Origin of the sequence: Tritonibacter litoralis, assembly GCF_009496005.1 — a bacterium.
GTDB lineage: Bacteria > Pseudomonadota > Alphaproteobacteria > Rhodobacterales > Rhodobacteraceae > Epibacterium > Epibacterium litoralis.
Map to the genome: position 1 here is coordinate 115,343 of NZ_WIBF01000009.1, position 88,012 is coordinate 203,354.

Below are 88,012 nucleotides of genomic sequence, written 5' to 3' on the forward strand. Positions count from 1 at the left end.
CAGGTCTTCGGGAGAATAATAGCGCCGACCACCCGCCCGTGTTTCCGGAGATGGGCCGCGCCCATCCAGATGGAGCTTGCGCAAATAGGCGTCTTTGACCCCCAAAAGATCCGCCGCCTCACCCGAGGTGAATTTCCGCAAGGACCGTTTGGCATCGGGGGGAAACAATTGGGCGCGGTGGGCCTGCAGCCGCTCTGACAACCGCTTTGCGTGGTCGCCAACCAAAAGGTCAATACGTTCGCCCAAGCCCGACTGATCCTCACCGGCCAAAAGCGCGGTGACGGGGTTGGCGTCTGCCGTTACATCGTCCATTCTGCCCTCAATCAATCCGTTTGTTACGGATCAAGTCGTTTTATTCACTGCTTTCCGTAAGTAATGGGCCAGAAACCTCGATTCTTGCAAGGAATTTTTAAGGATCAGGGGTTTTGAGGCCTCTTAGACACTAATACGCCTGTGCAGAGCTGTCGATTGTATTGCGGTGCGTGAAGATTTCGATCTGATCGAAAATTCACAAAATCGGAAATTCTGAACGAAAATTCCAAGCCCGGAGCAAAAATTTAGGTGTGGGAAAGTGATGTGCGTCAAAGGCCGGAACAAAAAACCTGTACTGATCGAAAAATTGAACGTATTTTCGAAGTGTGGGTCGAAAATGAATAAAACCACCAGACCCTGAACGGTTTAGGAACAGAGCATGTCACAGGCACAAAAGACCGTAGGGCAGGTGGCGTTGCTGCAACGCTTTGATCTGCGACGGCCTGCGCCCTTTGTCACCAGCACCGTGGGTCCCGGCAGCCGCAGCACCCGAATCGAAGCGGGCCGGCGGGTGGAACATTACACCCGCGCCTATGATCCGGGAGAGACAGTGGCCGGGCATCTGCGGTTTGCACTGCGCTATGAGCCGCTGGATATGGGCATTATCGTCGCCGTCATGCGCGCGGTCCAGCCTGCTGAGATCCGCGACTGGGTTCTGGCAGAGCCGAACGGCCAATATGCGCGCCGGGCGTGGTTTTTTTATGAATGGGCCACAGGGGGGCAATTGGATCTGCCGGATGCGGGGGTGGTGCGATATGTGTCGGCGCTGTCGCCAGAATTCCACATCACCGCAGGCCCCCGGAAATCACCACGCCACAAGGTTGAGGACAACCTGTTGGGGGGTCCTGGCTTTTGCCCAACCGTGCGCCGCAGTGATGCGATTGCGGCGGCATTGGACCGCGGCCTTGCGGCGCGGGGCAGGGCGGTGTTGCACAGCGTGGCCCCGGATGTGCTGGCGCGGGCGGTGAATTACCTGTTCACCAAGGAAACCCGTACCTCGTTTGAGATCGAGCATGAAGTGCCCAGCCAAGAAAAGGCGCAGCGTTTTGTGCAAAGCCTGCAGATGGCGGACCAGCTGTCGTTGGATCATCTGCAGGATCTGATTGCACTGCAGGGCCGGATTGTCGATCCGCGCTATGCCGCCACAGGGTTGCGGGATTTTCAGAATTTTGTCGGGGGAACCATTGGGTTTGACTACACCGAACATGTGCATTTCATCTGCCCCCGCCCCGAGGACATCGCCCCACTGATGACCGGCTGGCAAGAGATGAGCCGCCGATTGGTGCAGGATCTGGACCCGGTGATTGCGGCGGCGGTGATTGCCTTTGGCTTTGTCTTTTTGCATCCGTTTGAGGATGGCAATGGTCGGATCCACCGGTTTTTGATCCACAAGATCCTGTCGGATCAGGGTTTTACACCACAGGGCGTCTTGTTCCCGGTCTCTGCGGCGATCCTGCGGGACCGGCATGGGTATGACCGCTGTCTTGAGGCGTTTTCCGGCGCGATTGGCCCCCATATTGACTGGTCCTGGGGGCCCGATAAATCCCTGCGGGTGACAAACGAGACCGCGGATCTTTACCGTTATTTCGACGCCACACCGCAGGTGGAATATCTGTTTGACCGCATCGACAACACAATCGAGGTGGATCTGCGCCAGGAGCTGGCCTTTATCGCGCGGTTTGATCAGGCCTTGCAGGCGGTGCGCCAGATTATCGACATGCCGGATCGCCGCGCGCGTCTGCTGACCCAGCTGGTGCTGCAAAACGGTGGCCGCCTGTCCAAGGGCAAGCGCGGCCAGTTTGCGGAACTGACCGAGGATGAAATTGCAGCCGTCGAACAGGCGATTGCCACCGCAACCTCTTAATCCGGCGCGGTGATCAGATGGGTTTGACCCAGGGCGGTCAGCGCTTGGGTCAGGCTGTGCGCCTCGGTCGCGGCATAAAGCGCATCTGCATCGGTGACAGCCGCGCCCAAGGCCTCTTCGAACGCAGCTTGGTTGGCCGCAGCGCAATAGGTGGATTGTTTGTCTGATCCGAGGTTTGACTGAAAAATCCCGGCGGCAGAGACAGGCAGGAAATCCTCATAGGTTTGCGGGTCCGCCGCCAAATGGCCGCCGTCAATCAACGCGTCAATGGAGGCAAAATCCACGTCCAGCTGGTCGGATACGGCGCGATACTGGAAATAACCCAGTCCTTGCTGCCGCATTGCCGTATAGCCATCTGGGAACCGTTCGAATTCCTCGCCCAACGCCGCCACATAAGCTGCGGCGCTTTCGCCGGCTGGGCCAACTTTGGCCCGGGCGCGGGTGCGCGACAGGCAGTCATCATAAAGGGCGCGCCCCTTGGGGGTCACCGCGATGCCGCGCTGTTCGATCTCGCCAAATCGCGCAGTATGGGTGCCGGGGCTGCCGGAAAAGGACACCTGCTCTTGCAGCGCTTTGAAGGAGGTCTGCCGCAGCAGGATGTCAGCGGTGCGGCGCGCGGGGCCTTCGACGATGGCTTTGGGATCGATGCCGCGCTTGGGCATCTCTGCCTGGACCGCGTCAATATCCAATGTGCGCGGCGTGAGGTGGTTGATATGCGGCCCCTTAAAACTGACAACATCGGCGATCAGACGATGGGCTGCGTGCAATTGTTCATATGTGGCCTGATCCACCGTGGCTTCGGCGTGCCAGCGGAAGGTTTCAAGCGCTGCGGTCACAAAGGCCTCCGCCTCGGTCCGGGTCAGACCTCCGGCGGTTTCAAACCGGTCAATCTGGACCATGGCTTCGGGGGTGACGATCTGGCGTTTGGACAAAACCTGCGCCGCTGTGGCCGCAAGGGCGCGGTCTTCCACAAGGTCAAGCCGCAGGAGCGAGCAGAACACGCGAAACGGGTTCTGTTTCAGCGCCGCCGCGTCGATGGGGCGAAAGGCGGTGGAATGGACCGGGATGCCCGCAACGGACAGATCGTAATAGCCAACCGGCACCATGCCCATGACCGCAAACATCCGCCGGATCATGGACAATTCCGCCGCTGTCCCCACTCGGATTGCACCGTGACGCTCAACATCCAGTCGGCCAAGCTCGCCCGCGGCCTCAAGCTGTTGATGCAGCTTTGGGTTCTGTTCCAGTGTTTGTGCGTTCACATCCCGAACCAGGTCAATCAGATCTCCATAAAGCGGCACCTCATCCCGGTACATGTCTGACAACGTGGCGGCAAAAAGGCTGCGGATTTCATTGGTGGAGAGGAATTGGGTCATTGGGTCATCCGGGATCAATCAGGGGCTGTTGGGTCAACACATATGAAATCTGTCGCCGGCCACCAGTGGAAAATCCCCTTTAGCGTTCACATTGACGCAGGGTTCTGTGCGGCCATCAAATGGGCCGCCGCATCTGCAAGGTGAAACACCGGCAGGCCAAGCGCGCGGCGCAACGCTGGCGCATAGGGGGGCAGGTTGCCACATTCCAGGATCACCGCGGTAAGGTCGGGATGGGCTGTTTGCAACGCCAGGGCTGCTTTCACCACCGCCTGTTCCATCTGATGCGGATCCAAATCGCTGCGCTGCTGCGATTTCCGCGCCAGAAACGTCTCGGCAAAGACCGGGATATGGCTGAGACCTGCAATGGCCACAGCGTCGCGGTCGATCCCAGCCGCCGCCAGAGCGTTGGGGCCCAGGGCGGGCTGTGACGCGGTCAGGATGCCGATTTTGCCAGCGGTTGTGGCGCGCACCATTGGATAGAGCGACAGGGCCGAGACCATAACCGGGATGTTCACGGCACGCGCGATGTGGTCCTGGCTGGTGATCAAGAACCCGCAGGTTGAGACAATCGCCGCCGCCCCTTGCGCTTCCAAGGTGCGGGCGGCGTCCACAAAGGCCGCCAACAGGGCAGGTGGGGGCGGGGCGTCCTGGACAATCACCTGACTGTCCGCGCCGGTCACCACATGGATTCGCGCTGCAAACGGATAGGTGTCGGGATTGCCGATATCGCCTTTTATACGCTCAAACGCGGTATCAAGCGACAGAATACCTAGGAAAGCATTGGTCATGGGGGTCCTACTTCATACCCTGGCTGAACCAAGTTGGGGCTGGTCGAATATGACACCCCTTGCGTCAAAGCGGAAGGGGCGGGCATTCACATCACACCGGGCAAAGTGGCATAGGTCCTGGCCACACCTGGCAGCATCGGGAACAGGACGGCTTGGATTGCGTGATAGATATCCGGCTTGCCCTGGAATTGGCGCGACAGGGGGGTGCCGGTGTCGTCGACCTCAGGGAACCAGCCGCCATGGGTGGTGTCGATAAATGTCTTTTGCGCATAGGCCCAGATACGGGTGTACCAGTTGATATCCTCGGGCCTTGGATCGGCCTTGAGCAGGGCGGCCAAAACGCCGATGGCTTCGGTGACGGGCCACCAATATTTGCAGCGGATGTCCGGTGTGCCATCAAACCGTAACGTATAAAAAAGCCCGCTGTTTTCTGCATCCCAGGCATCCGCCAGCGCTTGATACGTCAAGGACCGGGCGCGGGCCACACGAGCCGGGTCGGGGGTTGGGCTCAGCTCATTCAGGTGCAGCAAAAGCCGGGCAAGCTCAAAGGAATGTCCGGGCGTTGTACCTGCGGGGCGAAACATCGGATCGCCGCTGTAGCCGTGGTCGATCTGCCAGTTGTCTGTATAATGTTCCGGAATGCGCCAGTTCTGAGCAGGTGCGATCATGCCGGTAAAGAAATCGAGGATCCGCGTCGCACGGTCCAGATATTTTGTACGCCCGGTCACCTCAAATGCGGCCAGCAAGGCTTCGGTTGCATGCATATTGGCATTCATCCCGCGATAGACCGAAAACGGGGTCCAGTCGGCGTTGAATTCGTCACAGAACAGCCCGTGATGCTCCTCCCAGAAGTGTTGATCCAGAACGCGGTCCACATCGTCCAATAGGGCCGCGGCCGCAGGGTGATCCACAGCAAGCGCGCTGGCTGCGGCCAGCATTACAAACACATGGCCATAGGCCAGTTTGCGGCCATCGTGCGCGCCGGATTGATCCAGCGCCCAGAAATAGCCGCCGTTGGCGCGGTCGTGATGGTGGGACATCAAATAGGCCATGCCGTGATCAATCATCGCGTCGCACCCTTGGCGACCGGCCAGTTTGCCCAGGGCATAGGAATGGATCAGGCGGGTGGTTGTATGAAGCTCCTGGATAGAGCTGTTCAGCGGCGCAGCTGTTGCGTCCAGCACGTAAAACCCGCCGTCCGGGCGCAGGCTGTTATCAAAAAAATCAAACTGCGCATGGGCATCAGATATCAGAAACCTGCGATGATCCGGCGTCATCCAAGTCGCGGTCAAAAGCCTGTCGGTGTCCATAGGATCAATTCCCCCTCATCTGAGCCACGGCATCCGGGTTTTGAATAACGCCATACGGATGTTGATGGCTGTCAGTTAAAACCGTTAGATACTGAAATTCAAAGCGAAGATTCGCAGTGGCACCGGTAAGAGCTGCTGCAACGGGATCCATATCCCGCGATGTTTCGCGTGTGGTAACAAGACATTGGACAGAAAATGATACTCTGCTGTGGCGAAGCCTTGATCGACATGATCCCTGAACCCACTCAATCTGGCGCATCCGGATTTGTCGCGCATTCGGGCGGGGCTGTTTTTAACACGGCGGTTGCATTGGGACGGTTGGGCGCGCCAGTCGGCATGTTGACGGGCCTGTCGACGGACCAGTTTGGCCAGCAATTGCATCAGGATCTGACCCGGTCAAATGTCGACACCAGCCATGTCCAACATGTGGACCGACCCACGACGCTGGCGTTTGTGCAATTGACGGATGGGCATGCGACCTATGACTTTTACGATGAAAACACGGCCGGGCGGATGATCTTGCCAGAGGATGTTCCCGCCATCGCGCCGGGAATCCAGGCGCTTTACTTCGGGGGGATCAGCCTGGCTTGCGAACCCTGTGGTGTGACCTATGCCCATCTGTTGCAGGCCGAAGGGCAGGACCGGGTGGTGATGATTGATCCAAACATCCGGCCCAGCTTTATCGCCGATGAGGCCCGGTTCCGGGCGCGACTGGCGGAGATGATTGCAAAATCCGATATCGTCAAAATCTCGGACGATGATCTGCAGTGGCTGGCCGGTGAAGACACGCCGGTTGAGGTGGCTGCCGAAGCGTTGTTGGAGCAGGGGCCTGCTGTTATCATCCTGACCCGCGGGAAGGCTGGTGCCACCGGGTTTATGGGTGGCGGTCAAAGGGTGCATGCGCCGGCCGAACAGGCAAAGGTCGCCGATACCGTTGGTGCCGGAGACACGTTTAACGCAGGTGTTCTGGCGAAACTGTCTGAACTGGGTCTGTTGTCCAAGGCCAAGCTGCGCGCTGCGGCGCCGGAGGATCTGAAAAACGCGTTGCAATTTGGGGCCAAGGTCGCGGCGGTCACAGTGTCTCGGCCCGGCGCAAACCCGCCTTGGGCGCATGAGCTTTGAACCCGCTGAAACCGACGGTGCGCCGCGCGTCACTGCGCTGAAAACCTGCAAATCGTACCATCACCACGTGTCGGCCCCGAATTTAGGCGGCCGGCCCGATAATGCACGCCACGCCGCGTAAGTTGAAGAAAACGGTATCTAAATTCTGCCCGGAATGCGGGCAAAATTTTAGAGCCTAAAAAAACCTCTTGCCGAAACCGGTTTCGGGATCTTTCCTAACGGTGGGAGGCCCTGTGACTCGGCAAGATAAAATAAATCAAAGTGGTGTGGCTGCGCGGCGGGTCACAATCGCTGATCTTTCGCGCGAACTTGGCATTACCAAGGGGACGGTCAGCCGTGCGTTAAACGGCTATACCGACATCTCGGCCAGCACCCGTCAACGCGTAGAACGGGCCGCCGAACGCTTGGGCTACAGACCGCTGACCCAAGCGCAGGCAATCCGCACCGGGCGGTCCCAATCCATTGGTCTGGTGATTGAAACTGGGAACCATGACGCCCATCGCCCCTTTTTGGCGGAATTCCTGGCCGGGGCATCCAGTGCTGCGGCGGCAGAGGGCTGGACGCTGACGGTGTCGACCGCGGACACGCCTGATCAGGTTCTGCAACGCATGCAGCAATTGGTCCAAGATCGAAAGGCCGATGGCTTCATCCTGCCCCGCACCCTGTCGGATGATCCGCGCGTTGCGCATTTGCGGGCTCACGACGTGCCTTTTGTGCTGTTTGGCCGGGTGGCCGATCCCACCGGCTGTGCCTGGTTTGATTTCAAAGGTGGCGTCGCGATACGCGATGCGGTTCACCGCCTGCATGCCGCAGGTCACCGCCGCATTGGCTACATCGGCAGCACGCCGGAGTATCACTATGAAAAACTGCGCTTGGCCGGGTTTCGCCGGGGGCTGAGCGACCTTGGTCTGGCCGAAGAGCCTGCGTTGATGTGTGAAAACGCGGTGATCCGCAGCCAGGGGGCCGAAGCCGCCCGACAGTTTTTGTGCCAACCAGACCGACCCACAGCGCTGATCTATGCGGTGGATGATGCCGCACTTGGCGCGTGGGATGCGGCCCATGAGGCGGGGTTGGCCATCGGGCATGACCTGTCCATCGTATCCTATGACGGAACCAAAGAGGGGGCCGCGGCACGGCCCAGTTTGGCTTCTTATGCGGTTGATAATCGTTATGCCGGCGAACGCCTGGCGCATTTGCTGATCCGCCGAGTCCGGGGCGAAGCGCCAGAAGCGCTGCGCGAGGAATGCGACGTGCCGTTTCGGCCTGGCGGCTCTTTTGGGCCAGTGCGGGGGCCCACGGGGGGAAACCCAAGCGGGCGAATGCCTTAAGACAAAAATAAGTAAATTGGAAAAAGGGAGGACAACTATGTCATTAAAGAGAATTCTGGGTCTCAGCACTGCGTTGATCACCGGTGTGGCGGGGCTTGCAATGGCCGAGGACCTTAAGTTCTGGACCACCGAGGAACAGGCAGAACGGTTGGCCAAGCAAGAGGAAATGGCCGCCAAGTTCGAGGCGCTGACCGGTCACACGGTTGAGGTGATCCCGGTGACGGAAACCGATCTGGGCACCCGCGCCACCGCCGCCTTTGCGGCCGGAGATCTGCCGGATGTGATCTATCACACCCTGCAATATGCGCTGCCTTGGGCCGAAGCGGGTATTCTGGACACGGATGCCGCCAGCGATGTGATTGAAAACCTGGGCGAGGGCACCTTTGCCTCGGGCGCATTGGCGATGGCTGCCACGGCGGATGGGTTTGCCTCGGTGCCGGTTGACGGCTGGACGCAGATGGTGGTCTATCGCAAAGATCTGTTTGATGCAGCAGGCCTTGCAGCACCGGACTCTTTTGCCAATGTGGTTGCTGCGATCGAGGCCCTGCATAACCCGCCGGAAATGTTCGGCTTTGTCGCGGCCACCAAGGTGGATGAGAATTTCATGAGCCAGGTTCTGGAACATGTCTTCCTGGCCAATGGCGTCTCTCCTGTGGATGACAAAGGCTTTGCCGCATTGGACGAGGCGGCCACCACCGAGGTTCTGGAATTTTACAAAGCAATCGCCAAAGCTTCACCTCCGGGGGAGCTGTATTGGAAGCAGTCGCGAGAGCTGTATTTTGCGGGCAAAGCGGCAATGATCATCTGGTCGCCCTTTATCCTGGATGAGCTGGCAGGCCTGCGCGACAGTGCCCCGCCCACCATCAATGATGATCCCACCAGCAGCGAGCTGGCCTCAAAAACCGGGATTGTGACCAATTTCTCCGGCCCATCAAACCCGGATGGCGCGGCCTGGGGCGACATTCGTTATTTTGGCATCACCAATGACGCGGCGACCGATGCGGCGATGGAGTTTGTCGAGTTCTCCATGAGTGATGGCTATGCCGCGACCCTGTCGATTGCGCCCGAAGGGAAATTCCCGGTCCGCAAAGGCACCGAGGCGGATCCTGCGGCTTTCTCAAAAGCCTGGGCAAAACTGCCGGTTGGCGTCGACCGCAAAGCGCCCTTGGGCGATCTGTATGCACAAGACATGATTGATGAAATTGTCGGCGGTCTGGATGTGGCGCAGCGCTGGGGTGTATCCGAAGGGCAGCTGTCGCTGGCGTCCAAGATGATCAACTCGCAAGCCATCAACCGGATTGTGCGCCAATTTGTGGATGACAAGATCGATGCCAGCGCAGCCGTGGCTGCGATGAACAAAGAGCTGAGCGCGATAGAGTAACGCGCCGTTGGTCGCGGGTTTTGTCCCGCGACCTTTTTCAACTCCACGGATTTCATATGACCCAGATTGACCAGCCCACCCGTCCGGTGGCTGCGCCGCCCAAGGGCGCGGGCCCTTTGGCCAAGCGTGAAGCGCGCCTGGCTTGGGGCATGCTTGCCCCGACCCTTGCGGCTGTCGCCCTTGTGGTGATCCTGCCGCTGTTGGCGATTTTTTGGATCAGTTTCAAACCCGTGGAACTGGCAGATCTGCGCCCGCCCGAGGTGTCTGTCCGTGAGGATGTGCGCGGCAAACCTGCGGAACCGGGGGATCCGGCGACCCTGCGGTATCGTTTGCGCAACTCCTCGCAGGATGCGCCCATCACCGGCGTGACTTTGCGTGACACCCTGCCGGACGGGGTGGAGATCACCGGCGGTTTGATCGAGGGCTGCACAGTCCAGGGGCGGGACCTGTTCTGCGATTTTGGCGATTGGGACGGCGGCGCGCGCGTGCGTTTGCAGATCGAGGTTGTCACGGATCAGGCGTTTTTTGACGGGCCGGACCCACGCGACAGTGCGCCCATTGTGACAGGTGAAGCGTCCAATATCCTGACGAATTTCTCTTTTACCTTTGACAACTATGCCCGGATCTTTGACAGCAGTGAGTTTTTCAAAGTCCTGTGGGTCACGCTGTTTTACACGATCTTTGGCACCATCGGGGCGCTCGTCATGGGGCTGTTTGCGGCGCTGTTGCTGGATAAATCCTTCAAAGGGCAGGGGATTTTGCGCGGGCTTTACCTGTTTCCCTATGTGGCGCCGGTGATTGCCGTGGCCTTTGCCTGGGTTTTGTTGCTGGACCCGTTTTCCGGGTCAATCAATGCGCTGTTGATCCAGATGGGGGTGACCGAACAGGCGATCAATTTCTTTGGCGAAGAGCCTTTGGCGCTGATCATGGTCACGGTGTTTGAGATCTGGCGCTATTTCCCGCTGTCGTTCCTGTTCATCCTGGCCCGCATGCAGAGCATCGACACCGAGATGTATGAGGCCGCCGATATGGATGGGGCGACGCCGTTTCAACAGTTTCGCTATCTCAGCCTGCCGCAGCTGTTGGGGATCCTGTCGGTTCTGTTCCTGCTGCGGTTCATTTGGACGTTCAACAAGTTTGACGACATCTTCCTGCTGACCGGTGGCAATGCGGGCACGCGCACCCTGACGGTGAATGTCTATGAACAGGCCTTTGCGCTGTCGAACATTGGCGCGGGTGCTGCGGTGGCGGTGGTGATCTTCTGCTGTCTCTTGTTGTTCAGCGTCTTCTTCTTTCGTGTCGTGAGCCAGGAGGAAGGGCTATGAGAGCGATTTACCACGCCTATGTCACCGGGCCCATTCTGGGCGCGCTCTGGGGCTTTGTGATCGCGGTCACCGTGTCCATCGCCATGAGCTTTGCCACCGGCGAAGCCTTCCGACCTTCGTTCCTGCTGTCGCTTCTTTGGGGGGCGGGCATTGGGGCCGCCGCGGTCCATTCACGCGCGGTTGCCGTCCTCGCCGCGCTGGCTGCATTGGCCGCCGGGATCCTGGGGTTTGGGCCGATGCTGTCGGGAGAGAGTGTCGGGCCGCTGCCGCAACTGATCGGCCATGGTGCCATGTCTGTCTTTGCGACGCTCGGCATGGTCAGCATCATGGCCAAAGCCCCCAAGGGCGCGCTCACCCGGCATGAATTTGAAGAAGCCGTGATCCGTTTCCTGACCGGCTTTGGCTATATCTTCTTTACCGCGATTGTTCTGATCCCGTTTTACGTGATGGTGATGACCTCGCTCAAAAGCCAGCAGGCGCTGCTGCAAAACCCGCTGGATTTCTCCATTGATTTCAGCCAGGGCTGGGATCTGTTTCGCAGTTATGAGGAGCTGTTTCGCGACCACGGGTTTGGCGGCTTCCTACTCAACAGCTTCTTTATCTCGGTCATTACGGTTTTTGTGACGCTTCTGTTTGCAATCCCCGGCGCCTATGCGGTGGCGCGGCTGCGGTTCAAAGGGCAGGCGGCTTTTGCGCGGTCGATCCTGTTGATTTACATGGTGCCGATGATCGTTCTGGCGCTGCCGATCTATATTGCATTCTCCACCGCGGGTCTGCGCAATTCGATCTTTGGCATTGTGTTGATCTATCCGGTCACCACCATTCCCGTGGCGCTTTATATGCTCCAAGGCTACTTTCGCGGTCTTCCATCCGAGATCGAAGAGGCCGGTTTGATGGACGGTCTGTCCCGGCTGCGGGTGATCTGGAAAATCACGCTGCCCTTGTCCCTGCCCGCGCTGGCCTCTGTTTCGCTGTATGTTTTCATGATCGCCTGGAACGAGTTTCTATTGGCTTTCATGCTGTTGGATGACCCCTCCAAATTTACGCTGACACGAGGCATCGCCTCGCTCAACTCTTCCGAGATCCCCAGACAGCATCTGATGGCGGGGTCGGTTATTGCGACCGTTCCGATCATGGCGCTGTTTCTTGGGCTCGAACGGTTCATGACCAAAGGGCTCACGGCGGGCTCTGTCAAAGGATAACAACGACATGACATTCAACGCTGACAAGATCGACCGGCAGGCCCGGCGCATTCTGCGCGACAATGACCGTGGGGGATATACGGTGCCCACGGCGGGGCTTTATCCTTATCAATGGAATTGGGACAGCGCCTTTACCGCGTGGGGCATCGCGAGTTTTGATATCAAACGGGCCTGGTTTGAGATCCACACGCTGTTTACTGGCCAGTGGGACAACGGCATGGTGCCCCATATTATCTTTCACAAACGGGCGGATGGGTATTTTCCCGGACCAGATGTCTGGGCCGTGCCGCGTGTGCCGCATACCTCTGGCATCACCCAGCCGCCTGTGGCCGCCACCATGGTGCGATCCATTTATGAGCAGGACAAACGCTATGGTCGGGTCCATATGGAGCTGATCTATGGCCGTTTGGTCAGCTGGCATCGCTGGTTTATTGCCAATCGGGTCCACGATGGCATGGTGGCGATCACCCACCCTTGGGAATCCGGGCGTGACAATGCGGTGGATTGGGATGGAGCGATGGCCAATGTCGATGGCAGCGCGGTGGGCGAATACACCCGCCGGGATACCACCCATATCGACCCTGAGATGCGCCCCAAGAAAGAGGACTACGACCGCTACCTCGCCATGGTGAAATATGGCCGGGACTGTGGTTGGGACGAGGAGCAGATCCGGGAAGGGTCTCCCTTTCGTGTGGCCGATGTAGGCATGACCTTTATCCTGCTGCGCGCCTGTCGCGATCTGCTGCACATCGCGTATGACCTGGATCATCTAACAGATGAGATCGAGGGCTGGATCCGTCTCTTGGAAGAGGGGGTCAAACGGCACAAAAATCCCAAAGGCTATTTTGACAGCATCGACCTGCGCACCGGAGAGTTTGCGGACTCATTGTCTTCGGCCTCGTTTTTGAACTGGTATGCGGGGGTCGAGGATACGGATATGCTGGCGCATCTTCATGATGTTCTGGACCGGGTTGAATTTGGCGTGCCCTCGTTTGATCCACGCGGCGATCAGTTTAACCCGCTGCGCTATTGGCGTGGTCCGGTCTGGGGCATGATGAACGCCTTGATCGGCATCGGGCTGGAGGAAATGGGCCATGTGCCCATCGCGCAAAAACTGCGCAAGGACACCCAGCGCCTGATCTCTGAAAGCGGGTTTTATGAATATTTCAGCCCAATAGACGGCACCCCCGCCGGGGGGCACGCCTTTTCCTGGACGGCGGCCATCTGGCTGACCTGGGCAGGCCCGCATGCGCGCGGCCGTTTCTAACGCGTCGGCAGAGGAGAGACGACATGGCATCCATTGAGCTGAAAGGCGCTGAGAAATGGTACGGGCCGGTACAGGTGATCAAAGGTGTCGACCTGTCCATTGCCGAAGGGGAGTTTGTGATCTTTGTCGGCCCCTCGGGCTGCGGCAAATCCACCTTGCTGCGGATGATCGCGGGGTTGGAAGAAACCAGCCGCGGCCAGATCATGATCGGCGATCGCGACGCAACCGCCGAACCCCCGGCGCGACGGGGTCTTGCGATGGTGTTTCAGTCCTATGCGCTTTACCCGCATATGTCGGTGCGCGACAATATGGGGTTCTCGCTCAAGGCGGCGGGAGCGCCCGAGGCTGAGATCCAGTCCAAGGTCAACGCCGCCGCCGAGGTTCTGAAGCTGACACCGCTGTTGGAGCGGCGGCCCAAGGATCTGTCGGGTGGTCAGCGTCAACGGGTGGCAATTGGCCGGTCGATTGTGCGCGATCCCACCGCGTTTCTGTTTGACGAACCGCTTTCCAACCTGGATGCGGCCCTGCGTGTCGAAATGCGATATGAGATCGCCAAACTGCACCAATCCCTTGGTGCGACCATGATCTATGTGACTCATGATCAGGTGGAAGCCATGACATTGGCGGACCGGATTGTGGTGCTGGAAGGGGGGCAGATCAGCCAGGTGGGCACCCCGCGTGAGCTGTATCGCAATCCGGGCAATCTTTTCGTCGCGCAATTCATCGGCTCGCCCAAAATGAATGTCTTTGATGCGGGGATTTCGGGGTTGTCCCTGGCAGTGCCGGCCCCCTCCAATGCCACAAAAATCGGGATCCGACCTGAACACATTGCGCTGACACAGGCAGGCCAGGGGCAGATTAATGGCGTGGTGGATGTTCTGGAGTATCTTGGCGCGGATACGTTTGTGATCCTTGATGCGGGTGAGGCCGGGCAAATCACCGTGCGTGTGGCCGGAGAGGCCACGCCCGCGCCGAACACCACCGTTGGACTGTCCTTTGCCCCAGAGAATACGCATTTTTTTGATGGGGCTGGCCGGGCAATCCCAGGCTGAGCGGTGACAAGCGTTTGAGACATGGAGCTGATTGGTCGTGCTGATTGCGTTGGCCTTCCTTCTATGTGCCGTCTGACGGTTCCATCGCCTTAACCTCTGCAATGCAGGCCTCCAGCCACTCAACCAACATACATTCGCGGCGGCGTGCGTAGTCGAGCGTCAGTTTGCCAAAGGCAACTTGTCGGCGCATCTCCTCGGTTTCCCCTTCAGGTATGTCCAAGTCATCGAAATAGCTTTTGAGCCGCAAGTGCTCGGACCGTTGTGCCTCTAATACCGTGAGCATCTGTTCTTGGCTTAAGAGGCGCCCGAAGTAGAGCTGGACCAAAACCCCGTCTCTTTGCACTGGCACCTTTTGAACCTGAGTAAGCCATTCTTGCAGAGCATGGTGCCCGGCCTCGGTGATCGAATACACACGGCTGTCTGGGCCACTATCGTTTTCAACCATGTCACACGTGGCTTGCCCGTCTCTCTCCACGGCTTGCAGTGTTCTGTAGATCTGTGCCTGATCTGCGGGCCAAAAATGCGCGATGGAGCGGTCAAAGTATCGGGTCTTGAGCGTATATCCTGACATCGGTTCGAAGGTCAGAAGACCGAGGATTGCATAACGTAGAGACATAAAAGCTCCCTTTGGTAGTAGACAAGTCATATATGATCTGTCTTATAGTAACTTAGTGTTTTATTTTATTGGTGGTAACATGAGCTTTGACTCTACTTTTAAACTTTCTGGTGTGATGCTCGGTCTTTCTGGGCTGAGCTATGTCCTTGATACTGTTTTAGATGCGGCCTTACCGCAGGCCAGCCCCGGGCTTGGTGCGCTTGTACCCATTTTCGGTTTGATCGGCTTCCCTGGTTTTTGGGAGTCATTGCGGGATACTCGGTTTATCTCAGTGTTGGCCTATGTCAGCGGCATGCTGGGACTCGCCGGGTTGGTCGCCATCACGTTTTTGGGGAACCGTGTCTTTCCAGAACTCGCCCCGCAAAAAGTGGGTGAAATCGTGAGCGTTGTGAAGCTCGAGTTCCTTCTGATCAGCATCGTTTTCCTAATCTCGGCGTTGTTGCTTGTTGTACTGTGTTGGCGTGCCGATTGGTTAAAGCGAACCGGCGCTCTTTTTTATGCGGCTGGTGCGGTCCCGGTGTCGTTGACACCCTTCGTCTCTCCGGTGCTGGTTTCAGCAGGAGGTGTTGCAATCGGCCTCGGTCTCGGTTTCTGGGGGCTGGGTCTGATAAGTCCACAAAACAAGCGCATCAACGACGACTAACGACACCGTCGGCAACTGACATCGTTTGGCAGGCCAAATGCGTGGCATATTGGTTTTGGAGCCACTGAAAGGATGGATGAAGACCAGGCGGGACTGACGGGATTGCGTCAATGACTGCGCAATTCAGTTCTCAAAGCCGGGTTTGCAAAATGTTGCGCTCTGCGACACCAAGGGCATTTTGCCACGCATTTCAACTGGGTTTGATAGCTGCTGCGCCGAATGCGCTCTCAAACCCGGTTTATCGCCGACTTCTACTGGCACAAATCCCCTCGGTCTTGGATCTGGGCTGACCACAATCGCGCTGGGTCTTCTGTCAGTTGTCGCCGTTGTGTTGGCCTATCGGCTATGGCCAAACAACGATCCGCAGGAGATCGGACATTCACATGCGGCCCAGGATCACGCCCATGCTTATGGCGATCTGCTGCATCATGACCCTGAACAGATCCAATCGGCAAACGCCAAAAAGCATCATCATCCTGCCCAGCGTTACAGCCATGTCATTGTGATAGATGACCATCATCCGATTTGGCCCACCAAAGGGTGACCCAAAGGCCGGGAGAGTATTGCCCGGCAGCAAACTTCGAATTTCAGCTGAGGGGTGCGACGCCACGTTCTATTGTATTTAATAGACGAATCCGTCTATTAAATTGCATGCCTCAGAAAAGCACCAAGTCAGCTCCCCGGAAACGTGGACGTCCCGCAGGGCGGCCCGAGAATTCAGACGTCCGTAACAAGCTGTTGCGCGAAGGGCTGATTTTCCTGACGGAGAAGGGCTACACCTCGGCGGGCGTAGATGAGATTTTGCTGTCGGCGCAGGTGCCAAAGGGCAGTTTCTACTACCACTTCAAAAACAAAGCGGATTTTGGCCTGCATTTGGTGGATGCCTATCATCTTTACTTTCTGCGCAAGCTTGATCGCTGCCTCACCAATGCGGATCTGCCATATATCCAACGGGTCCAAGCCTTTATGGACGACGCTGCAGCCGGGATGAAGCGCCATGGGTTTCAACGGGGCTGTCTGATTGGCAACCTTGGTCAGGAAATGGGGGTCCTGCCCGAGGCGTTTCGCGCCAGGCTTATCGCGGTGCTTGAGGATTGGCAGAGCCGGTTGGCCACCTACCTGGCATCGGCCCAGGCCGATGGAACATTACCCGCACATCATGATCCGCACCAGCTGGCCGTCAATTTCTGGATCGGTTGGGAGGGGGCGGTGCTGCGCGCCAAATTGGAACGTCGTGCGGCTCCGCTGACCAGCTTTGCCGATTTCTTCATGGAACATCTCAGGGATTAAAGGGAGGACCTTATGTTCGACGCAATTGTGATCGACAAAGTTGATGATGCACAGACCGTATCGCTGAAACAGGTGACAGAGGCCGAGTTGCCAGACGGTGATGTTCTGGTTGATGTGGCCTTTTCCACTCTGAATTACAAAGACGCCCTGGCCATCACCGGGGCTGCCCCCGTGGTGGGGCGGTTCCCGATGGTGCCGGGGATTGATTACTCCGGAACCGTCGCCCAAAGCGCACATCCGGATTTCAAGCCGGGCGACAGGGTTGTTCTGAACGGTTGGGGTGTCGGCGAACGCCATTGGGGTGGGCTGGCCAAAAAGGCGCGCGCCAAAGGCGATTGGCTGATCCATCTGCCCGCAGGGATCGATCTGCGCCAGGCCATGGCCATTGGCACCGCAGGATATACCGCCATGTTATGTGTTCTGGCCTTGGAAAAACACGGCCTCACCCCGGCAGATGGGGAGGTGCTGGTGACCGGCGCTGCGGGCGGTGTGGGCAGTGTTGCCACGGCCCTGTTGGCGGCAAAAGGCTATACCGTGGCCGCTGTGACCGGTCGCACGGCAGAGCATGAGTATCTGATGTCATTGGGGGCTGCCTCGATTGTCGACCGCGAGACCTTGACCGGCAAGGTCCGTCCATTGAACAAGGAACGCTGGGCCGCGGCGATCGACGTGGCGGGCAGCAGCGTTTTGGCAAATGTCCTGTCATCCATCAGTTATGGCGGGGCGGTGGCGGCCTGTGGGCTTGCCGCTGGTATGGATCTGCCGTCTTCCGTCGCGCCTTTCATTTTGCGCGGTGTATCCCTAATTGGCGTCGACAGCGTCATGGTGCCAAAAGAGCGCCGGATCCAAGCCTGGAACCGTCTGGCAAGCGATCTGGACATGGCCAAGCTGGAAGCGATGATCACCGAGCTTGCGTTGCAAGATGTGGTTGCCACCGCGCCCAAGTTTCTGGAGGGCCAGGTGCGCGGACGTATTGTGGTGCCGGTGGCCTAAAGCTCTCCCCAAAGGGCGCACCACAGGGGTGCGCCCCGCTGTCAGCGTGTCAAAGCTGTCTTCTTGACGATGTCAATAAATGCGGTCTCAGAGGCAGTGGACGTGTGCCCTTGTCGGTTGAGGATGCCAACCGGGCGCAAAACGTCAGGATTGCCAACCGCCTTAAAAGCGATATGGGGCGCGTGCCAATTGCTGACGGCGGAACGAGGCAAAAGGGCAAGGCCAATGTGTTCAGAAACAAGCTCCAGCGCGGTTGTGGAGCGGCGAAACTCGATGCTCCAATTCAGCGACAACCGCGCGCGCGCCATGGCTTCGTCGATCAACAGGCGATTGCCGGTGCCACGGGCAGGGACAATAAGCTCGATCTGGTGCAGGTCGGCCCAAGTCACAGCGGGCTTGTCGCCAATTGAGTGACCCTGCGGATAGGCCAGCACGATCTGGTCATCAAACAACGGTGTGAAATGTGTGTTGGGCTCCAGTTCTGGGATGGAACAGATCCCAAAATCCGCTTCCCCCTTGGCGACCGCTTCGGCCACCTCATTGGCGGTATAGTCAAGAAATCGGAACCTTGCGGCATTCCCGTTGGCCCGAAAGGTCCGGACCGCCTGGGGGATCAGCTGTGCAAACACGGTGGGGATCACAGCAACTGTCACCAGCGCATTGCGTTGGTGCGCAAAGGCGACGCTTTCGTCACGCATTGCGGTTGTTGTCTCATGCGCGTCATCCAGAATGGCTTCGGCGCGGGCTTGCAGCCGTTTTGCGGCCAATGTTGGACGCACATCGCGGGTAGTGCGTTCAAATAATATGGAATCCAGCGCCACTTCCAGTTTTTGGACGCGTCGCGTGATGGCCGATTGCGACAGGCTCAAGCGTTCGGCAGCGAGGTGGAAGGAACCCGTCTCTTTTACGGCAAGAAAAGCTTCGAGGTCACCAAAATCAAAATTAATGCGCATAACGCAATAATGATAGTAAAAGCATCATTGGTCAAACCCAACTCTTTTTGGCACATTGCATCAGGCATGACCAGAGGATCAAGGGCCTGCGCCTCAGGCGGGTCGCCTTTGAAGAAGGACACAGGCGTGACAACATCAAAGGCAATTCAAAGCGCGCTGTTCCATGTCAGCTGATTGGCGGGGCCGTTTGTTTGCCACGGGGTTTGCGCTGGCAGGACTGGCGACGTTCCTCCTGTTGGATTTGCCGCTTCCATTTTTGTTTGGCCCCATGGTTGGCTGCCTTTTGGCGGCTTTGATGGGGTTTGAGCTGAAAGGATACGGCCAGATTTCGGTTGCAGCGCGCACGATCCTTGGCGTTGCTGTTGGTACCTCGGTCACGCCCGCTGTTTTGGCACAAATCCCGCAGATGGCCGGATCTGTTGCCCTGATCCCAATTTACATAGCTGTGATTGGGCTGATCGGGGTGCCGTTCTTTCGCCGGGTCTGCGGCTATGACCTGCCCACGGCCTATTACGCCTCTATGCCGGGCGGGTTGCAGGATATGATCCTCTTTGGACAAGAGGCAGGCGCGGACCCTCGTGTCTTGTCCTTGATCCACGCGACACGGGTGCTGATCATCGTGACCATCGCCCCCATACTCTTGACCAGCGTATACGGCCGTGGATTGACCAACCCAATGGGAACGCCCCTTGTGCAGCTTGCACCGGTTGAGGTCATGTTGATGATTGTTGCGGCTTGGGTAGGATGGAAAGGCGGCGAAAGGATCGGTCTGTTTGGGGCCTCGATCCTGGGTCCGATGATCGTCTCAGGCGCGTTTTCACTGGGGGATCTGGTCCATGCCCGCCCACCTTCTGAGGCCATTCTGGCGGCGCAATTCTTTATCGGCGTTGGCGTTGGGGTGCACTACGTTGGCGTCACGGCGGCGGAGCTGCGCAAGACCATATCAGCAGGCGTTGCCTTTGTGCTGATCTTGGCGGTCTTGGCGGCTTTTTTTGCACAAGTCGCCAGCCGCCTTGGGCTTGCGCCTGCGCTTGAGGCCTTCCTTGCGTTTGCGCCCGGCGGTCAGGCTGAGATGATGGTGCTGGCCATTGTTGTTGGGGCGGACCTGGGGTTTGTTGTGACGCACCACCTTGTCCGGATTATCCTGGTCATCATCGGTGCGCCGATTGTGGCAAAGGTGGTAACACGCAAAAGGGCTGAACCTTAGGAAAGACCGAAGCACCGGCTGGCGATCACCGAATTTGTCGTTCTCAACCAGCGCTAGCCGTAAATGTCACATGATCCAGGCCATGCATCGCGCTGCGCAGACCACAGGATCGATGGTTGCCACCGTGACCGATCGGGCGACCTCCTCAGCCACATGTACCATGCCGGCGCAGCCCAGAACCACGGCGGAAATTGCGTCTTCTGCTTCGGCTCGCTGGGCTTCGGCGACGATGCTTTGACTGGCCGCTTTGGGATCAGCATCCAGCGCCAATACAGGCACGTCGGATGCGCGCACTTTGGAGACAAAAGACCCAAGGCCTTGGCGGGTTATGTTGTCTTCAAGAATGGGAACAGAGACCGCAAGCGTTGTCACCACGCTGAACCGCCAATTGCGCAAGGCGGCATAGTGATAGGAGGCCTGTCCCAGACCAATCACCGGACAGGCGGCTCGGCGCGCGGCATCCGTCAGGGCGGTGTCGTCAAAGCAGCCGATTATTATACCGTCTGCTTGGGCCGTTGATGCGTGATCAATCAGCTCTAACAAAGGTTTGGTGGCCGCCTTGCCGTCTTCTTCCCCTTGGATGGAGGGTGGTCCGTTTTCGGATGTCCAGCCCTCGAACTGAATCTCCGGCGCGGCTCTTTGCGCTTGCTCCAACATTGCCGTGGTCATGGCGGCGGTGCTGTTGGGGTTGATGATGATAACCGCCATCACACCATCCCTTGGCCCGCATCCGAACCTTGTTGGGCCCGGTGACGTTGCAACAGCCAGACGATCAACAGGAACACCAGGATCACCAACAGCGAAAACACGGTGGTCAACGTCCCAAGCGCAAACAGAACGGGCGTGGTGACATTGGTGGTCATCCCAAATATTTCCAAAGGCAGCGTGTTGTAGCTGCCCGAGGTCAGCAGCGTGCGGGCAAATTCATCATAGCTGAGGGTAAATCCAAACAGGGCCACACCAATCAGCGAGGGCGCGATGATCGGCAGAACCACATGGCGAACGACCTGCCACGGAGAGGCGCCAAGGTCCCGCGCGGCTTCTTCGTATGATTGATCAAACCGGTTGAAGACCGCGAACATGATCAACAGGCCAAAGGGCAGCGTCCAGGTGAGCTGGGCACCAAACCCAGATGTGGACCAATGCACCGGCAAGCCGGATTGCGACCAGATCAACCCCACACCCAGTGACACCAGGATCGACGGGATCACCAGCGCGGTGATGATCAGGTAAAACAGCACGGTTGCGCCGGCAAAACGTTTGCGAAAGGCAAGCCCGCCCATGACCGAGACCACAACAGTGGTCACCATCACCATCAAGCCAAGAACCAGCGAGCGGGAGAAGGATCCCCAGATATCGCCCACCGCTTGCTGTTCAAACAGATCACGGAACCAATGCAAAGACACACCGCGCATGGGGAATGTCAGCCCGCCGCCGGGCCCTTGGAACGACAGGATGCCAATGGTCAGCGTGGGGCCATAAAGGAAGACCAGAAACAGGATGAAAAACGCGGTCAGCACGTAAAAGGACCGGGGGCGTGGTTCCATGGTCACAGCTCCTTTCGAATGTCGACAAAGCGCAGCAAGGTGCCGATCAGCAGCAACACCGTCACCAACAGAACCACCGCCGTCGCCGAGGCCGAAGGGTATTGCAGCAGGCCGATGTCATTCTGGATCATCCGGCCAACGTTTGCCGATTGGCTGCCGGACATAAATCGCACGGTGATGAAATCGCCCATCACCAGCGCCACCACAAAAATCGTCCCGATCATGATGCCGGGTTTGGTCAGGGGCACAATCACATGCCACAGGGTCTGCCAGCCGCTGGCTCCTGCATCCGCCGCCGCCTCTATCAGGGATTTGTCGATCCGCATCATGGTGTTGAAGATCGGCACAACCATGAACAGCGTATAAAGATGCACAAAGGCCAGGATCACGCTGAAGTCGCTGAACAACAGCCAATCCAGCGGCTCGTCAATGACACCCATGGAAATCAGCGTCGAATTGGCAATCCCATTGCGCCCCAGAAACGGGATCCATGAGATCATGCGAATGATGTTGGAGGTCAGAAATGGGATCGTACAGAGCAGGAACAAGGCGATTTGCCAGGTCAGGCTGCGGATGTGAAAGGCCAGGTAATAGGCAACAGTAAAACCAATGAGCAGGGTGCAGGCCCAGGTTATCACCGCGTATTTAAAGGTGTTGAAAAACACCCGATACGTGACTTCAGAGGTCAGCAGGAATTCATAATTATCAAACAGAAATGCGGGGTAAATCGACCATTCTGTTGCGCCCCAGAAGCTGACCACCACAATCATAATGATTGGTGCCACCAGGAACACAAGCAACACCAGACTGAGCGGCGTGGCCATCAACCAGCCTGTCAAATGCCTGTTTTGCAGCATGCTCACCTCGTTTTTTTGAGCGCAGTATCGGGAGAGCAGGGGACAGGGCGTCCCCCACTCACATTCATTGGTTTAGGCCGCGATGAACTCGTTCCATTTGCGAACCATATACTGGTTCTCATCCATAACTGCGTTCCAGCAAGCCACAGCGCCCATCCGGTCATAGAACGAACCACCGTCACGCACAGCACCGGCTTTTTCCATGACGTCGCCAAACGGGTTGGCAATGTCGCCCTTGGCTTCCTTGCCCTCGAACCAGAAGCCCCATTCGTCTTCGGACATGAAGTTTTTGGAGGTTTCCGGAACGGCCGAGTAATAACCCTGACGCATCAGGAAGCCACCAACCCAACCCGAGAGATACCAGTTGATGTATTCATAGGCCGCGTCCAGTTCGATGCCGGACAGGTTGGCCGACAGACCGATACCGCCGCCCCATGAGCGATAGCCTTCTTCCAGTGGTTGATAGACACAAGGGATGCCCTGGCTGCGCACCGCGGTGATCGCTGGCGACCACATGGATTGGATCACGACCTCTCCGCTTGCCATCAGGTTGACGCTTTCGTCAAAAGACTTCCAGAAGGCGCGGAACTGGCCGTTTTTCTTGGCCTCGGTAAAGATACCAAGGGTCATATCGATCTCTTCGCGGGTCATGTTACCTTTGTCGGGATAGGTGTATTCCCCCATCGATTCCACAACCATCGCCATATCCATGATCCCAATCGACGAGATATCCAGGATCGAGGCTTTGCCCTTGAACTCAGGGTTCAACAGTTCAGACCAGTTTTTGATCGGACGGCCAATCAGGTCGGGGCGGATGCCCAGCGTGTCCGCGTTGTAAATGGTCGGGATCAGGGTCATCCAACCGGATTCTTCCTGGACAAAATCTTTGCCATTTGCGCCAGAGGTAAAGCCCACAGTGTGAGGCGCGGTGCCCTGTGCGATGGTGCTTTCAGGTGTCAGCTTACCATTGCGGAAGATGCCGACGATTTTGTCGTAATTGGCAATTTTTGACGTGTCCATTGCCTGCAGATTGCCGGTGGGCCAGACCTTTTTACAGATCCAGTATTCGATGTCTGCAATGTCAAAGCTTTCAGGCTGAGTGGCCGCGCGCTGGGTCACGCTGTCGGAATCCAGGGCCGTCATCTCAAGCGTGAAACCGAGGTCTTCCTTGACCTTGGTCGCCACCTCATTCAGGTTGGACACCCCGGTGCCAAACTGGCGCAGTGTCACATCTTTGATGGCCTGTCCCCATACCATTGGAGCCGGAAGCGCGGCGGCCGCCACCGCCGCGCCCCCTGCTTTGAGCATGGACCGACGCGAATAGCGTATCTTTGGAATTGTGGTCATAATCTTACCCCTGTTGGTTCGTTGACTTATCCTGCCAGGGCATGTGCTGCCCCAGCCTCCCAGTCGAGACCGATCGCCTCACCGAGTTCCCTCGGGTTCCCGAAGAAATCCTTGTCTGACAAAAGCGCGGTCACTTCCTGATCGCCGGGAATAACCGCGGTCAGGGCCACATGGGTGCCCTGGTATTCGATATTGGTGATGGTGCCGGGCAGCTTGGCAGCCTCGGGCGCTTTTAACTCCAACGCATCGGACCGGATGGCAATCGCGCCCTCGGGCATGGCCACCACATTATGTGACCCCAAGAAACGCGCAACAAAGGCGGTTTTGGGCGCGTCAAACACCTGCCGCGTTTGTCCGGCCTGTTCGATGCGGGCGTTGTTCATCACCACAATCTCATCAGCCAGCGCCAGCGCCTCATCCTGACCGTGGGTAACGTGGATAAAGGTGATGCCCAGTTCACGCTGCAGCTTCTTCAGCTCCGCGCGCATGCGGATCCGCAGGAATGGGTCCAGCGCGGACAATGGTTCATCCAGTAATAAAACATCCGGTTGGGTGATCAAGGCGCGCGCCAATGCCGCACGCTGTTGTTGGCCGCCGGACAGCTGCGCGGGCAAGCGGTCGGCCAGTGCGACCATATCCACCAGCTCCAGCATCTCCATCGCGCGTGTCTTTCGGTGCGCGGCGTCTTTGCCCTGCATTTTCAGGCTAAAGGCTACGTTGTCGGCCACGCTGAGATGCGGGAACAAGGCATAATTCTGAAACATCATCGCCGTGCCGCGTTTGGCAGGTGGGCGATGTGAAATGTCGCGATGACCTAACAGCACCGAGCCCTCTGACACCGACTCATGCCCGGCAATCATGCGCAGAGTGGAAGATTTGCCACAGCCCGATGGTCCCAGCAGACAGGCATAGGTGCCAGTGCCAAAGTGATAGCTGATAGCGTCAACCGCGACCGTATTCCCGTAACGCTTGGTCAGGCTGACAAGTTCCAGATCCAGATTTCGGCTCATCTTCTTCCCCGAGTCTTGCAATCCCAATCGGATCGCTGATTGAGGACAGCCTGTGTGCGCCTTGCTGAAATCGCGAAGCACATTCGTAGGGCGAACAGGGAGTCATCCGCAGAACGGGCTTTGATTGTGCAATTTGGGGGTCAGTTGTTTAATGTGTGGGCAAAAATTGTATACGATTTCCCCCAAAGATGTTTTCAACCTTGTTCTGGTGCCAGCGCTCTGCGAATGACAGGGCAGGAGAGACCTCTATGACCGCATCGCCATCTGAGTCCGCGTATCCCACAGCGCCGTCCACTGTGCCCGGTGTCGAAGCCATCGTGGCAGAGATGACGGATGCCATTCACGAACATCGTATTCAGCCCGGTGCCAAACTGCGCGAAGATGAATTGGGTGATATTTTCAACGTTAGCCGGACCTTGGTGCGCCAGGCCTTGCACAAGCTGGAACACAGCGGGCTGGTGACCATTCAGCGCAATCGCGGCGCGTTTGTGGCCAAGCCATCCATCAAAGAAGCCCGCGAAGTCTTTGAAGCGCGTGCGCTTCTGGAACCGCAAACCGCACGGGCCGCAGCAGAACGGGCCAGTGCCCAAGACATTGAATGTCTCGAAAAGCATATCGAGGATGAGCACGCCGCCATTCACCGAAATGAGATGGGTTTGGCCCTTAAATTGTCCGGGGATTTCCACCTCGAAATCGCGCGTATTGCGGATCAAGACACGATCGAGGCTTTCCTGCGCCAGTTGATTTCCCGCTCTTCCTTGGTGATTGCGCTCTATTGGCGGCGGCGCAATGCCATTTGTGAGAGCCACGCGCATCACGCGTTGATTGATGCGTTGCGGGACGGCGATTGCAACTCTGCCGAAGAGTTGATGAAAGGGCATTTGCTGGATATTTTCTCGCAGCTTGATCTGCGGGACCGGCCCGATGGGGCCGCGTCCTTGAAAGAGGCGTTGAAACGATGACCCGCTTTCGCAATGCAACATTGGCAGAGCTGGACCTGATCCTTGGCTGGGCGGCTGATGAGGGCTGGAACCCGGGTGTGGAGGATGCGGCGGCGTTTTACCAGGCTGATCCGCAAGGGTTCTTTGTGGCAGTTGATCCATCCGACCAACCGGTGGCGGCGATTTCGGTGGTTAACCACACGCCCCATTTTGCCTTCCTTGGGCTCTATATTGTGCGGCCCGCGTATCGTGGGCAGGGGATCGGATTGGGGTTGTGGACCCATGCATTGGCACATTCCGGGGTGCGGACCGTTGGTCTGGATGGGGTTGAGGCGCAGCAGGACAACTACAAATCTTCGGGGTTTCAACACGCGGGTGGCACCACGCGGTATACGGGCACTGTCCAGGGGTTTCGCGACCCCGAAATCACCCGAATTACGCCAGCGCAGCTGCCAACCTTGCTCGACATGGAGGCGCAGGCCTCGGGCGTGGAAAAGCCACGTTATCTGACCGCGTGGTTTCAAGGCAGCGCCACCAGGACCACGATTGTCGCGCAAGGCAAATCCGGCATTGATGGGTTCTGTACCATCCGGACCTGCGGGTCCGGGGCAAAGATTGGCCCGCTTGTGGCAAGTGACACAAAGGTTGCGCACCGTCTGATCGCCCATGCGGCGGCTTTGGGTGACGGGCCTGTGACCCTGGATGTGCCGGCCACCGCTGCGGCCTTGCAGGATCACTGTGTGCATCTGGGGCTGGAACCCGGATTTCGCACCGCGCGGATGTACAACGGGCCATTTGCTGCGCCACAGCATGACAATTTTGCTGTGGCGAGTCTTGAACTAGGCTGAAACGCCTTGTGCGGTTGTCTTAGGTCAGTGGCAAACCAACCGCTTTGCGCCCTTCGTCGGTTTTTAATGAGAAATCCGTCCCATCATAGGCGCGCGCGGCGTCTGTGGTCAGCCAGGCAACGGCCTGCGCCACCCAATCCGCTGGGATATGCGCCTCCCAATCCAATTGGCTGACGGGGTTGATGCCCGAGGATTTGATGGCCCGTTGCATGTCGGTGGCAACTGTTCCAGGGCTGAGGCCAATGATGTTCACACCTTTGGGGCCAAGCTCCTTGTGCGCTGTTCGGGTCAGGCTCAGGAGCGCGGCTTTGGTCGCGCAGTAATGTGACCACCCCTCAAGCGCCGACGTGGCCGCACCTGACGAGACATTGATCACCAGACCGGCCTGTTGTGCAATCATGACCGGGACTGCAGCGCGCAGGATGTGAAACGCCCCCTTGACGTTGACATCGACAACCTGCCCCCAAGCAACGGGATCGGCGTCCTGAATGCGTGCGATTGGGTCGATCAGGCCCGCGTTGTTCAGCACGATATCTAGGCTGCCAAAGCGCTCTTGGGTCTGGGCCACGGCCGCCTCGGCCTGATGCCAATCAGCGACATCACACCCAAGGCCAAGCGCCTGTGGGCCAATCTCTGCTGCAATGGCTTTTACCGTGTCGGCGCTGCGGGCGGCCAGCACCACATTTGCGCCCAAAGTGGCAAGGTGGCGTGCTGTGGCCGCGCCAATCCCGCGGCTGGCTCCGGTGATCAGGGCGGTCTTACCGCTCAGGTCGATGGGGTAGGTCATAAATGTTTCCTTTGTGTGCGGTCCGGGCTGTGGACCGGGTTGCTGTTCTCAGCCGTAGATTATTTCATGCGTCACTTGCGAAAAAGGAGCCGCCGTGAAACTCTGTCGTGCGAGATCTGCATGAATGAGGCCACCTATGGATGACCAACTTATTCGCACCACGCTGCGCGTCGCGCGGGAGGGATCCTTTGCCGCGGCGGCGCGGGTCACTGGTGTTGACCCCTCTTCGATCTCGCGTCAGGTCGCGGCGTTGGAACAAGCGCTTGGCATCCGCGTGTTTGAGCGCACAACCCGGCGATTGACCCTAACCGAGGCCGGGCGGATTTACCTGGACCGTGTGACTGCGGCCCTGGACGCGATTGACGAAGCCGCCGACGCCGCGCGAGAGGCGATGAGCGAACCATCAGGGCGACTGCGCGTCACAGCCTCGGTGGCCTTTGGCGAGCGATGGCTTGTGCCCAAACTCACAGAGTTTCGGGCCAAATACCCGCAGATAGAGCTCGAACTACGCCTTACGGACAGGGTGATGGATCTGTCGGGCGAAGGCATTGATCTGGCGCTTCGCCTTGGACCTCCGCCGGAACGGGGGGCCATGGTGGCAGCCAAACTGTTCGACACCAGCTATCGGGTTGTGGCGTCTCCCCAGTATCTGGCGCGGGCGGGACGTCCCCAAACCCCAGCGGATCTGCAACACCACGATGGTCTGTTGTTTGACTTGCCTGCCTTTCAAAACAATTGGTCGTTTCGCGCGCGGGCAGGTGGGCCTGTTGTTCCCGCAGCGCCACGGGCAGTGATGACAATCTCAAACGCTTTGGCGCTTCGCCGCGCGGCGCTGTGCCATCTGGGGGTTGCGCTCCTTGCGGATTGGACCATTGACGCGGATCTCAGGTCGGGTGCGTTGATCGACTTGTTTCCGCATCACACCGTCAGCGCCGGTCAGTTCAACAGCGCGGCGTGGATCCTCTATGTGTCGCGCGACTATGTTCCCGCGCGCTTGCGGGTTTTTATCGATCACCTGAAGCAAAAAGGCCGGTGATCCAAAACCGTTGAGTCACTCAAACGTGAAGGATGTGCATAGCCATAAGTTAACCCCTCATGGTTGAGGGTTCTGCAATGGCCTGTTATTTTTATAACAGTATTTTTTCGAATTTTTTTCCAGTCCCACAGATTTAAAACGCTTTCAAAGCATAGGATTACGGATTTTGAACAAGAAGACAGCCTGTGTTGTCACCATGGTGCGTGACGACCTGTTTTTTTTGGAACGCTGGGTTCAGTATTATTCCAGTATATTTGGCCGAACCGCCTTATATGTGGTGAACCACGGCGGCAATCCTGAAGTGGCCGATCTGGCACAGGGGTGTAACCTGATCAGCATCCCTGATGAGTTTGACGAAAACTTTGACATGTATCGCTGGCGGCTTTTGAATGGGTTGGCTGCGGGTTTGCGCCACTATTTCGACTTTGTCATCGTGACGGATGTAGACGAATTTGTGGTGGTGGATCCTAAGACGGGATTGGGACTGGATGATTTTCTGGGCAAGCGACGGGGCAAGCTGACGATTACGCCTGTCGGGTTGGAAGTGGTTCACAAACAGGAACTGGAGTTGGACTCGATCGCAAACGGGCCCATGTTGGGGCCACGACGTTATGCGCGGTTTACCTCGGCCTACTCAAAACCCTGTATCTTTAATCACGCCGTCAAACTGTCCCGTGGCGGGCATTTTGCCGATGACCCGACGTTCAAGCTGTTTCGAAACCTGTATCTGTTTCACATGCGGTATGTGGATGCCGGATTGTATTTGGACACGCTGGTCCGCAGACAAGAGCAAATGTCAAAACTGGGTCACAACAAAGGGCCGATTTCGCGCGATTGGCGCCCTGTTGACCAGGGGCCGCTGCCCTATGAGAAGATCGCCAAGAAACCCGTCACGGGCGGTTTCGACTTTGACGACAATATTGCCCATCTTACTGAAAGTTGGGGACCGCGGGAGGGCAGCGGCGATCTGTATTGTTTTGAACGCGATATCTCGGACGTATTGCAGACAGTGCCGGATCGCTTCTTTGGCGTGGTCTAAGGTGTCGTTTCCTCAGTAGTGATAGCCCAAAGCCGCCTCTTGCATTTGATCCAATTGCGAGAGGATAAAGCGCCGATCTTCATCCGAGATTTCGGACGGCGTTGCAGGGCGCTGTGGGATGCTTGGCTTGAACCGCGCACCAAGCCGACGGGTGATCGGCTGGTAAGGCCCGCGACGTTGCAGTTGAAACCCCTGCGCCAGCTGTTCCAGGATCCCTTCGGGGCTCGCTTGAAAATCTTCCAGCCGCAGCACCGCGACATTGCAGTCCCGGGCTGCCAGCCCAAGCCACACAGCCGTCTTGACGTTTCGCATCTGGAGGATATTTGCAAAAACCGCGCCCGTGATGGGATGGCGATCAGGTTGCAACGGCATGCCAAGACGCAGGTCTTTTGTATCCAGACCAAAGTAGCGCGCGCGATCCACGCAGGTCTCCCAGGGCGCGCGCAGAAATTCGGAAAACGCCAAACCTTGCAGCGCGGCGGTTGCGTGCCAGGGCTTTGCATGCATGGACCGTGCCCAATCAAACACATTTCGTACAGCCACGACCACCAACATATCACCAGGGACCGCAAGCGGGGCTGAACTGCCGTGCTTCCACCCCAACAGATCAGACGGCGCAATGTCCAGATTGCGTTTGATCGACAGCCGCAGCGCATTTGTGCCGGAATTGCGTTCCCCCAAGACTTGGAACCGGTTGATCCTGTGTGTTTGCGTCATGCGGTGGCATCGCAGGAGGGTTGTTTGTTCCAAAGTTCGGGCCCCAAATTCAATTGACTGCCGCAAGCGGGTTGTTGGCCAATACGTGCAGCACCTCGCATACGTAGGCGAATTTCCGTATGCCGACTAGCGTTTTGGGCTGATCTCACTCGTCGTTGCAAAACGCAACCCTGTGCATGCCTTCACGTACGGCACAATACAACAGCGGTGATTGTCGCCCGTGACCCGGAACAACGCCGGCAATTCAAGCCATAGTTTCGCAAGTGACCGGTAATCGCTCTGATTGCGCCCTATTGTCGCCCCAAAGCGAAACCAGAAATGAAAGGGGGCATATTGGGAAGGTAGGCAGACATGGATTGGGAACTGATTCAAGGCACACTCGCAAAGATGTGGAGCAACACAGGGGGCGTGTTGTTCAAAGCAGGCCATTTCCTGAGCGCCGGGCCGCTTCTGATTGCGTTTCTGATCGCCTTTATCGTGATCGCCGTGCGCCTACGCAAACGCACCGGCGAAGTGCCGGGACCGCGCCGTATTCTGGGCTTGCTGTTTCCCCGCAATGTCTTTCTGCATGGCTCTGCCAAGATGGATTATTGGGTGTTCCTGATCAATCAGGGCGCTCTTTTCTGGATGACAGCAACCGTTATCTTTAGCCCGGCCCTGGTGGCGGAAATCCTGCTGGCGTTGACCCATCTGCTTGGCCTTGAACCTGGCGACGTCGAGATGGGGCTTTGGGGGCGCATCTTTTATTCCGCCTTTCTGGTTCTGTTGTGGGATTTTGGCGCATCCTGGGCGCATTACCTGAAACACCGGGTTCCGATCCTGTGGGAGCTGCACAAGGTGCACCACTCGGCCGAGGTCATGACCCCCATTACCGCCATGCGGCGCCACCCGATCGAAGCTGTGTTTGGTTCACTGGTCAGCGCGGCGGTGACCGGAACCGGAGTGGCTGTGTGGGTCTTTGCCTTTGGCCAAAACCCGATGCCGATCACCATCTTTGGCACGCTTGCGGGCATTTGGGTCTGGCGCGTGGCGGGCTATAATCTGCGCCACACCCATGTCTGGATCAGCTATGGCGATTTCTGGAACAGGATCTTCATTTCTCCGGCGCAACACCAAGTGCACCACAGCAAGTCGCCAGAACATTTTGACACCAACTTCGGGCATATCTTTTCGTTCTGGGACATGTTGTTTGGCACGCTTTACCTGCCCAAGAAAGATGAACGGGTCGAGTTTGGGATCGAAGAGCGCGACATGGCGCAATTCCAGTCCCTGTGGGGCGTCTATGTCATGCCTGTGGTCAAGATCTGGCGGCGTCTGCGCAAAAGCCCACGTCGCAAGCCCGTGCAGGCGGATTGATCCGCCGGGGGTCGTTGCACCATGCTATTTGCGTCTTTGCCATTTTTTCTTGGGTTTCTGCCGCTGGTTCTGATCGCGACCTTTGCGATGCGCAACCTGTCGGGGCCGCGCGGCGCGTTGGCGATCTTGGTTCTGGGCTCACTGGTGTTTTATGGCTGGTATCACCCGCCATTTGTCGTTTTGCTTCTGGGCTCGGTGGCGGTGAACTTCCTGCTGGCCAAACGGATCGCCGCCGCGCCATCACGGCTGATGACCGGAATGGGAGTTGCGCTGAACCTGGGATTGCTGGCTTGGTACAAATACGCGGGTTTCTTTGACGAGATTGCTCAGGTGCTGGCAGGCAGTGGATTAGGCCTTCCGGACGTAATCTTGCCGCTTGGCATCTCGTTTTTCACGTTTCAGCAGATCGCCTATTTGGTCGATATCCATCAGGGCAAGACCAAGCCCGGCGATGTTCTGGAATACCTGTTTTTCATCGCGTTCTTCCCGCAGCTGATCGCCGGTCCCATTGTCCACCACAAGGATATGATCCCGCAGCTGTCCCAACCGCGGTTTGCGCAGTTTCGCGCCGAAGATATCGCGGGCGGCATCGTTCTGTTTTCCATTGGTCTGGCCAAGAAAATCCTGATCGCTGACACTCTGGGCCATGGCGCGGATGAGATGTTTCTGGCCCAATCGCTGGGCGTGGATCTGAGCCTGACCGAAGCCTGGCTGGGCATGTTGTGTTACACCTTCCAGATCTATTTTGATTTCTCGGGCTATGCGGACATGGCCTTGGGCTTGGGTCTCTTGTTTGGGCTCAAACTGCCAGTCAACTTCAACTCACCCTATAAATCGACGGATATTATCGAGTTCTGGCGGCGCTGGCATATTACGCTGTCGACCTTTCTGCGCGACTACCTCTATCTGCCGCTCGGCGGCAACCGGCAGGGCAATCTGCGCCGGTATCGAAACCTTTGGATTGTCATGCTTTTGGGCGGGCTTTGGCATGGGGCCGGGTGGCAATTTGTGATCTGGGGCGGGCTGCACGGGGCCTTTCTGACGGTGGCGCATGCCTGGCGCGCCAATCAGATGCCGAAACTACCGGTTGTCGTCAGCTTTGGCCTGACTTTTATCGCTGTTCTGATGGCCTGGGTGTTCTTTCGCGCTGAGAATTTTGCGCAGGCCCAGGCGGTGTTAAGCGCACTCTTTGGGGCGACGGATGTGCACAGCCTGTCGGTGGTGGTGTTTGCCGATCTCAACCCACTTTTGGAGAGCCTCGCACTGGCGGCGCTGATCGCCTTCTTCGCGCCAAACTCAAGCGAAATCACGCGTAAACTGACCGCGCAGCCGACCCTGGCCAAAGGGCCCAATTGGTATGCCATCAGCGGCCTCCTCGCTGCGCTGTCCCTGTCACATCTATATGCAAACGGTAGCCATGCTTTCATCTATTTCCAGTTCTGAAAGCGCAAAACGTGCACCCGTCTGGGCCCTGATGAGCTTTGTGGTGACCCTGCTGACGGTTGGGCTGGCCAGTGAGCTTCTGATCCGGTCACAGGTCCTGCCCCAGGACAGCTTTGCCCAGCACCGATCGATATTGGAGAGTGTCGACACGCCGGATGCCGCCTTTGGCGACAGCCACACCGCCCGTGGTTTTGCCGCCGGGCAGGGGTTTGTGAATTTGGCGTTCCCGTCTGAAGGCATTGCCCATATGGCGTGGAAAACACAGATGTATTTCGCCGACCGCACGCCCGGGCGGGTGATCCTGCAGGCTGATCCGCATTTCTTTGCCAGTTATCGCCTGCGTCGGCAATTCGAGGCCTATTCTGATCCGTCGCCCCGGTTGCTGTATCTCGCGGACCCCCGTCATCGCGCGCGTTTGCCCGGGTATTGGACGCGCTTTGTCGAAAGCGGTTTCAAACTGGATAGCAAGGTTGTGCAAACCGCAGACGGTGCGCTGCTGTCCCCCGGTGATTTTGCCGCTCTCAGCCCCCGTGCGCAGATACTGGAGGCCCGAAAAAGGGCCATTGTGCATCAGATCGGCGCGGATGAGCGCGTGCAACTTGCGCAACAGGCCTATGCCGGGATGGTGACGTCACTGACTGAACAAGGCGCTGAGGTCTGCATGGTCAGCTACCCGGTGACCCGCGCCTATCGGGACGCGGTTGGTGCGGCGCATCAACCAATGATCGACTTCTTTCAGGGTACCGCCCTGCGCAACGGCAGCCGTTATGTAGATGCGCGATCGACCGTAACGGATCAAAGCCTGTTTCGCGATTCCGATCACCTGAACGCCCAAGGGGCCGCGGCCTTTATGGATCAATTGCTGAGCGCTTGTTTCGGTGAACGCCCCAGCTGAGCGCACTGCTTTACAATCCAGCTTTGCTACTTTAACGATCAAAGATGCAGGGGAGTCCCGCCTAAGGGACTGAGAGGCTGATTGGGTGGAAACCCGGTGACGCGACCCTTTGAACCTGACCCAGTTGACACTGGCGTAGGAAGCAAGGGACGCAAGGCCTCGTTTGTGGTGGTGCGTCCAATTTGGATGGTGTGTGCCGCCTCCACCTGCTTTCCGTGCGCATTTGGTCGTTTTGAAGCAAGTGCTTGAGGAGCGCCACGTTGAACGTACCCAATCCTAAGATCACCACGGGCGCATTGCCCGCATCGCGCAAGATCTATGTTGCAGGGGAACTGCATCCTGACATTCGCGTACCTATGCGCGAAATTGCAACCCATCCCACCGCAGGTGAAGCGCCATTGCCTGTCTATGACAGTTCAGGCCCCTATACGGACCCTGATGTGCAGACGGATATTGCACAGGGATTGGTCCCTTTGCGGGCCAGTTGGATCCAGGCGCGCGGCGATGTCGAACGCTATGAGGGGCGAGAGGTTACAGCTGCCGACAATGGATTTGTGGAGGGCGACAAGCTGACGGTTGAGTTTCCGGTGCGCCCCAAGCCTCTGCGGGGCAAACCAGGCAGCGCTCCGACCCAATTGGCTTATGCGCGGGCAGGGGTCATTACCCCGGAAATGGAGTTTGTCGCGATCCGGGAAAACCAGCTTCGGGAAACCACGCCCTGCCACCGCGACGGTAATGACTTTGGGGCCAGCATCCCCGATTATGTAACGCCAGAATTTGTGCGGTCAGAGATTGCAGCTGGACGTGCAATCATCCCTAACAACATCAACCACCCGGAATCCGAGCCGATGATCATCGGCCGTAATTTCCTTGTGAAAATCAACGCCAATATGGGAACATCAGCGGTGACCTCTTCGATGGAAGAGGAAGTGGACAAGCTGGTTTGGGCGATCCGCTGGGGGGCGGATACGGTGATGGACCTGTCTACGGGGCGCAACATCCACAACACTCGCGAATGGATCATTCGCAACAGCCCGGTGCCAATTGGGACCGTGCCGCTGTATCAAGCGTTGGAAAAGGTCAACGGCATCGCTGAAGATCTGACCTGGGAGGTGTTTCGCGACACGCTGATTGAACAGGCGGAACAGGGCGTTGATTACTTTACCATTCACGCAGGTGTGCGGCTGCATATGGTGCCAATGACCGTCAAGCGGGTCACGGGCATCGTCTCGCGTGGGGGGTCGATCATGGCCAAATGGTGTCTGCATCATCACAAGGAAAGCTTCCTGTATGAGCATTTCGAAGAGATCTGTGACATCTGCCGCCAATATGATGTGGCCTTCAGCCTGGGCGATGGGTTGCGGCCGGGGTCCATCGCGGACGCCAATGACGACGCGCAATTTGCAGAGCTGGAGACTTTGGGCGAGTTGACGCAAATCGCCTGGCGCAAGGACTGTCAGGTCATGATCGAAGGGCCGGGCCACGTGGCTATGCATAAGATCAAAGAGAACATGGAAAAACAGCTGGAGTGCTGCCATGAAGCGCCGTTTTACACCTTGGGGCCGCTGACCACGGATATTGCACCCGGGTATGATCATATCACCAGCGGCATTGGTGCGGCGATGATCGGTTGGTTTGGCTGCGCGATGCTGTGCTATGTGACGCCCAAGGAACATCTGGGCTTGCCGGATCGCGATGATGTTAAAACCGGTGTGATCACCTATAAAATTGCGGCGCATGCGGCGGATCTGGCCAAAGGGCTACCAGGGGCGCAACGCCGCGATGACGCGTTGAGCCGGGCCCGGTTTGAGTTCCGCTGGGAAGATCAGTTCAACCTGTCTCTGGACCCTGACACCGCGCGGGAATTTCACGACCAGACTTTGCCCAAACAGGCCCATAAGGTCGCGCATTTCTGTTCCATGTGTGGTCCCAAATTCTGTTCAATGCGGATCAGCCATGACATTAGGGCCGAAGCTCAGAAAGAGGGGATGGAGGCCATGGCAGCTAAATTCCAAGAAGGCGGTGAATTATATGTGCCGGTTCAAAGCACCCCAAAGCGCTCAACATAAGGGCCTATAACGCGCGCGACCCTAACTGAGCAAATCGGCGTTTGGCGCGGAGATTTGCCAAACGTCTTTGCCCGGGCGCAAAAAAGGGTAGTGCCAGAAAGAGAATAGGGCCGCGCCTGATGAAAGCGCGACCCGGATTGTTGGGGCGTTTCGCTGAAACTCCGTTGGGTTCAGCGATTGTCTTAGTCCCCGTCAGCCACACCCGCGGCCCGCAGGCGTGCACGGCGCGCGCGGTAGCTGGGCAATGCAACCAGCAGCGCCGCCAAGACCAACAAGGCCAGTGTCATCGGACGTTCCCAGATGAAAGCCACCCCATCATAAAGCTGCATGGAGCGGGCGAAATTATCCTCCATCATGCCGCCCAGGATAAAGCCGATCAGCAACGGTGCCAGCGGGTAATCAGCAAAGCGCAGCGCGGTGGCACAGACGCCAAAGCCAACCAGCAACAGCAGTTCCGTCGCATTGTTCTGGCCGATGTAAGCCCCCATCAGGGTAAAGAACAAAATAAACGGGATCAGATAGTTACGCGGAACCGAAAGCACCTTGGCGATGTAGGGGATCAACGGCAAGTTCAGGATCAGCAGCACCAGATTGCCGATAAACATCGACATGATCACCGCCCAGAACACCTGGGGTTCATCAATCATCAACCGTGGTCCTGGCGTGACATTCAGCGCAATCAGTGCGCCCAAGAGGATCGCCGTGGTGCCCGACCCCGGAATACCCAGGGTCAACAGCGGCACAAATGACCCGGTACAGGCCGCATTATTGGCGGTTTCTGGCGCAGCGAGCCCTTTGATGGATCCTTTGCCAAATTCATCTTGCTCTTCCTTGGTGGCGATATTGCGTTCCACCGCATAGCCAAGGAAGCTGGCAATGGTTGCGCCTGCGCCGGGCAGCACTCCGATGAAAAACCCTTGAAGCGACTGCCGCCCGATCACCGGCGCGATGGATTTCGCCTCGGCCCGAGTGATACGCAGATCGGAGATTTCACCACTGTCGCCGCCCATCTCTTTCTTTTTCAGAACCAGAAACAGCGCCTCGGGCAGAGCGAACATTGCCATGGCAAGGGTGATAAAGCCAAAGCCGGACTGCAGATCCATCACACCCATAGTAAAGCGCGGCATATTAAACAGCGCCCCTTCGCCCACGGTGGCCATGATCAAACCCAGAAGCGTCATCAACAGCGCCTTGGCGACTTGGCCCGTGCCAGCAAAGGCCGCAATGGCCGAAAGCCCCACCACCATCAGCGCAAAATACTCGGAAGAGTGGAACAGAAGCGCGACGGACGACAGTGCGGGCGCAAAGATCATCAACAGGATCGCGCCAATGGTGCCACCCGCGAAACTGGCGATGGCCGCCACGGTCAGCGCCTTGCCGGCCTTGCCTTGTCGCGCCATCGGATAACCGTCAAAACTGCTGGCCACCGTGCCCGCAACCCCCGGCGCATTGAGCAGAATGGATGAGGTCGATCCGCCAAAGATCGCGCCATAGTAGACGCCAGCCAGAAGGATCAGCGCAGCCGACGGATCCCCCATGGAGATCGCAACCGGGATCATAATGGCAATGATCGACATCGGACCCAAGCCCGGCAACATGCCGATAAATGTGCCGATCAGACAGCCTGCGATGACCATCAACAGGTTCTGAATCGAGAGGGCCGTTTGCAGCCCGATCAAAAGTCCTTCGAGCATATCAACCTCCTATGAACCAGGGCACGGGGCGCAAGTAGATACCCAGAACCTGTTGCACCAGATACCAGACCACAAAGGTGGCAATGGCGGCGACGACGGCCATGATGATCCAGCGCCGCTCTCCCAAAATGGCGGAGCCCAGCATCAGAAAGGCGATCGTAGAAAACAAAAATCCCATGGGGCGCAGACACAATGCATAGGCAACCATGAGGCCCAGCAGCAGCAGCGCCTGGCCGATGTGGTAATCACCCAGACGGCGGTAATCGATATCGCCGATCTTGGCCTCACCTTTTTCAAGGCCCAGCAGAATGATCACGGACGCAAGGATGCCGAGGATCGACAACACCTTGGGAAAGGTGCTCGGCCAGATTGGTGCGCGTCTCATGAATGGTGCAAGGTTTGCGTCCATGGCGAACCAGGCCGCATATCCGTAGGCTAGGCAGACCCCCAGCAGCACAAGGGCGATCCAGCGATCAAGTGCCATTTCCCTCTCCCCTCTGAAAAAGAATGGGCGGGAGTTAGGCCCCCCGCCCAAGGTCATAGTCTGTTCAGGTTTCTCGTGTGAGTGACACCCGAACGCGTGTTTTTAAATGAAGCCGAGCTTGGACATGAGACGGAAGATCACTTGCTCTTGGTCTTCGAGGAAGGATTTGAAGTCATCGCCCGAGTTGTGGATGTTGACCCAACCGTTGCGGGCGCGCACGGCTTCCCATTCTGGCGTGTCATACATTTTGGCAATCGCATCCTGATAGGTTGCCAGCTTGTCCTCCGGCAGACCCGGTGCCGCAAAGAAACCGCGCCAGTTCACAAAGCTGGTGTCGATCCCTTGTTCTTTCATGGTCATTGCGTCTGGTGCCGCATCAACACGGTCGTCTGAGGTCACGCCAATGATTTTCACCTCACCTGCTGCGGCAAGGTCCACGGCCTCGGAAAAACCGGTCGAAAGCGCTGCAATCTCGCCCGACAACAGCGCCGCCATGGCTTTGCCACCTGCGTCATAGGGGATGTATTTGACCCCCAAGGCATCCTTACCCGCTGCTTCCATCACCATCGCCGCAACCAGGTGATCCATACCCCCAGGAACCGACCCACCGCCAATTGCGGTTTTAGATGGGTTCGCGTCATAGGCGGCCAGCAGATCCGCCATTGAATTGATCGGGCTGTCTTTGCCTACCACCATCGCCGCATAATCGCCGATGGTGCCGGACACCAACGTCAGGTCGCGGAAGTTATGTGGGAACACACCGGTCAGGGACCGGATGACAATTGGCGTGGAGTTCACCATCAGCGTGCCGTGGTTGCTGTCGGCGTTTTCGATCAGGTAACCGATCGCCTTGCCGCCACCGCCGCCGGACATGTTTTCGTAAGATGCGGTCCCCACCAGACCCGAACCGGTCAGCGCTTCACCGGTGCCACGTGCGGTGCCATCCCAGCCACCACCGGCGCCGCCGGGGATCAGAAAGTGGATGCTGTCGAGGACTTTTTCGCCACCCGCAAAAGCAGGCGCACCAAAGCTGAGCGTTGCAATAGCCGTAGCCATCAGGGCGCGGCGGCCCAGTTTGAACGTTGTCATAATTTTCCTCCCATTTGACAACTGGTCGCTTGGCGACACAATCGAGGCACCAGTGTTCACGTGAACCTGTCACAAACCTGTCGCGCCAAAAAAAGAGGCATCGTGTAAATGAAATTTCTCTTGGTCGAAGATAATGTTGAACTGGCCAATGCGGTGATTTCCCGCATAAAGATGGACGGTCATGTCATTGATCACGCAGAGAAAATAGAAGACGCGAAACTATTCTCAGACACTGGGGAATATGATCTGATCCTGTTGGATATTATGCTGCCAGACGGCGATGGCCGCAGCTTTCTGGAACATCACCGGGCCCGAAATCGCAACACTCCGGTGATTGTCTTGACGGCCAGATCCGAGGTTTCTGACAGAATCAGCCTGCTGGATTTGGGGGCAGATGACTACATGACCAAACCGTTTGACCACGCGGAATTGCAGGCGCGCTGCCGCGCTGTGTTGCGCCGCAACCACGGATCCTCACAACCGGTGATCACAATCGGCGACGTTCGCTTTGATCCGGTCGCAGGGCAAGTTCTGGTGCAGGGCACGCCCGTCAAACTGCGCAATCGCGAACTTAGATTGTTTGAACTGTTGATCAATGCCCCTAACCAGATCTTCTCAAAACAAAAGCTGTTTGACCGGCTGTTCTCCTTTGACGACGACGTGTCCGAAAACGCGATCGAGGTCTATATCGGGCGGCTGCGGAAACATCTGGACGGGTCCAATGTGACCATCACCACCCTGCGCGGGCTGGGATACAGGCTGGATGTGAAATGAACGATCAAAACGGCGACAAGGTCAATATCGCGGGGTCTTTGCGCAATACGCTGATGATCTCCTTAATCGGTGGCGCGCTGGTGCTGGCGGTGATCCTCTATCTGGTGGTGCGCACCTATGCGGCGCAGATCGCACAATCGACACAGGATCGGATCCTCAGCGCGTCGGTGACCTCCATTCTGGACGCAGCCGCCATTCGCAATGAGGCGCTGTCAGTTGAACTCCCGTATTCCGCTTTTTCGATCCTGTCGACCCAGGCGGATGATCGGTTTTTCTATGCGATTCATCAGGATGGGAGGTTCCTGTCCGGGTATGAGCATATGGTGTTTACGGAAACACCCAACGGGCAGATGAAGTTTTACGCCGGTCGCTATGACGGGTCCGACCTGCGGATTGCAACCGGATCCCGGCGTCTGGTCGGAGCCAATGGGCAGACCACATTGACCGTGAGCGTTGCACAGGGCCAGCAAAGCCTTGCAGGCGTGTTGAACCGAATTTCACGCAACGCGGGCCTGCTGGGGTTTGGCTTCTTTGCCCTGATGACGTTGCTGTCGTTGTGGCTGACCTATGCCACCATCGCGCCGCTGACACGTCTGGCGGCCTCGGTTCAACGGCGCGGTCCCGAAGACTTGCGCCCGGTTGCTGCACCGGTGCCTGCGGAAATGGCGCCGCTTGTGGGATCGCTCAACAGCTTTATGCGGCGTTTGGCCCATTCGTTGGATCAATCCGAAGAGTTCATTGCCGAAGCCGCCCACCGGGTGCGCACACCGCTAGCCACGGTGCGCTCTTATGCGGAGACAACTTTGCAACGGGTGGACAAACTGGAAAACCGACAAGCGCTGCGGGCCATGGTGCGGGCCATCGACGAAAGCTCCCGCGCGGCGGGGCAACTGTTGGATCACGCGATGATCACCTTTCGTGCGGACCATTTGCGACGGTCCAAACTGGATCTGGCCGAGGTCACCGGCGATCTGATCCGCGCCATGCGCCCGCTTGCGGATATGAAAGACGTGGATCTGGACCTCTCAGCAACGCAACAGGTCTGGATCGAAGGCGATGCCATCTTGTTGCAGAATGCGCTGCGCAACCTTGTGGACAATGCGCTGAAATACGCCCCGGCTGAAAGCGTGATCCAGATCATCGTGTCAGATGACCCAGCCAACATCCGCGTGCAGGACAGCGGCCCCGGATTTCCGCAGGATGAGATCCCCGATCTGTCAACCCGGTTCACACGGGGCTCTAACGCGGCAGAAACGATCGGCTCGGGCCTGGGCCTGACCATCGCGCAAGACGTGGCGGTGGCGCATGGCGGGACGCTGATCCTGACCAATCGCAAGGAGGGCGGCGCATGCGCAACATTATCCTTTTGATATTTCTGGCCGCGGCCAATCTTGTCCAGGCCCAAGACTGGGAAGACAGGAAACTGTTTGGCCCGTCAAACGCGCAACAGGTTCTGCGGGTCTTGTCCAGCACGGATGTGGTCTATCTGGACACGGTGCTGTCTGACTTTGTGCGCACCGTCGATGGGGCCCAAATCGAATATCTGGTCACGGGCACCGCCGACATAAATGACATCATCCGCAAGGATCCCGATGCCTATGACGTGGTGATTTCCAGCGCGATGGATCTGCAGGTCAAACTGACCAACGACGGCTTTGCAAAACCGCTCAGAACCATTGAACGGCCCGATTGGATGCAGTGGCGGCAAAGCCTGTTTGGGTTTTCGGCAGAACCGGCGGCCATTGTGGTCAACACCGCTGCGTTCAAAGATCTTGGATTGCCGCGCACCCGCCAAGAGCTGATTTCATTGTTTCGGGCAGAACCTGATTTGTTTCGCGACAAGATCGCGACCTATGACATCCGCCGATCTGGTCTCGGTTACTTCTTTGCCACCCAGGACGCGCGCGCGTCGGAAACCTTTTGGCGTTTTACCGAGGTGATCGGCAACCTTGGCACGCGGCTTTACTGCTGCTCCGGTGAGATGATCACAGCTGTGGCCAAGGGCGACGTTTTGGTCGCTTATAATGTTTTGGGCAGCTATGCGGCGACACAGGCGCTGGCGGATCCCCGCATCCAAGTCATCGTGCCTGAGGATTTCGCCACCACGATGATGCGTACGATTTTTGTAACCCGCAACACCAGTCGCCCCAAGCTGGCCGAAAGCTTTGTGGCGCATCTGCTGGAAGCCGCTGAAAGCCGGGAGCCCGTTGACAGGCTGCAACTCCCGCCGCTGGAAAGCGAAGCCGGGCGAGAGCTGCAAAAGGTGGTCCCGTTGGAACCCTCGCTGATGATCTATCTGGATCGCCTGTCCCGCAAAGCCTTCACCCTGGAATGGGAAAGCGCGATTATTCAATAGGGGTCGCGGGCTGTCTATGAGCGCAAGGCCTGTGTCAGGGCGTGAAACGAGCCCTTGGGCGTCCGGGCAAGCGTGTCAAAATCCACATGCACCAGCCCAAACCGTTTTTCATACCCCAAGGCCCATTCATAGTTGTCGAGCAGGGACCACAGGAAATATCCGGCAATTGGAACACCGTCTCCAATTGCCTGCTTTACGGCCGCAACATGTTGATTGATATAATCAATACGAACATCATCGGCGGCCGCCCCCGCATGGACTATATCCGCATTGGCCATCCCGTTTTCGGTGACATAAAGTGGCAGAGAGCCAGTGTATTCTTGGGCCGCCCGCATAAGGAAGTCATAAAGACCCTGCGGATATATCTCCCACTCCATCTGTGTCTTTGGCAGCGGGCCGGGCACCAGTTGACTGTGCGGCCACGGACCATCTGCGGGTGCAAGGAGGGAGCGGGTGTAATAATTGATCCCACACCAATCGACGGGTGCACCGATGGTGGCAAAATCATCTTGCCAGCCTGTTGGCAGATGCGGCTCTAACCCTTCCAGAGCCAGTTCTGGATAGGCCTTTTGGAAGACGCCGCCCATGAAAAACCGGTTGTAAATTGCGTCTTGAACCGCTGCCGCATGATGGGCCGCCGCACTGTCATCGGCTGGGGTGGCCCATTCCAGATTGAACACTGCGCCCAGGTTTGAAAGGCCCATCGCCCGCATGGCCTGCGTTGCGGTGCCATGTGCCAGCAACACATGATGCATGGCCCGTGCGGTTGCCCGAATGTCGCGCAGACCGGGTGCGTGGGCGCCTTCAAAATGGCTGAGCCAGCTGACGCACCAGGGCTCATTGATGGTTGCAATCGAATGCATCCGGTCCCCAATCCGCCCCATAATGATCTGCGTAAACTCGGCAAACCATTGGGCCACATCCCGGTTGCGCCAGCCGCCCAGATCCGCCAGGGCCGAGGGCATTTCCCAATGATAAAGGGTCACACAGGGTTTGATCCCGCGCTCTAGCATGGCGTCGGTCAGCCGGTCATAATAATCCAGCCCGTCCTGATTGATGGCACCGCGCCCTTCGGGCAGCACGCGGGCCCAGCTGGTGGAAAACCGGTAACAATCAAAGCCTGCGGCGGCCACCAGATCCAGATCATCTGCAAACCGGTGGTAATGATCACAGGCACGATCGCCATTTTCCGCACGCACCACATTGCCGGGCGTTGCAGCAAAACTGTCCCAATGGGTGGAACCTGCGCCGCCAAATTGGTGCCCCTCGATCTGATACGAGGAAGTCGCGACTCCAAAATCAAAACCTTGTGGAAAGTCTGAGCGTTTAAAATCCATTAGTCGGGTCCTGGGCCTGTGGAGCGCCCGACGACAAGTTCGGCCTCCAACATGCGTGTCTGAGCCTCAAGCTGAGGGTTGTTGATCTGGTCAATCAGGATACCGGCGGCGATCACACCCGCCTGCCGAACCGATGATCGTGTGGCGGTAAAGATCGGCACGTCCTGGCCGTTTTTCAGATAGGACAGGTCATCATCATGGGCGATCACGGACACATCGCGGGCCATTTTCAATCCGGCCTCTTCAATTGCGCGCCGCACGCCAATGGCGGAAATCATGGAGGACACCATAAAGGCGGTGGGCGGTGTCTCCATCCGCAGCATGTCGCGGGCGGCGTGATGGCCTGCGACCTCGGTCATCTCCTCCGAAAACATAAAGTCCGGATTGACCTCTATGCCTGCCGCAGTCAGCGCCTCAAGGTATCCGGTGCGGCGGCGCCAGGCAAAATCCATATCCTCAAGCCCGTTGATCAAAGCGATCCGGCGATGGCCAAGATCGATCAGAAATTCAGCGGCCCGGCGGAATGACCGGGTGTTGTCCACATCAACCCAGTTATAGGGCCCATGCTCGTGGCTGGAACGGCCGTGCACAACAAATGGGATCCCAAGGTCACGCAGATCCTTGATCCGCGGTTCGGTGACATTTGGCCCCTGCAGCACAACCCCATCAACAACCCGTCGATTGTACAGGGATTTGTAAATTTCAGCCTCACCGCCATCGATCGCATGAGCGAACATCAGGTCATAATTGTTCTGCGAATAGGTCTGCAAAGCGCCGGCAACAAAATCGCCAAAAACCGGGTTCACGATCTCATGCCGAGCGGACAGGGGGATCACATGTCCGATCACCATTGCGCGCCCTGTGGCCAATCCGGTGGCGCGGCTGTTGGGGCTGTAATTGTGTTCACGGGCGGCGGCAACGACTCGAATCCGGGTCTTCTCACTCACTTCTGGATAGCCGTTCAGCGCACGGCTCACCGTGGTTTGAGAAAGGCCAAGCAATTCAGAGAGTTCTTTGAGATTCATGTCGTCCTGTCTGGGGGAAATCCCCCAAAGCGTTTTGAAAGAAAGGCTGTAAATTGTTTGCGGGCGAAATTCGAGCAAGTCAATGATTTTCAACGCCTGAAAATTAATTCATTTAAAAACAATAATTAAAAGCACTTTGGTTGATTTACGTTGACACCAAAGGTGGAGTTCGGATTGATAAGGTTAATCCAAAGCGCTTTGAAAACGGGTGAAGCACTGCGGAGCTGTAGGGCCACGGGGTCCAACTTTAGGGAGGAAACAATGAAATCGACGCTCATGACGAGCGCGGCCGCTATTGCCATTTGTGCCAGCGCCGCTTTTGCAGATGACCATCTGACATTCAAACCGGGTGAAGGGCCTTTTGACTGGGACGGCTACGCGGCCTGGGCCAAGGATGCGCCGGATCTCTCGGGGCAGACGATCACCGTTGCGGGCCCGTGGATGCAGCCGGAATGGGGCTTCTTTGAAAATGGATTGGCGTATTTTGAACAGGCCACCGGCGCGGATGTGATCTATACGGGCTCTGACAGTTTTGAGCAGCAGATCCTGATCGATGCCGAAGCGGGCTCTGCCCCCAATATCGCCATCTATCCACAACCCGGATTGGCCTCATTGATGGCCAGCAACGATCAGCTGTCCCCGATGCCCGAAGGCATGGGCGATTGGGTGCGTGACAATTATGCAGCCGGACAGTCTTGGGTGGATCTTGGCACCTTTGCAGACGCCAATGGCACACCGCAGATGTACGGGTTCTTTTTCAACGTGAACGTCAAATCGCTGGTCTGGTACAGCCCCGAAAACTTTGACGACGCGGGCTATGATGTGCCCACCTCGATGGAAGAGCTGAAAGCCCTGACAGATCAGATCGTCGCCGATGGCGAGGTGCCGTGGTGCATTGGCCTGGGATCTGGTGCGGCAACCGGCTGGCCAGCGACCGATTGGGTCGAAGACATGATGCTGCGCACCCAATCCCCCGACGTCTATGACCAATGGGTCACAAACGAGATCCCCTTTGACGATCCCCGCGTTCTGGCAGCCATTGATGAATTTGGCTGGTTCGCGCTGGATGATGCCAAGGTTGCAGGTGGCGCAGGCGCGGTTGCCTCCACTGACTTCCGTGACAGCCCCAAAGGTCTGTTCACCTCTCCGCCGCAGTGCTACATGCACCGCCAGGCTTCCTTTGTGCCGGCCTTCTTTCCCGAAGATCTGGAATTTGGCGTAGATACCGATTTCTTCTATCTGCCAAGCTTTGCCGAAAAAGATCTGGGCAACCCGGTTCTGGGCGGCGGCACCTTGATGGCGATCACCACGCCTTCGGACGCCACCACCGCCTTAATGGAGTTCTTCCAGCAGCCCATCGTCCATGAAGTTATGATGGCGCAGACCGGATTTTTGACCCCGCATGATGGTGTCAACATGGACGCCTACAAGGACGACACTCTGCGCGGTTTGGGTGAGATCCTGAAAGGCGCGACAACCTTCCGATTTGATGGGTCAGACCTGATGCCGGGCGGCGTGGGTGCCGGGACCTTTTGGACCGGTATGGTCGACTACACCGGCGGCAAACCCGCTGCCGAAGTGGCCGCCGAAATCCAGTCCAGCTGGGACGCATTGAAGTAATTGCCACCCAACCACTCACAAAGGCCCTGCCGCAGCAGGCGGGGCCTTTTTCCGACTAGGAGCTTATCATGAACCCGGTCATCCTTGGCCTGATCACCATCGCAACGGGGGTGGCGGGCTGTGTTGGATATTTTTTCCTCTCAAACCTCATACTAGATTCCATCTGGCCCGCACGCGGCCCCAATGCAGGGCGCAACATCAACCGCGCCAATTTGGTCCGCCCGTGGCTATTCTTGCTGCCGGCGCTACTTGGTATCAGCCTGTATCTTGCCTATCCCGTGGTTGAGACGCTGCGTCTGTCGCTGATGGACCGGGTACAGGGCGGCGGATATGTATGGGCAGGGTTTGACAATTACGCGCAGATGCTGAGCGAGGCCAAGTTCTGGGAAGCCATGCGCAACAATATGCTGTGGCTGATTGTGGTGCCCGCGGTGTCCACCGCGCTGGGGCTTATGGTGGCGCAGCTCACCGATCGGATTGCCTGGGGCAACATTGCCAAGTCTTTGATATTTATGCCAATGGCAATCTCATTTGTGGGCGCATCGGTGATCTGGAAACTGGTCTATGACGCACGCCCCGAAGGCAGCGATCAGATCGGCATTTTAAACGCGCTTTATGTTTGGATGTCCGGTGACGGTCCGCAAACCTGGCTGACGCTGCCGTTTTGGAACAACTTCTTTCTGATGGCGGTGCTGATCTGGATCCAAACCGGCTTTGCCATGGTGATCCTGTCGGCCGCCTTGCGTGGCATCCCCGAAGAAACCATTGAGGCCGCGATTGTGGATGGCGCCAACCCGTTCCAGATCTTTTTCCGGATCAAGGTGCCGCAGATCCAAAACACCATCCTTGTGGTCTGGACGACGATCACCATCACCGTGCTCAAGGTGTTTGACATCGTCTTTGCCATGACCAACGGCCAGTGGGAGACGCAGGTTCTGGCCAATTACATGTACGACAAGATGTTTCGCGCCAATGACTGGGGCGTGGGGTCGGCGGCTGCCATGGTGATTATGCTTTTGGTCACGCCGATCCTGGTCTGGAACGTGCGCAATGCGCGCCGCGAGATGCGCTGAGGAGGCAACCATGGACAATATTGCAGGACAACGATCCTCGCTCACGTGGATCGTACATATTTCGGTCGCGGCCCTGGTTGCCTTGTGGCTGTTTCCAACCGTCGGCCTGTTTGTGTCGTCGTTTCGCACCGGCGACCAGATCGCGGCCTCGGGCTGGTGGCGCGCACTTGGCGCGTCTGAACAGAACCTGACCTTTCGCACCGCTGCACCAGACACGCAAGTTCAGGAGGACGGGCTTTATGTGATCCAGGGCAACCTGTTTGATGGGGGAGAGGCGTTGGATATGCGAGTCTGGGGGGTTAGCTCCCGTGCGGTTGACGCCTTCACGCCGGGTGATACAGCAGAGCTGCGCAAAGGCGGCACGCTGACGCTGTCACCCGATGGCAGCTACCGGATGGAACACACCGAACCCTTCAGCGGCAAGCGCGGCCAACGCGTCTTTATCACCGCTGTGGTCCCCCCTGAATTCACGCTTGAGAACTATAACAAGCTGCTGTTTACGGCAGGGCAGGGCGAAGGCATGGGCGAGGCCTTTGTAAACACGCTGACCGTGACCATCCCAGCCACGATCATCCCGATCCTTGTGGCAGCCTTTGCCGCCTACGCCCTGGCCTGGATGGAGTTTCCGGGCCGTGCGCTGCTGATTGCGGTGATTGTCGGGCTTTTGGTGGTGCCGTTGCAGTTGGCGCTGATCCCCTTGTTGAAACTGCATCTGAACATTGGCATCGGCAAAGGGTATCTGGGCGTCTGGCTGGCCCATACCGGCTTTGGCATGCCGCTGGCGATCTACCTTTTGCGCAACTACATGGCAGGGCTTCCGCGCGATTTGATTGAAAACGCCCGCGTCGATGGCGCAAGTGAGTTCCAGATCTTCACCAAGCTGATCCTGCCCCTCAGCTTTCCGGCTTTGGCGTCTTTTGCGATCTTCCAGTTCCTGTGGACCTGGAACGACCTTCTGGTGGCCAAAGTCTTCCTCATCGACTCCACCGGTCAGACCACCGTTATGACCGCCCGCATCGTCGAGATGCTGGGCACCCGTGGTGGCAATTGGGAGATCCTCGCCACCGCGGCCTTTGTGTCCATTGCCGTGCCGCTGGCGGTCTTCTTTGCAATGCAACGTTATCTGGTGCGCGGCCTCTTGGCTGGCTCCGTGAAATAAACATAGGTCAAGGTGCCTGATGAACATGCAAACTCAACCCGAACAAACCGTAGTCCGCGCAACCGATCCAAACTGGTGGAAAGGCGGCGTGATCTATCAGATCTACCCACGTTCTTTTCAAGACAGCAACGGAGATGGCATTGGTGACTTGCCGGGCATCACTCAGCGGTTGCCTTACATTGCCTCCCTTGGCGTCGATGCGATCTGGATTTCGCCGTTTTTCAAATCCCCGATGAAGGATTTCGGCTATGACGTCAGCGATTACCGCGATGTGGACCCGATGTTCGGCACATTGGATGATTTTGCCGAACTGTTGAAAACCGCCCATAATCTGGGCCTGCGGGTGATGATTGATCTGGTGTTGTCCCACAGTTCGGACCAACACCCGTGGTTTGCCGCCAGCCGCGCCAGCCGGGACAATGAGAAATCGGATTGGTACGTTTGGGCCGATGCGCAACCCGACGGCACGCCGCCGAACAACTGGCTGTCGATCTTTGGTGGCTCCGCCTGGCAATGGGACACGCGGCGGGAGCAGTATTACCTGCACAACTTCCTGACAACGCAGCCGGATTTGAACTTTCACTGTCCTGACGTGCAGGACGCGCTTCTGGATGTGGCGCGCTTCTGGCTTGACCTGGGCGTCGATGGCTTCCGTCTGGACACCATCAACTTCTACTTCCATGACGCCCAACTGCGCAGCAACCCCGTCCTCAGCGCGGATGCACGCAACGCCTCTATCGCGCCGTCGGTGAACCCGTATAATTATCAGGATCACCTGTATTCCAAAAACCAGCCGGAAAACCTCGTGTTCCTCGAACGGCTGCGGGCGCTGTGTGACGAATATGACGATCGCGCTTGTCTGGGTGAGGTCGGCGATGCCCAACGCGGGCTTGAGATCATGGGCGAATACACCAGCGGCTCCAAGCGCATGCACATGTGCTACGCCTTTGAATTCTTGGAAAGCAAACCGCTAACGGCGGCTTATGTGAAACAGGTCTTTGACCGGCTGGATGCGGTCGCGCCCGAGGCCTGGGCCTGCTGGGCCTTTTCCAACCATGACGTAATGCGCTTTGCCTCGCGGTGGACCCTTTCGGACGCAGCTTTGCGCACGCATATCGCCCTGATGATGTGCCTGCGCGGCTCTGCCTGCCTGTATCAAGGTGAGGAGCTAGGGCTGGAAGAGGCTGATGTTGCCTTTGAAGATCTACAAGATCCTTATGGCATTGAATTCTGGCCGGAATTCAAAGGCCGCGATGGCTGCCGCACGCCAATGGTCTGGGAAACGCAGTCAGAAAACGCAGGCTTTGGCGCGGACAAGACCTGGCTGCCGGTGAGCCCCGCACAGGCAGCCATGGCTGTGGACCGACAGGAAGCCGATCCGGACGCCCTGTTGCACCACTATCGCCGCGCCATTGCCTTGCGCAAAGCGCACCCGGCGCTGTCCCTGGGAGAGACCACATGGATGGACGCCAGCGGAACCGTGCTCAGCATGATCCGCGAATACAACGGGGTTGAGCTTTTGTGCGTTCTGAACCTTGCCGACCAGCCTGCAACCACCACGCTGCCTGCAGGCAATTGGATCTCGGTCGCGGACGGTTTGGGCGGGCAGGCCCCGCAGGGAGCACTGGCACCCTGGGGTTTCATTATCGCGCAGAAGAAGGACGCATAAACCGATGGCTGAGTTGAAGCTGACAAATGTCGCCAAGACCTACGGCGGGTCTGTCGACGTGCTGCGTGACATCAATCTCGACATCGAGCAGGGCGAGTTGATCGTCTTTGTCGGGCCATCGGGCTGTGGCAAGTCGACTTTGTTGCGGATGATTGCAGGACTGGAAAAGATCACCGGCGGCACGTTGGAGATCGAAGGCGCGGTGATGAACGACGTGCCGCCGGCGCAGCGTGGCATTGCAATGGTGTTCCAATCCTACGCGCTGTATCCGCATCTGACCGTGCGCGAGAACATGGCCTTTGCCCTGAAGATCGCCAAAAAGCCCAAGGCCGAGATCGACGCCGCCATCACCCGCGCGGCCAAGATCCTGCAGCTGGAGGATTATCTTGATCGTCTGCCCAAGGCGCTGTCAGGTGGCCAACGTCAGCGGGTGGCCATTGGCCGGTCCATCGTGCGCGACCCCAAGGTCTATTTGTTTGATGAACCGCTCTCAAACCTGGACGCGGCCTTGCGCGTGGCCACGCGGATTGAAATCGCGCGGCTCAAAGAGAGCATGCCCGACAGCACCATGATCTATGTGACCCATGATCAGGTGGAGGCGATGACATTGGCCAGCCGGATTGTGGTTCTGGCCAACAAAGGTATTGCCCAGGTCGGCACCCCGCTTGAGCTCTATGAAACGCCCGACAACGAGTTTGTGGCGCAGTTCATCGGCTCGCCTGCGATGAACCTGTTGCCCGGTGAGATCATTGAAACCGGACAGATGACACGGATCGCGCTGGATGCCGGGGGAACAGCTGTATCTGCGATCACGACACAGGCCTCGCAGTTGGGGATGCGGGTCAATGTGGGCGTGCGTCCCGAGGATCTGACACAGACCGACGACACCCCGCTGTTTCAAGGTACGGTGGATTTCACCGAAGCCTTGGGAGAGGTGACGTTGATCTATGTGGACCGCCCCGATGGTGGCGAACAACTGATCGCCAAACTGCCGGGCATTCACAAAGGTTTGCGTGGGCAGGCAATCAAACTGGGCGCAAACCCAACCAAGGTGCACCTGTTCGCCAATGGCCAATCCCTGCGCCTTGGGTGACGCATATGGCTCGCAGCGCTGTTGCGCGGGGCGGGCTTATCTCGGATCCGGCGGGGCTTCCGAAAGCTGGCCCCGATAATGCACCAAGAGGCGGTGGGTGATTGGCGCCAAAAGTTTGACGTCAAAATGGAACTGATCATCCGCTTCATATTCGCGCGCGATCGACACCGGAAGCAGCCATTTGGGAAGCGGCAAAGGCCCTAGGCGGGCAGAGAGCACTGGGAAATGCAGGCTGCCCTCTTCCACTTTGAGGCCAAGGCAAAAAGTAAAGGGGCCGAACCGCTCGGTCATTCCTTGTGGTGTTGCCTTGAGGTGGGACCGAAACCGGTGGCCGCCAAAATTTCGCTCCCAGGTTTCGCCATGTGCGGTCACCGTTTTGGTCACCTCCACCGCAATCCGATCTGTGGCGGGCGGGAATTGAAACAGCATGGTCAATGCCTTGCTCCACATGCTGGATCCACGGCGGACCGAGGCCTGCCCCTGCCAGCGGCCAATATCATAGGTCTCATGCGTTGCCCGCACATGGGGCGGCAGGGCGTCAAAATCCTTCCCAAGGACGCGCGGGAACAGGGCATGCAGCGGCTCTTTGCCCCGTTCGCTTTGGGCATTTAGATCAGACATGGCGGCTTCAGCCTCGGCCAAGGTGATGCTTTCCAATGCGGGGCCTGCGCCGATGGGCAGCGTCTTGCGCCGCAAAAGCGCCCGGATGGAAATGGTTGGGATAAACGGCCCATCGCCCGCTTCAACCCGTAGGCGCCACCACGTCTGCTCGCGGCCCATGCGCACGGTTACCGACATGCCACCCTGATCACTGCCAAAGGGGGCCAAGAGATCGGCGGCCAGTTTGAAACCACGCAGCAGCCCATTGGTGATGGGCACGGGGATTGCGCGGCGCAAAAGGCCAAAGAGCCACAAGCCATAGCGCATCAGCCAAAGCTCTAACCCAGCGCGGAAAATGACCGTTTTTGCGCCGAAGTGATCGGGAAACAGGGCAACATCCGGCACTTCGATGATCCAACCCTGGCGCTGCAGACCGCCCGGCAAGTCATAACATTTCGGCTCGGACCAGCCAAAGACAGAACTCCATCGCCCGCCGCGAAAGACCTGCATCGGCCGCCCAACCTGCGTCAGGATCGACGCCATAACCGACAGGCCGCGCGGGCTGCGGTTGCCCGGCAAAATGGCCACATCGATGTGATCCGGGACGGCATCACCAATGAGAGAGCGCACAACAGCGCAGGAGAGTGCGGGAACCGAGGACATCCCCGAAAGAACACAGACGCCAGCACGGCGCGCGTCTTGGTCCAACTGGGCGATCCCCTGGCTAAAGGGTGCGTTGTCGGAAAAGTCCAGGTAATGCACCCCGGCGCGAATGGCGGTTTTGGCCAATCGATAAGGGTCATCCCCATAGGCATGATACGGGCCTGCCGCGTCCACGACCACATCGAATTCCGCAACCCCTGACAGATCCCCACCAAGGTCCAGCGCAGCTGCGGCGCAATCCAATTCGGTGGCCAGTTCTTGCGCCTTGGCCAGGTTGCGGCCACCCAGCGTGACGCTGTGCCCATCCCGAACCAACAGTCGCGCCAGTCGCGATCCAAAAACACCGGCGCCGCCGATCACCAGAACCTTCATCGCAGCAGCCGCTTTTGAAAGGCGGGGTCGGGGAGGGCGCAGTAATCCCCGCGGCCAAAGACTGCATACCGATTGCGGGCCACCCGGCGATACAGCCAATTGCGCAGGGGCCGGGGGAAAATCTTCAGAATCGCGACCAGCTGCCCCCAACCGCCGAACCACAGGCCTGCGTGAACCACTGCTTCAAAATCGACAAAAGGGCGGCCATTGTGCAAAAACAGCCAGCTTGTCGGGTCCTGCGGTTCCAGCGCGTAATGGTCCAACAACGCAGTGCCAAGCGGGGACTGGACCGGGCAAATCCGAACGGTGCCGCTGCGATCCAGTTTGTGGATCATCTGCGCGCCCCAGCTGCACAGGGCGCATTCGGCGTCCATCACTGCAATCGGAGCGCTGTCGTCGAATGCAGGAACGCGCGGATCACGCTGATAAGAGAAAGGCTCAAACATAATGTGCGCACTATCGGTCGCGGCCTTGGCAATCGCAATTGAAATCAGAGACGGGCGACAATTGGCGCATCAAACGCGATGGGTGTCCCGACCCCAGGACACTTTGGACCAGAGCTTTTCATGCACAAAGTAGCAGGCAAACCCGCTGGCTGCCCCGGCAACGGCGATCCCGCCACCCGCCACGATCGAGCCTGTGAACAGAAAACCAATCACCGTCATCGAAAAGAGCCCAGCAATCTGCCAGGTGACCGCCTTTGCAATAATCCGGATCGTGCTGTCCATGGGCTCTGTCCTTCAGAAGTGTTTTGGTTTTCCAATGTGCTATCCTGAAAACAGGTCATTGGACATTTGGAGAATTTGCTGCTTAAATTCCTGTGTGGTGATTTTTATCTGCAATGTGGGGAAATTTGGACAAGCGTGATCGCGCAGAGCTGTTCCGGAAACGGCTGCTTGAGGCCATGGCGCATAAGGACATGTCCAGAAGCGGCCTGTCCCGGGCCACCCGCGTGGATCGTTCCACCATTGGGCAGTTGTTAAAAGACGACCACCCGCGTCTGCCCAATGCACAACTGGCGGCGGATATTGCCGATGCGCTGAGTGTGAGCACGGATTGGTTGCTGGGGCTCACGCACCGTCCTGAAACTCCGGGTGATATCGTTGCAGCAGCGCTTTCCCTTAGCCCGGCGGAACGGACCTCCGCTGATGAGAAGATACTGGAGTGGCACCAGGAAGCGGCAGGGTACAAGATCCGCCACGTCCCGGCGTCCCTGCCGGATGTTCTGAAAACCAAACGGATGTCGGACTGGGAATATGCGTCCTTTCCCGAACATCGTCTGCCAGAAGCGTTCAAAGCAACCCAGGACCAGTTCAACTGGTTGACCTCTGGCGTGTCCGATTACGAAATCGCCCTGCCCATCCACGAGATCGAGGCCTGCGCCGCTGGCACCGCCTATTACAAAGGTGTGGATAAGGACATCCGCGATGAGCAGCTTCGGTTTATCGCAGATCAATGCGAGCAGTTGTTTCCGAGGCTGCGGATCTTCCTGTTTGACGCTCACAGGGTTTACAGCGCACCGGTGACCGTCTTTGGCCCATCGCTGGCCGTCATCTATGTCGGGCAATGTTACCTTGCGTTTCGGGAGCTGGAGCGGGTGAAATCTCTGTCCAGTCATTTTGACTGGCTGGTCCGCGAAGCGGTTGTCGACGCCCGCAACGTCCCCGAATTTATCCGCGCGCTTGCAGCATAGTTCTTAGGCTGTACGGTAAATGAGCCTTGACTTGCGCCCCTACTTTCTTTGAGGGCCGCGTCCTCAGCCATCCTGAATTACTCGAACATGCAACTGCGCGAGATTGCCTTCGCAACCGGGTTTCGGTCGGCATCGCATTTTACGGCTGCGTTCAAAAACCAGTTTGGATGCACCCCGCAACAATTTCCCAAAGGCCAGCACCGTTTAATGATCCGTCCCCTGTGTTCCGGCGTATAAAAAGGATGATGATGGAACATATCCAAGGCAAAACCGTTCACGCGCGGCGGGGGGACGTGCACAACAGCTTCACCTATGGGGTGGATTTTGTGCTGTGTGATCTGCAGGATCCGCGGACGCCCGCACTGTTGTCGCGCAATCGGTTCAACCTGTGGTCGGTGCATAACAAAAACCATGGCGGCCCGCGCGGCGATGGGCGGGGTGAGGTCTGGTTTCGCGAGCTCCTTGCGCATCAGGGATTGGATCCCACGGGACTGACCCTGCTGCTGCTGACCCAGCCCAGTTTTCTGTGGTTTCATTTTAATCCGGTCAGTTTTTGGATTGCCCTTCGGGACGGCCAGCCCTGTGCCTTTGTGGCCGAGGTGAACAGCACCTTTGGCCAGCGGCATTGCTACTTTTGCGCCCATCCTGATTTCCGCGCCATCGCGCCCACCGACCGGTTGGAGGCGCAGAAGCTGATGCATGTCTCGCCGTTTCAGACGGTGGCGGGGCAGTATCGCTTTGCGCTTGATTGGGGCACACAGGCGCTGCGCATTCGCATCCTTTATGCCAACAAAGGGGAGGGGGTTTTTGCCTCGCTGGCCGGGCAACGCAATCCTGCCCGGTCGTCAACTTTGGCCTGGGCTGCGGTGCGGCGGCCGATGGGGGCGTTGCGGGTTCTGGCACTGATCCATTGGCAGGCGCTGATCCTTTGGGCGAAACGCGCGCCGTTTTTGAACCGGCAACCGGCTCCGCCGGACCTGGTCTCGGGCAGTGCAGACCCGCAGCAGGTCGGCGAATGAAGGGCCAGCGCATCTGGTTGGTTGGCGCCAGCGAGGGTCTGGGCCGGGCGCTGGCCTTGGCGCTGGCGGCGGAAGGTGCGCAGCTGATCCTGTCCGCGCGCAATAGCGCGCGGCTGCAGGCGCTGGCACAACAGATCCCCGGTGCCGAGGTGCAGGCGATGGATGTCACCGATCTGGATGCGGTGCGCCGGGTGGCGGCAGAGCTGGGACCGATCGACGGGCTGATCTACAACGCGGGCGCTTATGAGCCGATGCGCGCCACCCAGTGGAACAGCGACGCAGCGCTTTGGATGGTGGATGTCAACTTTACCGGTGCGCTGCGTGTGCTGGGAGAGGTGGTGCCGCAGATGCTGCGGCGCGGGGTCGGGGAGATCACGCTGGTTGGGTCTTTGGCGGGATACCGCGGTCTGCCTGCGGCGGTGGGCTATGGCGCAAGCAAGGCCGCTTTGGTCAGCCTGGCGGAAACCATGCGCCATGATCTCAAAGGCACCGGTGTCACGGTGCGGCTGGTCAACCCTGGTTTTATCCGCACCCGGTTGACCGACAAAAACACGTTCAAGATGCCCCAGCTTATGACAGCAGAACGGGCCGCAACCCATGTGATGCGGGCAATGAAACGACGCCGGTTCCGCACCGACTTCCCCGCGCCTTTTGCCTGGGCAATCCGCGTTTTCGACATCATGCCGGATTGGATGATCTATCGCGGGCAGTAACCCCGCCTGTTAGATCCGGAACAGCGGTTGCAACAGACGCGGAGTCAGGGCGCGAAACCGCAAGGGCGCATCAGTGGCGGCCAGACAGATGCAGGGTTCACCCGGATCGGCAATTGGCGTGTGTTCCAGGCTTTCATCGGCGATTTCAACATCGCCGACGCCAAACTGCCCCGTCTCATCCGAGAAGCTGCCCTGCAGCACCAGCGTCATTTCCAGCCCGTTGTGCCCATGGTCCGGCACGGCCTGTTCCGGCGGGATATAAAGCAGCCGGAGTGAACCTTCCTTATCCGCAAAGAGAATATCCTGACAGACGCCCATGCCCAGCCGTTTCCATTTGGGCGCGCGCCCTTTCAATGCCTCGACCACCGGACCGGGATAGATCCCGTCGCGCGGAGCGGGTGCGGCGGGCAGATCGATTGGATCATCCAGCCGCGCCAGCAGGTCGCATTTCAGCCCCTCGGACACTGGAACAGCGTCCTGGGTTTCCAGCACCGCACCGCCCACGGCCTGATGCGCGCCCAGGGCCGCGCGGCTGATGGCACACATCGACACATGGGTGGCCACGACCACCGAAAACGCATGTGGCAGATTTCCGGCGGCATACGCAGCCAGCATGGAATCCGGGATATGATGATGGGTGACGCTCACGGTTTGAGGTCCTTTAATTCATGTCTCAACCGGTTCAGCCCAAGGCGGATCCGGGATTTGATGGTGCCCAGGGGCAGGCCGGTCTGGTCGCTGATCTGTTGATGCGACAGCTCCCCCAAATAGGCTTTTTCGATGACATCGCGCTGCTCATCCTTCAGACGTCGCAAGGCGGATTTCAGGTGTTGCGCTTCCTGCTCCAAAGCCAGGATCTGGCTGGCATCGGGTTCGGCTTCGGGATCCTCGGCCAGCTCTTCGGGGACGGGGCGGTTGCCGCGCCGCATCAGGTCAATCTGGCGGTTGCGGGCGATCTGATAAATCCAGGCCGAGACCTGCGCCCGGTGCGGATCAAACTGCGCCGCCTTGTGCCAGAGCGTCAGCATGACGTCCTGCACCACCTCTTCGGCCTGGGCCGCAGGCAGACCAGAGCGGATCACAAATCCTTTGAGGCGGGGGGCAAAATGATCGAACAAAGACGCAAAGGCTTGACGGTCCCGCTGGTCCCGCACGGCCAACATCCACTGCGTTTCAACCGACAGCGCCCGCCCACGGGATGTGGGGGTGTCTGCCTCAAACGCGGCTGGACCGGTCGGCGGAGGATCAAGCGTGGACATCAACATACCCTGGTTACGGTGATCACAAAGATCTGGATCACTTTGACAGCAGAAAAACCAGCTGGCTATATCTCGAATTCGGCAATTGGCATGGAAAACCCCTGTTTCACCCGATCCATCACAACGCTGGTGTGAAAACGCAGCACGTTGTCCTGGTCAAAAAAATGGCGACGGGTGAAATCTTCATACTCTGCCATATCGCGGGCAGAGATCATCAGGACAAAGTCCGAATTGCCGGTCACATAGTAGCATTGCATCACCTCGGGGGCGGTCTGCATCTGCTGTTTGAAGTGGTCCAACTCTTGTTTGCGTTCATTGTGCAGGGTGACTTCAACAATCAGCAGCAGGGGCCGGTTGACGCGGAGGGGGTCAAGCTGCGCGACCTCGGCCTGGATGATCCCGGATTTGCGCAATCGCGCCAGACGTTTGCGGCAGGCATCCGCCGACAGGCCGACCTTGGTCGAAAGGGTTTCCGCAGTTTGGCGGCTGTTGTGCTGTAGCGCCTCCAGCAAAAGGGCGTCGAATCTGTCCATTTCCTTAGGCTATCCCAAGTTCGGCACCAAGGGCGCTCAAATTCTGGGCTAGGGCAAAAAAGAGGACGAGATGGGCAAATTTGATCCGAATTTCGGCCTGAAGTCTCTGCAAACATCCCGCCGTGGTCCCATGCGCCCTGCTAGACTGCCTGCACAGAAGGATCACAGGAAGGACAGACGTTCCATGCTTGAGGTTTATCAAAATCCCCTGCGGGGCGTGGGTTTGCCGGATCTTGCGCCGCTGCCGGTGGAGGATCCAACGGCAGCTTTGGCGTTGATCTCGCGCTGTCCGGTCTATGCGCCGACGCCGTTGCGGCGGATGGCTGAATTGGCCGACCGCCTTGGTGTTGCGGAGGTCTGGGTCAAGGATGAGCGCGCCCGCATGGGGCTTGGCAGTTTTAAGGCGCTGGGGGCCGCGCATAAGATCGCCCGTGATGCCGCAGAGACAGGCGATTTGAGCGGACGGGTCTATGTGACCGCCAGTGCTGGTAACCATGGTCTGTCGGTGGCTGCAGGGGCGCAGGTCTTTGGGGCGCGCGCGGCAATTTATCTGGCAGATACGGTGCCCGAGGCTTTTGCCAACCGGCTGCGTGATCTGGGCGCAGATGTGGTGCGCCAGGGGACAGATTATGAGGCCAGCATGGCCGCCGCCGCACAGGCCGCTGCGGCGCAGGGATGGTCGTTGCTGTCAGACAGCACCTGGCCCGGAGACGACGACAGCGTGACCGTCACTCCGGGGCGGGCGGTGATGGAGGGCTATCTGATCATGGCACAGGAGATCGTTGATCAGATGGAGACCCCCGCCACCCATGTGTTGCTGCAGGCCGGTGTGGGCGGTTTGGCAGCAGGGGTTACGGCGCTGTTGCGGCGGGCATGGGGCGATGCCTGTCAGATCATTGTGGTCGAGCCCGAAGCCGCGCCTGCGGTGATCGAAAGCCTTCGGGCGGGGCGTCTGTTGGACAGCACAGGGCCGGTTTCCAACATGGGGCGTCTGGATTGCAAAACGCCGTCAATGGTTGCGCTTGCAGGTCTGGCGCGGGATGCGGATGCCTGTGTCACCCTGTCCGATCAGGCAGCCTCGGCGGCGATGGGGCCCTTGGCCGACATGGATCTGGCCACGACGCCGTCTGGCGGGGCTGGTTTGGCGGCGGCGCTCGCAGGGTTGGATTTGGGCTCTTCGGCGCGGGTGTTGACCATCCTCAGCGAAGGGCCGGAAGATGGCTGACCGCAGCATGATCTTTCCCAAGTTCGAGTTTCAGACCCGCTGCTCCCGGATCCAGGCTGAACTGGGCCTGCGGGATCTGGATGCGCTGCTGCTGACAGAGGCCGCGGATATTTTCTATGTCACCGGGTTTTTGACCCGGTTTTGGGAAAGCCCCGCGCGCCCGTGGTTTGTGATCGTGCCCCGCGAAGGCGCACCCATTGCAGTGATACCCGCCATCGGGGTGGATCTGATGGGGCGCACCTGGATCGAGGACATACGCAGCTGGTCCGCGCCGGACCCCCGTGATGACGGCATCACCCTGCTGGCAGAAACCCTGCGCGAGGTGCTGCCTGTCACCGACGGCGCGATTGGCATGCCAATGGGAGCCGAGACGGCTCTGCGCATGCCCTTGGCCGGGTATAACAGCCTATGTGCAGCGCTGGTGCCGCATCGCGTGGTGGATGGCACCGGGGCGATACAGCGGGTGCGCGAGGTGAAATCAGAGGCTGAGATTGCCAAGATCCGCACCACCTGTGCCATCGCTGGGCGTGTCTTTGATCGGATGCCGGATCTGGCCCAAAGGGGCCTGCCATTGGATCAGCTGTTTTGCCGATTCCAAGCAGAGCTTTTGCACGAAGGGGCGGATTGGGTCAGCTATGTGGCTGGCGGGGCAGGACAGGGCGGCTATGGTGATGTAATCTCACCTGCTGCGGCCGAGCCCTTGGCCACAGGTGATCTGCTGATGTTGGACACAGGCGCGGTGCGGGAGGGGTATTTCTGCGATTTTGACCGCAATTTTGCCATTGGTCCCGCCAGTGACGCGATGCGACGCGCCTATGACATCCTGTTTGCCGTGACCGAGGATGCGCTGACCCAGTTGCAACCAGGGCAGCGGGCAGCGGATGCACATCGCATTCTGGCGGATGGGATACGGCGTCGCGGTGGGCAGCCGTTGGGAGGGCGGCTGGGCCACGGGCTGGGAGTGACATTGACCGAATGGCCGTCTTTTACCCCCCTGGATGAGACCGAGCTGCGGGCGGGCATGGTGCTGACACTTGAACCGGGGATGGAAATCGCACCGGGGTGTATTATGGTGCATGAGGAAAACATCGTACTGCAGGACCGCGGTCCGATATTGCTGTCGCCCCGTGCGCCGGATCAACTGCCGGAGATTTTGTGATGCAGAGCCACCCCTATGATCTGACAGGCCCCATGGCAGAACACACGTTGGGCATGGTGGTGCTGCAGACGGATGAGACCCTGGAGCAGGATTTTCGCCGCCTGTTTTCGGTGGAGGAAGCGCTGATTTATACCACGCGGGTGCCATCGGGCGCGGAGGTGACGCCTGAGACTCTGACCGCAATGGCGCAATCTTTGACCCAGGCCGCCGCATTGCTGCCGTCGGCTGCGCGGTTTGACGCTTTGGGGTATGGCTGTACCTCGGCCACAGCGATGTTGGGCGCGCAGCAGGTGGCAGAACTGATCTCGGCTCCCATTGGTGATGTGCCGGTGACAAATCCGCTGACGGCGGCCACTGCGGCGCTGCGGGCTCTTGGCGTGCACCGGTTGGGGATTGTGTCGCCTTATGTAGCCTCGGTCGCGGGGCCGATCCGTGCGGGTTTTGAGGCGGCAGGTTTCGATGTGCCGACAACACTGTCCTTTGGCGAGGCGCAAGAGGCCAATGTGGCGCGGATAGCTGCCCATTCGATCTGCGATGCCGCCCGCCATGTGGCCGGGACTGAGGATCTGGAGGGTCTGTTTCTGTCCTGTACCAATTTGCGCACGTTGGACGTGATCGATCAATTGGAACAAGAGCTGGGTATGCCCGTGGTCAGCAGTAATCAAGCACTGGCCTGGCATATGGCGTGGCTTGCAGGGATCAGCCGATTGCAGGCGCCGGTGGGTCGACTGTTGCGCGACATGCCTGCGCTCGGCTGATCAAGACACGCCGCTATTCGGGCTTTTTGTACGTCACAATCTCTGCGCCCGCTTCTTTGAGCGCGGCAAAGCCACCGGTGACATGGCTGACATCCCGGTGGCCCATATTGCGCACCGCATCTGTGGCCAGCGCCGAGCGCATGCCGCTGGCGCAGTAAAACACCAGACCTTTTTGCGCCAGCAGCGCGGGTTTGTGATAGGGGCTTTGGGGATCGATCCAGAACTCAAGCATGCCGCGGGGCGCGTGATAGGCCCCGGCAATCACCCCATCGCGCTGCAATTCACGCACATCGCGGAGGTCGACCAGAAGATAGTCGTCCTGGGCGGTGCGCGCCATCGCCTCAGCTGGGGATAGGTTCTCGATGCGGCTTCTGGCCTCTTCGGTCAGTGCTTTGATGCCTTTGGTGATCATAGGAGGCCCTCGTGTTCGGTTTGTGACGTGGTCAAGATGGGCAAATATCCCATGTGATCAAGCCCAAGGCCATAGTTGAATTCATATATTCAATTATATGTCACATTTCACCGGATCCTGCGTGAAAGGCATAGCCTTCCTTGACCACCTCCATCACCGCAAAAGAGTTGGTCTGGTGAATGCCCGGCAGGTTGTTGATCTTTTCCCCCAGCACCTGGCGGAAATGGGCCATATCGCGGGTGCGCACCACCAAAAGGTAGTCAAAGGAACCGGCGATCAACAGGCAGGTTTCGATTTCCGGAATTTCCGTGGCACCCTGGCTGAAAGCGGCCAGATGGTTTTCGCCCGTTGCGGCCAAGGACACTTGGACCACGGTCATATGCGCCGCTTCCAATTTTTCCAAATCCAAAATCGCCCTATATCCTTGGATAAAGCCCGTTCGCTCCAACCGTTTTACCCGTTCTGAGCAGGGGGTATTGGACAGGTTTATGCGGGTTGCCAACTCGACAATGGGCATCCGGCCATTGCGGTCCAGCTGTTCAAGTATTTGCAGATCGATTCGGTCTAATTCTCTATTCATGTTAAGTTCATCAGTGATAATTACTGGCTTTTCACGGGATATGTGGCGAATTTTGATGTAGCATCAACACCTGCTAGAAAAAAACACCAGGGATTAATTTTGAGGCAAAACATCGAAAAAATGTTACAAAAACTGTCATCAGCAAAAATTGCTTTGCTGTGACTTAAAAACCGGGAGGTTACTTTATGACGGTGAAACTTGTTGTTGGCCTGGACGGGGCGGACACGGGAGATCGCGCCTTGGCCTTTGCCAAAGATCTGGCAGGGCGGATGGATGACTGCCAGCTGATCTTGGCTTATGTCATCGAATGGTCTCCGTTCACGTTCCAAACACCAGAGGAAAACGCCGCGCGCCACAAACGACGCGAGGAAGAGCTTGCAACTGCAAATGAGCGGGTGATGGATCCGGCTCTGGCCGCGCTGAAAGAGGCGGGCTTTGACGCGGTTGGGGTGGTGCGCCATGGGGATGTGGCCGAGACCTTGAATGCAATTACATCTGAGCACAAAGCAGCGCAGATCATTGTGGGCCGCGCGTCTGCAAGCGGATTTGCAAAGCGCATCTTTGGCAGTGCGACGCAGAATCTGGTGATGCATGCGGACGTACCGGTCACGGTCGTCGGATAAGGAAGCACAACAATGAAAATCAATAACAAGTCTCTGTGTGCCGCCGCATTTGCCCTGATGGCAAGCCCGGCGTTCGCACAAGAAGCTATGGGGATCGACGAAAAGGTCAACGCTGTCTTTGCCAAGGTGACGGGGCCGTTTGTCGCAACAATTTTTGCACCGATTCCGGGAACCAGTTTCCCCTGGATCGTGATGTGGCTGGTGATCGCAGCCACTGTGTTTACGCTCTACTTTGGATTTGTGCAGCTGCGCTATTTCCGCCATGCGATCCAGCTGGTCAAAGGGGATTATGCAGATCCCAATGACGCTGGCGAAGTGAGCCATTTCCAAGCGCTGGCCACTGCTTTGTCGGGCACCGTGGGTCTGGGCAATATTGCCGGTGTGGCCGTGGCCGTGGGCATTGGGGGTCCGGGCGCGACCTTCTGGATGATCCTGGCGGGTCTGCTGGGCATGGCGTCGAAATTCACCGAATGTACGCTGGGTGTAAAATTCCGTAATGAATACGAAGACGGCACCGTATCCGGTGGTCCGATGTATTACATCTCCAAAGGGTTCAAACAGCGCGGCCTTCCGGGCGGCGGTATCCTTGCGGTGATGTTCTCGATCTTCTGTATTCTGGGTGCCTTGGGTGGCGGGAACATGTTCCAGGCCAACCAAGCGCATGCGCAGATCTCGGGCATCGTGGGGGATTATCCGGGCTGGATCACAGGTCTGGTCTTTGCCGGTGTGGTTTTTGCAGTGATCGTTGGCGGCATCAAATCCATCGCCAATGTGACCGAAAAAGTCGTACCGTTTATGGGCGTCATGTATGTGGGCGCCTCTATCATTATCCTGATCGCCAACTATGAGCTGATCGGTTGGGCCTTTGGCCAGATCTTTGCTGGCGCCTTCACGGGTCTTGGGGTTGCAGGTGGTCTGGTTGGCGCGCTGATCCAGGGGTTCAAACGCGCGGCCTTCTCGAACGAGGCGGGCGTGGGCTCTGCGGCGATTGCACACTCTGCAGTGCGCACATCCGAGCCGATCACCGAAGGCTTTGTGTCTCTGTTGGAGCCGCTGATCGACACCGTTGTGATCTGCACCATGACCGCGCTGGTGATCATCATCTCGCAGCAGCTGATCATCGACGAGGCGACCGGCCTTTATATGTTGAACGAAGCGGGTTCCGCGATTGCCACTGTTGACGGCAATTCCGGTGTTGCGCTGACCTCAGCCGCCTTTGGCTCCAGCATCAGCTGGTTCCCCTATGTGCTGGCGATTGCGGTGATCCTGTTTGCCTTCTCGACCATGATTTCCTGGTCCTACTACGGCCTCAAAGCCTGGACCTATCTCTTTGGTGAGGGCAAGACCACTGAGCTGGTGTTCAAGCTGATCTTCTGCGTCTTTATCGTGATCGGCGCGGCGGCGAGCCTGGGTCCGGTTATCGACTTCTCGGATGCGGCGATCTTTGCCATGGCTGTGGTCAATATCTTTGCGCTCTACTTCCTGATGGGTTTTGTGCGCGAAGAGCTGCAGTCCTATAGCTCCCGCCTGCGTCAAGGCGTGATCAAGAAATTCGCAGGCTCCTAAACGAGCGCGCGAACCAGAGCAGGTCTCTGGGCAGAACGGGGCGGCGGTCATCGGACTGGCCGCCCTTTTTGTTTATGTGCCCCCCGTTGATGTTTCGCAGCATCTGGCCTTTATAGGGTGGACCAAAGGAGAGCGGGCGCATGGCGGATAAAATCGGGATCATCGGTCTGGGATATGTAGGTCTGCCTTTGGCGGCGGCGTTTGGGCGGTTGGGGCCGGTGGTTGGATTTGACATCAACCCAGGCCGGATCGCGGCCCTGAAACAGGGTGAGGATGAGACCCGCGAAACCACGCCAGAAGAGCTTGCGGCAGCGCATCACCTGCAAGTCACCGATGCGGCGGCGGATCTGGCACAGTGCAACATCTATATCGTGACTGTGCCAACGCCCGTGGATGAAAGCCACCGCCCGGATCTGGGCCCGCTGAAACGCGCGTCGGAAACGGTTGGGGCGCTGCTGAAACCCGGCGATCTGGTGATCTATGAATCCACCGTCTATCCGGGCGCAACCGAGGAAGACTGTGTTCCGATCCTTGAGGCGCAGTCTGGTCTGGTGTTCAACCGGGATTTCACCGTGGGCTACAGCCCCGAACGGATCAACCCCGGTGACAAACAGCGGCGGCTGGCGGATGTGGTCAAGGTCACGTCGGGTTCGACGCCACAAACCGCGGACCGGGTTGATGCGCTTTATCGCCAGGTTGTCACCGCAGGCACCCACCGCGCGCCCAGCATCCGTGTGGCCGAGGCCGCGAAGGTTATTGAGAACAGCCAGCGTGACATCAATATCGCCCTGATCAACGAGCTGGCGATGATCTTTAACCGGATGGGCATTGATACCGAAGCCGTGCTCAAGGCGGCGGGCTCCAAGTGGAACTTCCTGCCGTTTCGCCCCGGTCTGGTGGGCGGGCATTGTATTGGGGTCGACCCCTATTACCTGACCCACAAGGCGGAATCGCTGGGCTATCACCCGGATATTCTGTTGGCAGGGCGGCGTCTGAATGACGGTATGGGCACCTATGTGGCGCAACAGATGGTCAAGGCGATGATGCAGCAGGGCTGCGCCACGCCCGAGGCGCGGGTGTTGATCATGGGGCTGACGTTCAAGGAAAACTGCCCCGATCTGCGCAACACCCGGGTGATTGATGTGGTGCGCGGGCTAGAAGGGTTTGGCTTGCAGGTCGATGTGCATGATCCCTTGGCCGACCCAGCAGAAGTCGCGCGTGAATACGGGTTTGATACGGTTGCGCAGCCAAAGGCCGGGACCTATGACGGGGTCATCCTGGCAGTGGCCCATGATGTGTTCAAAGACCTCAGCGCCGCGCAGATCCGCAGCTTTGGCCGCGACGGCGCGATCCTTTATGATCTGAAGTATATCCTGACAGAGGATGAGGCGGACCTGCGTCTGTGACCTGTTGTGCGGCGGGCGACCCCAAAAGGCCGCCCGCGTTGCTTTAGGCGATGTGAACCACTGTTGCGTCCTCGACCTCGGGGCGAATGTCTCCGTCCTGGGTCACGGTGATCAATTGGTTCGGGTGCAGGGTGCGCAGACCTTTGCATGAGACCAGCATCAGCTTGTTCTTTTCACGCGCGACAATCGACATATGGCTGAGCCAACCGCCCACCTCGCTCAGCACCGCGCCCGCACGCAGGACCTGTGGCAGCCAGGCGGGGTGGACCATGGGGCACAGCAAGATGTCGCCATCCCTGAACCCTGCAAACAGCTGATCCACATCGCTGCCGTCATCGGCGAAATCATCGCTGACGCGGAAGATCCGCCCGGTGACCGTGCCCGCACCGGCCACACAGGTGCCACCCAACACGCCCTCATGATCCGCAAGGGTCTGACCCAGCGACAAAAGCTCCATATCCTGCAGCGTCAACGAGACCTCGGTTGGAGCGGATTTGCGGCGCAGGGCTTCTTGTGCCTTTTGGGCGGCGGCAGCGGCCTTGAGGTCGTCCAGCGCCTGCGCATCGCCAAGATCTGCCTGCGCCAGACGGTCCCACGTCAGATAAAACACCAGATCGTCCAGCCCGCTGCGGCGTCCAATGTCCAACAGCACCCGGCGCAGCTCCGCCAGGGCGCGCAGCGCCTCGTGCTTCACCTGTTCCTTCAGATCCTGAAAGGCAATGGCCTGATCGACCACTTGTCGCAACGTAGGCGGCAGGTCATGGGGCAGCTCTGGTACGCGGTGCAGGCTGGGCACCGGGTTGGCAACCAGACTTTGCAACATCGACGGTGCTTCGCGATAGCGCGGCGTGCTCAGCTCGTAATCAAACATCGCCCGGTGTCCCATCATCGACGCGGCGCGCTCCATATCGCCGCCGCAGGCTGCCAGCAGATTGGGCGGCGCATGGGGAGCCTCGGCCTGCATCAGATGGCTGCGCAGCGCCGGGTCGCCCTGGGTTGCGGCAAAGGCTTCGCTGTGAGTGAAACTGGCCAGAATATTGACCTGTTCTGCAGTGACATAGATGTCGCCCACAAACAGATCGCGCAGCTTGGCAAGGATCTCCATCACCGCCGCATCATCCAGCCGGGCAAAATCAAGCGCCTGCCAATATTGGATCTTCTGCCCGTAGCCCGGCAGGATCTGGTGCTGCACCTCATCAACCATGGTCGCCGCGCGTTTGCGCAGGGCCTTGGCCTGAGGGCCGGTTAACGACAGCGCCATGTCTGATTTGATCCGGCGGTCCACATAGGTCTTGCCAAAGAGGTTTACCAGATGGCTGCCGGTGTCCTCGCCCACCCGGTAAGGCACGCCAAGCGCGCGGCATGCATGGTCCAGACTGCCGCCGGGGGCCCAGACCTGGGTCATCAGATCAATGGACAGCGGCGTGGGGCGGGGCAGGACTTCGGACATTTCATCCTGTTCCAACAGCACCTCATCCGCGGGGGCATCGGCAAACCGCGCCAGATGCTGTTGCCATTCCTGGCTGCGCTGTTGTTGTTCCGGCGTCCCCAGCGCCAATGTGGTGATGTCGCGGCTTTGCAGGATAAAGAACTGCCCATTCGCATAGGCCCATTCCACATCCTGAGGCCAGCCAAACAGCGCTTCGATCTGGCGGCCCATGGCCAACAGCGGCGCAAAATCAGGGGCGGATGTGTCGCGCGGGTTTAGATCCTGACCGCTGAGACGGCCAAAACGAGCAACCTCGGGCGTGACCCGGCCGGACACCAACGCCTCACCGTTGCCAGCCACCCATTCCAGCATGGTCATGCCAGACGCGGTGGGATCTTGGGTGAACAACACGCCGGCATATTCGGCGTCCACCATCTGCTGCACCAGAATATTGGCCTGACCGCTGTCTTGCGCTGCGTCATAGCTGTCGCTGCGGGCGCTGTGGAAACTGCCGTGAACCGAGGTGAGGGCAGCGAGCATCGTGTTGCCAGTAACATCCAGAACCGAGTCAAAGACACCGGCAAAACTTTGATCTGCACCGTCCTCATTACTGGCAGAGCTGCGCACCGCGCATGGGATCTGGCCGATGGCGCGCCAGATCTTGGCGGCTTGGGCCTGTTGTTGTCCAGCGGGAAGCGAGGCCAGATGATCCAGCGCGGGGCCTGTTACAACCACGCCATTGGGCACCGGCAGACCGGCGGCGCGCATTTGCGACAGGCGATAGGCCTTGTTGCCCGCGTCTTGCAATGCCTGTGTGTCCGCCAAAACGTGGAAGCCAGTGGGCAGCGGGCGGTGCAGATGCGCGCGCAACCGAGCCAGAACGTTTCGATGCAGACCCGTCACATAGGCACGCTGCGCCAGCAACAGCGTCAGGCTGCAGCACAGGTAGAAGTTCGCCGCAAAGCTCAACCCCATTACCATGGCAAAGAGCGCCGGTCCGCCAAGGCCCAGCCACAAGATCCGCGCCCGGCGGGTTTTGGCAACAGCCCACAGCAAATATGCGACGCCGAGGGCGGTAAAAAGCGCAGGCAGAATATAAAGCGGATCGGGTGCCCCGATAGAATGGCTCCAGCCAAATTCAACGCGGATCGATTGCGTAGCTTGGCCTGCGGCGCTGACGCCCAGCATCATGATCGGCAAAAAGGCCAGCGCCAGCATATTGCGCATCGGCGTCAGCCCGTGTTTGGCGTAATAGGCCTGGAGCGCGCGTGCCTTGCGCACGGGATCCTGGGCCAGCCGGGTTTTCAGGTCCGACACCTCATCCTTGGTGGCGGCGGTGATCAACTGGTCGCGTTCTGATTTCAATGCAATTGGCAGCACCAACACCCGCGTCACCAGCGACAGCACTGCCAGGCCTATCAGCAGATGCGCCTGTTGGTGGCTCCAGACCAGCGCAGCGGCCAGTGCCGAAATGGCGCGGTCCCACAGGGTGGTGTTCTGGTCGCTCAGCCAGTCTTGCACATGGGCTTTGGGTTTTGGGGGAACAAAGAACTCCCACGGCAAGGTATAGCGCCCGCGATAATCAATCCCGGCGCGGGTGAGCTCCAGCGCCAGAGCCTGGCCCATAAAACAGCTACGCCGGTCGTAACAGGCGGCAACGGTGGGTTTGTTTTGCAATGCATCGATCTGCGCCCGCAGCGCCTGCGTGGTCATCGCGCGGATCGGAATATTGATCGCGCCCGGCAAATGGCCCGCGGCAAAGTCTCCGGGATAGCGCGTGTCGATGATCTGCAGATCGCCAGTGTTGTAAAGGCCGGTGAAATCGGCCGTGTCGAGCAGCGTGTCTTTGTTGGGATAATCCGGCAGCGCGCGCAGATCCGACAGGCTGCGCACTTTGGCATCGCTGAAGGTGCGCCCCTCGACGATCCATTTTTCCAGCCCGCCGGTGATAAAACGGCAGTCGATGCCCAGTTTGGCGAGTTCGGCACAGGTTTCCGAGCTGCGATTGCCGTTGTGGCAGAACAGAACCACCTGTTCGCCGGGTTTCACAGGCACCGATTGCAGGAAGTCCGGAAACCGCATGTGATCCGAGCCGGGCAGGGTGCCCATTTCACGCTCGCCCGTTTCGCGCACGTCAAAGAAATGGGTGTTGCCCTGTGCCAGCAAATCTGCGGCCTCTTGGGTGGAAATGCCCTGCGGGTGATGCAGCTGTTCCTGGAAACTTGTTTCTTTGAGGTCGGCGTCTTTGATGGCACTGCCTTCAAACTGGGCAGGACGGACCAGCGTGGCTTGCAACCTCGTGCGGGTCTCGGTCTGGTGGGTGGTGTATTGCCAAAGATTCGCCCCGGCCAGCACAAGAGCCACCAGCAGCAGGCCGGACAGCAATTTGACAGGGTAGCGGCGAGTGGATTGGCCGGGCTTGATCTGGAACCCCAATTTGGCAGCAAGTGTTGCGCCAAGCCCCGAGAGCAGCGCCACCCCAACGGCAAACACCTGAGAAATCGAGGAAACAGACCCGATCACCAGCTCCGGCGACGGAATAGCCCAAGCGCGTCCGGCGGTGAGCGCGGTCAGGATCAACACAATGGCGGGGGTTGAACAAAAATAGATAAAAATTTTACGCAAATAGGGCGGGAGAGAGTATTTTTTCACTGGTGTTCCTGGCGGTCAAACCGCAACTTTGAGTTTATGTATGTTTTGTGACAATCAGGAACAAATGGTTACTCAACCGTTAAAGTTGAAGATTGAATTTTGAGCGCAACACAGCGGAGAGTGTTTTGTAGGGCCTTAACGTTTACCTGGTATAGTCTCGCGCAAAGGGGGCGAGGTGGATTTTGCACTGGCGTGAATGACGCGGTCGCCCAACTTATTTTTGAAATGGAATGTCATATGCACCAGATTATGAAATTTGCAAAGCGCGCCGGGTTTGGGTTTCTTGTTTCAATGTTCTGCTTGACCGTTCTCAGTGCCTCGGTATCCGCAGAAATTTATTTGAAATTCGGAACTTACACGGCGGACAAACCGACAGAGACCGTAAAAAAATATCGCCCTTTCCTGATGTTTCTCGCCAATCGGATGAGCGCGGAACTGGGGGAACCCGTCGATATCCAGATGGTGATCGCCAAGGAATATGAGACCAGCATTGATCAGTTGGCCAAAGGTGAAGTGGATTTTGCACGGTTTGGCCCGGCGTCTTACATCCATGCCACGAACCAAAATCCAGACGTTCAAATTATCGCGATGGAGTCCAAAAACGGGCAGAAGACCTTCAAAGGGATCATTGCGGTGCACAATGACAGTAACATCCAAGAATTGTCCGAGCTGGCCGGACTGACCTTTGCCTTTGGGGATGAACTGTCGACCATCGGCCGCTATTTGTCCCAAGCTCAATTGTTGGAAGCCGGGATCACCAGCGATGATCTGCTGTCCTATGACTTTTTGGGCCGCCATGACTCGGTTGGCCTTGCGGTTGGGGCCGGGAAATTCACGGCGGGTGCGCTCAAAGAGAGCACCTTTAAAAAGCTGGTCTCGGAGGGGGTGCCCATTCGCGCCTTGGTCAAGTTTGACAATGTGACCAAACCCTGGTTGGCGGCTGCCACATTGGAACCGCGCATCTTTGCGGCGATGCAAAAAGTCATGCTCGCCTCCGAGAATGAGGAAATTGTGCGCCGGGTTGCAAAAAATGGTTTCCTTTTGGGGGCCGACGCCGACTATCAAGAGATCCGAAGAGCAATGAAACGAAGCGCCGACTTCTGACCGAGACTCGCAGGACCATGAAACGCACGGGAATCCTCTCACAGATCGTCTTGTCACTGTCGTTGGCGGCCGTGCTCGTTGCCTATGTGGTTGGGTTTGCCGCCCAGACCAGCGAGGCGCAGCGGCTGAACAAACAGCTGGAAGAACAAGCGGCGCTGACCGTCTCCTTGTTGAGCGGGCTGATGTTGGAATCCATCATCATCGAAGACGTTCCCGTGCTGCAGACTGGTCTGGTTGAGGCGATTGCCCGCAATCCAAAACTTCTGTCGATCAAAATCCTCAATACCAACAATGAGGTGATCGCTCAGGCGTCCTCACAAAAAGTCGCCGATGAGGGCACGTTTGTTTTGTATGAACGCCCGATTGAGCTGGATAATTTCGCCTTTGGCGAAATGGTTGTAAAATGGTCCACCAGCGAAGGCACCGCTTTGGTGCAAGAGCGCGTGCAGCAGACCATTATGTGGACTGGTCTTTCGGTTGTGGGGCTGTCGCTGCTGGTCTGGGGGCTGGTGCATTTGTTGGCGCTGCGGCCATTGGGGTTGATCCATCAACGGATGTCGGATGCAATTTCGGGCATGCGTCGCCAGCGTCGGATCCTGCCGTGGTATGCCTCGCGCGAGTTTTGGGCGCTGAACTACTCGGTTGGTGTTCTGGAAGACACGTTTGATGAGCGGGATGAGCGTGAGTTTGCGTTGGAACAGGCGCGGGAAAACGCAGATATCGCCAACCACGCCAAATCCGAATTCCTCGCCAATATGAGCCACGAGATCCGCACGCCCATGAATGGTGTGATTGGCATGGCAGAGCTGATCCTGGAAACCGATCTGGATGAAGATCAGCGCATGTATGCCGAGACCATTTCAAAATCCGGCGCGGCGCTATTGACGATCATCAACGACATTCTGAACTTCTCCAAGATCGAAGCCGGCAAAATGGAGCTGGACCGGGCACCGTTGAACCTGCTCACCTCGCTTGAGGATGTGGTCACACTGCTGTCGCCCACTGCCAATGAAAAAGGGATCGAGATTGTTCTTCGCTATGATCCTTCCTTGCCAGAGGTCTTTGTCGGGGATGTGGGACGCATTCGCCAGATTGTCACCAACATCGCCGGGAATGCGGTAAAGTTCACGCCGCGCGGTTATGTGTGCATCAATGTCACCGGAGAACAGCGCCACGATCGCCACGTGCTTGATATCGAGGTCTGTGATACCGGTATCGGCATTCCGCCTGAAAAGCTGGATACAATCTTTAGCGCCTTTGAACAGGTGGATGGGGCAGCCACCCGGAATTTCGAAGGCACCGGGCTGGGCCTTGCGATTTCAGAACGACTGCTGAAACTGATGGGGGGGCGGATCGATGTGACCTCGGTAGTTGGCAAAGGCAGTACCTTTAACCTGACACTACCGCTGGACAGCAGCGATGAAGCGCCTCCCGAGGCGTTTAACTCAATGGATATGAAAGGGTTGCGTGCGCTGATTGTGGACGATCTGGAGGTCAACCGGATCATCCTGTCGGAACGTTTGCAAACCTGGGGTATGGCCAGCGTGTCTGCCAATTGCGCGGTGGATGCGCTGAACATTCTCAAACAACGCGGGCCAGGATTTTTTGACCTGGTTTTACAAGATTTCCAGATGCCGGTCATGGATGGTGGTGAACTGGCGCGCCAAATTCGGGCCCAACCGGATTTTCGCGATCTGCCAATCATTGTTCTATCCTCGGTGGAGCAGCCGCTTGATAAGGAAGAGGTTGAAGCGCTAACCCCTTGTAAAGTAAGCATGAAACCCGTGCGCTCCGCTCAACTGCAACGGGTGATCAGCACCATGCTGCTGAGCTGTGACCCACAACAGGACGTGCCGTCGCCGCCCATCATCCAAGAACCAATGCTGGCCGAGCGTTTGCGTGTCTTGATGGCCGAGGACAACCGCACCAACCAGCTGGTGGTCAGCCGCATGTTGAAAAACGCGCCTATCGATCTGGAGATTGCGGCCAACGGTTTGGAAGCGGTCGACATGTTCAAACGCAACCGCCCTGATATCGTCCTGATGGATATGATGATGCCGGTGATGGATGGTCTTCAGGCCACGATGGAGATCCGCACTGCTGAAGGGGAAGCGGGGTTGTCCAGTGAAACGCCAATTATCGCCTTGACCGCCAATGCGCTGCAGTCGCATCAGGACAAATGCCTGGCGGTGGGGATGAATGATTTCCTGAGCAAGCCGATCAGCAAACAGGCGCTGATCGATTGCTGTGCCAAATGGGCCAAGCCGAGGCAGCCGGTGCAGCAGACCGGAACCTGACAGGCACTTCAGCTGTCTTCTTTGTGGGACCTTAAGTGACGGTGGTCAAACAGGCCGCGGATCAGGCTTGCCACCATAAAACAACCGGCTGCAACCGTCACAATGGTTGGCCCTGTTGGGGTGTCGCCGACAAAGGACACCCGCAGCCCGACAATGACCGAGAGCACGCCAACGGCCGCCGCGATCAAGGCCATCCGTTCCGGCGTATTGGCAAAGGCGCGCGCGGTGGCGGCGGGCACAATCAGCATAGCGGCAATGAGCAAAACCCCCACAACCTTGATCGCAACGGCCACTACAACGGCCAATGCCAGCGTTAGGATCAACTGCTCGCGCCGGGGGTCGATGCCTGCGGCATGGGCCAGATCGGGGTTCAAAGTTGACGTCAACAACGCGGACCACCGCCAGACCAACAGGGCCAGCGTCGCGGTAGCGCCCGACCAGATCACCGCCAGATCCATATGGCCAACGGCCAGAATGTCGCCAAAGAGATAGGACATCAGATCAATGCGCACCCAATGCAGGAACGACACCGCAACCAGCCCAAGCGCCAGGGCCGTGTGCGCAAGGACTCCCAACAACGTATCCATCGCATAGCCACGCCCTGACAGGGTCGAAACCGTGGTGGCCATCGCCAATGCGGTGACCAGAACACCACCAAAGACGGATACGTCAAAGGCCAGCGCCAAAGCCACGCCCAGGATCGAGGCATGGGCGGTGGCATCGCCAAAATAGGCCATCCGTCGCCAGACCACGAAACAGCCCAAAGGCGCGGCGGCAAGGGCCAGACCAATGCCCGCCAGGGCCGCGCGGATCAGGAAATCATCCAATAGGGTCATGCCGCAGGTCCTTCGTCCAGGTGGTCGTGGCTGTGGGTGTGTTCGTGGCGATAAAGCGCCAGTGCGCCTTGGGTGCCCGTGCCAAACAACGCCCGGTACTCGGGGGCCGAGGCGACGAGTTCTGGCGTACCTTCACAACAGATATGGCCGTTCAGACAGATCACCCGGTCCGAGGCGGCCATGACCACATGCAGCTCGTGGCTGACCATCAAAACCGCGCAGCCCATCTCTTGACGGACCTGTTCGATTTGCCGGTAAAAGGCGGCGGATCCCGGTTGGTCCAGCCCCTGGGTCGCCTCATCCAGGATCAACAGATGCGGTTTGCACAGCAGGGCGCGCGCCAGCAGCACCCGCTGGAACTGACCACCCGACAGGTTGGTCATTTGTCGGTCGGCCAAAGCGGCCACACCGGCCTGTTCCAATGCCGCGTGGGCCACGCTGTCCGAGACCCGCACCGGCAGGCTCAGGAAACGGCGCACGGTCAGGGGCAGTGTGGGATCAATATGCAGTTTTTGCGGCACGTAACCGATGCGCAAGCCCGCCATACGGGTCACCGTCCCGACCGAGGGTTTCACCGCGCCGATTACATTGCGCAGCAAGGAAGACTTGCCCGACCCGTTGGGACCGACCACGGTGACGATCTCACCCTGTTTTATGGCAAAGTCGACGTTCGACAGAACCGTGCGCCCGCCATATTTCAGGCTGACACCGGTCAAAGAGACAAGGGTCATTGTGTCGTGGCATCCCGGCATGTGGCGCACAGGCCTACGGCTTCGATCACGGTGCGCTCAATGTGAAATCCAATGGCCTCTGCCGCTGCACCCAATTCGCCAGAAGACGGTTCCGTATGCGCCTCTGCGACTTTTTCGCAGCTGCGGCAGATCAAGAAGGCGGGTGCGTGATGCTGCCCCGGATGGGTGCAGGCAATAAAGGCGTTCAGCCGTTCAATCTTATGTGCGAACCGATGCTTTACCAGAAATTCCAAAGCCCGATAGGCCACGGGGGGCTGGGCGCTTTGCCCTTCGCTGCGCAACCGATCCAGGATTTCATACGCGCCCCAGGCGCGATGCTCTTCGAGCATAATCGTCAGAACCTTGCGCCGGATGGGCGTAAACTGCAGCTTGTGCGTCTCGCAATACGCATCCACCTCCTGCATGGTTTTGTCTGTACATACAGAATGGTCGTGAATTTCAAAACTGATAGACCCCATCAGAGCCTCCCAAGACGCAGCGCTTCGATCTTGATATGTTATCACATGCTCTATAACAACCCAGGCAACGTTATATCATTACATGGAGCGTGAAATGAAACGGTCTTCCAGCGCAGCAATTGCAATGCTGCTGTCGACAACAGGTCTGGCATCAGCAGATGTCCCAAATGTGGTGACGGATATCGCCCCTGTGCACGGGCTTGTCTCGCGGGTTATGGCAGGTGTTGGGGAACCTTCGCTGCTGGTGCGTCCGGGCAGCTCTCCTCATGGGTACAGCATGCGCCCGTCAGAAGCGCGCGCGCTTGATCAGGCCAACCTGGTGTTCTGGGTGGGTCACGAGCTGACGCCTTGGCTGGAAGGCCCGATCGAAGAACTGGGCGGTGACGCGCATGTGATCGAGCTGCTGGAGGCCAAAGGCACCGTCCATCACGATTTCCGCACTGGCGCAACCTTTGAAGCGCATGATCACGGCGATCATGATGAACATGGCCACGAAGATCATGAAGAGCATGCCCATGACGACCATGGTCATGATGATCACGACGATCACGCACATGACGACCACGGCCACGATGATCACGACGATCACGCCCATGATGACCATGGCCACGATGATCACGACGATCATGCCCATGAAGAGCACGGCCGCGATGATCATGAAGAGCATGCCCACGATGACCATGGTCAAGATGATCACGACCATGACGGATTGGACCCGCATGCCTGGCTAGCTCCTGAAAATGGCAAAGCGTGGCTGAGCGCGATTGCCGAAGAACTGTCAGAGCTGGATCCGGAGAACGCAGCCACCTATGCGGCAAACGCCGCAGCCGGGCAGGCTGAGATCGACGCCGTTGTCGCAAGCCTGCGCCCCGATCTGGCCCTGGTGGCAGAGACCCCATTTGTGGTCTTCCACGATGCCTATCAGTATTTCGAACATTCCTTTGATCTGGCGGCAGCTGGTGCCATTTCGCTGGGTGACGCAGCCAGACCAAGCGCGGCGCGCCTGGCTGAGATCCACGAAACCGTGCGCGAGCTGGGCGTGGTCTGCGTGTTCTCAGAACCGCAGTACAACCAGAGCCTGGTGCATTCGGTAGCCGAAGCAGGCGACATCAAAGAGCTGGTTATGGACCCGCTTGGTTTTGAGATCGCGTTGGGGGCAGCGTTTTACCCGAACTTGTTACAGGATTTGGGCGCGTCTTTGGCTGCTTGTAAATAAGTAACGACCCTTTCGTGCGGCGCGTCAGAAACGCGCGCCGCACGATTTGATCAAATATTTCTGGATCGCTTTGCATCTTTCTGGCACACCCATCTTGTCGCCCGCTAACACAAGGAGACGGCCTGTGGATCTGCTGACAGCCAATGATGCGATCGGAACCTATCCCAATTCCTATTACGCCGCGACTGCGCGCCCGCTGGAGCCCTTTGCGCCGCTGGCCGGGTCTGAACGCTGTGACGTCTGCGTCGTGGGTGGTGGCTTTATGGGGCTGTCTACTGCGCTCCATTTGGCCAAGGCGGGCTATGATGTTGTTCTGTTGGATGCGCAGCGGGTTGGCTTTGGCGCATCCGGGCGCAATGGCGGCCAGGTGGGGCAGGGACAGCGGGTCGAACAGGATGAGCTGGAGACTATGCTGGGCCTGGATCATGCCCGCGCGCTGTGGAAACTGGCCAATCAATCGGTGGATCTGGTGCGGGATCTGTCTGCGGACCCGCGTGTGGAGGCGACGTTTCACCCCGGTATCATTCATGCAGACCACCGCCCGCGGTATGTGCGCCACAGCCAGGCCTATGCGGAGAAGTTGAACAGCGAATACGGCTATGACCAGATCCGGTTTGTGGATCAGGAGGAAATGCGGCAGCTGGTCAATTCGCCCGTCTATTACGGCGGCACGTTGGATATGGGCGCGGGACATATTCACCCGCTGGCCTTTGCCTTTGGTCTGGCGCGTATGGCCCGTGATGCCGGGGTGCGGATCCTTGAACAAAGCAAGGTCACCGCGATGACCGATGGCGCCCGTGTTCAGGTCATGACGGCAGGCGGGCAGGTGGATGCGCAGCATGTGGTGCTGGGCTGCAATGGATATCTTGGCGATCTGGCCCCCAAGGTTGCGGCGAAGGTGATGCCGATCAACAATTACGTTGTGGCCACGCGCCCGCTGGATCCGGTGGCGCAAGAGGCGGTCATACGCAACAACCTTGCGGTGGCAGACAGTAAGTTTGTGGTGAATTACTTCCGGTTTTCAGACGACCACCGGCTGTTGTTTGGCGGCACCGAAAGCTATGGCTATCGCTTTCCACAGGACATCGCCCGTGCGGTGCGCCGCCCGATGCGCGAGATCTTCCCGCAGCTCTCCGAGGTCGAGATTGACTATGCCTGGGGTGGAACCTTGGGCATCACCATGAATCGCATGCCCCATTTCGAACGTCTGTCCGGCAATATCATGAGCCTCTCTGGCTTTTCGGGGCACGGGGTTGCAATGGCCACGTTGGCGGGGCAAATCGCGGCTGAATTGGTGGCAGGTCAGGCCGAACGTTTTGATATTTTTGCCAAGATTCCAATGGCTTCGTTTCCCGGTGGGCCGCGGCTGCGCAGCCCGCTTTTGGTGGCGGCGATGCTGTGGTACGCGCTCAGAGATCGTATATAGCCCGAACTACGTAGTGTTACGTCTTCTCGCTGAGATTGCGTTAAATCTCTCTAAAGGTGTTTATTTGACGCAATAATCTATGTATAGTTGAATATGTTTTGGCCAAGCTTGTTTTTAATGAGTGCGCCGCCATCAAACAGATCACGTGTTCGGTTCACATGAGTCGATGGCGCACGCTAGGTTCGTTCGTGAGGGCATGACCATGCCAAGTTCGCTAGTTCCACGTTCCGCAACGATCCTCTTGATCGAGGAAGACGCAGCCGTGCGGTTTATGATGCGCGAAATCGCGCGGGCACTGGATATCAAAGTTGAAACTGCGCGTTCCTGCCGCGAGGGGCTGATCTGGCTGCGCCAGCATCCCCGCCAGTTTGCACTAATCATCCTAAACCTTCAACTGTGCGGCAAAGGCACGGATGACACTGTAAACTCCATCCGCGCCGATGATCAGGCTGAGGTGCGCGATATTCCTATTGTCGGCGTCACCGAAGACCATTTTTTCCCAAATGACACCACTGCGTCGCGGGCACGGGTGGACGCCTTCCTGCACAAACCCGTCACCCCGGCTGAGCTGTTGTCGTTGATGGATCGTTACGTCCCACCCGCTGCGGTCAACAGCTAATAGCCGGGCCGGAGCTTAGCCGCGCCCGCGATAGGGGGGCACGCCCTGATCCGGGATCCAGACCCCTTGGGGCATGTCACCGGTCTGCCAGAAGACATCAATTGGAATGCCGCCACGCGGATACCAATAGCCGCCAATACGCAGCCATTTGGGGTCCAGAAACTCCACCAGGCGTCGCCCAATGGAAACGGTGCAATCTTCGTGGAAGGCTCCGTGGTTGCGAAAAGCGCCCAGGAACAGTTTCAGCGCTTTGCTTTCCACCAGCCATTCTCCCGGCACATAGTCGATCACCAGATGGGCAAAATCGGGCTGGCCGGTCATCGGGCATAGCGAGGTGAATTCGGGCGCGGTAAAGCGCACATTATACATGACATCGGCTTGTGGGTTCTGGACACGCTCCAACACGGCCTCTTCGGGGGAGGCGGGCATCACGGTTGCGCCGCCCAGTTGTTGCAGATTGCTGTAAATATCGTCAGTCATATCAGCTCCTTGGGGTCAGACGCCCCGTTTGTTGCCCCACAGAAGAACATGCAGCTGCGGTAGGATGCGCGGGGTGAACCAGTGGTCAGATGTGGCTTTTTCGACCAGCCACAACAGGCGGGCGATGTTCTCGGCCACCGGGCTGGCCTGATCCGGATCCGAGGCTGGATTGCCGGGCTGCAAAAACAGCGGCATGTCCGGATAGCTGGCCGCAACCTGTTGCGCCCAGGCGTAATCCGCATCGTCAAAGATCACGATTTTCAACACGGTCTCGGGCCCGACACCCGCGGTTTCCAGACAGGTTTCAAAGGCCGCCCAGTCATGGGTTTCACCGCTGGATGGCGGCTTGGGCGACAGAACCAGCGTATCAAGATCTGCAAACCAGGGTTTTGCAATGGAGCCTTGCGTCTCAACTGCAAAACGGTAGCCGTCAGCCTTGCCGCGTTCGATGACCGGTGCAAAATCCTGGATCGCGGGGTTGCCCCCGCTGATTGACACCGTCAGCGGCTTGCCACCCGACAGGCGCAGGACCTCCTCCCAGATGGCATCCGGTGACATCGGCGTCCAAGTGTGGCGATAGGCGCTGTCGACCGCATGCAGGCTGTCGCACCAGCTGCACCGAAAATCGCAGCCACCGGCGCGAATGAAAACGGTTGGCTCCCCGATCAAGGCGCCTTCGCCCTGAATCGTGGGTCCGAAAATCTCGGCTATACGCAGGATCATGGTCGGTATTCCGCCCAGATCTTGGGTGTTTCTGCGATCCGTACGGCACAAATCTCGGGCCAGTATTCCTTGCACCAGTCAAAGAAATGCTTGGCCAAAACCTCGGACGTGGGCTTGGCGAGCACATCGTTCAGGTGACGATGGTCAAAACATTCGTCGATATAGTTTTTCAGTAGGTCAAGATCGCGGTATTCGCGTACGAAACCGTGTTCGTTCAGTTCGGCTGCTGACAGTTCCACGGTGACAACATAGTTGTGCCCGTGCACGCGTTTGCACGGGTGGCCGTCTTCCAGCGTTGTCAGATTGTGAGAGGCGGAGAATTGGAATTCCTTGGCGATGCGATACATTACACGGCCTCCTGATCGGTGGCCGTGCGCCAGAAGTCCGGGTCTTCATACGCGGTGGGGTCTGGCAGACCTGCCAGATGAAACGCCTCGCGCCGTTCAACACAGGTCCCGCAGCGCCCGCAATGATGGGTTCCGCCCTTGTAACAGGACCAGGTCTCGGCAAAGGGGGTGTTCACAGCCGTACCAGCCGTGGCGATGTCGGCCTTTGATTTATGCACAAACGGTGTGAACAGCTGGACATTTGCATAGCCATCCAATGCGGCCGCCTGCATGGTATTAAACGCCTCGGTAAAGGCTGGGCGGCAGTCAGGATAGATAAAGTGATCCCCGCCATGCACGGCGGTGGCCACTGCGTCATCGCCATTGGCGGCGGCAATCCCAAAGGCAATGGTCAGCATAATTGCATTGCGGTTGGGGACCACGGTGACCTTCATCGTCTCTTCGGCATAATGGCCATCGGGGACGCCGATATCATCCGTCAGCGCCGATCCCGTCAGCGCGGCACCGATGCCACGCATATCAATCACGTCATGGGGCACCCCCAGCCGAGTGGCGGCGCGGGCGGCATAGTCCAGTTCTTTGCGGTGACGTTGGCCATAGTCAAACGAGACCAGGCGCGTTAGTTCATGCTCTTGGGCGACCACATGGGCCAGCGCAACGGAGTCCATCCCGCCAGAGCAGACAACAATAGTTTTCATCATGTAACCCTTGTTTTGATGACCGGGTAGGCTGCGACCGGTGTTCGCGGGGCTTTTGCGCAAGATCACCCCAAAGATCAAGTCTGAATGATGCGAAACTGTCTCAAATAAATTTAGGAAACGGAATATGGGCGGGGTTAATTCAGGTCTTCCAACAGTTTGCCATGTTTGCGTGTCTCGCAAAGAATTCGGTCAAATGTGGTGAGCCCGCGGGAATTCAGCATGGGCAGCATCCGGCACAGGACCTCGGCGGTGGCATGGGCATCACCCAAAGCTGTGTGGCGCAGGGCTGCCGGAATGGTCACATCCAGCCTGTCACATAAGGCATCCAGCGTATGGGGGGCGCTGGCTCCAAACAGAATCGCAGACAGCAACACGGTGTCCAGGATCGGCTGTGTCCACTCCAATTGGCTGGCGTTGCCATAGCGGCGCATAAAGGCCATATCAAAAGGCGCGTTATGGGCCACAATCACCGCACCGGTGGCATAGCGATGAAACTTCTGCGTTACGGTCATGGGATCAGGGGCGTCGGCGACCATCTTATCTGCGATCCCGTGCACTTTGGTAGAAGAGGCGGGAATAGCGCGACCGGGGTTGACCAGCGTGTTCATCTCTTCGCCCGCGACAATGCGGCCGTTGACGACGCGCACGGCACCCAGCTGTACAATGTCGTCCTTGTGCGGCATCAGCCCGGTGGTTTCGGTATCAAACACCACAAAATCCAGCTCCGTCAGCGCGCGATCTTTCAGCGGTTTCGGAGAGGTCTGGGTGCCGGTCAGAGAGAAGTCAAAGATCAGCGGCCTTGTGTCATCTGACGTGGCGGACAGATGGGCGTCATCAAGGATCAACATGTACCCCTGCCCATGGCTGAGCGCGATCATCCGGGCGTCGACCTCCAGATTACCGCCATCTGCCTGCAAGGTCACTTCAACCAGGGTGCGTTTGCCGCGCAGCTCTTTGTAACCCGCCAGAATGTCGCCTTGGTCAAAGTAATCAAAGATCGACGCATTGAGCCGGGGCACATGGATCTGCGCCAGAACATCTGCGGCCTGACCATCATAAAGGGTGATCTGATGGGCCGGGTTCACCAGCATGATGGCCATTGGAATATCGGTCAGCAATGCCGTCAGCTGGGCGCGTTCTGCGGCCAGATGTTGGGTCGCATCCGCCACGGCGCGGGCCGCCTTGGTGCTGCCATGCGAAAGCTGGCCGCTGATGGCGCGCGCGGCGGGGGCCAGATCGCCCAGATATTTGGCGTGGTCTGTTTCAATTGCGGAGGCCACACCGGCATGGGCACGGCTGCGCATCTCAGCCGACAGGCGCTCGATCGGTTTGGCGACGTTTTCGTCAAACAACAGCCAAACGCCTGCGGTGATGCCCAAAATGCCAATGCCCGCCACCAGACCAGCCGACAGGAACCCGCCCACCAGATCGCCGGTTGCCGCATGTGTGAGGCCGAGCCAAAGCCCCCCACCCAGAGCGGCCAGGCTGGACAGCGCAATCAGCGCAAAGAACAGTAAAACCCGTGTGCGCAGGCTGAGATCACGTCGCATGGTCCCCTCCGCATATGGTTGTCAAAACCGCATCATCCGCCGTCGAGGCCACCCAATCCGCGCCGGTCACGCGACCATCGGCGTGAAATTCGATCCCATCCGCCAGCGCAGCGCGCCGCGAACCCGGGCAATCGGCCAGAACCGGCAATTTGTGAATGCTGGACCAGCGACCATAGAAATAGAGATCTCCGAGCACCAGCCCCGGATGGCCTTCGTGGGTGCGCAGATTGGGCGTATCCACCGCCACAAAACGATCCACATAGGGAAACGCCAATGTCCAGGGGCGAAAGAAGGCCTTGTTTTCGACGGTTTCCGCCACGACCATCCCTTCGGGCAGGCTGCCTGCGGTGCGGGAATACCAGCTGTATTCGTTTGAGATCGTGACCCCGATCATCGCAAGTCCCGCGGCCACTGGTGTGAACCATCGGGGCAGGCGGCTGCCGGTGATCTTGTTCACCAGCATCATGACACCCGCCCCGCCAACACCAGCCAGGATCGTTGCAAGCAGTTCCAAAAACATAGTCTTCCTCCCAAGGGCAGCGCGGTGGCGGCCCGTATTAACTTAAAGTGCCGCGTCCCTGACCCACAGCGGATTGCATGGTTTTGACAACCACAAATGCATCCCGCAGATGACTGCGCTCCAAATCCGACAGTTCAGCGGGCAGCAAATAATTGTCCGGCGCTTTGCCTTGTTTGATCAAGGTGGCCTGATGTTGCAGCCGGGTTTCGGCGATCATGTCATAAGCGTCCAGGAGATCATGCGCCCCCGAAGAAGAGAGCCCCCCGGCATGCGCCGCCTCTTCCAGGCGGGCGCGTGTGTTGACGGATGTCAACTCGCCCTGCAGCGCATAGATCCGCGCCAGATCCACCACCGGCACCACGCCGTTGTGTTTCAGATCCAACTGGTTCTTGTGCTCGCCCGAGCGAATGGTGGCCAACCCCCGCAACAGGCCAAGCGGTGGCATATGTTTCAACGAATTGGACACCATATGCGCCACAAAGATCGAGTTTTTCTGCGCCTCTTCCAACGTGCGTTCCTGCAGATCAGTGAACAGGCTGCGATCCCCGGCGATGGCGCGCAGGTCAAACATGACCGAGGCCAGCATCTGGGCTTCGGGATCGGGCTTGTTGATCCAGGTGTTGAAATATTCGTTCCAGACCTTCAGCGGCTGACACCAGCGCGGATTGGTGGCCATCATATCACCGGGGCAATAGACGTAACCGCAGGTGTTGAGACCGTCGCTGACAAATTTTGCGAGGGTGCGGAAATAGGGCATGTCGCCCTCGGCCACATCATCATGCAGGATCAAGCAGTTGTCCTGATCACTGACGCCGGTCTGTTCGCGCCGTCCCTGCGATCCGCAGGCCAGCCACAGATAAGGCACCGGAGCGGGGCCAAATTGCGCCTCGGCCAGTTCCAGCAGGCGCAGGGTCACGGCATCGGCCACATCGGTGATCAGGCGGGTCACCACCTCGTGCCGGTTGCCCGTCCCGACCAGATGCACCAATAGGGCCGGGATACGGGCGGTGACCTCGGACATCTGGTCTGCGCTGTCGGCCTCGGCGATGTGATGCAGCAGTTCAGCGGAGGTGACGGCCTGAAACCGGGTCAGGTCGGTCTGGGTGATCATCCCCACTAACACGTCATTTTCGACAATTGGCACATGGCCGATGCGGCGGCTGATCATCAGATGCAGCACATCCGAGCCCAAAGCGGTAGGCGGCAGGGTCATCGGGTCACGCGCCATAATCGCGCCCACCGGTGTTTCCGGCGACAGTCCTTCGGCGACCACTTTGTTGGTCATGTCCTTGGTTGTGAGAATGCCAAGAAGCTGGCGTCCGCTGCCCACGCATAGGGAAGAAATCCGGTGGTCTCGCATAATTTGTGCGGCGGTGTGTACGCTGTCCTCCGGGGCGCAGATTTTTGGCTCAACGGCCATCAGATCTTGTACGCGGCTGTTGGCCAGGGTTTGATTGGTCGTCTTTTCCATGCGCGAGCGGTCAAAGAATTTGCGCGCGGCCGCGCTTTGACTGCGAAACGCTTCAAAATCCTGGGGGGAGAGCATCAGGATCAAACTGTCTTCTTCGGCGCGGGCATTGGTGACGGTGATACCATCGCGCAAGAGCCCGCGTTCGCCAAAGGAATTCCTGAGCCCCAGATGCGAGACCACAGCGCCATTGCTGTCGGTGACCTCAACCCCGCCTTCGTGGATTAAAAACAGGCCGGGAGCCGGTGTGTCATAGCGATAGATCCAGTCGCCTGCCTGATAACGCCGGGCTTTAAATTGCTGGGCCAAAAGGGTCAGCGCGTCGGGTTCCAGCGCGTCATAGGGGTGCACGGATTTCAGGAACCGGGTGATCTGCTCTGTGTTCAACGCCATGGGACACACCATAAAGAAATGAAAAAGGCCCTGTCCGGCGAGGATGCCGAACAGGACCGGTTTTGCCAAGGCCGGGCAGGAGGTTTCCCGCCCAGCCCCGTGGTCTTAGTGGTCCTGTGCAGCACCTGCGCCACGTGGGACGCGAACGCTTTCGACCAGTTCCTTGATCTCTTGCGGGGTCTCTTTGGTCATACCTGCAACAACGAAGGCCACACCAAAGTTCACCGCCGCACCAATTGCACCAAAGGAAGTGGATTTGATGGTGCCCAGCAGCGGATCTGCATCCGAGAAGCTGGCGGTGCCAGGGATGAAGAACCAACCCTTGTGCAAGAAGATGTAAAGCAGGGTTACGGTCAGACCTGCAATCATACCTGCAACCGCGCCGGTGTTGTTGATGCGGGTCGAGAAGATCCCCATCATCAGCGCCGGGAAGATCGAGGCCGCCGCGAGACCAAACGCCAGGGCCACGGTTTGCGCCGCAAAGCCCGGTGGGTTCAGACCCAAGTAAGTTGCAACCGCAATCGCAACAGCCATTGCAATACGGGCTGACAGCAGTTCGCCTTTTTCCGAGATACCCGGATTGATCGACCCTTTGATCAGGTCGTGGCTCACCGCCGATGAGATCGCAAGCAACAGACCCGCCGCCGTGGACAGCGCGGCCGCCAGACCACCTGCAGCCACCAGACCGATCACCCAGCTGGGCAGGTTGGCAATTTCAGGATTGGCCAGAACCAGAATGTCGCGGTTGAACTTGGTCAGCTCGTTGCCGGCCCAGCCGTTTGCTTCGGCCACAGCAGCCATATCGGCGCTCTTGTCGTTATAGTACTGGATCGCACCGTCGCCGTTTTTGTCTTCCCATGCCAACAGGCCGGTTTTCTGCCATGTGGACATCCAGTCGTACTGCGGATCTTCTTCGATCTGCTGAACGGTCACAGCACCACCATCGATGCCACCATTGGGCCACATCATTTCAGTGATGTTCAGACGCGCCATCGCACCCACAGCCGGAGCCGTCAGATAAAGCAGAGCGATGAACACTAGGGTCCAGCCTGCAGACCAACGCGCATCCGCAACACGCGGAACGGTAAAGAAGCGCATGATAACGTGCGGCAGACCGGCGGTACCAATCATCAGCGACAGGGTGAACAGAACCATGTTGAAGGTGTCAGAGTGGTGGGCGGTGTATTCGTTAAAGCCCAGCTCGGTCACAATCGCGTCCAGTTTTGCCAGCAGTGGCTCACCTGATGCGGCGTGTTCCCCAAACAGACCCAGCGCCGGGATCGGGGTGCCGGTCAACTGCAGCGAGATGAAGATCGCCGGAATGGTGTAAGCCATGATCAGAACGCAGTATTGCGCAACTTGGGTGTATGTCACACCTTTCATGCCGCCAAATACCGCATAGGCAAAGACCACACAGGCACCGATCAGCAGACCTGCGGTGTTGCTGACTTCCAGGAAGCGACCGAAGGCCACACCCACACCGGTCATCTGACCAATCACATAGGTGGTCGAGGCAACGATCAGACAGATCACCGCAACAACACGCGCAGTCGGGCTGTAGAAACGGTCGCCGATGAACTCTGACACGGTGAATTTGCCAAATTTGCGCAGATAAGGCGCAAGCAGCAGGGCCAGCAGAACATAACCACCGGTCCACCCCATCAGGAAGGTCGAGTTGTCATAGCCGGTAAAGGCAATCAGGCCCGCCATCGAAATGAACGAGGCCGCAGACATCCAGTCCGCTGCTGTCGCCATACCGTTGGTGACCGGGTGAACGCCGCGACCCGCAGCGTAGAATTCAGATGTGGAACCCGCGCGGGCCCAGATCGCGATGCCGATGTAAAGCGCAAAGGATGCGCCCACAAACAGCAGGTTGATAACAAACTGATCCATCGTGATTACTCCTCTTCCACGCCGTGTTCACGATCCAGCGAGTTCATGCGCCAGGCGTAAAAGAAAATCAGGGCCAGAAAGACCAGAATGGACCCTTGTTGCGCGAACCAGAAGCCCAGGTCAGAGCCTCCAACGGAAATACCCGCCAGAAGCGGGCGCAGCAGAATGCCAAAGCCAAAAGATACCAGCGCCCAGATCACGAGGCTGACATAGATAATGCGCAGGTTGGCTTGCCAGTAAGTCTTGTCAGACTCGCTGGTCGCCGACCCGGTTGTGGATTGATCCGTCATAGCGGCTCTCCTTTCCTCCATACATGGGCGTTTCGATTGTCCTCCCCGAAGCGCCCGCTCCCTTGGTGTGCGGTTCTTTGTGACCGCACGATGCCCCTGGTCCTACGAACTCAGGAAAAATTGGGGCGTTGGTCCGGCGGAAACACCCGCCGAACCAGATACTCACAACGCGTCTGAAACAATGTCACCCAATGCGGTGGTGATCTCATCGATCGCGCCCATAGCGTCGATCGATGCCAGCACCCCTTTGGTTTGATAGTATTTTACCAAAGGTGCTGTCTGTGCGTGATAGGCCTCCAGACGGCTTGCAACGGTCTCGGCCTTGTCATCGGCGCGCCGCTTCATCTCGGTGCTGCCGCAATTGTCACAGGTGCCTTGAACTTTGGGCTGTTTGAAGTTGTCGTGATAACCTTCACCGCAGGAGCCACATGTGTAGCGCCCGGAAATCCGTTCCACCATCGCCGCATCATCCACCTCCAGGCTGATGGCGGCATTGATACGTTGACCGGTTTCATCCAACAGCTCATCCAGCGCGGCGGCCTGAACCGTGGTGCGCGGGAAGCCATCCAAGATTACGCCCTGCTGGCAATCATCTTCGGCCAGGCGGTCCCGCAGGATATTGATCACGATCTCATCCGAGACCAGACCACCCGCTTCCATAACCGCTTTGGCCGCTTGGCCGGCCTCGGTTCCGGCCGCAACAGCGGCGCGCAGCAGATCCCCGGTGCTGAGCTGCACCAGGCCAAATTTCTCTTCCAAACGCCGGGCTTGCGTCCCCTTACCAGCACCCGGAGGGCCCAGCAGGATCAATACGGCGGGGCGTGTAAGGACATCACCGTCCATCATAACATCTCTCCTCGTTACGTCTTGCTGCGGTTGGCGATGAGGTCGTCGACGACGGAGGGGTCGGCGAGGGTTGAGGTGTCGCCCAAGGCTCCGAAGTCGTTTTCTGCAATTTTGCGCAAGATGCGGCGCATGATTTT

At 58.3% G+C, this 88,012-nt stretch carries 84 protein-coding genes and 1 riboswitch (1 of these 85 only partly in view); of the genes, 43 read left to right on the plus strand and 41 right to left on the minus strand.

The window, feature by feature from the left end; translation table 11 throughout:
• A protein-coding gene (gene repA / locus GFB49_RS14335) for a plasmid partitioning protein RepA (protein ID WP_246149732.1) crosses the window boundary here: on the minus strand, positions 1-312 show its 5' portion. 936 nt of this gene lie to the left of the window's left edge; the window shows 312 of its 1,248 coding nt (coding positions 1-312); the start codon lies at positions 310-312; its stop codon lies beyond the left edge, outside the window.
• 379 nt (positions 313-691) lie between these two features.
• Here repA and GFB49_RS14340 point away from each other — a divergent pair, with 379 nt between their 5' ends.
• Positions 692-2,176: a Fic family protein gene (locus GFB49_RS14340; protein WP_153216608.1), complete on the plus strand. Its 1,485-nt coding sequence runs from the start codon at positions 692-694 to the stop codon at positions 2,174-2,176.
• Here GFB49_RS14340 and hglS read toward each other — a convergent pair.
• From hglS to GFB49_RS14355, 3 genes are all read right to left on the minus strand, one after another.
• Positions 2,173-3,552, minus strand: coding sequence for a 2-oxoadipate dioxygenase/decarboxylase HglS (hglS, locus tag GFB49_RS14345; protein ID WP_153216609.1), 1,380 nt, complete (start codon positions 3,550-3,552; stop codon positions 2,173-2,175). The two genes, GFB49_RS14340 and hglS, sit on opposite strands and share 4 nt — an antisense overlap.
• Positions 3,553-3,638: 86 nt before the next feature.
• Entirely contained in the window at positions 3,639-4,340 is a 702-nt protein-coding gene (locus GFB49_RS14350) for an aspartate/glutamate racemase family protein (RefSeq protein ID WP_153216610.1), read from the minus strand.
• Between the two features lie 86 nt (positions 4,341-4,426).
• Positions 4,427-5,650, minus strand: a complete 1,224-nt coding sequence (locus GFB49_RS14355; RefSeq protein WP_153216611.1) for an AGE family epimerase/isomerase — start codon at positions 5,648-5,650, stop codon at positions 4,427-4,429.
• A 195-nt stretch (positions 5,651-5,845) separates the two neighbouring features.
• Here GFB49_RS14355 and GFB49_RS14360 point away from each other — a divergent pair, with 195 nt between their 5' ends.
• The 7 genes from GFB49_RS14360 to GFB49_RS14390 all read left to right on the plus strand — a co-directional run bounded on the left by GFB49_RS14360 (position 5,846) and on the right by GFB49_RS14390 (position 14,327).
• Positions 5,846-6,772, plus strand: coding sequence for a carbohydrate kinase family protein (locus GFB49_RS14360; protein ID WP_153216612.1), 927 nt, complete (start codon positions 5,846-5,848; stop codon positions 6,770-6,772).
• Between the two features lie 233 nt (positions 6,773-7,005).
• The gene (locus GFB49_RS14365; protein ID WP_343032586.1) at positions 7,006-8,100 is read left to right on the plus strand and encodes a LacI family DNA-binding transcriptional regulator; all 1,095 of its coding nucleotides are present in this window, start codon (positions 7,006-7,008) and stop codon (positions 8,098-8,100) included.
• A gap of 37 nt (positions 8,101-8,137) precedes the next feature.
• Positions 8,138-9,481 (plus strand): ABC transporter substrate-binding protein, encoded by a 1,344-nt coding sequence (locus GFB49_RS14370; protein ID WP_153216614.1) that lies wholly within the window; start codon positions 8,138-8,140, stop codon positions 9,479-9,481.
• A gap of 56 nt (positions 9,482-9,537) precedes the next feature.
• On the plus strand, positions 9,538-10,806 hold the full coding sequence (locus tag GFB49_RS14375; protein ID WP_153216615.1) for a carbohydrate ABC transporter permease: 1,269 nt from the start codon (positions 9,538-9,540) through the stop codon (positions 10,804-10,806).
• A complete protein-coding gene (locus GFB49_RS14380; protein ID WP_153216616.1) occupies positions 10,803-12,008 on the plus strand; it encodes a carbohydrate ABC transporter permease in 1,206 nt (401 codons plus the stop codon). The genes GFB49_RS14375 and GFB49_RS14380 overlap by 4 nt, the downstream gene beginning before the upstream one ends.
• 7 nt (positions 12,009-12,015) lie before the next feature.
• The gene (locus GFB49_RS14385) at positions 12,016-13,275 is read left to right on the plus strand and encodes an MGH1-like glycoside hydrolase domain-containing protein (RefSeq protein ID WP_153216617.1); all 1,260 of its coding nucleotides are present in this window, start codon (positions 12,016-12,018) and stop codon (positions 13,273-13,275) included.
• A 23-nt stretch (positions 13,276-13,298) separates the two neighbouring features.
• The gene (locus GFB49_RS14390; RefSeq protein ID WP_153216618.1) at positions 13,299-14,327 is read left to right on the plus strand and encodes an ABC transporter ATP-binding protein; all 1,029 of its coding nucleotides are present in this window, start codon (positions 13,299-13,301) and stop codon (positions 14,325-14,327) included.
• Between the two features lie 61 nt (positions 14,328-14,388).
• On the opposite strand, the gene GFB49_RS14395 is transcribed toward GFB49_RS14390, so the two are convergent.
• The gene (locus GFB49_RS14395) at positions 14,389-14,943 is read right to left on the minus strand and encodes a PadR family transcriptional regulator (protein WP_194269359.1); all 555 of its coding nucleotides are present in this window, start codon (positions 14,941-14,943) and stop codon (positions 14,389-14,391) included.
• 79 nt (positions 14,944-15,022) lie between these two features.
• On the opposite strand from GFB49_RS14395, the gene GFB49_RS14400 reads away from it, so the two are divergent.
• The gene (locus GFB49_RS14400) at positions 15,023-15,586 is read left to right on the plus strand and encodes a hypothetical protein (protein WP_153216620.1); all 564 of its coding nucleotides are present in this window, start codon (positions 15,023-15,025) and stop codon (positions 15,584-15,586) included.
• A 379-nt stretch (positions 15,587-15,965) separates the two neighbouring features.
• Here GFB49_RS14400 and GFB49_RS21040 read toward each other — a convergent pair whose 3' ends face one another.
• Complete coding sequence (locus GFB49_RS21040; protein ID WP_194269360.1) at positions 15,966-16,106, minus strand: hypothetical protein; 141 nt, start codon at positions 16,104-16,106, stop codon at positions 15,966-15,968.
• A 131-nt stretch (positions 16,107-16,237) separates the two neighbouring features.
• Here GFB49_RS21040 and acuR point away from each other — a divergent pair, with 131 nt between their 5' ends.
• Both acuR and acuI read left to right on the plus strand, forming a co-directional pair.
• Positions 16,238-16,876, plus strand: coding sequence for an acrylate utilization transcriptional regulator AcuR (gene acuR, locus GFB49_RS14410; RefSeq protein ID WP_153216622.1), 639 nt, complete (start codon positions 16,238-16,240; stop codon positions 16,874-16,876).
• Between the two features lie 12 nt (positions 16,877-16,888).
• Positions 16,889-17,869 carry an acrylyl-CoA reductase (NADPH) gene (acuI, locus tag GFB49_RS14415; protein WP_153216623.1) on the plus strand — a complete coding sequence of 327 codons (981 nt, stop codon included), beginning with the start codon at positions 16,889-16,891 and terminating at the stop codon, positions 17,867-17,869.
• A 41-nt stretch (positions 17,870-17,910) separates the two neighbouring features.
• Here acuI and GFB49_RS14420 read toward each other — a convergent pair whose 3' ends face one another.
• A complete protein-coding gene (locus GFB49_RS14420; RefSeq protein WP_153216624.1) occupies positions 17,911-18,822 on the minus strand; it encodes a LysR family transcriptional regulator in 912 nt (303 codons plus the stop codon).
• A 163-nt stretch (positions 18,823-18,985) separates the two neighbouring features.
• On the opposite strand from GFB49_RS14420, the gene GFB49_RS14425 reads away from it, so the two are divergent.
• Positions 18,986-20,029, plus strand: a complete 1,044-nt coding sequence (locus tag GFB49_RS14425; RefSeq protein WP_153216625.1) for an AbrB family transcriptional regulator — start codon at positions 18,986-18,988, stop codon at positions 20,027-20,029.
• 66 nt (positions 20,030-20,095) lie between these two features.
• Here the strand turns inward: GFB49_RS14425 and GFB49_RS14430 are convergent, their stop codons facing one another.
• From GFB49_RS14430 to GFB49_RS14450, 5 genes are all read right to left on the minus strand, one after another.
• Positions 20,096-20,737, minus strand: a complete 642-nt coding sequence (locus GFB49_RS14430; protein WP_153216626.1) for an aspartate/glutamate racemase family protein — start codon at positions 20,735-20,737, stop codon at positions 20,096-20,098.
• On the minus strand, positions 20,737-21,576 hold the full coding sequence (locus GFB49_RS14435) for an ABC transporter permease (protein WP_153216627.1): 840 nt from the start codon (positions 21,574-21,576) through the stop codon (positions 20,737-20,739). The genes GFB49_RS14430 and GFB49_RS14435 overlap by 1 nt, the downstream gene beginning before the upstream one ends.
• Positions 21,577-21,578: 2 nt before the next feature.
• On the minus strand, positions 21,579-22,433 hold the full coding sequence (locus GFB49_RS14440; protein ID WP_153216628.1) for an ABC transporter permease: 855 nt from the start codon (positions 22,431-22,433) through the stop codon (positions 21,579-21,581).
• A 72-nt stretch (positions 22,434-22,505) separates the two neighbouring features.
• Positions 22,506-23,771 (minus strand): ABC transporter substrate-binding protein, encoded by a 1,266-nt coding sequence (locus GFB49_RS14445; protein ID WP_343032594.1) that lies wholly within the window; start codon positions 23,769-23,771, stop codon positions 22,506-22,508.
• Between the two features lie 35 nt (positions 23,772-23,806).
• A complete protein-coding gene (locus tag GFB49_RS14450) occupies positions 23,807-24,790 on the minus strand; it encodes an ABC transporter ATP-binding protein (RefSeq protein WP_153216630.1) in 984 nt (327 codons plus the stop codon).
• A gap of 248 nt (positions 24,791-25,038) precedes the next feature.
• Between GFB49_RS14450 and GFB49_RS14455 the strand changes: the two genes are divergently transcribed.
• On the plus strand, positions 25,039-25,752 hold the full coding sequence (locus GFB49_RS14455) for a GntR family transcriptional regulator (protein WP_153216631.1): 714 nt from the start codon (positions 25,039-25,041) through the stop codon (positions 25,750-25,752).
• A complete protein-coding gene (locus tag GFB49_RS14460; RefSeq protein WP_153216632.1) occupies positions 25,749-26,579 on the plus strand; it encodes a GNAT family N-acetyltransferase in 831 nt (276 codons plus the stop codon). Before GFB49_RS14455 ends, GFB49_RS14460 begins: the two co-directional genes overlap by 4 nt.
• A gap of 19 nt (positions 26,580-26,598) precedes the next feature.
• On the opposite strand, the gene GFB49_RS14465 is transcribed toward GFB49_RS14460, so the two are convergent.
• Positions 26,599-27,366, minus strand: a complete 768-nt coding sequence (locus GFB49_RS14465; protein ID WP_153216633.1) for an SDR family oxidoreductase — start codon at positions 27,364-27,366, stop codon at positions 26,599-26,601.
• 136 nt (positions 27,367-27,502) lie between these two features.
• Here GFB49_RS14465 and GFB49_RS14470 point away from each other — a divergent pair, with 136 nt between their 5' ends.
• Together GFB49_RS14470 and GFB49_RS14475 are read left to right on the plus strand one after the other, a co-directional pair.
• Positions 27,503-28,402 carry a LysR family transcriptional regulator gene (locus tag GFB49_RS14470; protein WP_153216634.1) on the plus strand — a complete coding sequence of 300 codons (900 nt, stop codon included), beginning with the start codon at positions 27,503-27,505 and terminating at the stop codon, positions 28,400-28,402.
• 166 nt (positions 28,403-28,568) lie between these two features.
• Positions 28,569-29,441, plus strand: a complete 873-nt coding sequence (locus tag GFB49_RS14475; RefSeq protein WP_153216635.1) for a glycosyltransferase family 2 protein — start codon at positions 28,569-28,571, stop codon at positions 29,439-29,441.
• Positions 29,442-29,453: 12 nt separating this feature from the next.
• Here GFB49_RS14475 and GFB49_RS14480 read toward each other — a convergent pair whose 3' ends face one another.
• Positions 29,454-30,158: a hypothetical protein gene (locus GFB49_RS14480; RefSeq protein ID WP_153216636.1), complete on the minus strand. Its 705-nt coding sequence runs from the start codon at positions 30,156-30,158 to the stop codon at positions 29,454-29,456.
• 351 nt (positions 30,159-30,509) lie between these two features.
• On the opposite strand from GFB49_RS14480, the gene GFB49_RS14485 reads away from it, so the two are divergent.
• From GFB49_RS14485 to thiC, 4 genes are all read left to right on the plus strand, one after another.
• The gene (locus GFB49_RS14485) at positions 30,510-31,514 is read left to right on the plus strand and encodes a sterol desaturase family protein (RefSeq protein ID WP_153216637.1); all 1,005 of its coding nucleotides are present in this window, start codon (positions 30,510-30,512) and stop codon (positions 31,512-31,514) included.
• Between the two features lie 21 nt (positions 31,515-31,535).
• Positions 31,536-32,957, plus strand: a complete 1,422-nt coding sequence (locus tag GFB49_RS14490) for an MBOAT family O-acyltransferase (RefSeq protein WP_153216638.1) — start codon at positions 31,536-31,538, stop codon at positions 32,955-32,957.
• The gene (locus GFB49_RS14495) at positions 32,932-33,852 is read left to right on the plus strand and encodes a hypothetical protein (protein WP_194269361.1); all 921 of its coding nucleotides are present in this window, start codon (positions 32,932-32,934) and stop codon (positions 33,850-33,852) included. The genes GFB49_RS14490 and GFB49_RS14495 overlap by 26 nt, the downstream gene beginning before the upstream one ends.
• A 38-nt stretch (positions 33,853-33,890) precedes the next feature.
• Positions 33,891-34,011, plus strand: a riboswitch (TPP riboswitch).
• Positions 34,012-34,112: 101 nt separating this feature from the next.
• Positions 34,113-35,921 carry a phosphomethylpyrimidine synthase ThiC gene (gene thiC, locus GFB49_RS14500; RefSeq protein ID WP_153216640.1) on the plus strand — a complete coding sequence of 603 codons (1,809 nt, stop codon included), beginning with the start codon at positions 34,113-34,115 and terminating at the stop codon, positions 35,919-35,921.
• A gap of 182 nt (positions 35,922-36,103) precedes the next feature.
• Here the strand turns inward: thiC and GFB49_RS14505 are convergent, their stop codons facing one another.
• The 3 genes from GFB49_RS14505 to GFB49_RS14515 form a co-directional block, all read right to left on the minus strand.
• Positions 36,104-37,615 (minus strand): tripartite tricarboxylate transporter permease, encoded by a 1,512-nt coding sequence (locus tag GFB49_RS14505; RefSeq protein WP_153216641.1) that lies wholly within the window; start codon positions 37,613-37,615, stop codon positions 36,104-36,106.
• A gap of 1 nt (position 37,616) precedes the next feature.
• Positions 37,617-38,099 (minus strand): tripartite tricarboxylate transporter TctB family protein, encoded by a 483-nt coding sequence (locus GFB49_RS14510; protein WP_153216642.1) that lies wholly within the window; start codon positions 38,097-38,099, stop codon positions 37,617-37,619.
• Between the two features lie 102 nt (positions 38,100-38,201).
• On the minus strand, positions 38,202-39,188 hold the full coding sequence (locus tag GFB49_RS14515) for a Bug family tripartite tricarboxylate transporter substrate binding protein (protein WP_153216643.1): 987 nt from the start codon (positions 39,186-39,188) through the stop codon (positions 38,202-38,204).
• Positions 39,189-39,296: 108 nt separating this feature from the next.
• On the opposite strand from GFB49_RS14515, the gene GFB49_RS14520 reads away from it, so the two are divergent.
• Genes GFB49_RS14520 through GFB49_RS14530 form a run of 3 tightly spaced genes read left to right on the plus strand, consistent with a single transcriptional unit; the run spans position 39,297 to position 42,318 of the window.
• Positions 39,297-39,962, plus strand: a complete 666-nt coding sequence (locus GFB49_RS14520; RefSeq protein WP_153216644.1) for a response regulator transcription factor — start codon at positions 39,297-39,299, stop codon at positions 39,960-39,962.
• Positions 39,959-41,332, plus strand: coding sequence for a sensor histidine kinase (locus tag GFB49_RS14525; RefSeq protein WP_153216645.1), 1,374 nt, complete (start codon positions 39,959-39,961; stop codon positions 41,330-41,332). Before GFB49_RS14520 ends, GFB49_RS14525 begins: the two co-directional genes overlap by 4 nt.
• The gene (locus GFB49_RS14530; RefSeq protein ID WP_153216646.1) at positions 41,311-42,318 is read left to right on the plus strand and encodes an ABC transporter substrate-binding protein; all 1,008 of its coding nucleotides are present in this window, start codon (positions 41,311-41,313) and stop codon (positions 42,316-42,318) included. The genes GFB49_RS14525 and GFB49_RS14530 overlap by 22 nt, the downstream gene beginning before the upstream one ends.
• A 14-nt stretch (positions 42,319-42,332) precedes the next feature.
• Here the strand turns inward: GFB49_RS14530 and GFB49_RS14535 are convergent, their stop codons facing one another.
• Together GFB49_RS14535 and GFB49_RS14540 are read right to left on the minus strand one after the other, a co-directional pair.
• Positions 42,333-43,655 (minus strand): GH1 family beta-glucosidase, encoded by a 1,323-nt coding sequence (locus tag GFB49_RS14535; protein WP_153216647.1) that lies wholly within the window; start codon positions 43,653-43,655, stop codon positions 42,333-42,335.
• Positions 43,655-44,680 (minus strand): LacI family DNA-binding transcriptional regulator, encoded by a 1,026-nt coding sequence (locus GFB49_RS14540; protein ID WP_153216648.1) that lies wholly within the window; start codon positions 44,678-44,680, stop codon positions 43,655-43,657. The genes GFB49_RS14535 and GFB49_RS14540 overlap by 1 nt, the downstream gene beginning before the upstream one ends.
• 261 nt (positions 44,681-44,941) lie before the next feature.
• On the opposite strand from GFB49_RS14540, the gene GFB49_RS14545 reads away from it, so the two are divergent.
• The 5 genes from GFB49_RS14545 to GFB49_RS14565 all read left to right on the plus strand — a co-directional run bounded on the left by GFB49_RS14545 (position 44,942) and on the right by GFB49_RS14565 (position 51,294).
• Positions 44,942-46,300 (plus strand): ABC transporter substrate-binding protein, encoded by a 1,359-nt coding sequence (locus tag GFB49_RS14545; protein WP_153216649.1) that lies wholly within the window; start codon positions 44,942-44,944, stop codon positions 46,298-46,300.
• A gap of 68 nt (positions 46,301-46,368) precedes the next feature.
• On the plus strand, positions 46,369-47,373 hold the full coding sequence (locus GFB49_RS14550; RefSeq protein WP_153216650.1) for a carbohydrate ABC transporter permease: 1,005 nt from the start codon (positions 46,369-46,371) through the stop codon (positions 47,371-47,373).
• Positions 47,374-47,383: 10 nt separating this feature from the next.
• Positions 47,384-48,532 carry a carbohydrate ABC transporter permease gene (locus tag GFB49_RS14555; protein WP_153216651.1) on the plus strand — a complete coding sequence of 383 codons (1,149 nt, stop codon included), beginning with the start codon at positions 47,384-47,386 and terminating at the stop codon, positions 48,530-48,532.
• A gap of 19 nt (positions 48,533-48,551) precedes the next feature.
• Complete coding sequence (locus tag GFB49_RS14560) at positions 48,552-50,201, plus strand: alpha-amylase family glycosyl hydrolase (protein ID WP_425505226.1); 1,650 nt, start codon at positions 48,552-48,554, stop codon at positions 50,199-50,201.
• Positions 50,202-50,205: 4 nt separating this feature from the next.
• Positions 50,206-51,294: an ABC transporter ATP-binding protein gene (locus tag GFB49_RS14565; RefSeq protein WP_153216653.1), complete on the plus strand. Its 1,089-nt coding sequence runs from the start codon at positions 50,206-50,208 to the stop codon at positions 51,292-51,294.
• Between the two features lie 36 nt (positions 51,295-51,330).
• Here GFB49_RS14565 and GFB49_RS14570 read toward each other — a convergent pair whose 3' ends face one another.
• The 3 genes from GFB49_RS14570 to GFB49_RS14580 form a co-directional block, all read right to left on the minus strand.
• The gene (locus tag GFB49_RS14570) at positions 51,331-52,929 is read right to left on the minus strand and encodes a saccharopine dehydrogenase family protein (protein WP_153216654.1); all 1,599 of its coding nucleotides are present in this window, start codon (positions 52,927-52,929) and stop codon (positions 51,331-51,333) included.
• Positions 52,926-53,375: a thiol-disulfide oxidoreductase DCC family protein gene (locus GFB49_RS14575; RefSeq protein ID WP_153216655.1), complete on the minus strand. Its 450-nt coding sequence runs from the start codon at positions 53,373-53,375 to the stop codon at positions 52,926-52,928. Before GFB49_RS14575 ends, GFB49_RS14570 begins: the two co-directional genes overlap by 4 nt.
• A gap of 69 nt (positions 53,376-53,444) precedes the next feature.
• On the minus strand, positions 53,445-53,657 hold the full coding sequence (locus GFB49_RS14580) for a DUF2061 domain-containing protein (protein WP_153216656.1): 213 nt from the start codon (positions 53,655-53,657) through the stop codon (positions 53,445-53,447).
• Positions 53,658-53,782: 125 nt separating this feature from the next.
• Here GFB49_RS14580 and GFB49_RS14585 point away from each other — a divergent pair, with 125 nt between their 5' ends.
• Genes GFB49_RS14585 through GFB49_RS14600 form a run of 4 tightly spaced genes read left to right on the plus strand, consistent with a single transcriptional unit; the run spans position 53,783 to position 56,354 of the window.
• Positions 53,783-54,622 carry a helix-turn-helix domain-containing protein gene (locus tag GFB49_RS14585; RefSeq protein ID WP_153216694.1) on the plus strand — a complete coding sequence of 280 codons (840 nt, stop codon included), beginning with the start codon at positions 53,783-53,785 and terminating at the stop codon, positions 54,620-54,622.
• A gap of 48 nt (positions 54,623-54,670) precedes the next feature.
• Entirely contained in the window at positions 54,671-54,859 is a 189-nt protein-coding gene (locus tag GFB49_RS21475; RefSeq protein ID WP_425505227.1) for a helix-turn-helix domain-containing protein, read from the plus strand.
• 11 nt (positions 54,860-54,870) lie between these two features.
• Positions 54,871-55,641: a DUF1365 domain-containing protein gene (locus tag GFB49_RS14595; RefSeq protein WP_343032587.1), complete on the plus strand. Its 771-nt coding sequence runs from the start codon at positions 54,871-54,873 to the stop codon at positions 55,639-55,641.
• A complete protein-coding gene (locus GFB49_RS14600; protein ID WP_153216659.1) occupies positions 55,638-56,354 on the plus strand; it encodes an SDR family NAD(P)-dependent oxidoreductase in 717 nt (238 codons plus the stop codon). The genes GFB49_RS14595 and GFB49_RS14600 overlap by 4 nt, the downstream gene beginning before the upstream one ends.
• Positions 56,355-56,363: 9 nt before the next feature.
• Here GFB49_RS14600 and GFB49_RS14605 read toward each other — a convergent pair whose 3' ends face one another.
• From GFB49_RS14605 to GFB49_RS14615, 3 genes are read right to left on the minus strand one after another with little or no spacing between them, the layout of a single operon-like run.
• The gene (locus GFB49_RS14605) at positions 56,364-57,002 is read right to left on the minus strand and encodes a ChrR family anti-sigma-E factor (protein WP_343032588.1); all 639 of its coding nucleotides are present in this window, start codon (positions 57,000-57,002) and stop codon (positions 56,364-56,366) included.
• Positions 56,999-57,619 (minus strand): sigma-70 family RNA polymerase sigma factor, encoded by a 621-nt coding sequence (locus tag GFB49_RS14610; protein ID WP_153216660.1) that lies wholly within the window; start codon positions 57,617-57,619, stop codon positions 56,999-57,001. The genes GFB49_RS14605 and GFB49_RS14610 overlap by 4 nt, the downstream gene beginning before the upstream one ends.
• A gap of 59 nt (positions 57,620-57,678) precedes the next feature.
• Positions 57,679-58,146, minus strand: coding sequence for an Lrp/AsnC family transcriptional regulator (locus tag GFB49_RS14615; RefSeq protein WP_153216661.1), 468 nt, complete (start codon positions 58,144-58,146; stop codon positions 57,679-57,681).
• 184 nt (positions 58,147-58,330) lie between these two features.
• On the opposite strand from GFB49_RS14615, the gene GFB49_RS14620 reads away from it, so the two are divergent.
• Genes GFB49_RS14620 through GFB49_RS14630 form a run of 3 tightly spaced genes read left to right on the plus strand, consistent with a single transcriptional unit; the run spans position 58,331 to position 61,288 of the window.
• The gene (locus GFB49_RS14620) at positions 58,331-59,371 is read left to right on the plus strand and encodes a pyridoxal-phosphate dependent enzyme (RefSeq protein WP_153216662.1); all 1,041 of its coding nucleotides are present in this window, start codon (positions 58,331-58,333) and stop codon (positions 59,369-59,371) included.
• Entirely contained in the window at positions 59,364-60,530 is a 1,167-nt protein-coding gene (locus GFB49_RS14625; RefSeq protein ID WP_153216663.1) for a M24 family metallopeptidase, read from the plus strand. The genes GFB49_RS14620 and GFB49_RS14625 overlap by 8 nt, the downstream gene beginning before the upstream one ends.
• Positions 60,530-61,288: a maleate cis-trans isomerase family protein gene (locus GFB49_RS14630; protein WP_153216664.1), complete on the plus strand. Its 759-nt coding sequence runs from the start codon at positions 60,530-60,532 to the stop codon at positions 61,286-61,288. Before GFB49_RS14625 ends, GFB49_RS14630 begins: the two co-directional genes overlap by 1 nt.
• 13 nt (positions 61,289-61,301) lie before the next feature.
• On the opposite strand, the gene GFB49_RS14635 is transcribed toward GFB49_RS14630, so the two are convergent.
• Positions 61,302-61,700 (minus strand): rhodanese-like domain-containing protein, encoded by a 399-nt coding sequence (locus GFB49_RS14635; RefSeq protein WP_153216665.1) that lies wholly within the window; start codon positions 61,698-61,700, stop codon positions 61,302-61,304.
• A gap of 100 nt (positions 61,701-61,800) precedes the next feature.
• A complete protein-coding gene (locus tag GFB49_RS14640) occupies positions 61,801-62,280 on the minus strand; it encodes an Lrp/AsnC ligand binding domain-containing protein (protein WP_153216666.1) in 480 nt (159 codons plus the stop codon).
• A gap of 185 nt (positions 62,281-62,465) precedes the next feature.
• Here GFB49_RS14640 and GFB49_RS14645 point away from each other — a divergent pair, with 185 nt between their 5' ends.
• From GFB49_RS14645 to tviB, 3 genes are all read left to right on the plus strand, one after another.
• Positions 62,466-62,903, plus strand: coding sequence for a universal stress protein (locus GFB49_RS14645; RefSeq protein ID WP_153216667.1), 438 nt, complete (start codon positions 62,466-62,468; stop codon positions 62,901-62,903).
• Between the two features lie 12 nt (positions 62,904-62,915).
• Positions 62,916-64,469, plus strand: coding sequence for an alanine/glycine:cation symporter family protein (locus tag GFB49_RS14650; RefSeq protein ID WP_153216668.1), 1,554 nt, complete (start codon positions 62,916-62,918; stop codon positions 64,467-64,469).
• 140 nt (positions 64,470-64,609) lie between these two features.
• On the plus strand, positions 64,610-65,875 hold the full coding sequence (gene tviB, locus GFB49_RS14655; RefSeq protein WP_153216669.1) for a Vi polysaccharide biosynthesis UDP-N-acetylglucosamine C-6 dehydrogenase TviB: 1,266 nt from the start codon (positions 64,610-64,612) through the stop codon (positions 65,873-65,875).
• A 43-nt stretch (positions 65,876-65,918) separates the two neighbouring features.
• Here tviB and GFB49_RS14660 read toward each other — a convergent pair whose 3' ends face one another.
• Positions 65,919-69,956 carry a PEP/pyruvate-binding domain-containing protein gene (locus tag GFB49_RS14660; protein WP_343032589.1) on the minus strand — a complete coding sequence of 1,346 codons (4,038 nt, stop codon included), beginning with the start codon at positions 69,954-69,956 and terminating at the stop codon, positions 65,919-65,921.
• 249 nt (positions 69,957-70,205) lie between these two features.
• On the opposite strand from GFB49_RS14660, the gene GFB49_RS14665 reads away from it, so the two are divergent.
• On the plus strand, positions 70,206-71,060 hold the full coding sequence (locus GFB49_RS14665; protein ID WP_425505228.1) for a PhnD/SsuA/transferrin family substrate-binding protein: 855 nt from the start codon (positions 70,206-70,208) through the stop codon (positions 71,058-71,060).
• Positions 71,061-71,077: 17 nt separating this feature from the next.
• Entirely contained in the window at positions 71,078-73,357 is a 2,280-nt protein-coding gene (locus GFB49_RS14670) for a response regulator (protein ID WP_153216671.1), read from the plus strand.
• A gap of 8 nt (positions 73,358-73,365) precedes the next feature.
• On the opposite strand, the gene GFB49_RS14675 is transcribed toward GFB49_RS14670, so the two are convergent.
• From GFB49_RS14675 to GFB49_RS14685, 3 genes are read right to left on the minus strand one after another with little or no spacing between them, the layout of a single operon-like run.
• Positions 73,366-74,193: a metal ABC transporter permease gene (locus GFB49_RS14675; protein ID WP_153216672.1), complete on the minus strand. Its 828-nt coding sequence runs from the start codon at positions 74,191-74,193 to the stop codon at positions 73,366-73,368.
• The gene (locus GFB49_RS14680; RefSeq protein ID WP_153216673.1) at positions 74,190-74,924 is read right to left on the minus strand and encodes an ATP-binding cassette domain-containing protein; all 735 of its coding nucleotides are present in this window, start codon (positions 74,922-74,924) and stop codon (positions 74,190-74,192) included. The genes GFB49_RS14675 and GFB49_RS14680 overlap by 4 nt, the downstream gene beginning before the upstream one ends.
• Complete coding sequence (locus tag GFB49_RS14685) at positions 74,921-75,403, minus strand: Fur family transcriptional regulator (RefSeq protein ID WP_153216674.1); 483 nt, start codon at positions 75,401-75,403, stop codon at positions 74,921-74,923. Before GFB49_RS14685 ends, GFB49_RS14680 begins: the two co-directional genes overlap by 4 nt.
• 94 nt (positions 75,404-75,497) lie before the next feature.
• On the opposite strand from GFB49_RS14685, the gene GFB49_RS14690 reads away from it, so the two are divergent.
• From GFB49_RS14690 to GFB49_RS14700, 3 genes are all read left to right on the plus strand, one after another.
• Entirely contained in the window at positions 75,498-76,619 is a 1,122-nt protein-coding gene (locus GFB49_RS14690; RefSeq protein WP_214644966.1) for a zinc ABC transporter substrate-binding protein, read from the plus strand.
• 124 nt (positions 76,620-76,743) lie between these two features.
• Positions 76,744-78,045 carry an NAD(P)/FAD-dependent oxidoreductase gene (locus tag GFB49_RS14695; RefSeq protein ID WP_343032590.1) on the plus strand — a complete coding sequence of 434 codons (1,302 nt, stop codon included), beginning with the start codon at positions 76,744-76,746 and terminating at the stop codon, positions 78,043-78,045.
• A gap of 202 nt (positions 78,046-78,247) precedes the next feature.
• Positions 78,248-78,664: a response regulator gene (locus GFB49_RS14700; protein WP_194269363.1), complete on the plus strand. Its 417-nt coding sequence runs from the start codon at positions 78,248-78,250 to the stop codon at positions 78,662-78,664.
• Positions 78,665-78,679: 15 nt separating this feature from the next.
• Here the strand turns inward: GFB49_RS14700 and queF are convergent, their stop codons facing one another.
• From queF to GFB49_RS14750, 10 genes are all read right to left on the minus strand, one after another.
• On the minus strand, positions 78,680-79,144 hold the full coding sequence (gene queF / locus GFB49_RS14705; RefSeq protein ID WP_153216678.1) for a preQ(1) synthase: 465 nt from the start codon (positions 79,142-79,144) through the stop codon (positions 78,680-78,682).
• 15 nt (positions 79,145-79,159) lie between these two features.
• A complete protein-coding gene (queE, locus tag GFB49_RS14710) occupies positions 79,160-79,867 on the minus strand; it encodes a 7-carboxy-7-deazaguanine synthase QueE (RefSeq protein ID WP_153216679.1) in 708 nt (235 codons plus the stop codon).
• Positions 79,864-80,214 (minus strand): 6-pyruvoyl trahydropterin synthase family protein, encoded by a 351-nt coding sequence (locus tag GFB49_RS14715; RefSeq protein ID WP_153216680.1) that lies wholly within the window; start codon positions 80,212-80,214, stop codon positions 79,864-79,866. The genes queE and GFB49_RS14715 overlap by 4 nt, the downstream gene beginning before the upstream one ends.
• Positions 80,214-80,912: a 7-cyano-7-deazaguanine synthase QueC gene (queC, locus tag GFB49_RS14720; RefSeq protein ID WP_153216681.1), complete on the minus strand. Its 699-nt coding sequence runs from the start codon at positions 80,910-80,912 to the stop codon at positions 80,214-80,216. The genes GFB49_RS14715 and queC overlap by 1 nt, the downstream gene beginning before the upstream one ends.
• Positions 80,913-81,049: 137 nt before the next feature.
• Positions 81,050-82,465 carry a 3'-5' exonuclease gene (locus tag GFB49_RS14725; protein WP_153216682.1) on the minus strand — a complete coding sequence of 472 codons (1,416 nt, stop codon included), beginning with the start codon at positions 82,463-82,465 and terminating at the stop codon, positions 81,050-81,052.
• Positions 82,455-82,985, minus strand: a complete 531-nt coding sequence (locus tag GFB49_RS14730; protein ID WP_153216683.1) for a hypothetical protein — start codon at positions 82,983-82,985, stop codon at positions 82,455-82,457. Before GFB49_RS14730 ends, GFB49_RS14725 begins: the two co-directional genes overlap by 11 nt.
• A gap of 37 nt (positions 82,986-83,022) precedes the next feature.
• The gene (locus GFB49_RS14735; RefSeq protein ID WP_153216684.1) at positions 83,023-84,846 is read right to left on the minus strand and encodes a DUF294 nucleotidyltransferase-like domain-containing protein; all 1,824 of its coding nucleotides are present in this window, start codon (positions 84,844-84,846) and stop codon (positions 83,023-83,025) included.
• Positions 84,847-84,951: 105 nt separating this feature from the next.
• Positions 84,952-86,739, minus strand: coding sequence for a sodium:solute symporter family protein (locus GFB49_RS14740; protein WP_153216685.1), 1,788 nt, complete (start codon positions 86,737-86,739; stop codon positions 84,952-84,954).
• A 5-nt stretch (positions 86,740-86,744) separates the two neighbouring features.
• Positions 86,745-87,029, minus strand: a complete 285-nt coding sequence (locus tag GFB49_RS14745; protein ID WP_153216686.1) for a DUF4212 domain-containing protein — start codon at positions 87,027-87,029, stop codon at positions 86,745-86,747.
• Between the two features lie 162 nt (positions 87,030-87,191).
• Positions 87,192-87,872 (minus strand): adenylate kinase, encoded by a 681-nt coding sequence (locus tag GFB49_RS14750; protein WP_153216697.1) that lies wholly within the window; start codon positions 87,870-87,872, stop codon positions 87,192-87,194.
• Positions 87,873-88,012: the final 140 nt, after the last annotated feature.

Coding starts and splice junctions, on each gene's coding strand:
- GFB49_RS14340 (WP_153216608.1), top strand. CDS start 692: ATGTCACAGGCACAAAAGACCGTAGGGCAGGTGGCGTTGCTGCAACGC.
- hglS (WP_153216609.1), bottom strand. CDS start 3,552: ATGACCCAATTCCTCTCCACCAATGAAATCCGCAGCCTTTTTGCCGCC.
- GFB49_RS14350 (WP_153216610.1), bottom strand. CDS start 4,340: ATGACCAATGCTTTCCTAGGTATTCTGTCGCTTGATACCGCGTTTGAG.
- GFB49_RS14355 (WP_153216611.1), bottom strand. CDS start 5,650: ATGGACACCGACAGGCTTTTGACCGCGACTTGGATGACGCCGGATCAT.
- GFB49_RS14360 (WP_153216612.1), top strand. CDS start 5,846: ATGATACTCTGCTGTGGCGAAGCCTTGATCGACATGATCCCTGAACCC.
- GFB49_RS14370 (WP_153216614.1), top strand. CDS start 8,138: ATGTCATTAAAGAGAATTCTGGGTCTCAGCACTGCGTTGATCACCGGT.
- GFB49_RS14375 (WP_153216615.1), top strand. CDS start 9,538: ATGACCCAGATTGACCAGCCCACCCGTCCGGTGGCTGCGCCGCCCAAG.
- GFB49_RS14380 (WP_153216616.1), top strand. CDS start 10,803: ATGAGAGCGATTTACCACGCCTATGTCACCGGGCCCATTCTGGGCGCG.
- GFB49_RS14385 (WP_153216617.1), top strand. CDS start 12,016: ATGACATTCAACGCTGACAAGATCGACCGGCAGGCCCGGCGCATTCTG.
- GFB49_RS14390 (WP_153216618.1), top strand. CDS start 13,299: ATGGCATCCATTGAGCTGAAAGGCGCTGAGAAATGGTACGGGCCGGTA.
- GFB49_RS14395 (WP_194269359.1), bottom strand. CDS start 14,943: ATGTCTCTACGTTATGCAATCCTCGGTCTTCTGACCTTCGAACCGATG.
- GFB49_RS14400 (WP_153216620.1), top strand. CDS start 15,023: ATGAGCTTTGACTCTACTTTTAAACTTTCTGGTGTGATGCTCGGTCTT.
- GFB49_RS21040 (WP_194269360.1), bottom strand. CDS start 16,106: ATGATGGTCATCTATCACAATGACATGGCTGTAACGCTGGGCAGGATG.
- acuR (WP_153216622.1), top strand. CDS start 16,238: ATGCCTCAGAAAAGCACCAAGTCAGCTCCCCGGAAACGTGGACGTCCC.
- acuI (WP_153216623.1), top strand. CDS start 16,889: ATGTTCGACGCAATTGTGATCGACAAAGTTGATGATGCACAGACCGTA.
- GFB49_RS14420 (WP_153216624.1), bottom strand. CDS start 18,822: ATGCGCATTAATTTTGATTTTGGTGACCTCGAAGCTTTTCTTGCCGTA.
- GFB49_RS14425 (WP_153216625.1), top strand. CDS start 18,986: ATGTCAGCTGATTGGCGGGGCCGTTTGTTTGCCACGGGGTTTGCGCTG.
- GFB49_RS14430 (WP_153216626.1), bottom strand. CDS start 20,737: ATGGCGGTTATCATCATCAACCCCAACAGCACCGCCGCCATGACCACG.
- GFB49_RS14435 (WP_153216627.1), bottom strand. CDS start 21,576: ATGGAACCACGCCCCCGGTCCTTTTACGTGCTGACCGCGTTTTTCATC.
- GFB49_RS14440 (WP_153216628.1), bottom strand. CDS start 22,433: ATGCTGCAAAACAGGCATTTGACAGGCTGGTTGATGGCCACGCCGCTC.
- GFB49_RS14450 (WP_153216630.1), bottom strand. CDS start 24,790: ATGAGCCGAAATCTGGATCTGGAACTTGTCAGCCTGACCAAGCGTTAC.
- GFB49_RS14455 (WP_153216631.1), top strand. CDS start 25,039: ATGACCGCATCGCCATCTGAGTCCGCGTATCCCACAGCGCCGTCCACT.
- GFB49_RS14460 (WP_153216632.1), top strand. CDS start 25,749: ATGACCCGCTTTCGCAATGCAACATTGGCAGAGCTGGACCTGATCCTT.
- GFB49_RS14465 (WP_153216633.1), bottom strand. CDS start 27,366: ATGACCTACCCCATCGACCTGAGCGGTAAGACCGCCCTGATCACCGGA.
- GFB49_RS14470 (WP_153216634.1), top strand. CDS start 27,503: ATGGATGACCAACTTATTCGCACCACGCTGCGCGTCGCGCGGGAGGGA.
- GFB49_RS14480 (WP_153216636.1), bottom strand. CDS start 30,158: ATGACGCAAACACACAGGATCAACCGGTTCCAAGTCTTGGGGGAACGC.
- GFB49_RS14485 (WP_153216637.1), top strand. CDS start 30,510: ATGGATTGGGAACTGATTCAAGGCACACTCGCAAAGATGTGGAGCAAC.
- GFB49_RS14490 (WP_153216638.1), top strand. CDS start 31,536: ATGCTATTTGCGTCTTTGCCATTTTTTCTTGGGTTTCTGCCGCTGGTT.
- GFB49_RS14495 (WP_194269361.1), top strand. CDS start 32,932: ATGCTTTCATCTATTTCCAGTTCTGAAAGCGCAAAACGTGCACCCGTC.
- GFB49_RS14505 (WP_153216641.1), bottom strand. CDS start 37,615: ATGCTCGAAGGACTTTTGATCGGGCTGCAAACGGCCCTCTCGATTCAG.
- GFB49_RS14510 (WP_153216642.1), bottom strand. CDS start 38,099: ATGGCACTTGATCGCTGGATCGCCCTTGTGCTGCTGGGGGTCTGCCTA.
- GFB49_RS14515 (WP_153216643.1), bottom strand. CDS start 39,188: ATGACAACGTTCAAACTGGGCCGCCGCGCCCTGATGGCTACGGCTATT.
- GFB49_RS14520 (WP_153216644.1), top strand. CDS start 39,297: ATGAAATTTCTCTTGGTCGAAGATAATGTTGAACTGGCCAATGCGGTG.
- GFB49_RS14525 (WP_153216645.1), top strand. CDS start 39,959: ATGAACGATCAAAACGGCGACAAGGTCAATATCGCGGGGTCTTTGCGC.
- GFB49_RS14530 (WP_153216646.1), top strand. CDS start 41,311: ATGCGCAACATTATCCTTTTGATATTTCTGGCCGCGGCCAATCTTGTC.
- GFB49_RS14535 (WP_153216647.1), bottom strand. CDS start 43,655: ATGGATTTTAAACGCTCAGACTTTCCACAAGGTTTTGATTTTGGAGTC.
- GFB49_RS14540 (WP_153216648.1), bottom strand. CDS start 44,680: ATGAATCTCAAAGAACTCTCTGAATTGCTTGGCCTTTCTCAAACCACG.
- GFB49_RS14545 (WP_153216649.1), top strand. CDS start 44,942: ATGAAATCGACGCTCATGACGAGCGCGGCCGCTATTGCCATTTGTGCC.
- GFB49_RS14550 (WP_153216650.1), top strand. CDS start 46,369: ATGAACCCGGTCATCCTTGGCCTGATCACCATCGCAACGGGGGTGGCG.
- GFB49_RS14555 (WP_153216651.1), top strand. CDS start 47,384: ATGGACAATATTGCAGGACAACGATCCTCGCTCACGTGGATCGTACAT.
- GFB49_RS14560 (WP_425505226.1), top strand. CDS start 48,552: ATGAACATGCAAACTCAACCCGAACAAACCGTAGTCCGCGCAACCGAT.
- GFB49_RS14565 (WP_153216653.1), top strand. CDS start 50,206: ATGGCTGAGTTGAAGCTGACAAATGTCGCCAAGACCTACGGCGGGTCT.
- GFB49_RS14570 (WP_153216654.1), bottom strand. CDS start 52,929: ATGAAGGTTCTGGTGATCGGCGGCGCCGGTGTTTTTGGATCGCGACTG.
- GFB49_RS14575 (WP_153216655.1), bottom strand. CDS start 53,375: ATGTTTGAGCCTTTCTCTTATCAGCGTGATCCGCGCGTTCCTGCATTC.
- GFB49_RS14580 (WP_153216656.1), bottom strand. CDS start 53,657: ATGGACAGCACGATCCGGATTATTGCAAAGGCGGTCACCTGGCAGATT.
- GFB49_RS14595 (WP_343032587.1), top strand. CDS start 54,871: ATGGAACATATCCAAGGCAAAACCGTTCACGCGCGGCGGGGGGACGTG.
- GFB49_RS14600 (WP_153216659.1), top strand. CDS start 55,638: ATGAAGGGCCAGCGCATCTGGTTGGTTGGCGCCAGCGAGGGTCTGGGC.
- GFB49_RS14610 (WP_153216660.1), bottom strand. CDS start 57,619: ATGTTGATGTCCACGCTTGATCCTCCGCCGACCGGTCCAGCCGCGTTT.
- GFB49_RS14615 (WP_153216661.1), bottom strand. CDS start 58,146: ATGGACAGATTCGACGCCCTTTTGCTGGAGGCGCTACAGCACAACAGC.
- GFB49_RS14620 (WP_153216662.1), top strand. CDS start 58,331: ATGCTTGAGGTTTATCAAAATCCCCTGCGGGGCGTGGGTTTGCCGGAT.
- GFB49_RS14625 (WP_153216663.1), top strand. CDS start 59,364: ATGGCTGACCGCAGCATGATCTTTCCCAAGTTCGAGTTTCAGACCCGC.
- GFB49_RS14630 (WP_153216664.1), top strand. CDS start 60,530: ATGCAGAGCCACCCCTATGATCTGACAGGCCCCATGGCAGAACACACG.
- GFB49_RS14635 (WP_153216665.1), bottom strand. CDS start 61,700: ATGATCACCAAAGGCATCAAAGCACTGACCGAAGAGGCCAGAAGCCGC.
- GFB49_RS14640 (WP_153216666.1), bottom strand. CDS start 62,280: ATGAATAGAGAATTAGACCGAATCGATCTGCAAATACTTGAACAGCTG.
- GFB49_RS14645 (WP_153216667.1), top strand. CDS start 62,466: ATGACGGTGAAACTTGTTGTTGGCCTGGACGGGGCGGACACGGGAGAT.
- GFB49_RS14650 (WP_153216668.1), top strand. CDS start 62,916: ATGAAAATCAATAACAAGTCTCTGTGTGCCGCCGCATTTGCCCTGATG.
- tviB (WP_153216669.1), top strand. CDS start 64,610: ATGGCGGATAAAATCGGGATCATCGGTCTGGGATATGTAGGTCTGCCT.
- GFB49_RS14665 (WP_425505228.1), top strand. CDS start 70,206: ATGAAATTTGCAAAGCGCGCCGGGTTTGGGTTTCTTGTTTCAATGTTC.
- GFB49_RS14670 (WP_153216671.1), top strand. CDS start 71,078: ATGAAACGCACGGGAATCCTCTCACAGATCGTCTTGTCACTGTCGTTG.
- GFB49_RS14675 (WP_153216672.1), bottom strand. CDS start 74,193: ATGACCCTATTGGATGATTTCCTGATCCGCGCGGCCCTGGCGGGCATT.
- GFB49_RS14680 (WP_153216673.1), bottom strand. CDS start 74,924: ATGACCCTTGTCTCTTTGACCGGTGTCAGCCTGAAATATGGCGGGCGC.
- GFB49_RS14685 (WP_153216674.1), bottom strand. CDS start 75,403: ATGGGGTCTATCAGTTTTGAAATTCACGACCATTCTGTATGTACAGAC.
- GFB49_RS14690 (WP_214644966.1), top strand. CDS start 75,498: ATGAAACGGTCTTCCAGCGCAGCAATTGCAATGCTGCTGTCGACAACA.
- GFB49_RS14700 (WP_194269363.1), top strand. CDS start 78,248: ATGCCAAGTTCGCTAGTTCCACGTTCCGCAACGATCCTCTTGATCGAG.
- queF (WP_153216678.1), bottom strand. CDS start 79,144: ATGACTGACGATATTTACAGCAATCTGCAACAACTGGGCGGCGCAACC.
- queE (WP_153216679.1), bottom strand. CDS start 79,867: ATGATCCTGCGTATAGCCGAGATTTTCGGACCCACGATTCAGGGCGAA.
- GFB49_RS14715 (WP_153216680.1), bottom strand. CDS start 80,214: ATGTATCGCATCGCCAAGGAATTCCAATTCTCCGCCTCTCACAATCTG.
- queC (WP_153216681.1), bottom strand. CDS start 80,912: ATGAAAACTATTGTTGTCTGCTCTGGCGGGATGGACTCCGTTGCGCTG.
- GFB49_RS14725 (WP_153216682.1), bottom strand. CDS start 82,465: ATGCGACGTGATCTCAGCCTGCGCACACGGGTTTTACTGTTCTTTGCG.
- GFB49_RS14730 (WP_153216683.1), bottom strand. CDS start 82,985: ATGTTTTTGGAACTGCTTGCAACGATCCTGGCTGGTGTTGGCGGGGCG.
- GFB49_RS14735 (WP_153216684.1), bottom strand. CDS start 84,846: ATGGCGTTGAACACAGAGCAGATCACCCGGTTCCTGAAATCCGTGCAC.
- GFB49_RS14740 (WP_153216685.1), bottom strand. CDS start 86,739: ATGGATCAGTTTGTTATCAACCTGCTGTTTGTGGGCGCATCCTTTGCG.
- GFB49_RS14745 (WP_153216686.1), bottom strand. CDS start 87,029: ATGACGGATCAATCCACAACCGGGTCGGCGACCAGCGAGTCTGACAAG.
- GFB49_RS14750 (WP_153216697.1), bottom strand. CDS start 87,872: ATGGACGGTGATGTCCTTACACGCCCCGCCGTATTGATCCTGCTGGGC.